Annotated in this window: 105 protein-coding genes, 3 tRNA genes, 1 other RNA gene and 1 pseudogene (1 of these 110 cut by a window edge); 41 read left to right on the top strand and 69 right to left on the bottom strand. The window is 69.8% G+C overall.

Annotated features, from left to right (window positions below; genetic code table 11):
- Window positions 1-104, bottom strand: the beginning of a protein-coding gene (locus IE195_RS04020) for a hypothetical protein (protein ID WP_225942592.1). It extends 196 nt beyond the left edge of the window; the window shows 104 of its 300 coding nt (coding positions 1-104); the start codon lies at window positions 102-104; its stop codon lies beyond the left edge, outside the window.
- Window positions 105-111: 7 nt separating this feature from the next.
- Window positions 112-378 carry an AbrB/MazE/SpoVT family DNA-binding domain-containing protein gene (locus tag IE195_RS04015; protein WP_191268082.1) on the bottom strand — a complete coding sequence of 89 codons (267 nt, stop codon included), beginning with the start codon at window positions 376-378 and terminating at the stop codon, window positions 112-114.
- Window positions 379-657: 279 nt separating this feature from the next.
- On the opposite strand from IE195_RS04015, the pseudogene IE195_RS04010 reads away from it, so the two are divergent.
- Window positions 658-1059: pseudogene (locus tag IE195_RS04010) on the top strand (response regulator); the annotation flags it as partial.
- A gap of 90 nt (window positions 1060-1149) precedes the next feature.
- On the opposite strand, the gene IE195_RS04005 reads toward IE195_RS04010, so the two are convergent.
- The 6 genes from IE195_RS04005 to IE195_RS03980 form a co-directional block, all read right to left on the bottom strand.
- On the bottom strand, window positions 1150-2016 hold the full coding sequence (locus tag IE195_RS04005; RefSeq protein ID WP_191267968.1) for an anti-sigma factor family protein: 867 nt from the start codon (window positions 2014-2016) through the stop codon (window positions 1150-1152).
- The gene (gene sigM, locus IE195_RS04000) at window positions 2013-2639 is read right to left on the bottom strand and encodes an RNA polymerase sigma factor SigM (RefSeq protein WP_191267967.1); all 627 of its coding nucleotides are present in this window, start codon (window positions 2637-2639) and stop codon (window positions 2013-2015) included. The genes IE195_RS04005 and sigM overlap by 4 nt, the downstream gene beginning before the upstream one ends.
- A 31-nt stretch (window positions 2640-2670) precedes the next feature.
- Window positions 2671-4245 (bottom strand): protein kinase family protein, encoded by a 1575-nt coding sequence (locus IE195_RS03995; RefSeq protein WP_191267965.1) that lies wholly within the window; start codon window positions 4243-4245, stop codon window positions 2671-2673.
- A 246-nt stretch (window positions 4246-4491) separates the two neighbouring features.
- A complete protein-coding gene (gene murJ, locus IE195_RS03990; RefSeq protein WP_191268081.1) occupies window positions 4492-6288 on the bottom strand; it encodes a murein biosynthesis integral membrane protein MurJ in 1797 nt (598 codons plus the stop codon).
- A gap of 155 nt (window positions 6289-6443) precedes the next feature.
- Window positions 6444-8249: a murein biosynthesis integral membrane protein MurJ gene (murJ, locus tag IE195_RS03985; RefSeq protein WP_191267964.1), complete on the bottom strand. Its 1806-nt coding sequence runs from the start codon at window positions 8247-8249 to the stop codon at window positions 6444-6446.
- An 82-nt stretch (window positions 8250-8331) separates the two neighbouring features.
- On the bottom strand, window positions 8332-10893 hold the full coding sequence (locus IE195_RS03980) for a DUF6049 family protein (protein ID WP_191268080.1): 2562 nt from the start codon (window positions 10891-10893) through the stop codon (window positions 8332-8334).
- Between the two features lie 344 nt (window positions 10894-11237).
- Between IE195_RS03980 and IE195_RS03975 the strand changes: the two genes are divergently transcribed.
- Complete coding sequence (locus tag IE195_RS03975; protein ID WP_191267963.1) at window positions 11238-12761, top strand: CCA tRNA nucleotidyltransferase; 1524 nt, start codon at window positions 11238-11240, stop codon at window positions 12759-12761.
- 22 nt (window positions 12762-12783) lie between these two features.
- On the opposite strand, the gene IE195_RS03970 is transcribed toward IE195_RS03975, so the two are convergent.
- Window positions 12784-13509 (bottom strand): class I SAM-dependent methyltransferase, encoded by a 726-nt coding sequence (locus IE195_RS03970; RefSeq protein ID WP_191267962.1) that lies wholly within the window; start codon window positions 13507-13509, stop codon window positions 12784-12786.
- 162 nt (window positions 13510-13671) lie between these two features.
- Between IE195_RS03970 and IE195_RS03965 the strand changes: the two genes are divergently transcribed.
- On the top strand, window positions 13672-14223 hold the full coding sequence (locus IE195_RS03965) for a GNAT family N-acetyltransferase (protein ID WP_191267961.1): 552 nt from the start codon (window positions 13672-13674) through the stop codon (window positions 14221-14223).
- A gap of 82 nt (window positions 14224-14305) precedes the next feature.
- On the opposite strand, the gene IE195_RS03960 is transcribed toward IE195_RS03965, so the two are convergent.
- Together IE195_RS03960 and IE195_RS03955 are read right to left on the bottom strand one after the other, a co-directional pair.
- A complete protein-coding gene (locus IE195_RS03960; protein ID WP_229826066.1) occupies window positions 14306-15664 on the bottom strand; it encodes an MFS transporter in 1359 nt (452 codons plus the stop codon).
- Between the two features lie 67 nt (window positions 15665-15731).
- Window positions 15732-16817, bottom strand: a complete 1086-nt coding sequence (locus tag IE195_RS03955; RefSeq protein WP_191267960.1) for an inositol-3-phosphate synthase — start codon at window positions 16815-16817, stop codon at window positions 15732-15734.
- An 862-nt stretch (window positions 16818-17679) separates the two neighbouring features.
- Between IE195_RS03955 and IE195_RS03950 the strand changes: the two genes are divergently transcribed.
- The 6 genes from IE195_RS03950 (at window position 17680) to IE195_RS03925 (ending at window position 23602) form a co-directional block, all read left to right on the top strand.
- On the top strand, window positions 17680-20523 hold the full coding sequence (locus IE195_RS03950) for a transglycosylase domain-containing protein (RefSeq protein ID WP_191267958.1): 2844 nt from the start codon (window positions 17680-17682) through the stop codon (window positions 20521-20523).
- 249 nt (window positions 20524-20772) lie between these two features.
- Window positions 20773-21063 carry a 30S ribosomal protein S6 gene (gene rpsF, locus IE195_RS03945; protein ID WP_191267956.1) on the top strand — a complete coding sequence of 97 codons (291 nt, stop codon included), beginning with the start codon at window positions 20773-20775 and terminating at the stop codon, window positions 21061-21063.
- Window positions 21064-21181: 118 nt separating this feature from the next.
- Window positions 21182-21766 carry a single-stranded DNA-binding protein gene (locus IE195_RS03940; protein WP_191267955.1) on the top strand — a complete coding sequence of 195 codons (585 nt, stop codon included), beginning with the start codon at window positions 21182-21184 and terminating at the stop codon, window positions 21764-21766.
- A gap of 113 nt (window positions 21767-21879) precedes the next feature.
- A complete protein-coding gene (gene rpsR / locus IE195_RS03935; RefSeq protein ID WP_013155832.1) occupies window positions 21880-22116 on the top strand; it encodes a 30S ribosomal protein S18 in 237 nt (78 codons plus the stop codon).
- Between the two features lie 27 nt (window positions 22117-22143).
- The gene (rplI, locus tag IE195_RS03930) at window positions 22144-22590 is read left to right on the top strand and encodes a 50S ribosomal protein L9 (RefSeq protein WP_191267954.1); all 447 of its coding nucleotides are present in this window, start codon (window positions 22144-22146) and stop codon (window positions 22588-22590) included.
- Window positions 22591-22768: 178 nt separating this feature from the next.
- Window positions 22769-23602 carry a peptidoglycan recognition protein family protein gene (locus IE195_RS03925; protein ID WP_191267953.1) on the top strand — a complete coding sequence of 278 codons (834 nt, stop codon included), beginning with the start codon at window positions 22769-22771 and terminating at the stop codon, window positions 23600-23602.
- Window positions 23603-23709: 107 nt separating this feature from the next.
- Here the strand turns inward: IE195_RS03925 and IE195_RS03920 are convergent, their stop codons facing one another.
- The gene (locus IE195_RS03920) at window positions 23710-25059 is read right to left on the bottom strand and encodes an MATE family efflux transporter (protein WP_191267952.1); all 1350 of its coding nucleotides are present in this window, start codon (window positions 25057-25059) and stop codon (window positions 23710-23712) included.
- Between the two features lie 347 nt (window positions 25060-25406).
- Between IE195_RS03920 and dnaB the strand changes: the two genes are divergently transcribed.
- Complete coding sequence (dnaB, locus tag IE195_RS03915; protein WP_191267951.1) at window positions 25407-28004, top strand: replicative DNA helicase; 2598 nt, start codon at window positions 25407-25409, stop codon at window positions 28002-28004.
- Here dnaB and IE195_RS03910 read toward each other — a convergent pair.
- On the bottom strand, window positions 27971-28456 hold the full coding sequence (locus IE195_RS03910) for a MarR family winged helix-turn-helix transcriptional regulator (protein ID WP_191267950.1): 486 nt from the start codon (window positions 28454-28456) through the stop codon (window positions 27971-27973). The two genes, dnaB and IE195_RS03910, sit on opposite strands and share 34 nt — an antisense overlap.
- A 113-nt stretch (window positions 28457-28569) precedes the next feature.
- On the opposite strand from IE195_RS03910, the gene IE195_RS03905 reads away from it, so the two are divergent.
- Entirely contained in the window at window positions 28570-30039 is a 1470-nt protein-coding gene (locus IE195_RS03905; protein WP_191267949.1) for an MFS transporter, read from the top strand.
- A 127-nt stretch (window positions 30040-30166) separates the two neighbouring features.
- On the opposite strand, the gene abc-f is transcribed toward IE195_RS03905, so the two are convergent.
- The 6 genes from abc-f to upp form a co-directional block, all read right to left on the bottom strand.
- Window positions 30167-31849: a ribosomal protection-like ABC-F family protein gene (gene abc-f / locus IE195_RS03900; protein ID WP_191267948.1), complete on the bottom strand. Its 1683-nt coding sequence runs from the start codon at window positions 31847-31849 to the stop codon at window positions 30167-30169.
- Window positions 31850-32336: 487 nt separating this feature from the next.
- Complete coding sequence (locus tag IE195_RS03895; protein ID WP_191267947.1) at window positions 32337-32567, bottom strand: hypothetical protein; 231 nt, start codon at window positions 32565-32567, stop codon at window positions 32337-32339.
- Window positions 32568-32796: 229 nt separating this feature from the next.
- The gene (locus IE195_RS03890; protein WP_191267946.1) at window positions 32797-33306 is read right to left on the bottom strand and encodes a PH domain-containing protein; all 510 of its coding nucleotides are present in this window, start codon (window positions 33304-33306) and stop codon (window positions 32797-32799) included.
- 18 nt (window positions 33307-33324) lie between these two features.
- On the bottom strand, window positions 33325-33489 hold the full coding sequence (locus IE195_RS03885) for a hypothetical protein (protein WP_017545737.1): 165 nt from the start codon (window positions 33487-33489) through the stop codon (window positions 33325-33327).
- A gap of 383 nt (window positions 33490-33872) precedes the next feature.
- On the bottom strand, window positions 33873-34115 hold the full coding sequence (locus tag IE195_RS03880; protein WP_191267945.1) for a hypothetical protein: 243 nt from the start codon (window positions 34113-34115) through the stop codon (window positions 33873-33875).
- 415 nt (window positions 34116-34530) lie between these two features.
- On the bottom strand, window positions 34531-35184 hold the full coding sequence (gene upp / locus IE195_RS03875) for a uracil phosphoribosyltransferase (protein WP_191267944.1): 654 nt from the start codon (window positions 35182-35184) through the stop codon (window positions 34531-34533).
- A gap of 325 nt (window positions 35185-35509) precedes the next feature.
- On the opposite strand from upp, the gene IE195_RS03870 reads away from it, so the two are divergent.
- From IE195_RS03870 to IE195_RS03855, 4 genes are all read left to right on the top strand, one after another.
- Window positions 35510-36010, top strand: a complete 501-nt coding sequence (locus tag IE195_RS03870) for a tRNA adenosine deaminase-associated protein (RefSeq protein WP_191267943.1) — start codon at window positions 35510-35512, stop codon at window positions 36008-36010.
- Between the two features lie 42 nt (window positions 36011-36052).
- Window positions 36053-36541, top strand: a complete 489-nt coding sequence (locus tag IE195_RS03865) for a tRNA adenosine deaminase-associated protein (RefSeq protein WP_191267942.1) — start codon at window positions 36053-36055, stop codon at window positions 36539-36541.
- Window positions 36542-36590: 49 nt separating this feature from the next.
- Entirely contained in the window at window positions 36591-37043 is a 453-nt protein-coding gene (locus IE195_RS03860) for a nucleoside deaminase (RefSeq protein ID WP_191268079.1), read from the top strand.
- A 10-nt stretch (window positions 37044-37053) separates the two neighbouring features.
- Window positions 37054-37138: transfer RNA gene (locus IE195_RS03855), tRNA-Ser, on the top strand.
- 103 nt (window positions 37139-37241) lie between these two features.
- Here IE195_RS03855 and IE195_RS03850 read toward each other — a convergent pair.
- The 3 genes from IE195_RS03850 to IE195_RS03840 all read right to left on the bottom strand — a co-directional run bounded on the left by IE195_RS03850 (window position 37242) and on the right by IE195_RS03840 (window position 40803).
- A complete protein-coding gene (locus IE195_RS03850) occupies window positions 37242-37811 on the bottom strand; it encodes a PadR family transcriptional regulator (RefSeq protein WP_191267941.1) in 570 nt (189 codons plus the stop codon).
- A gap of 22 nt (window positions 37812-37833) precedes the next feature.
- Window positions 37834-39849 (bottom strand): NADPH-dependent 2,4-dienoyl-CoA reductase, encoded by a 2016-nt coding sequence (locus IE195_RS03845; protein WP_191267940.1) that lies wholly within the window; start codon window positions 39847-39849, stop codon window positions 37834-37836.
- A gap of 162 nt (window positions 39850-40011) precedes the next feature.
- Complete coding sequence (locus IE195_RS03840) at window positions 40012-40803, bottom strand: SGNH/GDSL hydrolase family protein (protein WP_191267939.1); 792 nt, start codon at window positions 40801-40803, stop codon at window positions 40012-40014.
- A 204-nt stretch (window positions 40804-41007) separates the two neighbouring features.
- Here IE195_RS03840 and IE195_RS03835 point away from each other — a divergent pair, with 204 nt between their 5' ends.
- Both IE195_RS03835 and IE195_RS03830 read left to right on the top strand, forming a co-directional pair.
- Window positions 41008-42747 carry a pyruvate dehydrogenase gene (locus IE195_RS03835; protein WP_191267938.1) on the top strand — a complete coding sequence of 580 codons (1740 nt, stop codon included), beginning with the start codon at window positions 41008-41010 and terminating at the stop codon, window positions 42745-42747.
- A 514-nt stretch (window positions 42748-43261) separates the two neighbouring features.
- Window positions 43262-44050 carry a S1 family peptidase gene (locus IE195_RS03830; protein ID WP_229826065.1) on the top strand — a complete coding sequence of 263 codons (789 nt, stop codon included), beginning with the start codon at window positions 43262-43264 and terminating at the stop codon, window positions 44048-44050.
- A 139-nt stretch (window positions 44051-44189) separates the two neighbouring features.
- On the opposite strand, the gene IE195_RS03825 is transcribed toward IE195_RS03830, so the two are convergent.
- Window positions 44190-44277, bottom strand: a tRNA-Ser gene (locus IE195_RS03825).
- A 107-nt stretch (window positions 44278-44384) separates the two neighbouring features.
- Here IE195_RS03825 and ffs point away from each other — a divergent pair.
- Both ffs and IE195_RS03815 read left to right on the top strand, forming a co-directional pair.
- An RNA gene (gene ffs, locus IE195_RS03820) (signal recognition particle sRNA small type) lies at window positions 44385-44480 on the top strand.
- Window positions 44481-44598: 118 nt separating this feature from the next.
- The gene (locus tag IE195_RS03815; protein ID WP_191267937.1) at window positions 44599-46809 is read left to right on the top strand and encodes a DNA polymerase III subunit gamma and tau; all 2211 of its coding nucleotides are present in this window, start codon (window positions 44599-44601) and stop codon (window positions 46807-46809) included.
- A gap of 16 nt (window positions 46810-46825) precedes the next feature.
- On the opposite strand, the gene IE195_RS03810 is transcribed toward IE195_RS03815, so the two are convergent.
- Window positions 46826-47437, bottom strand: a complete 612-nt coding sequence (locus IE195_RS03810) for a TetR/AcrR family transcriptional regulator (protein ID WP_191267936.1) — start codon at window positions 47435-47437, stop codon at window positions 46826-46828.
- 123 nt (window positions 47438-47560) lie between these two features.
- On the opposite strand from IE195_RS03810, the gene IE195_RS03805 reads away from it, so the two are divergent.
- Window positions 47561-47758, top strand: coding sequence for a DUF6243 family protein (locus tag IE195_RS03805; protein WP_191267935.1), 198 nt, complete (start codon window positions 47561-47563; stop codon window positions 47756-47758).
- 114 nt (window positions 47759-47872) lie between these two features.
- Here IE195_RS03805 and IE195_RS03800 read toward each other — a convergent pair whose 3' ends face one another.
- Together IE195_RS03800 and IE195_RS03795 are read right to left on the bottom strand one after the other, a co-directional pair.
- Window positions 47873-49021: a methyltransferase domain-containing protein gene (locus IE195_RS03800; RefSeq protein ID WP_191268077.1), complete on the bottom strand. Its 1149-nt coding sequence runs from the start codon at window positions 49019-49021 to the stop codon at window positions 47873-47875.
- Window positions 49022-49157: 136 nt separating this feature from the next.
- The gene (locus IE195_RS03795; protein ID WP_191267934.1) at window positions 49158-50279 is read right to left on the bottom strand and encodes an alkene reductase; all 1122 of its coding nucleotides are present in this window, start codon (window positions 50277-50279) and stop codon (window positions 49158-49160) included.
- Between the two features lie 69 nt (window positions 50280-50348).
- On the opposite strand from IE195_RS03795, the gene IE195_RS03790 reads away from it, so the two are divergent.
- The 5 genes from IE195_RS03790 to IE195_RS03770 all read left to right on the top strand — a co-directional run bounded on the left by IE195_RS03790 (window position 50349) and on the right by IE195_RS03770 (window position 54481).
- Window positions 50349-50693: a MerR family transcriptional regulator gene (locus IE195_RS03790; RefSeq protein WP_191267933.1), complete on the top strand. Its 345-nt coding sequence runs from the start codon at window positions 50349-50351 to the stop codon at window positions 50691-50693.
- 130 nt (window positions 50694-50823) lie between these two features.
- Window positions 50824-51171, top strand: a complete 348-nt coding sequence (locus IE195_RS03785; protein ID WP_191268076.1) for a YbaB/EbfC family nucleoid-associated protein — start codon at window positions 50824-50826, stop codon at window positions 51169-51171.
- A 200-nt stretch (window positions 51172-51371) separates the two neighbouring features.
- Window positions 51372-51971 carry a recombination mediator RecR gene (gene recR / locus IE195_RS03780; protein WP_191267932.1) on the top strand — a complete coding sequence of 200 codons (600 nt, stop codon included), beginning with the start codon at window positions 51372-51374 and terminating at the stop codon, window positions 51969-51971.
- Window positions 51972-52151: 180 nt separating this feature from the next.
- Window positions 52152-53423, top strand: coding sequence for an aspartate kinase (locus IE195_RS03775; protein ID WP_191267931.1), 1272 nt, complete (start codon window positions 52152-52154; stop codon window positions 53421-53423).
- Window positions 53420-54481: an aspartate-semialdehyde dehydrogenase gene (locus IE195_RS03770; protein WP_191267930.1), complete on the top strand. Its 1062-nt coding sequence runs from the start codon at window positions 53420-53422 to the stop codon at window positions 54479-54481. The genes IE195_RS03775 and IE195_RS03770 overlap by 4 nt, the downstream gene beginning before the upstream one ends.
- 228 nt (window positions 54482-54709) lie before the next feature.
- Here IE195_RS03770 and IE195_RS03765 read toward each other — a convergent pair whose 3' ends face one another.
- Window positions 54710-55435: a GntR family transcriptional regulator gene (locus tag IE195_RS03765; protein ID WP_191267929.1), complete on the bottom strand. Its 726-nt coding sequence runs from the start codon at window positions 55433-55435 to the stop codon at window positions 54710-54712.
- Between the two features lie 355 nt (window positions 55436-55790).
- Between IE195_RS03765 and IE195_RS03760 the strand changes: the two genes are divergently transcribed.
- On the top strand, window positions 55791-56174 hold the full coding sequence (locus IE195_RS03760) for a PLD nuclease N-terminal domain-containing protein (RefSeq protein WP_191267928.1): 384 nt from the start codon (window positions 55791-55793) through the stop codon (window positions 56172-56174).
- 245 nt (window positions 56175-56419) lie between these two features.
- Window positions 56420-57067 (top strand): endonuclease, encoded by a 648-nt coding sequence (locus IE195_RS03755; RefSeq protein WP_191267927.1) that lies wholly within the window; start codon window positions 56420-56422, stop codon window positions 57065-57067.
- Window positions 57068-57086: 19 nt separating this feature from the next.
- Here IE195_RS03755 and IE195_RS03750 read toward each other — a convergent pair whose 3' ends face one another.
- The 8 genes from IE195_RS03750 to IE195_RS03715 all read right to left on the bottom strand — a co-directional run bounded on the left by IE195_RS03750 (window position 57087) and on the right by IE195_RS03715 (window position 61635).
- Window positions 57087-57866, bottom strand: coding sequence for a cupin domain-containing protein (locus tag IE195_RS03750; RefSeq protein WP_191267926.1), 780 nt, complete (start codon window positions 57864-57866; stop codon window positions 57087-57089).
- A gap of 10 nt (window positions 57867-57876) precedes the next feature.
- The gene (locus IE195_RS03745; RefSeq protein ID WP_191267925.1) at window positions 57877-58425 is read right to left on the bottom strand and encodes a hypothetical protein; all 549 of its coding nucleotides are present in this window, start codon (window positions 58423-58425) and stop codon (window positions 57877-57879) included.
- A gap of 155 nt (window positions 58426-58580) precedes the next feature.
- A complete protein-coding gene (locus IE195_RS03740; RefSeq protein WP_191267924.1) occupies window positions 58581-59420 on the bottom strand; it encodes a helix-turn-helix domain-containing protein in 840 nt (279 codons plus the stop codon).
- The gene (locus IE195_RS03735) at window positions 59421-59975 is read right to left on the bottom strand and encodes a DUF6879 family protein (protein ID WP_191267923.1); all 555 of its coding nucleotides are present in this window, start codon (window positions 59973-59975) and stop codon (window positions 59421-59423) included.
- A gap of 3 nt (window positions 59976-59978) precedes the next feature.
- Window positions 59979-60179: a hypothetical protein gene (locus IE195_RS03730; RefSeq protein WP_191267922.1), complete on the bottom strand. Its 201-nt coding sequence runs from the start codon at window positions 60177-60179 to the stop codon at window positions 59979-59981.
- 187 nt (window positions 60180-60366) lie between these two features.
- On the bottom strand, window positions 60367-60546 hold the full coding sequence (locus IE195_RS03725; protein WP_191267921.1) for a DUF397 domain-containing protein: 180 nt from the start codon (window positions 60544-60546) through the stop codon (window positions 60367-60369).
- Window positions 60547-60584: 38 nt separating this feature from the next.
- Entirely contained in the window at window positions 60585-60767 is a 183-nt protein-coding gene (locus IE195_RS03720; RefSeq protein WP_191267920.1) for a DUF397 domain-containing protein, read from the bottom strand.
- Window positions 60745-61635, bottom strand: a complete 891-nt coding sequence (locus tag IE195_RS03715) for a helix-turn-helix domain-containing protein (protein WP_191267919.1) — start codon at window positions 61633-61635, stop codon at window positions 60745-60747. Before IE195_RS03715 ends, IE195_RS03720 begins: the two co-directional genes overlap by 23 nt.
- A gap of 375 nt (window positions 61636-62010) precedes the next feature.
- On the opposite strand from IE195_RS03715, the gene IE195_RS03710 reads away from it, so the two are divergent.
- The 3 genes from IE195_RS03710 (at window position 62011) to IE195_RS03700 (ending at window position 63721) form a co-directional block, all read left to right on the top strand.
- Complete coding sequence (locus IE195_RS03710) at window positions 62011-62577, top strand: ATP-binding protein (protein ID WP_229826064.1); 567 nt, start codon at window positions 62011-62013, stop codon at window positions 62575-62577.
- Between the two features lie 296 nt (window positions 62578-62873).
- Window positions 62874-63338: an ATP-binding protein gene (locus IE195_RS03705; protein WP_373295626.1), complete on the top strand. Its 465-nt coding sequence runs from the start codon at window positions 62874-62876 to the stop codon at window positions 63336-63338.
- Window positions 63335-63721, top strand: a complete 387-nt coding sequence (locus tag IE195_RS03700; RefSeq protein ID WP_191267917.1) for a hypothetical protein — start codon at window positions 63335-63337, stop codon at window positions 63719-63721. Before IE195_RS03705 ends, IE195_RS03700 begins: the two co-directional genes overlap by 4 nt.
- 102 nt (window positions 63722-63823) lie before the next feature.
- Here the strand turns inward: IE195_RS03700 and IE195_RS03695 are convergent, their stop codons facing one another.
- From IE195_RS03695 to IE195_RS03680, 4 genes are all read right to left on the bottom strand, one after another.
- Window positions 63824-65146 (bottom strand): dihydrolipoamide acetyltransferase family protein, encoded by a 1323-nt coding sequence (locus IE195_RS03695; protein ID WP_191267916.1) that lies wholly within the window; start codon window positions 65144-65146, stop codon window positions 63824-63826.
- Between the two features lie 12 nt (window positions 65147-65158).
- Window positions 65159-66172: an alpha-ketoacid dehydrogenase subunit beta gene (locus IE195_RS03690; RefSeq protein WP_191267915.1), complete on the bottom strand. Its 1014-nt coding sequence runs from the start codon at window positions 66170-66172 to the stop codon at window positions 65159-65161.
- Between the two features lie 16 nt (window positions 66173-66188).
- Window positions 66189-67289: a pyruvate dehydrogenase (acetyl-transferring) E1 component subunit alpha gene (pdhA, locus tag IE195_RS03685; RefSeq protein WP_191267914.1), complete on the bottom strand. Its 1101-nt coding sequence runs from the start codon at window positions 67287-67289 to the stop codon at window positions 66189-66191.
- Window positions 67290-67815: 526 nt separating this feature from the next.
- Window positions 67816-68493: a GntR family transcriptional regulator gene (locus tag IE195_RS03680; RefSeq protein WP_191267913.1), complete on the bottom strand. Its 678-nt coding sequence runs from the start codon at window positions 68491-68493 to the stop codon at window positions 67816-67818.
- Window positions 68494-69237: 744 nt separating this feature from the next.
- Here IE195_RS03680 and IE195_RS03675 point away from each other — a divergent pair.
- On the top strand, window positions 69238-69987 hold the full coding sequence (locus tag IE195_RS03675; RefSeq protein WP_191268074.1) for a phosphatase PAP2 family protein: 750 nt from the start codon (window positions 69238-69240) through the stop codon (window positions 69985-69987).
- 341 nt (window positions 69988-70328) lie between these two features.
- A complete protein-coding gene (locus IE195_RS03670; RefSeq protein WP_191268073.1) occupies window positions 70329-72278 on the top strand; it encodes a heavy metal translocating P-type ATPase in 1950 nt (649 codons plus the stop codon).
- A 323-nt stretch (window positions 72279-72601) separates the two neighbouring features.
- On the opposite strand, the gene IE195_RS03665 is transcribed toward IE195_RS03670, so the two are convergent.
- The 4 genes from IE195_RS03665 to IE195_RS03650 all read right to left on the bottom strand — a co-directional run bounded on the left by IE195_RS03665 (window position 72602) and on the right by IE195_RS03650 (window position 76695).
- Complete coding sequence (locus tag IE195_RS03665; protein ID WP_191267912.1) at window positions 72602-72988, bottom strand: DUF1304 domain-containing protein; 387 nt, start codon at window positions 72986-72988, stop codon at window positions 72602-72604.
- A 225-nt stretch (window positions 72989-73213) separates the two neighbouring features.
- Entirely contained in the window at window positions 73214-73885 is a 672-nt protein-coding gene (locus IE195_RS03660; protein WP_017579350.1) for a response regulator, read from the bottom strand.
- A gap of 222 nt (window positions 73886-74107) precedes the next feature.
- The gene (locus tag IE195_RS03655) at window positions 74108-75637 is read right to left on the bottom strand and encodes an amidase (RefSeq protein ID WP_191267911.1); all 1530 of its coding nucleotides are present in this window, start codon (window positions 75635-75637) and stop codon (window positions 74108-74110) included.
- Window positions 75638-75663: 26 nt separating this feature from the next.
- The gene (locus IE195_RS03650; protein WP_191267910.1) at window positions 75664-76695 is read right to left on the bottom strand and encodes a D-2-hydroxyacid dehydrogenase; all 1032 of its coding nucleotides are present in this window, start codon (window positions 76693-76695) and stop codon (window positions 75664-75666) included.
- A 300-nt stretch (window positions 76696-76995) separates the two neighbouring features.
- Between IE195_RS03650 and IE195_RS03645 the strand changes: the two genes are divergently transcribed.
- From IE195_RS03645 to IE195_RS03630, 4 genes are all read left to right on the top strand, one after another.
- Window positions 76996-77478 carry a DUF3830 family protein gene (locus IE195_RS03645; protein ID WP_191268072.1) on the top strand — a complete coding sequence of 161 codons (483 nt, stop codon included), beginning with the start codon at window positions 76996-76998 and terminating at the stop codon, window positions 77476-77478.
- A gap of 67 nt (window positions 77479-77545) precedes the next feature.
- Window positions 77546-78391, top strand: coding sequence for a maleate cis-trans isomerase family protein (locus IE195_RS03640; protein ID WP_191267909.1), 846 nt, complete (start codon window positions 77546-77548; stop codon window positions 78389-78391).
- A 38-nt stretch (window positions 78392-78429) separates the two neighbouring features.
- Window positions 78430-79179: a maleate cis-trans isomerase family protein gene (locus IE195_RS03635; RefSeq protein WP_191267908.1), complete on the top strand. Its 750-nt coding sequence runs from the start codon at window positions 78430-78432 to the stop codon at window positions 79177-79179.
- 78 nt (window positions 79180-79257) lie between these two features.
- Window positions 79258-79977 (top strand): GntR family transcriptional regulator, encoded by a 720-nt coding sequence (locus tag IE195_RS03630; protein ID WP_191267907.1) that lies wholly within the window; start codon window positions 79258-79260, stop codon window positions 79975-79977.
- 23 nt (window positions 79978-80000) lie between these two features.
- Here IE195_RS03630 and IE195_RS03625 read toward each other — a convergent pair whose 3' ends face one another.
- From IE195_RS03625 to IE195_RS03615, 3 genes are all read right to left on the bottom strand, one after another.
- Window positions 80001-80462: a Fic/DOC family protein gene (locus IE195_RS03625; RefSeq protein WP_225942587.1), complete on the bottom strand. Its 462-nt coding sequence runs from the start codon at window positions 80460-80462 to the stop codon at window positions 80001-80003.
- Window positions 80463-80473: 11 nt separating this feature from the next.
- Window positions 80474-80920 carry an antitoxin VbhA family protein gene (locus IE195_RS03620; protein WP_191267905.1) on the bottom strand — a complete coding sequence of 149 codons (447 nt, stop codon included), beginning with the start codon at window positions 80918-80920 and terminating at the stop codon, window positions 80474-80476.
- 72 nt (window positions 80921-80992) lie between these two features.
- Window positions 80993-82456, bottom strand: a complete 1464-nt coding sequence (locus IE195_RS03615) for an NAD-dependent succinate-semialdehyde dehydrogenase (RefSeq protein WP_191267904.1) — start codon at window positions 82454-82456, stop codon at window positions 80993-80995.
- Window positions 82457-82615: 159 nt separating this feature from the next.
- Between IE195_RS03615 and IE195_RS03610 the strand changes: the two genes are divergently transcribed.
- Both IE195_RS03610 and IE195_RS03605 read left to right on the top strand, forming a co-directional pair.
- Complete coding sequence (locus IE195_RS03610; protein WP_191267903.1) at window positions 82616-83866, top strand: aspartate aminotransferase family protein; 1251 nt, start codon at window positions 82616-82618, stop codon at window positions 83864-83866.
- 149 nt (window positions 83867-84015) lie between these two features.
- Window positions 84016-84091: transfer RNA gene (locus IE195_RS03605), tRNA-Arg, on the top strand.
- 211 nt (window positions 84092-84302) lie between these two features.
- Here the strand turns inward: IE195_RS03605 and IE195_RS26055 are convergent.
- The 15 genes from IE195_RS26055 to IE195_RS03530 all read right to left on the bottom strand — a co-directional run bounded on the left by IE195_RS26055 (window position 84303) and on the right by IE195_RS03530 (window position 98108).
- Window positions 84303-84713: a GNAT family N-acetyltransferase gene (locus tag IE195_RS26055; protein ID WP_225943714.1), complete on the bottom strand. Its 411-nt coding sequence runs from the start codon at window positions 84711-84713 to the stop codon at window positions 84303-84305.
- Between the two features lie 371 nt (window positions 84714-85084).
- Complete coding sequence (locus tag IE195_RS03595) at window positions 85085-86188, bottom strand: helix-turn-helix transcriptional regulator (RefSeq protein ID WP_191267901.1); 1104 nt, start codon at window positions 86186-86188, stop codon at window positions 85085-85087.
- A 198-nt stretch (window positions 86189-86386) separates the two neighbouring features.
- Window positions 86387-87715, bottom strand: a complete 1329-nt coding sequence (locus tag IE195_RS03590; RefSeq protein ID WP_191267900.1) for an MFS transporter — start codon at window positions 87713-87715, stop codon at window positions 86387-86389.
- A gap of 42 nt (window positions 87716-87757) precedes the next feature.
- On the bottom strand, window positions 87758-89065 hold the full coding sequence (locus IE195_RS03585) for an ATP-grasp domain-containing protein (RefSeq protein WP_191267899.1): 1308 nt from the start codon (window positions 89063-89065) through the stop codon (window positions 87758-87760).
- 59 nt (window positions 89066-89124) lie between these two features.
- Window positions 89125-90282 (bottom strand): ATP-grasp domain-containing protein, encoded by a 1158-nt coding sequence (locus tag IE195_RS03580; protein ID WP_191267898.1) that lies wholly within the window; start codon window positions 90280-90282, stop codon window positions 89125-89127.
- Window positions 90279-90926, bottom strand: coding sequence for a metallophosphoesterase family protein (locus IE195_RS03575; protein WP_191267897.1), 648 nt, complete (start codon window positions 90924-90926; stop codon window positions 90279-90281). The genes IE195_RS03580 and IE195_RS03575 overlap by 4 nt, the downstream gene beginning before the upstream one ends.
- Complete coding sequence (locus IE195_RS03570; RefSeq protein WP_191267896.1) at window positions 90908-92140, bottom strand: ATP-grasp domain-containing protein; 1233 nt, start codon at window positions 92138-92140, stop codon at window positions 90908-90910. Before IE195_RS03570 ends, IE195_RS03575 begins: the two co-directional genes overlap by 19 nt.
- Window positions 92137-92442 (bottom strand): glutaredoxin domain-containing protein, encoded by a 306-nt coding sequence (locus tag IE195_RS03565; RefSeq protein ID WP_191267895.1) that lies wholly within the window; start codon window positions 92440-92442, stop codon window positions 92137-92139. The genes IE195_RS03570 and IE195_RS03565 overlap by 4 nt, the downstream gene beginning before the upstream one ends.
- A complete protein-coding gene (locus IE195_RS03560; protein ID WP_191267894.1) occupies window positions 92442-93584 on the bottom strand; it encodes a pyridoxal-phosphate-dependent aminotransferase family protein in 1143 nt (380 codons plus the stop codon). Before IE195_RS03560 ends, IE195_RS03565 begins: the two co-directional genes overlap by 1 nt.
- On the bottom strand, window positions 93581-94009 hold the full coding sequence (locus IE195_RS03555; RefSeq protein WP_191267893.1) for a YjbQ family protein: 429 nt from the start codon (window positions 94007-94009) through the stop codon (window positions 93581-93583). Before IE195_RS03555 ends, IE195_RS03560 begins: the two co-directional genes overlap by 4 nt.
- Entirely contained in the window at window positions 94006-95121 is a 1116-nt protein-coding gene (locus IE195_RS03550) for a phosphoenolpyruvate carboxykinase (ATP) (protein WP_191267892.1), read from the bottom strand. The genes IE195_RS03555 and IE195_RS03550 overlap by 4 nt, the downstream gene beginning before the upstream one ends.
- Window positions 95118-96026, bottom strand: a complete 909-nt coding sequence (locus IE195_RS03545) for an isocitrate lyase/phosphoenolpyruvate mutase family protein (protein WP_191267891.1) — start codon at window positions 96024-96026, stop codon at window positions 95118-95120. Before IE195_RS03545 ends, IE195_RS03550 begins: the two co-directional genes overlap by 4 nt.
- Complete coding sequence (locus tag IE195_RS03540; RefSeq protein WP_191267890.1) at window positions 96023-97033, bottom strand: hydroxymethylglutaryl-CoA lyase-like TIM-barrel protein; 1011 nt, start codon at window positions 97031-97033, stop codon at window positions 96023-96025. The genes IE195_RS03545 and IE195_RS03540 overlap by 4 nt, the downstream gene beginning before the upstream one ends.
- Complete coding sequence (locus tag IE195_RS03535; RefSeq protein ID WP_191267889.1) at window positions 97027-97605, bottom strand: thiamine pyrophosphate-dependent enzyme; 579 nt, start codon at window positions 97603-97605, stop codon at window positions 97027-97029. Before IE195_RS03535 ends, IE195_RS03540 begins: the two co-directional genes overlap by 7 nt.
- A 2-nt stretch (window positions 97606-97607) precedes the next feature.
- Entirely contained in the window at window positions 97608-98108 is a 501-nt protein-coding gene (locus IE195_RS03530; RefSeq protein ID WP_225942586.1) for a thiamine pyrophosphate-binding protein, read from the bottom strand.
- A 1165-nt stretch (window positions 98109-99273) separates the two neighbouring features.
- Between IE195_RS03530 and IE195_RS03525 the strand changes: the two genes are divergently transcribed.
- A complete protein-coding gene (locus IE195_RS03525; protein ID WP_191267888.1) occupies window positions 99274-99987 on the top strand; it encodes an ABC transporter ATP-binding protein in 714 nt (237 codons plus the stop codon).
- A complete protein-coding gene (locus IE195_RS03520; protein ID WP_225942585.1) occupies window positions 99984-102164 on the top strand; it encodes a hypothetical protein in 2181 nt (726 codons plus the stop codon). The genes IE195_RS03525 and IE195_RS03520 overlap by 4 nt, the downstream gene beginning before the upstream one ends.
- A gap of 247 nt (window positions 102165-102411) precedes the next feature.
- Here the strand turns inward: IE195_RS03520 and galE are convergent, their stop codons facing one another.
- From galE to IE195_RS03480, 8 genes are all read right to left on the bottom strand, one after another.
- Entirely contained in the window at window positions 102412-103422 is a 1011-nt protein-coding gene (gene galE, locus IE195_RS03515) for a UDP-glucose 4-epimerase GalE (RefSeq protein WP_191267887.1), read from the bottom strand.
- Between the two features lie 78 nt (window positions 103423-103500).
- A complete protein-coding gene (locus IE195_RS03510; protein WP_191267886.1) occupies window positions 103501-106992 on the bottom strand; it encodes a bifunctional glycosyltransferase/CDP-glycerol:glycerophosphate glycerophosphotransferase in 3492 nt (1163 codons plus the stop codon).
- A 591-nt stretch (window positions 106993-107583) separates the two neighbouring features.
- On the bottom strand, window positions 107584-107865 hold the full coding sequence (locus tag IE195_RS03505; protein ID WP_191267885.1) for a hypothetical protein: 282 nt from the start codon (window positions 107863-107865) through the stop codon (window positions 107584-107586).
- 191 nt (window positions 107866-108056) lie between these two features.
- Window positions 108057-109124 (bottom strand): hypothetical protein, encoded by a 1068-nt coding sequence (locus tag IE195_RS03500; RefSeq protein WP_191267884.1) that lies wholly within the window; start codon window positions 109122-109124, stop codon window positions 108057-108059.
- Window positions 109121-109714, bottom strand: coding sequence for an ATP-binding cassette domain-containing protein (locus IE195_RS03495; RefSeq protein WP_191267883.1), 594 nt, complete (start codon window positions 109712-109714; stop codon window positions 109121-109123). Before IE195_RS03495 ends, IE195_RS03500 begins: the two co-directional genes overlap by 4 nt.
- Window positions 109715-109731: 17 nt before the next feature.
- A complete protein-coding gene (locus IE195_RS03490; protein WP_191267882.1) occupies window positions 109732-110781 on the bottom strand; it encodes a peptidoglycan-binding domain-containing protein in 1050 nt (349 codons plus the stop codon).
- A gap of 11 nt (window positions 110782-110792) precedes the next feature.
- Complete coding sequence (locus tag IE195_RS03485) at window positions 110793-111428, bottom strand: hypothetical protein (protein ID WP_191267881.1); 636 nt, start codon at window positions 111426-111428, stop codon at window positions 110793-110795.
- 62 nt (window positions 111429-111490) lie between these two features.
- On the bottom strand, window positions 111491-111820 hold the full coding sequence (locus IE195_RS03480; RefSeq protein ID WP_191267880.1) for a hypothetical protein: 330 nt from the start codon (window positions 111818-111820) through the stop codon (window positions 111491-111493).
- Between the two features lie 471 nt (window positions 111821-112291).
- Between IE195_RS03480 and IE195_RS03475 the strand changes: the two genes are divergently transcribed.
- A complete protein-coding gene (locus IE195_RS03475) occupies window positions 112292-114829 on the top strand; it encodes an MMPL family transporter (RefSeq protein WP_191267879.1) in 2538 nt (845 codons plus the stop codon).
- Window positions 114830-114835 lie beyond the last annotated feature (6 nt).

Raw genomic sequence — 114835 nt, 5'->3', positions numbered from 1 at the left:
GGCGCGAACTCGCCCGTGACCACGAGCCGAAAGCGTGCGGCCTGTTCCCTGGTCAGTTTCTTGAAGTCCGCCTTGAAGCGGGGGGTGGTAGCGAACGTGGCCAACTACTCTTCAGCGCTCCTGTTCAAGAGCGTCGAACATCGACTCCGCGTCCTCGAACTCCTCGGTGCGGCCGGCGGCGATCTGCTCGCTGGCCTCCCGCTCGCCCCGCTGCCACTGCCGATCCCAGAACCAGGCCTGATCGGCCGGGACCACGGTCATGCCGCGCAGCACGACCTGGCCGTCCTCGCCGATCTCGAACTCGACCTCGTCGCCTTCGCGGATGTGCAGCGCCTCGGTGACCTCCCGAGGCAGGGTGAGCTGGTTCTTGCGACGCATCACCGATCGTCGTCGACGCCTTCCTTCTGTCGTTGCCATGGTGGGGTACCTCCTTCGCTCTCAGCATGGACCTCGTCGACAGAAAGTTCAACTTTCCGACAGTATGACTTCGGGGGTGAACCGAGTAACCCCGAAGGGGCGGGGGCAACCGGTACGGTCCGACCACGCCTCAGCCGATGCCGGAGAGCATCCGTTGACCCTTCGGGCTTGTCTCGTCCGCCTTCCGGTCGACGGCGGCGGGTTCCGGGTGTGCGCGCGGATCCCGGTCGGGGATGGCGCGTGATCAGGGTCCTGCTCGTGGACGACCAGCCGCTCGTGCGTACGGGTGTGCGGTCGCTGTTGGAGAGGGACGGCGACATCGAGGCGGCGGCGGAGGCGACCGACGGTCGGCAGGCGCTGGTGGAGGTCGACCGCTTCCGTCCGGAGGTGGTCCTGCTGGACCCGCAGATGTCCGTGATGGACGGGCTCGGGGTACTGCGGGAACTGGAACGTCGACGTGTCGACACGTCGGGGCGCCGACATGTCGACACCCGGGTCGTGGTCCTCAGCACCTTCGGCGAGGACGCGAACGTGTTCTCCGCGCTGCGCCTGGGCGCGGCCGGGTTCCAGCTCAAGGACGCCGGTCCGCGTGAACCGCGGGCGGCGGTCCGGATGGTCGCGGAGGGGGACGGGTGGGCAAGTGGTGCGCCGTAGGCGACCGTTGAGGGTGGTGGAGGCCGGCCTACGAGAGCGGTCTGGTCCGGCCCGGAGGCGGCTGAGGCCCCCGGCCGGTCACAGGTCCGCTTCGGCGAGGACGCTGGTGTTGATGTCGCCGCCCTGCGCGCAGCGCGGGTCGAGCACGACCACGCCGTTGCCCCCGGTGTCCTGGGTGAAGAGGACCCATGCGCGCTCGGCGCCGTCACCGGAGTCGAAGAGGGCCTCGTCGACCAGGGTGCCCCGGACGCCGTTGGCTTCCTCGAACCGGTCGACGCACCCCTGCACGGGTGCGGTCACCGGCTTCTGCGCCTGGGCTCCCATGCCCTCCGCGGTATCCTCCGAGTCGGCCAGCACCTCGGCCGCCTGCGCGCCGAGCTGGTCCTCGGTGTAGACCGTGCCGCTCGCCGTGGACTCGGCGGAGTAGGACTGGGCGATGTCGGGGGCGGACTCCGGTTGGGAGTCCTCCTGGTACATGGGGGCCGCGGCGTCGTTCTCCGTTTCGCCGACCATCAGCCCGTTGACGATCGCGGTCCCGCCGCCGACCACGAAGACGGCCGCGGCGGCGGCCGCCATCAGCTTGGGCAGGCCGAAACCGCGGCGCCGGGAGGCGATGGGGACGACCGGTGCGGGCGCGTCCGGGACGGGCGGTGCCGGGTCTCCGGCCGACGGGACGCCGGGTTCGGGGGGCGCGGTGCCCGCCGCGGACGGGGAGCGTTCGCGGACGGCCTCGGCGATGCGGCTGTCGAGGAGGTCCGCGACGCCCTGCGGCAGCGCGGGTACCGGTGCCTCGCTGAGGACGCGGGTGACCCCCGAGAGCTCCTCCAGGGTGGCAGCGCACTCCGCGCAGGTATCGATGTGGGCGGCGACCGAGTTCTCCTCGTCGGGGTCGGTGAGACCCTCGGCGAAGAAGGCGAGCGCCTCCGTGTCTGGGTGGGACGTCACGATGGGTTGGCACCTCCTCTCCCAGATGTGACGTCTCGGGGAGGCTGAGGGTTCCTTAGATGGGCCAGGGAGGGAAGAAGTTTGGCGCGACCTCGCGCACACCGGCTCTTGACCGTGCCCGAGGCCACCTGGAGGATCTCGGCCGCCTCGTCCACCCGGTAACCGAGCATGTCCACCAGGGTCAGCGCCATGCGCTGGTCCAGCGGGAGGAGGTCCAGGGCCGCGTGCACGTCCAGGCGGGCCTCGGTCCGCGAGGCGTGGTCGGTGCCGCCGCCAGAACGGCTCAGGCGCTCGTTGGAGATGACGTCGAGGGTCTCGTCCTCGGTCGGGGTGGCCGGACGCACCTTGCGGCGTCTGAGGCGGTCGTGGCAGGCGTTCACCACGATGCGGTGCAGCCAGGTGCTGACCTGGGACTCGCCGCGGAAGCGCCCGGCGGCCCGGAACGCGGACAGGAAGGCGTCCTGGAGCGCGTCCGAGGCCTCCTCGGGGTCGCCGGTCATCCGGATGGCGACAGCCCAAAGGCGCTCACGGTGTCGGCGTACCAGTACCGCGAACGCCTGTTCGTCACCCTGAGCGTGCCTCGACAACAGCTCCTTGTCAGGAAGCTCCTGGGCCGCGTCCATCAGCGCTGATCACATACCCCACAACTAGAACCTAGGTCCCGCGTACCTCGACCTCGTTAATGGTCCCACGCCAGTCTCCGTCGACCTGCGGGAGCTCGGTGAACCAGACCAGGACGTACCGCCCGGTCGCACCCTCGTCGAGGGTGATGGTCTGTTCACCGTCGACACTGCCCGACCAGGCGATCGGGAGGCTTGCGTCCAGGCTTTCCTCGTCGCTGACCTCGTCGCTGTCCCCGACCCGGATCTCCACGCCGTGCGTCCCGCCGGAGAGCATCAGGTCCACCTCGTGGACCTCCTGGCCGGACTCCAGGTCCAGCAGCAGGCCCACCCCGGCCTTCTGGTCGCTCAGGGGGTCCCAGTATCCCTGGGTGCTCCAGCCGGTGTCGGGCTTCTGGTCGAAGGCGAGGGGCGCGTTCTGGGAGTGCTCGTCGCCATCGCCGTTGGGCATCGGGTCGAAGCCCCGGGCCGAGCCGATGGCGAGGGGTTCCGGTTCCACGCTGTCCGTGGCCTCCTCGGAGGCGCTGGCGCCCGGGTCGGGGGTCTCGTCCCCGCCACCGACCATCGTGCCCACGATCCACGCGCCGGTGACGACCGCGGCGAGCAGTACCACCGCCACCACGCCGACCAGCACCTTGCGAAGCGAACCGCCCTCCTGGCGGGCGGTGCGCTGCTCCGTGCGTGAGGCGGGGGCCGATCTGGCCGCGTTGCGTGCCGGGGCCGCGTCCTCCCGGGAGCCGCGCCGCTGGCCGTTGGTGGAGCCGAACTCACCGGTGCGCCGGGAGGTCCCCTGTTCGGGCTGCGGGACGGCCTCCGTCGGGGAGACCGGCAGCGGGATGAGTCGGGGCACCTCGGCCAGCGCCGCGCAGAACTCCGCGGGACTGGTGATGGGCGGGCCGGGCACCAGCTGCCCCACCAGCTGCGGCAGGGCCGCGCGGGTGGTGATGGCGGCCAGGGGCTCGCTCACGCCCTGACGGAGCTGTCCGGGCGGATAGGGGCCCATGGGGCCCTGCGGGGCGCCGGGCAGTCCGCTCTGCGGGCCGCCCGGCCAGTACCCGGTGATCGCCGCGTACAGCAGGCTGCCCAGCCCCTGGGCGTCGACCGCGCCGGGGTGGGGGACGTTGTTGCCGAGCAGCGCGGCGTCCACGCCGATACCGGTGACCTTGACCGCGCCGCCGCTGCTCCACATGAGCTTTCCGGGGGTCAGGCCCAGGTGGTGCAGGCCGCTGGCGTGCGCCGCGGCGATGGCCTCGGCGGCCTCGGCGACCAGGCCGGCGGCGCGCTCGGGCTCCATCGGCCCCTGCGCCAGGAGTTCGGAGAGGGAGGAACCGATCACCCATTCCTCGACGACGTAGGGGACGGCCGAGGTGTCGTCGGCGTCGAAGACCTGGGTGACGCGGGCGTCCGGGATGCGGCTCGTGGCACGGGCCGCGTGCACGACCTCTGACGTGCGCGGGAATCCGTCCGCGAAGGTCCATACCGCGACCGGACGCGCGAGCGTCTCGTCGGTGGCCTTCCACCGGGTCGCACCACCGGTCTCGCTCACCACGTGGTCGAGTCGGTAGCGGTTGGCCAGCTTCGCCCCGGGTTCGATCAGGAAGGTGCTCATGATGGGAGTGACGGGCGCCAGTGCCGCTGGATCGCGTGGTGCCGTTGCGGGCGCACGCGAGGGGGTCGGCTCTGTCTGCTGTCCCCAGCCTCCCTTCGGGCAGCTCGGATCATCGATGCTCTGGCGGTAAAGCGGTGTCTGTCCATGCTAGGACGCGTGAACAGCCTCTTTGGAGGACACCGGGTGCTCGTTCACCTTCTGGGAAGTACCAGGACGTGACTACCCAACGTCATCCATTCCAGGTGATCAGCGGCGTCGCAGCCGGGTTCTGACCAAATCGAGGAATGATGTGACTTCTGTCACCTTTAGGAACTTGGCGGCAACCACGAACAGTACGGCACCGACCAGCCCTCCGGCCACCATGGACGCGAGAGCGGGCCAGAGATCACCCGGCAGGCCCTGGAAGGCGTAGGTCATCAGCACACCGAACAGTGCGGCCGGGACCGTGGCCACGTGCAGCCTGAACAGGGTGGCGGCGGTCCTGCGCCCGTCCAGGCCGTTCAGCCTGCGGTTCAACAGGAACCACATGATGGCCGAACCCACGATGTAGTAGAGCCCGTAGGGGACCGGCAGCCACACCACGATGTGCTGCGGGCTCTCCGCCATGAAGTACAGCAGGCTGAGCGCGGTGACCGCGTGGGCGATCTCGGAGGGGATCGACACCAGTGCCGGGGTGCGGGTGTCGCCCAGCGCGTAGAACACGCGCATCTGGAGCTGGAACAGCGTGAACGGGATCAACATCACGCAGAAGGCCATCAGGATCCGGCCGATCGCGGCCGCGTCCTCCGTGCTGGTGCTGCCCTGCGCGTAGATCATCACACAGAAGGGGACGGCGAAGACGATCATCGCCACCGAGATGGGGACGATCAGCACGGAGGAGAGCCGAAAACCCCGGGAGAAGTCGCTCCGGACCTGGTCCCTGCGCCCGGCCGCGACGTGTTCGCTCATCCGGGGGAGCAGGGCGGTGATCACCGAGACCGCGATGACCGCGTACGGCAGCTGGAACAGCATCGAGGCGAACTTGTACGCCGCGATGCCCGAACCCGTCTCGTGGCCGAGCTCGGCGGCCATCGCGCCGGCCCGCGTGGCGACGTTGGTGGACACGAGCGCCCCCACCTGGGCGACCACGATGTAGAGCATCATCCACGAGGCGGCGCCGGCGGCCTCCCCCAGACCGGACCCGCGCAGGTCCAGCCGGGGGCGCCAGCGGAAACCCGCGGCGGCGAGGGCCCAGACCAGCACGGCGGCCTGGACCACCTGGCCGAGCGCGGTGCCCAGGCCGAGCAGCGCGATCTCCCCCTGGGTCACGGTGTCCGGGGTACGCCCCGGACCGGCGACGGACAGGAACCACAGGCAGACGCCGATGATGACGAGGTTGTTCAGCACCGGGGCCCACATGGGGGCGCCGAACCTGTTGCGCGCGTTCAGCATGGCGCTGGACAGGCCGCTCGCGCCGATGAAGAAGATCTGCAGCACCAGGTAGCGGGCCAGGACCACCGAGACCTCGTACTGCGCCCCGCTGAACCCGCCGGCGTAGATCCGGATGAACCACTCCGCGATCAGCACGGACACCAGGGTGAGCGCGAACAGCGCCAGCAGCATCAGGGTGACCAGGCGCTGCTCGGTCCCGTTCCCGCCGTCGGAGTCCAGCTTGCGCCGCTTGACCAGGAACGGCACGAACACACTGGCCAACAACCCGCCGATGAGCAGGTCGTAGATCATGTACGGCACCATGCCGGCGGTCTGGTAGGCGTCCCCCAGCAGCTGGGTACCGATCGCCGCGGCCAGCACGATGGTGCGGACGAAGCCCGTCACCCGGGAGGCGATCGTGCCGACCGCCATGATCGCGGTCGACCTCGCGAGGTTGCCCGGCGCCGTGTGCGCCGTACCGCCGATCTCGTCGCCGTCCTCCAGGCCGGCGCGGTCCGCGGTGCCCACGTCACCGATCTCGCTGGGGTCGCGGGCCGCCTTCAGCCCGGTCTCGGGCTCGGTGTCGGGCTCGGAGCGCTCGTAGGCGTCGAGCACGTCACCCGGCATCACCATGTGGTGGCGGGACGCGGGGTCCCGGTGCTCCTCCGGTCCTCGTTCCGGTTCCTCGGAGTGCTGGCGGAGTTGGTCGCTGGACACCGTCGGGCGGTCCTTTTCTGGCGGGGGCGGCTACGGGGTTCCGGCGGGTCCGGGCCGAGGGGGTACGGCGTCTAACGGCCCAGGCGGGTGCGGATCAGCTGCACGGCGGCGCTCAGCTCGGGCACGCGCAGAACACGGGCGGACACCAGGAAGAGCAGCGCGCCGACGGCGCATCCGACCACCGGGGCACCCACGTAGGTGGCCAGACCGGGACCGACCCGGGTTTCGAAGAACCAGAGCACACCGAAGCCGGCCGCGACACTGGGCACGACGGCCAGGTGCAGCCGCAACAATGTGCCAAGGATGTGCCTTCCGTCAAGACCCCCGACACGTCGGCTGAGGACCTGTCCGGCGATGGTCAGACCCGACAGGAACGACACCATGAAGCCCGCGGCGACGCCGACGACGACCAGGTTCGGCGGCAGGAGCAGGTAGGCGACCAGGGCCAGGGCGCTGTGGACGGCGAGGTTGGCCCCTCCGATCAGGGCGGGGGTCCTGGTGTCGCCCATCGCGAAGAACACGCGCAGCATCAGCTGGAACACGGTGAACGGCAGCAGCCCGAGCGACATCACCGCGAGGATCTGCCCGATGGCGGTCGCGTCGGCGACGGAGACCGAACCGCGGGCGAACGCCAGCACCGACAGCGGCTCGGCGAACATCGCGACCGCGAAGGCGGTCGGGACCAGCACGAAGGCGGAGATCCGCAGGGTGCGGGAGAAGTCCGAGCGGACCGCGTCCCAGTCGCGGTCGTCGGCGTGCGCGCTCATCCGGGGGAGCAGCACGGTGATCAGGGAGACCGCGATGATCGCGTAGGGGAGCTGGAAGAGCTGGTACGCCAGGTTGTAGGCGCTGATACCGGCACCGACGTCCAGGCCCTGTTCGATGCTGGCCACGTTCGCCGCGTTGGCGATGTTGGTGGTGATCCACAGGCCCGCCTGGGTCAGCAGGGTGTAGAGCATCATCCACCCGGCGGTGCGCAGGGCCTCACCGAGGCCGGAGCCGCGCAGGTCCAGGCGGGGGCGCCACCGGTAGCCGGTCCGGGTCAGCGCGACGAACAGCACGAGCGCCTGGAGTGCCATGCCCGCGGCCGTGCCCGCGCCCAGCAGGGTGAGTTCGGTGGTGGAGACCGTCTCCGGGGTGCGGCCCGGGCCCGCCACCACCAGGAACATCCCGGCCACACCCATGATGACGAAGTTGTTGAGCACCGGGGCCCAGACCGCCGCGCCGAACTTGCCCCGGGTGTTGAGCATCGCGCTCAGCAGGCCGCTCAGCCCCACGAAGAAGATCTGCGAGAGCAGGAAGCGCGCCAGGTAGACCGAGGTGTCGAACTGCACCGGGGTGAACCGGGAACCGTACAGCCAGATGAGGGCCTCAGCCGCGGCGATGGCGGTCACCGTCACGAGCAGCAGCGCCAGCACCATCGAGGTGAACAGCCGGTCCTCGGTGGCCTTGCCGCCGTCCGCGTCGCGCTTGCGCCGCTTGACGAGGAAGGGGATGACCACGGAGGCCATCAGGCCGCCGATGAGCAGGTCGTTCAGGATGAAGGGGATCGTGTGCGCCGTGTGGTACGCGTCACCGAGCAGGTGGGTGCCGATGGCGGCGGCCAGCACGATGGTGCGGGCGAAGCCGGACAGGCGGGAGGCCATGGTGCCGACGGCCATGATCATGCTGGACCGCATCATGCCGCCGGAACCCGAGTCCTGCTTCGGGGCGGGGGTCTCGGTTTCGGGGATCTCACCCTCCTCGAACGACGGGGTCGGTCCGCCTGCGGGGCGGACCGTGCTCTCTCCGGGCATGGGGCCCTCCGCGGGCAGTTTTCGGTGTTTGGGTGTGTGACGAGAGTCCTGCTCGTCGCCGTGCGGGGAGTCGGTGACCACCGTGGATCAGGGTTCCTTTCGTCCGACTGGGAGGTTCGTGCCGCGGCACCGTGGCACGGTGCCGCGGATCAAGCGGTGGCGGTCACTTCTCGGGGCCGCCGTCCGACCGGCCCTCGGGTTCCGTCTCCGCGCCGGCGGGGGTGTCCGGTCCGGCAGACGACTCCTCGGCCGCGGTGGGGGTCTCCTCCGGCGCGGAGGCGGCGCCGTCCGAGCCGCCACCGGCGTTCTCGGCGCCCTCAGCCGCTGTGCTTCCGGTCGCGGCAACGCCGGCGCCCCCGGCCGAGGCGCCCCCGGTGCCGGGCGTCGCGTCCGCTCCGTCGGGGGCCGCGGCCGCGTTGGCCCTGGCCGACTGCTTGCGTGCCCACTTGCGCACGGCCCGGGGTGCCAGCGCCGCGATGAGGATCAGCAGGCCGATCCCGCTGATCATCAGGGCCTGGGTGCCCAGGCCCGTGGCGTTCACCTGGATCAGGGTGTCCTGGGAGCTGATCGGCTCACCGTCGGCGTTCTGGAGGCTGACGTGCACGGTGGTGGTGCCGTTGATCCGGGCGGACAGCGGGACGTAGACCGTGGTCTTGGCGCCGGGGGCGATCTCGAAGTGGGTCGTGTACTCGCCGACGCTCAGGCGTTCGGAGTTCTCCGAGTAGATGGACAGGTGGACGTAGACCGCCTCGTCCTCCAGGTCGTTGGCAACGAGCACCCCCGTGGTACCGGTGCTGCTGGCCAGGGTGACCGGTTCGCCGGGGATCACCCGCACGTCCTCCATGCGGTTCTGCACGGCCTGCTCCACCACGGAGCGGGTGGCACCGGCCAGGGCCTCGCGGTCCCGCCAGTACACCGATTCCAGGCGAACCAGGGAGGGGCGGAAGGGGTCGTTGTCGCCGACCAGGATGCTGTTGAACAGGCGGACGTCCCGGCGGACGTCGTTGACCTGGCCGAGGTAGGTGGAACTGAGCTCCTCCCCGTAGGCCCGCTCCGGGTAGGTCAGCCCCTGCCGGGTGTCCTCCCGCTCCTCGGGGGCGGGGAGCTCCACCTCGTCCAGACGCCGGGGCGAGAGCCAGGGGAGGCTGTCGGTGGCCTCCAGCACCCCGTCGGCGAACTCGGGGCCGGGGTCCCAGCCGGCCTCGGGCGCGGCGATGACCACCCGGTCCTCGCCGGCGTTCTCACCGGCGATCATCGCGGTCTCCGCGGCGAAGCGCTGGAGGGCCAGGGCGGATTCGCCGGGTTCCGAGGAGGGCATCGACAGCACGTCGGTCAGCCCGGAGTCGGCGACCAGCGCGTAGGGCTCCTCGTCCCCCTCCGCGCCGCTGGCGGGCAGCGGAGCCTGGGCCGTGGGTGTGGTGGAGATCCGCGGGGCGGGCGGGACCGCCTCTTCGTCCAGCAGGAAGCGGTGCGCGCCGTTCTCGGCGAACAGCTCCTGGACGTTCTCCTCCATCAGGCCCCCGGCCGGGACCGCGAAGCTGTCGTCGGCCTCCAGGCCGAGTGAGCGCGACATCGCCTCCTGGGCGAGCCACAGCGAGGCTTCGGCTTCGGCGTCCATGTCGTTGCGGAGCAGCGCGGCCAGGTCGGCGTTGGCGTAGGGGGAGGAGACGACGGTGTCGGCGGCCAGGGCCCTGCGGGCCTCGCGCAGCCACACCTGGGCCGCCTCGTTCGCGGCCTGGTCGTGTCGGGCCGGTTCGGCCTCGGCCGGGACCGCGAGGAGGTCCTCCAGGACCTCGTGCTCGTCCCTCGCCATCCGGAGGATGTCGTCGAGCGTGCCGGGATCGACGGCCCAGGTCACCGGGACACCCTCGGTCCGCTCCGGGGAGTCCTCACCTTCCTCCCCCTCCTCTTCGTCCTCCTCGCCGTTCCCGGAGTCCTCGTCCTCGTCCGAGCCCTCCTCGGACGGTTCGGGGGTGAGGGAGTCGGCGTCCTCCTCCGCGGTGGCCTCCTCTCCGGCGGTGGGGGGACCCCCGGTCGGTTCCTCCTCCTCGCCCAGGCCCAGCTCCTCGACGAGGTCCCCGTCACCCGCCTCGAAGGAGAGGGGGACCTGCGCCCCGGACTGCAGGAGACGCCCCAGACGCCCCTCCGCGCCGACGGAGCCGTGGAGTTCCTCGCTGAGGAAGGTGTCGTCGTCGGCGCGCTGCGGGTCCTCCATCAGCGGCCACACCCAGGCCAGGTTCAGGGAGGGGACGTCGTCGCCGTCGGCGGTGTAGGGGAGGAAGGAGTACTGCGCTCCGATGGCTTCGCCGTCACCGTCGAGTGCCTCGACGATCAGGGGGTAGACGCCGTAGGAGCTCAGTCCGAGGTCCTCGACCGGGGTGCTCAGCGAGTACTCCAGGGTGTCCTCGGGCGCCAGTTCGCCCTCGAACTCCTCCTCCGGACCGGAGGCGTTGGGCTGCCAGCCCTCACCGGAGGCGAACTCGTCGAGCTCGTCCCGTGAGGTGAAGGGGTGCCTTGAGTACCGGATGCGGACGGTGACGTCCTCGACGGAGTCCTCGGTGGTGTTGGTCACCTCGCCCGCCACCCGCAGGGTGCTGTCCTCGTCGACGGCGTCCGGTGTGATCCGGTCCACGACGACCGGCGCCGCGGAGCCCTCGTCATCGGGCTCCGCCGACGCGGAGGAAAGGGTGGCCGGTATCGGAAGCAGAGCGGCGGCCATGGCCATGACCGCGGCTGCGGAAGCAGTTCGACGCAACGCTTGGTTTCCTGATTCGGGTCCGGGTGTCCGTCCCGCCAGGGATACGGAAGGTGGGGCGGGACCGGTCGGGCGCCCGCGCGGCGCGCTCAGCGGAAGCGGGGCTGGTGGCCTCGGACTGGCCGTGACATGCCACCACTGCACCCGAAGATACCGCGTTCCCCGAACCCCGGTTCTGGTGCGGACCGTTGTTCGGGTGTGTGGTCGGCCCAGCCTTTCATCCGCCGGGGGTCACGCGCCAGATCCCGTGTCGGCCCGCCGCGTCGGCGGCGGCGATTCGCGGTTACCCCGTGCGGCCGCCTAACCTGCCTGGTGTGCCGAACACAGAGTTTCCGAGTGAGAACGACGCCGTCCAGAACCGGTCCGCCGAGGTGAACCCGCGCGCGGGCACCCTGACCGGTGAGCAGCGCGCGGCGATCACCGAGTTGGTCGACTCGATCGAACCGGTCTCCGAGGAGCTCGGCGACCTCTTCTCCTCGCACGGCCAGCAGCTCGCCGTCGTGGGCGGTCCGGTCCGCGACGCGCTCCTGGGGCGCGCCTCCAACGACGTGGACCTCACCACCGACGCGGTGCCCCAGCGCATCCTCGAACTGGTCGACGGCTGGGCGGACGCGGTGTGGACCGTCGGGATCGAGTTCGGCACCGTGGGCCTGCGCAAGCGCGGACTCCAGCTGGAGATCACCACCTACCGCAGCGAGGCCTACTCGCCCGAGTCCCGCAAGCCCGAGGTGTCCTACGGCACCGACATCCACGACGACCTGCTGCGCCGCGACTTCACCGTCAACGCCATGGCGGTGCACCTGCCCGGGCACGAGTTCGTGGACCCCTTCGGCGGACTCGCCGACCTCAGGGACAAGGTGCTGCGGACCCCGGGGCGCCCGGAGGACTCCTTCAGCGACGACCCGCTGCGGATCATGCGCGCCGTCCGTTTCGCCGCACAGCTCGGCTTCACCCTGGCTCCCGAGGTGGCCGAGGCCGCGCGGGACATGGCGGACCGGCTCACCATCGTCTCGGCCGAGCGCGTGCGCGACGAGCTGACCAAGCTCATGCTCAGCCCGGACCCGCGCAGGGGCGTCGAGCTGATGGTGGAGCTGGGGATCGCCGAGCACGTGCTGCCCGAGATCCCCAAGATGCAGCTGGAGATCGACGAGCACCACCGGCACAAGGACGTCTACGAGCACTCGCTCACCGTGCTGGACCAGGCCATGGACCTGGAGCGCGAGCGCGGCCACGGGCCCGACCTGGTGTTGCGCCTGGCCGCGCTGCTGCACGACATCGGCAAGCCCAAGACCCGCGCCTTCGAGGGCGGCAACCGGGTGACCTTCCACCACCACGAGGTCGTGGGCGCCTCCATGAGCCGTAAGCGGCTGACCGCGCTGCGCTTCTCCAAGGACGTGGTCGGTCAGGTCAGCACCCTGGTCGCGCTGCACCTGCGTTTCCACGGTTACGGCAAGGGAGAGTGGACGGACTCGGCGGTGCGCAGGTACGCCCGTGACGCCGGGGACCAGTTGGAGCGGCTGCACATCCTCACCCGGGCCGACTGCACCACCCGCAACCGGCGCAAGGCCGCGGCGCTCTCCCGCTCCTACGACGACATCGAGCGCCGTATCGCCAAGCTCGCCGAGCAGGAGGAGCTGGACCGGATCCGTCCGGACCTGGACGGCAACGAGATCCAGGAGATCCTGGGCGTCAGGCCCGGTCCGCTGGTCGGCAAGGCCTACCGGTTCCTGTTGGAGCTGCGCCTGGAGAACGGGCCGATGGACAAGGACGCGGTCGCCGCGGAGCTGCGCTCCTGGGCGGCCGAGCACCTGGAGCAGGAAGGCCGTCGGGCGCAGTAGGGGCCGCGGGACCGGAGCCGGTTCACCGGACCGGCTTGACCGCGGTGACGGCCATCGTCGTCCCGAACACGCGCAGCGGTGTGCGCTCCAGCGCCTCCGGTACGCCCCGCGGAGCCCGGGGGCGGTCTCCGAGGGGCGGCATGAGGTAGTCGATCGCGCGCACCCGCAGCCCGCGGCCGCGCAGCAGGCGCCCCAACTCCTGGCTGGTGAAGGAGCGTGCGTTCGCCATCCGCTCGTGCAGCGGGCGCACCCAGGGCAGGAACGGGGCGGTCAGCGCGGAGCGGTCCCGGCGGCCCCACCGCACCCCGTGTCTGTCGAGCGGGGACCACCGGTTGGACGTGGTCAGGGAGAGGGCCCCGCCGGGTTTGAGCACCCGGTGGGCCTCGGTGAGGGCGCCTTCGAGGTCGTCGAGGTGTTCGGCCAGGTCGAAGGCGGTGACCCGGTCGAAGGTGTTGGAGTCGAAGGCCAGCGCCTCCGCGGACATCTTGTGCACGCCGACACGGTCCTCCAGGCCGGTGCCGGCGACGCGCTCGGTGAGCGCGTCGAGCCGCTCGGGTTCGACGTCGACGGCGTCCACCCGTACGTACCCCGTGGCGAGTGCCACGGTGTGCGCGCCGTCGCCGCACCCCAGGTCGAGCAGGCGGTCGCCGCGGGCGGGCAGCTGTCGGCGCACCGCCTCGACCCGCCTGGCGACACCCTGGGCCCCGGAGGAGCCCGAGGGGCCGCCGAGTCCGTAACCGAAGCCCATGGCCACCATCCCCTGCCGTGACGAATCCCTGCGGGGGGAGACTACAGCAAGTGACTCTTTGATTACTTGTTGATGTGGCAACATGTCGACCCGTCGACTGCCGGGGCGCCGGGCAGCGCCCCTGGGCGGTGGCCGCCGGGCGGACGGTGCGAGGATGACGCGATGAGCGAAACCACCTGGTACCTGGAGACGACCGACCCCGCCGAACTGAGGCCCGGGCGTGAACCGGAGGGCCCGGTGCGGTTCACCCGCGCGCAGGTGCCCAGTCCCGAACTCTCCCGGTTCCTCTACGAGACGGTCGGCCGCGACTACCGGTGGTTCGACCGGAGCCCCTGGACCGACCAGGAGTGGCGCGACCGGGTGGAGCGCCCCGGGGTCGAGACCTGGGTGCTGTACGACCGGGGCACGCCAGCCGGCTACGCGGAGTTGGAGGCCCAGGACGGGGGCGCGGTCGAGATCGTCTACTTCGGTCTCATGCCCGGCTTCCTCGGCCGGGGCCTGGGCGGCCACATGCTCACCGAGACCGTCCGCCGGGCCTGGGACCTCGCCGGACGCTGGCCGGGGCGGGAGGCCACCCGGAGGGTGTGGCTGCACACCTGTTCCCTGGACGGGGAGCACGCCCTCGCCAACTACGAGGCGCGCGGACTTCGCCTCTACCGCGAGACGGTCGCGGACCAGGCGACTGGTGGACAGGTCGACATGTCGCCGAAGTGACAGGCGGACATGTAGACCCGGACGGAGGGCCCGCGGCGCGGCGTGCACGGGGGAGTCCGTACGCACCAACGCGCGCCGCGGACTAGACCGTCTCGGGCTTCGGTGCCCCGGAACCGGGTGCCCCGGGTCCCGGAGCCCCGGCCTCCGGCGTTCCGGGAATCGGAACCCCCCGGCTGCCCGGGCGCCGGGCGCGCACCGTCCAGGCCGCGCCCATCAGGAGATAGGAGAGGACCATCGCGCCGACCACCGGGACACTCACCCCGGACTGCGGGACCAGCCCGGCGGTCAGTGCGGCACCCAGTACGAACGTGGCGTTGAAGAGCACGTCGTAGACGGAGAACACGCGGCCGCGGTAGGCGTCGTCGACATGTCGCTGAACCAACGTGTCGACGGTGACCTTCACCGCCTGGGACACGAACCCCAGGACGAAGGCGGCGACCGGGAACAGGGCCGCGGAGAAGGGCAGACCGAACAGCAGCAGGGCGACGGCCGCCCCGGCCAGCAGCGCCGCGATCCAGGCGCTCTCGCCGATCCGCGCGGTCGCCCACGGCGTGGCCACCGCACCCAGGAAGAACCCGAGGGCGAGCAGTCCGGCCGCCACCGAGAACCCGGCGATGCCGGCGACGCCGCCGCCGGTGAACGTGTTGTTGTACAGCAGCATGGTGAGGAGCGTGGAGATGCCGAAGAGCACGCGGTGGCCGCCGATGGTCAGCAGTCCGTCGCGGGCGGGCACCCGCTCCCAGATGTGCCGGACACCGCTGGCCATGCCCCGGACGGCGTTGTGCAGCGCGGCCCGGACCTCCTCGGGCTCCTCCTCCAGGTGCGGGCCCAGCTCCCGGTACCGCAGGGTGAGCGAGACCAGGGCGGCTCCCGCGAACCCCAGCGCGGCCGCGAACAGGACCATCCCGGTGCCCAGGGCCTGCGCACCGCCGAGCATGCCGATCGCCAGGCCCGCTCCGGTGCCCAGGGAGCTCGCGACGGTTCCGCAGGTCGGTGTGACCGCGTTGGCCATCATCAGCTTGTCCCGGGGCACCACGTAGGGCAGGCCCGCGGACAGTCCGGACAGGAAGAAGCGGTTGACGCTCAGGACGAGGAGGGCGGCGACGAAGAACGCGGGTCCCTCCCCGTTGGCGACGAGGAGCGCCGTCACCGTCGCCAGGACGGCCTTGGCCAGTGAGGACAGCAGGAGGACCTGACGGCGGGGCCAGCGGTCGATGAGCACGCCCGCGAACGGGGCGACCGCGGAGAAGGGCAGGAGCAGCACGGCGAAGGCCGCGGCCACCTCTCCCGCCCCCGTGTGCTGCTCGGGGTTGAAGAAGACGAAGCCGGCCAGCCCGGCCTGGTAGACCCCGTCGGAGAACTGCGAGACCAACCGGGTACCGAACAGCCGACGGAACCGGGACCCCTGGAGGACCGTGCGCAGATCGCCGAAGAAGGACACGTTTTCAGGGTAGGGCGTGCCCGGGGCCGAGGCGGCCCCGGGCGGTCGGCCGGTGTTCCGGTGGGGGTCAGCCCTGGGCGTCGTGCTCGGGCGAGATGAACTGCTCGACCTTCTCGTGCGCCTCGGCGTCGCTGTACTGCACGGGCGGCGACTTCATGAAGTAGGAGGAGGGCTCCAGGATCGGACCGCCGATCCCGCGGTCCTTGGCGATCTTCGCGGCGCGGACCGCGTCGATGATGATGCCCGCGGAGTTCGGGGAGTCCCAGACCTCCAGTTTGTACTCCAGGTTCAGCGGGACGTCACCGAAGGCGCGGCCCTCCAGGCGGATGTACGCCCACTTGCGGTCGTCGAGCCACGGCACGTGGTCCGACGGGCCGATGTGCACCGCGCCGGCGTTGAGCTCGTGCGGGATCTGGGAGGTGACCGACTGGGTCTTGGAGACCTTCTTGGACTCCAGGCGCTCGCGCTCCAACATGTTCTTGAAGTCCATGTTGCCGCCGAAGTTCAGCTGGTAGGTGCGGTCCACGACCACGCCCCGGTCCTCGAACAGCTTGGACAGCACCCGGTGGGTGATGGTGGCGCCGATCTGGGACTTGATGTCGTCGCCGATGATCGGCACGCCCGCCCTGGTGAACTTCTCGGCCCACTCGGGGTCGGAGGCGATGAACACCGGGAGCGCGTTGACGAAGGCCACCCCGGCGTCGATGGCGCACTGCGCGTAGAACTTGTCCGCCTCCTCGGAACCCACCGGGAGGTAGGAGACGAGCACGTCGGCCTCGCTGGCCTTCAGCGCCGCGACCACGTCCACGGCGTCCTCGGGGGACTCCTGGATCGTCTCGCGGTAGTACTTGCCCAGACCGTCGTAGGTCGGGCCGCGCATGACGGTCACGCCGGTCGGCGGGACGTCACAGATCTTGATGGTGTTGTTCTCGCTCGCGACGATGGCGTCGGCCAGGTCGTGCCCGACCTTCTTGTCGTCCACGTCGAAGGCGGCGACGAACTCGACGTCGCTCACGTGGTACGGGCCGAACTGGACATGCATCAGGCCGGGCACCCGGGACTCCGGGTTGGCGTCCTTGTAGTAGTGCACACCCTGGACGAGCGACGCCGCACAGTTGCCGACGCCCACGACGGCTACACGTACCGAACCCATTGGTCCTTGCTCCTTCTTCTTCGCGAACATGGATGCCACAGCGCACGGCGACGGGCCCGCGCCGACGGCGGTCCGGGGCTCGTCATCCTGCGTTCGTATTCCGTATGTGGTCAGCAGCGCGCACCGTGGTTCTGTTCCCCCTCAAGGCCGTCGACTACGGGGGAGAACTATGCATGTCTGGCTGGTTTGTTCTGCTATGACTCTATCTTCGCTTCATGGTGAGCACGTATGCGGTCAGTACCACCGAAGGGCATGTGACCGGGAGTGACGGCGGTGGGCGAGGGGCGGGTGACACCTGCGCGCTCAATGTCACACACACGTCACCGAACAGGGAGAACGCGGCGCTTCGACTTCCCGGTGATCGCGCTCACATGATTGGCCCCGCCGGCCACCGCGGAGCTGAACTGCGAGGACGGGCGTTTCCCGGCAGAGGGTGACCAGATCTTCCAAAGTGCGCGATACCCTCGCGCGTGGGTTGTGCTATACGGTTCGATCGCTCTAACGTGACCCTTGATTTGCGTGCGCAGCCGGTAGAGACCCCCGGACGAAGCCACCGCCGCGGCGGCGTCCACGTCGGCTCAGAGCACCGACGGGCCAGGGGTAGCGCTCCCGCAGGCCAACGATCAGGAGGAAGTAGCGGCCAACGTCTTCGCGGCCTGTTGAAAACCTTCGCCCGCAACTGGGCGTCTCTTTATCAAGCCTTGAACGACAGGCAACAGAGGTGGGAACAGGTCCACCGGCCCATGAGCCGTGCTGGTACACCACCACAGGTCGCGAATCACCGATCCCCCAGGGGGACCGTCCCCCGTTTCCGCCAAGGAATCGTCAGGCCGACCGGCCGTGAGAGGCAATCGAGGACCACGTGAGTACCGAACGACGACGTAGTGCCGACGGCGGCCGTCGCCGGGCCGAGGGCCCAGACGACGGCCCGCGCGGCAACGGCGGAAGGCGCAGGGCCGAGGGCCCTCCTCGGGAAGAGCGTGCGGGCGGCCGGCGCCGACCTGGTTCCGAGGAAGGTCTCCGGGGAGGCGACCAGCCCGCCCCGCGTTCCCGCAGGACCCGCCCCCCCGGCGCCGAGGCCCGTTCCGAGGGACGGCCGCGCCCGGAGGGCGGCCGGCGCCGCGCCGAGGGTGAGCGCCCGCGCCGCCCGGACGGCCAGCGCCCCCGGCGCCCCGAGGACGGGGAACGGCCGCGCCGCCGCCCGGACGGCCAGCGGCCTCGGCGGCCCGAGGACGGCGACCGACCCCGGCGTCGCCCCGACGACCCGCGTGCGGGCGGCCGCCGTCGTGCGGCCGGTCCCCGCGACCCCCGCGACCGTGAACACGGATCCCGGTCCGAGGGGCGCCGCGCCGGCGGCCGGGGCTCCCGTGCCGCCGCGGGCGCCGGAGGCCGTGGCGGCGGTGGCGGCGGTCGTCGGCGCCCCCGCCAGGACGAGCCGGACGACCGCCCCTGGTTCAAGCGCTTCCTGTCCAAGGCGTGGAAACCCGCACTGGCCTTCTGCGGCCTGATGATCATCGGCGGCGTGGCCGCCTTCGCGGTCCTCTATGCCATGGCCCCGGACGAGAAGGACCTGAAGGAGGACGCGGAGAAGACCGTCTCCGCCACCCAGATCTACTGGGCGGGGGAGGAGGGCGAGGAGGAGATCGCCCTCACCACCGGCGAGGTCAAGCGGGTGGCGGTCACCCGCGACGAGATCCCGGAGGAGGTCGTCAACGGTGTGCTCGCCGCCGAGCAGCGCACCTTCTACGAGGACCCGGGCATCAACATCATGGGTATCGGCCGCGCGGTGCTCTCCGGCGGTGACGCCGGCGGCGGTTCGACCATCACCCAGCAGATGGCCCGCAACTACTACAGCGACCTCCAGGGCGAGGAGCCGCTGACCCGCAAGATCCGCGAGATCTTCATCGCGATCAAGCTGAACCAGCAGGTCTCCCACGACGAGATCCTCACCACCTACCTCAACTCGATCTACTTCGGCCGCGGCGCCTCCGGTATCGAGATGGCCGCCCAGGAGTACTTCGGCAAGAGCGTGGGCGAGCTCGACGAGGCCGAGGGCGCCTTCCTGGGCATCATCATCCAGATGCCCAGCAACTTCGAGAACCCCGAGGAGGGCTCCTGGACGGAGACCTACCTCAACGAGGAGCGCTGGCCCTACGTCCAGGACCAGCTCGCCCTGATGTACGAGGAGACCGACGGCGAGCGCGGCCTGCCCCGGGACAAGGCCGAGAAGCTGGAGATCCCCGAACTCATCGACTACAACCCCGAGGCGGCGGCCGACGACCCCAAACTGGGGTACGTCCGCCAGGCCGTGATCAACGAGGTCGAGCGCCGTTACGAGGGGTCGAGCATCGACGGCGCCGACATCGCCACCGAGGGCCTGACGATCAAGACCTCGCTGGACCCGGCGCTGATGACCGCGGCCGAGGATGCCTTCGACGTCCTGCCCGACACCGCGGCCGAGGACACCATGCACGGCCTGACCGCGGTGGAACCGGACACGGGCCGGATCGTCGCCTTCAACGGGGGCCCCGACGTCTCCACGGTGATCAACAACTCCCTGGTCCACCAGGCCCAGGCGGGTTCGTCCTACAAGCCCTACGTGCTGGCCCGCGCGCTGATGGACGACATCGGCCTGCGCACCCAGCTCGACGGCGACACCGGACGGGAGTTCCCCGGCCTGGCCAGCCCGGTCAACAACTCCGGCCACGTCGACTACGGCGAGGTCGACCTGATCGACTCCACCCGGGACTCGGTGAACACCAGTTTCGTGGACCTGGCGATCCGGGTCGGTGAAGCCAGGGTCGACGAACTCGCGGTCCAGATGGGGGTGGACCCCGATCGCCAGACGACCTCCACCGTCGGTCCGCTCATCGCCCTGGGCACACACCAGGTGAACGCGCTCGACATGGCCAGCGGCTACGCGACCTTCGCCGCCGAGGGGCGCCACTTCCCGGCCCACATGGTCACCGAGGTCAGGACGGCCGACGGCACGGTGATCGACCCGGACGACAAGGACGAGCTGGAGAAGGGTGCCGAGGTCCTCACCCAGGCCGTCGCGGCCGACGCCACCCACGCCATGCAGGAAGTGGTCCGCAACGGCGGCGGCAACAGGGCGGCCCTGAGTGACGGGCGCCCGGTGGCGGGCAAGACCGGTACCTCCACCGACGCGGTCTCGGCCTGGTTCGTGGGCTACACGCCGCAGCTCTCCACCGCGGTGGGGCTGAGCCGCTTCGGGGGCGATCCGTTGGACTTCGGCCCCGAGGTCGGTGACGTCTACGGCGGTACCACCTCCGCGAAGGTCTGGAAGGCCTTCATGGAGGTCGCCATGGAGGGCAAGGAACAGCAGCAGTTCCCGGCGGCCCAGTGGGTGGGCGAGGACCAGCGCTTCCTGCCGACCCCCACCCCGAGCGAGTCGCCCGAGGCGGAGGAGTCGGAGGAGCCGGTCGAGGAGGAGAGCGAGGAGCCCACCGAACCGGAGTGCGATCCCATGCAGCAGGAGTGCGACCAGGAGTCGCCGCCGGAGGAGTGCCCCATCTTCGATCCGAACTGCGATAACGAGGAGAGCCCCGAGCCGCCGGACGAGTGCGACGGTTGGGACCGACCCGACCACTGCGACGAGGAGGAGCCCGAGGTTCCCGGCCAGCCCGGGGGCGAGCAGCAGGGCGGTGACAACGGAAACAACAGCCTGATCAGGCCGAGGGACTGATCGGGCGCGGTTCCTCCGGGGGCCGGCGTGCGGAGGGGTCTCCCTCCGCTCGCCGGCCCCCGGCTCTGTGCTCGGCCGCATCCACAGCCCAGCACCGGTGGTGCGCCGCTGCTGGTAGCCTTGGCTCCCGTATGGCTCAGAGCCCGAGTGGCACGCCCCGGCCCGACCGGGGCGGCGTAGTCCCGGGCTCCTGCCCTCCTGCCATGGAGATTCCATGGCCGCAACAGTCCAGAGGAGGAACGTACGCCTATGCGTCGTTACGAAATCATGGTCATCCTCGACCCGAACCTCGACGAGCGCACCGTCGCTCCGTCGCTGGAGAACTTCCTGGGCGTCGTCCGCAACGACGGCGGTTCGGTCGAGAAGACGGAGATCTGGGGCAAGCGTCGTCTCGCCTACGACATCAACAAGAACTCCGAGGGCATCTACGCGGTCATCGACCTGACCGCCAAGCCCGAGACGGTCAAGGAGCTCGACCGCCAGTTCGGCATCGCCGAGGCCGTGCTCCGCACCAAGGTTCTGCGTCCCGAGGTTCACTAGGCAGCCCGCTGCCCCGACCCCCTGACCCCGCGCATCCGATTCTGTCCCCAGGGACGTGGATGATACGGGGCACAGGCGAAACCGCCTGATCCGAACTATCTCGAACCGGAGCCGATCCATGGCAGGCGAAACCCAGATCACGCTCGTCGGCAACCTCGTCGACGACCCTGAACTGCGCTTCACGCCCAGTGGAGCCGCGGTCGCCAACTTCCGTGTGGCCTCGACGCCCCGTACCTTCGACAAGCAGGCAGGGGAGTGGAAGGACGGCGAGTCCATGTTCCTCACCTGCACCGTTTGGCGGCAGTACGCGGAGAACGTGGCCGAGAGCCTTCAGCGCGGCATGCGCGTCATCGTGCAGGGCCGTCTGAAGCAGCGGTCCTTCGAGACCCGCGAGGGTGAGAAGCGGACCGTCTTCGAGATCGACGTCGACGAGGTCGGCCCGGCTCTGCGCAGCGCCACCGCCAAGGTGACGAAGACGCAGCGCCAGGGCGGCGGGTTCGGCGGTCAGCAGGGCGGTTTCGGTGGCGGCCAGCCCCAGGGCGGACAGCCCCAGGGCGGCGGCTACGGGAACCAGGGCGGCGGCTTCGGCGGCCCGCAGGGCGGCCGCGGCGGTGCCCCGGCCGACGACCCGTGGGCGACCAACGGCGGTGGCGGCGGCTTCGGTGGCGGCGGCGGAGGTTTCTCCGACGAGCCCCCGTTCTAGACGGCGCCCACCCCGCGTAACACCCGGCCCGGCCCCTCGGGGCCGAGCCACCTTATCCCTTGTCCCAGCCCATCCCCGGGAGGACCCCGGGGCTCTTGCGAAGGAGCACCACGATGGCTAAGCCGGCAGCGCGCAAGCCCAAGAAGAAGGTTTGCCTCTTCTGCCAGGAGAAGCAGTCCTACATCGACTACAAGGACACCACGCTTCTCCGTAAGTTCATCTCCGAGCGCGGCAAGATCCGTGCCCGTCGGGTGACCGGCAACTGCACCCAGCACCAGCGCGACGTCGCGACCGCGATCAAGAACGCGCGCGAGGTGGCCCTGCTGCCCTACACCAGCACCGCTCGCTAGCGGCGATATCCGAGGGAGGTTTTTGTCGTGAAGCTGATTTTGACCCACGAGGTCAACGGTCTCGGAGCCCCCGGCGATGTCGTCGAGGTGAAGAACGGTTACGGTCGCAACTACCTGCTGCCCCGCGGGTTCGCCATTCGGTGGACCCGTGGCGGTCAGAAGCAGATCGACCTGATCCAGCGTGCCCGCAAGGCGCGTGACATCCGCACCCTGGACGAGGCCCAGCAGGTCGCCGGCCGGGTCGGTGCCCTGAACGTGCGCCTCAAGCAGCGCGCGGGCCAGGGTGGTCGTCTGTTCGGTTCGGTCACGCCCGCGGACGTCGTCGAGGCCGTCAAGGCCGTCGGCGGTCCCGAGCTGGACAAGCGCCGGATCGAGATCAAGAACCCGATCAAGTCCGTCGGCGACTACAAGGTCCAGGTCCGCCTGCACCCCGAGGTCTCCGCGACGATCAAGCTGGAGATCGTCGGCGCCTAGCAGGCGTTGACCGTCCCGGTTCCAGGCCCCGTCCCTCCTCTGGAGGGGCGGGGCCTGCTGCGTCGGCGGAACACGCCCGGGCTGCGAAAACAACCCTTTGATTACTCTTTGTAACTTAACGTGTTCTCTGTGTCGCGTCGCGTCCCGCGGCGCTCCGCACGGAGAGGACAGCATACCGATGGCCGTTGAGAGACGACCCGAGACCGACCGCCCCGGGGCGGTCGACCGCAGGACGATGCTGCGAGGAACCGCTCTGGCCGCCGGAGGAGTGCTCCTCGGCGGCGCACTGGGGGTGTCAGCGGCAGCACCGGCCGCCGCCGCCGCGATACCCAAGGTCTACACCCGGTCGGACTGGGGGGCGCGTGCGCCCAAGAGGGCGGTTCAGGTACTGGGTCAGGGGCCGACCCACATCGTCGTCCACCACACCGCGACCGGGAACGCGTCGGACACCTCCACCAGCCACGCCGCCGCGCTGTCCCGGTCCATCCAGCGCTACCACATGGACCACAACGGGTGGAACGACACCGGGCAGCAACTGACGATCAGCCGCGGCGGCCACATCATGGAGGGGCGGGACAGGACGCTCCAGGCGATCCGGGACGGCGGCCACGTCCTGGGGGCGCACACCGCGAACCACAACTCGCACACGGTCGGGATCGAGAACGAGGGCACCTACACCTCGGTGAGCCCGCCCGGCGCACTCATGTCCTCCCTGGTCGACACCTGCGCGTGGTTGTGCCTCGTGTACCGGCTCGACCCGCAGGAGGCGATCGTGGGACACCGCGACTACAACGCCACCAACTGCCCGGGTGACAAGCTCTACTCGATGCTGCCCGAGCTGCGCGACGACGTGGGGACCAGGCTGCGCGAACAGCTCCGGCACCTCAGCAGGCACGTCGGGCAGGAACTGACCCTGGAAGAGCTGCCGACCTACCCGGCCGCCCCGCGGTCCGAACGTGTGGCGACCTTCTACCACGGTCCCGCCATCGGGGAACTCGACACGACCACCTGACCGAAGACCCCCCCGGAACCGTCCCTGCTCCCCGCCGCAGGGGCGGTTTCGTGTTTGCTGTGTTTGCCCTGGGCCTCCGCTGGCGCTTCGGTCCGTGTTCGGGCGCCTCAGGGCCTGGTCGCTCCGGTGACCAGCCAGGCCTCGCCCCTGGCGCGCAGGCCGAGGGTGACGGCGCGGGCGAGGATCCACACGGAGAACGCGGTCCACAGCCCCACCAGCCCCCACACGTCGGAGACGGCGAGCCGTGGGAGGACCAGGGCGAACGGCAGGAAGGCGAGCATCGTCCACAGGGAGGCCCAGGCCAGGTACCGCTGGTCGCCGGCGCCCATGAGGACGCCGTCCAGCACCATGGTCACCCCGCTGAGCGGCTGCATCAGCGCCACCACCACGAGGGAGACCGTGATCAGCGCGGCCACCTGCGGGTCCGAGGTGAAGGGAACATGGGCCCAGGGCAGCACCAGGAACACCAGGACGGTGAAGACCAGGCCCGACATCACGCCCCACTCGACCATGCGCCGGGTGGAGTCCCTGGTGCCCCGGACGTCTCCGGCGCCGAGGTAGCGCCCCACGATCGACTGCCCGGCGATGGCGATGGCGTCCATCGCGAAAACCAGCAGGGCCCAGATGTTGTAACTGACCTGGTGCGCGGCGATCGACTCGTCGCCGAGCCGGGCGGCGACGGCGGTCGTCACCAGTGCCACCACACGCATGGACACACTGCGCAGGAACAGCGCGAAACCCGCCGACGCGGAGGTGCGCAGGCCCGACGCGGTCGGCAGGAGGGAGACCCCCCTGCTCCGTGCCGACCGGGCGATGGCGGCCGTGTACCAGAACGCGCCGGCCCCCTGCGCGATCACCGTCGACCACGCCGAACCGGCGATTCCCCAGTCGAACGCGAACACGAGGACCGCGCACAGCGCGGCGTTCCCGGCGTAGGAGGCGACCGCGACCACCAGCGGGGTCCGTGCGTCCTGGAGGCCGCGCAGCACCCCGGTCCCGGCCATCACGACCAGGAGGAAGGGGGTGCTCAGCAGGCTGATCCGGAGGTAGGTGAGGGCGTACGGCGCGACCTCGGGGGAGGCGCCCAGGAGGTCGACCATCCACGGGCCCAGCGGCCAGCCGATCCCGATCGCGGCGATTCCCAGCAGGAGGGCGAGCCAGAGGCCGTGCACCCCGTCCCGGATGCCGCCGGGGATGTCGCCCGCACCGAACTTGCGGGCCACCGCTGCGGTGGTCCCGTAGGCGAGGAAGATGCACACCGCGGCCAGGGTCAGCAGGACCTGGCCGGCGACCCCGAGCCCGCCCAGCGCCTGGGTGCCCAGGCTGCCGACGATCGCGGCGTCGGTGAGCAGGAAGAGCGGTTCGGCGATGAGCGCGAAGAACGTGGGGACGGCGAGGGCGAAGATCTCGCGGTCGTGGCGGTGCCGGAAGGGGGCAGCCGAGAGGAGTGTGGCCATGACGGAGCCACATTACCGGACAGGCGTTCGACCCTCCCTGTGGGTTTTTCCACAGGGCCGCCGAAGCCTGTGGATAACCTGTGGAAAGCCACCCTGTGAGACATCTTGCACGTCCCGCCCATGGTCCATGTTTTCGCAGTTCAGGTGGGCTGCTGATGGTTCGCGGCAAAGTTATCCACAGGTGATGTGCATAACCTGTGCGCGCAATGCCGCACATGGCTCCGGATGTGGTGGTAGAGGACTGTCTACAGGCGTGCCGGGCGGCGTCCCCGGCGTCCGGGATGGGGCATCCTGGAAGGGTCGGTCCGACCCGGGCCGACGCACGCGGCCGGTGTGGGGAGAAGTTCGTGAGCGTCGCTGGGCAACCACCTGAAGAAGGCGGATACGAGCGCACCCCACCCCATGACATCCAGGCCGAGCAGAGCGTCCTCGGCGGCATGCTGCTGTCCAAGGACGCCATCACCCAGGTCGTCGAGATCATCCGCTCAGCGGACTTCTACCGGCCCGCGCACCAGATCATCTACGACAGCGTGGTCGACCTCTTCTCCCGGGGCGAACCCGTCGACGCCATCTCCGTCAACGCGGAGCTGACCAAGCGCGGCGAGGCCACCCGGGTCGGCGGGGCGCCGTACCTGCACACCCTCACCGAGGCGATCCCCACCGCGGCCAACGCGGGCTACTACGCCAAGATCGTCTCGGACCGCGCCGTCCTGCGCCGCCTGGTCGAGGTCGGCACGCGGATCGCGCAGATCGGCTACGCGGGGGACGGAGAGGTCGACGACCTCGTCGACCACGCCCAGGCCGAGATCTACCGGGTCGCGGAGAAGCGCACGGGCGAGGACTACGTGGTCCTCGGCGACATCATGCCGGGCGCCCTGGACGAGATCGAGGCCATCGGCGCCAACGACGGCAGCATGACCGGTGTCCCCACCGGCTTCGCCGACTTCGACGCCCTCACCAACGGCCTGCACCCCGGGCAGATGGTCATCATCGCCGCCAGGCCGGCCGTGGGAAAGGCCTTGGCCCTGGACACGCCTCTGCCGACCCCGGGTGGGTGGACCACGATGGGTGAGGTCCGGGTCGGCGACGAGCTCATCGCAGCCGACGGCAGTCCCACCCGTGTTGTCGCTGCGACGGACGTGATGCGGGACCGGCCCTGCTACGAGGTCACGTTCGACGACGGCACCGTGGTGGTCGCGGACGCCCAACACCAGTGGCTGACCGACACGCGGGCCACACGTCGAGCGGCGCAGGAGGCACGGGCCGGGGGAACCGCCCCCAAGGTTCTGCCAGGTGTCCGAACCACGGCGGAGATCGCTCGCACAGTGCGCCTGAAGACCGCTGACCGTAGGCTGAACCACTCGGTGAACAACACCGGACCTCTGGATCTGCCTGAACGGGAACTGCTTCTGCCGCCCTATTTCCTGGGTATGTGGCTGGGCGATGGTGCCTCTCAAGCAGCACGGATCACCACCAACGACCTGGAGGTCCTCGGGAACATCGAGGCAGAAGGGCTGGTGACCAAACCGGTCGGCCGGACGAAGGGGGCCTACGGCGTCTTCCTCCCGACCGAGGAGACCGAGACCGCAGAGAAGACCTGCGTCGTCTGCGGGGCCGGTTTCACTCCGAAACTGCCGCATGTACGTACTTGCGGGCAGTCCTGCGGAAGCAAGGCCCGTTTCATGTCCGAGCCGGTTCCGCACACCAGTTGCCCCGACTGCGGTCGACCCCGTTTCTCCAGATCCCGGTGTCGTCAGTGCACCGATGATCATGGGAGCGTCCAGGCGCTGCTGCGGACCCTGGGTGTCCTGGGAAACAAACACATCCCCACCGACTATCTGCGATCCTCGGTCGCTCAGCGGCGAGCACTTCTCGCCGGTCTTCTGGACAGCGACGGAACCGTCAACACGAGCGGGTCCGTGCAGTTCGCCGTCACCAACAAGCGCCTGGCGATGGATTTCCGGGAGCTCGCGCACAGCCTGGGGTACCGCACCGGTCTGTCGACCAAGAGGGTCGAGGGGCGGACCGAGGAGAGCTCCACCTGTTACACGATGACCTTCGGATCCGAGCGGGAGGTCTTCGGGATCGAACGCAAGAAGGCTGCGCACCGTGAACGATCCGAGGGGCGTTCCCACGCGCGAACCGGGTCGAGGTTCATCACCGACGTGCGCCTGGTCGACAGTGTTCCTGTGCGGTGTGTCCAGGTCGATCACCCGGATCACCTCTTCCTCGCCACGCGGTCGATGGTGCCCACCCACAACTCCACGTTGGCCCTGGACTTCGCGCGTGCCGCGTCCATCAAGAACGAGATGACGTCCGTTTTCTTCAGCCTGGAGATGGGGCGCAACGAGATCGTCATGCGCCTGCTCTCGGCGGAGGCGCGGGTGCCGCTGCACACCATGCGTTCGGGCCTGATGACCGACGAGGACTGGGCGCGGCTGGCCAGACGGATGGGTGAGGTGGCCAGTGCGCCCCTGTTCATCGACGACTCCCCGAACATGTCGATGATGGAGATCCGGGCCAAGTGCCGCCGCCTCAAGCAGCAGCACGACCTCAAGCTGGTGATCGTCGACTACCTCCAGCTGATGAGCTCGCCCGGCCGGGTGGAGAGCCGTCAGCAGGAGGTCTCGGAGATGTCGCGTTCGCTGAAGCTGTTGGCCAAGGAGTTGGAGGTGCCCGTGGTGGCGCTGTCCCAGCTCAACCGTGGCCCGGAACAGCGCACTGACAAACGCCCACAGGTGTCGGATCTTCGCGAGTCGGGCAGTATCGAGCAGGACGCGGACATGGTCATCCTGCTCTACCGCGAGGACGTGCACGACAAGGAGTCCCCGCGCGCGGGCGAGGCCGACATCATCGTGGCCAAGCACCGTAACGGCCCGACCGCCGACGTGACCGTCGCCTTCCAGGGCCACTACAGCCGATTCGTCGACATGGCGCCAGGTTGATTCGTCGACACGGCGTCGGGCCCGGTCGCGGGACGGGGGAGGAGCTCTGCGAGCGGTGGGTGTTCGCGGGTCGCCTCCTCCAGGGTCCGGGCGAGGGTGGTCGAGGCCCGGGAGTGGACGCGGTGTCCCTCGTCGGTGAGCCTGAGCTGGAAGGCGCGGCCGTCACCGGCCACGCGTTCGCGGTCGACCAGTCCCTGGTCCTGCATCTGGGTGACCAGGCGGGAGATGCGGGGCTGTGAGCGGCCGACCGCCCGGCACACCTCTGACAGGGGTGTCCAGCCGGGGTGCCCGATCAGGTGGGCCATGATCTCGTAGGCGCTCAGGCAGAGGGAGTGCTGTTCGCCGAGTTTGGCCTCGACGCGGGCGCTGACCGCCTCGACGGGGCGGGCGATGCCGAGCCAGGCTTCGAGGGCGCGGTGGGCCGCCGCCTCGGTTGCGCGGGGTGCAGTCACTGGTTCTCCTCTCTCCCGCCCCTATTGTATGCCCGGGCATGTACTCTGTCGGTCGAAACAATATGCGCGAGCATATAAATCACGCTTCGCCCCCGTCGGGAAAGGTCCGCACGATGACCGACAGAACCCCTTCGCAAGCCGCACCGCTCCCGCCCGACCCGGTGACGGCCAGAGCCTCCTGGTCAGCCCTGGCGATCGTCGGCATCGCGCAGATGCTCGTCATGCTCGACTCGACGATCGTCAACGTCGCGCTCCCGTCGATCGGCCGCGACCTCCGGGCCGGGACCACCGCCCTGCAGTGGACGATCAGCGGTTACCTCCTCACCTACGGCGCGCTGCTGTTGTTCGGCGGTCGTCTGGCCGACGCCCTCGGGCGGCGCAGGGCACTGCTCCTCGGACTCGTCCTGTTCGGTGCGGCCTCGCTGGTCTGTGGAGTCGCCGCCACGGAAGCCGTTCTCGTCGCGGCCCGCCTCTGCCAGGGGGCCGGGGCCGCGGTGCTCTCGGCCTCGGCGCTCTCCGTCATCGTCTCCGTCTACGGCCGTGTGCCGGCCCAGCTCAACACGGCCCTGGCGGTGTGGAGCGGTCTGGGCGTCATCGGCGCGGTGCTCGGTGTGGTCCTGGGCGGGGTCGTCGTCGAGTACCTGTCCTGGCGGTGGGCGTTCCTGGTGAACATCCCCGTGGTCGTCGCGGTGGTCGCCGCCTCGTTCACCTGGCTCGCTCCGATGCCCGGGGCGGCGGGGACCAGGCTGCGCCTGCCCGCGGCGGCCGCCGCCACGCTCGGGACCGGGATGCTGTGCTTCGGGCTCATCGAACTCCAGGAGGGCCTGAGCCGACCGTGGCCGTGGGCCGCGCTCGCCTCCTCCGCCGTGCTCCTCACCCTGCTGCTCCGACACCAGGACCGCAGTGCGGACCCGCTGCTGCCGGTGTTCCTCCTGCGCACCCCGGCCTACGCCTGGGCCGGGCTCGGTCTGCTGCTGGCCGCGACGCTCATGCTGGGAGCGCTGTACCTGTCCAGCAACCACCTCCAGGCGGTCCACCGGATGTCCCCGCTGGAGACCGGGTTCGCGCTGTTGCCGCTCTGTCTGGGGTCTCTCGTCTCGGCGTTCGCGGTCCCCGGCCTCGCGGCTCGGATCGGGATGACCCGGGTCCACCTGGCCGGGGTCCTCGTTCAGGCGGCCTCGATCGCGGTGATCCTCGCCGGGACCGCTTCGGGAACCGGTGGGGCCGCCGTGGTGATCGCCGCGCTGGCGGTGTTCGGGCTGGGTCTGCCGACGATGTTCGTGCCGCTGTACACCTTCGGTTCGGCCCCGATCCCGGTCACGCACGCCGGGGTCGGTTCGGGGCTGCTCAACACCTTCAACGAGTCCGGAGCCGGGGTCGGGCTGGCGGTCGTCGCCCCGGTCTCGGCCGCCGCAGCGGCGGTCGGCCTGGATAACGGTGATTCCGCGCCGACGGCCGCGGCGGCCGGCACCCATGCCGGATTCTGGGTTCTGGCCGCGGTCTCGCTGCTGGCCGGGGTCGTTGCGCTCGCCCTGGGGCGCACCGCCGCGGGCCCGGGCCGGTCCAGCGGGGCGCCCCGGTGAACGGGGTCCGGTGAACCGCGGCCCATGAGTACGGGGCGTGACCAGCATGGTCACGCCCCGTTGTATCGGTCAATCCATAAGTCGACTTATGTGCGAACCAAAATGTCGACAAAGCGATACGTCGACTTCACGCGCGGCCGGAGTCGCCGATCAGGGCTCCGTCGTGCAGTTCGAGGCGGCGGCCGCGGAAGCGCTCGCGCATCAGCCGGTCGTGCGTCACCAGGACCAGGGCGCCCGTGTACCCGGCCAGCGCCTCCTCCAGTTCCTCCACAAGCCCGGGGGAGAGGTGGTTGGTCGGTTCGTCCAACAGCAGCAGGTCGTGTGCGCCCGAGGTCAGCCGGGCCACCTCGATCCGGCGGCGCTGGCCCACGGACAGCGAGCCCACCTCCTGGTCGAGTTCTCCGGGCCGGAACAGGCCGAGCGAGGCCAGTTCCTCCCGGTACTCCTCCGGGTCCCCCGGCCTTCCGGCCGCGTAGGCCCGGAGTACGGTCCGCCCCGGGGCGATCCGGGCGTCCTCCTGGCGCAGCAGGCCGATCCGGTCCGGTAGGGCGACCCGGCCGGTGTCCGGGGCCAGCTCCCCGGACAGGACCCGGACCAGGGTGGTCTTCCCGGCTCCGTTCGGTCCGGTGATCAGCACCTGTTCACCGGGCGCCAGGGACAGGGCACCGATGTCCAGCCTGTGGTCGACGCGGACCCGCTCCAGTTCGGCGATCGGGGCGGACGCCTCCGGGGACTCCTCCTCAGTGCGGGGACCGGTGAACTCGCCGGCCATCCGGAGCGGTACCGGCGGCGGCGCCACCGGGTTCTCGGTGAGTCGTTCCACCCTCTCCTTGGCGTTGCGGATCCGGCCCATGGCACCGTGGGCGGCACCGCGCATCCGGAACGCGCCGTGCCCGAAGGCGGCCTTCTCCATCTTGCGCGGAATCGCCCGCAGCGCGGCGATGTGGTTGTCGGCCAGCCTCCGCTGTCTGGCCAGTTCCTGTTTCCACTCCTCGTACTCACGAACCCAGCGGGCTCGGGCCGCGGCCCTGGCGGCGAGGAAGCCGTCGTACCCGTTGCCGTGGCGCGTGATCCGGTGCGTGTCCGCGTCCACCTCCAGCACCGTGTCGGTCACCCCGGCCAGGAGGGCCCGGTCGTGGGTGACGGCGACGACGGTGCCCCGGTGCCGCCGGAGCCGGTCCTCCAACCAGGCGACCGCCCGGTCGTCCAGGTCGTTGGTGGGCTCGTCCAGCAGCAGGAGTTCGGGTGACGCGGCCAGCATCGCGGCCAGCGCCAGCCTCGAACGCTCCCCGCCGGACAGGGTGCGCAGCGGCCGGCCCCGGTCCAGGCCCGGCAGGCCCAGGCCGTACAGTCCGGCGTCGACGCGCGCGTCGACGCCGTAGCCGCCGTGCGCCTCGAACTCGGCGAGGAGGTCGCCGTAGGAGTCCAGTTCCTCCGGCGGGGCGGAGCCGAGGCGGGCCTCGGCCGAGTGGATCCGGGACTCCAGCTCGCGCAGGTCCCGGAGCGCGGCGTCGATCGCGTCGCCGACGGTTCCGTCCGGCACCCCGCCGGACACCCCCTCCAGGGTCTGGGGCAGATAGCCGACACCGTCGGCGGTCCGAACGGTGAGCTCTCCGTTGTCGGCTTCCTCCTCGCCCGCGAGCAGGCGCAGGAGGGTGCTCTTGCCGGACCCGTTGTCCCCGATCACGCCGACGCGTTCGCCCGGGCTGACGGTGAGGCTGACACGGTCGAGGACCGTGTGGTCCCCGTACCTTTTGCTGATCTCGCTGAGGGCGAGTTGGGATCGGTGTCGGAGTCGTGTACCGAGCATGGGGTTCTCCTGGTCCGTGTGGTACCGGTTCTTTTCGGTGCCGCGGATCGACCGGGAGAGCCCTGGGGTTTCGGATGTGCGAACACAGCTATGACAAGGACCGAAACAGGGGGGTACGAGGCTGTCCGTACACGACCGCGGTGTGCTGACGCCGACGGAGCCGCCCGGAACCGCGGTCGCGGTGGGGCTGCTCGGAACGCGGGCGTCCGGCGCGGGGTTACAGGAAGAAGTAGAGCCTCATGAATGAGACGATACGTCTCGTTTTATTGGGCGTCAACAGTGCCGGAGTGAGACGGGTGTCACTCGGAGTTCCCGCTGTCTGGCCCTTATGCGGACATCCGAAACAGCATTTATTGCCTTGCCGATTTGTCGACATAGCGATGAAGCAGCTTCGGAAAGTGACAGGGAGAGCCCTTCGCCGGGCATGGCGAAGGGCCGCCCGCGTGTTGCGGGCGGCCCTTCGTGTCGCGTCCGGTGGGGGCTGGGGCTAGAGCCAGCGCGCCTCGGGTCGGGTGCGTCCGTTGTCGTCGGTGACCAGGACCCAGTGCATGATCGGGTGCTCCGAAGTGGTCGTGTCGGCGTCCTCGCGCGGCTTCGGGACCAGCGCGGGTTCCGGGGCCAGGCCGGCCAGTCGGCGGCTCGTGGCGGCGGACCGGGTGCGCCGAGGGGTGGTCACGGAGCGAGTGAGGTGCGGCCCGGGTTCGGTGCTGCGTGCCATGAAGCCCTCCTCGTTTCCTCATCAGATGAGCTAAGTTAACCCTATGTTCACCTTCGAGTCAATCCGGTGCTGTTTGCCGACGTGGCTGGGCTGGGACTCGCGGGCCCTCCGGCCTCAAAAGTGAACGGAAGGTGAACGGGTCGGGAACCACTGCTGCCCCGAACGCGAAGAAGCACCCGCCACCTGGGCGGGTGCTCCCTGAGTGCTCGGGGCCGACGGTCCGGCCCGGCTACTCCTTGAAGATCAGTCCCACGACCTCGAGATAGAGCTGCTCGGGGTAGGGGATGAAGGCGATCCGGCTGAGGGCCTGGTCCTGACCGGCGGACTCCATCACGAAGGTTCCGTAGCCCAGGAAACGGCCGACCAGGGTTCGTTCGAACCGCATGTCGGTGACCTTGCCCAGCGGCATCATGTTCACCTGCCGGGTGATCAGTCCCGTGGTGAGCAGCAGTCGTGCCGACGTGATGACGAAGTAGTCGACCGACCACTCGGCGACCCGCCACACGAACCACACCAGCACGAGCAGCCAGAGCCACCAGATGACGGCCAGGGTCGCGGTGCTGTCGGCGCCCATGGTCCTGCTCAGGATCGCCGCGAACACCAGGGCCGCCAGGACCGCGCCCACCGGGCCGATCAGGACCGCTGGGTGCCGACGGATGGTCACGACGTCCTGCTCATGGGGCAGGAGATAGCGGTTGACTGACGCTGGAGCCGCATTGCTCGAGGCGACGAGCTTCATGACATCCGATCCATCCGGCTACGACAGCAGCGTGTTGACGAACCGGGACATCGACTCAGCGCCGCCCACCAGGAGATCCAGTCCGCTCTGGATCACGCCGGCCGCGCTTTCTGGTTGCGTGAGCAGATAAAAAGCCACGAAACCTATGAGCGCGTAACCGCCCCATTTCTTCAACTTCGCCACGACTGACTCCCCTTGGAATCCACCTGACCCACCAACCCAGCAGTGATTGTTCCATCGACCATCATGCCCGTAAAGCCTGGGGCGCACCCTCGGCGTGGCGGTATGTCGGACGTTCGGCTCTTGCGGGCTGTGTCCGGTTCCGGTGGTGTTGGTGACCCCGTGAATGGTGGTCCGGAAAAGGGGTGCCTTTCAGGTGCAGGTCAGAGGGGTGGAAGGGAGAAGGGGGAGCGCTCTGGTCCGGTGCGGCCGGGCTGGAGGCGGCTGCCGGGTTCCGACGGGAGGAGCGTCGATTCGGGACGGGAGACAGTGGGCAAGCCAGTTCTTTGCGTTCCGAAGCGGGAGGAAATGCAGGCCCGAAACCCGCCCGGAGCGAGTGCGGGCCCTCAGTGCTGTTCGGCGAAGGCCAGGGCCAGGACCTGGAGGTGCTGGCGGGCGATCCGCTCCACGAGGTCGGGGGTGGCCCGACCGGTCACGTCCTGGGCGCCGTGTCTGGCCGCGTCCACGCAGCGGGAGACGGTGGCGGAGTGGTGCACGCCGGAGAACTCCGAGGACAGGCGACTGATGACTGGACTGAAGTGGGGGTCGCGGTTGGCCTGGGTTGTCGAGGGGGAGGGGTTCTCGGGCATCTCACTCCTTAGGGCTGCGAGGGCGGAACAGCACGGCGCGTGTGCACTCGGGGTCTTTATGTAGCCACTGGAGGGTTGCCGGAGCGCCGCGCCGGAAACGGGCGGCGACGTTCGGGTATCAGTGGGCTGAGCCCCTTGTGGGGTGGTTTCGGTCTAGCGGGTGCACCCGGTTACGGGTGGTCAGGAACCATGATCACTCTAATCTGTTACGTTCCAATCTCGAAATGAATTCGGCTAATGCAATAACGTGTCGCCCGAAGCCGGGCGAGCGGGCTCGACCTGGGGGTACACCCGGGCACGCTGGGACCAGTGCCCGATTTTCGGGCGTTCATTCATCCCAAGCCGAAAAGAGCCGAAAAAGCGCCCAACCGGTGATCTGGTTGGGCGCGGACGCTCGCTGTCGCGGGGATCGGGGTCAGGCGCAGCCGTACAGCCGGTCGCCCGCGTCGCCCAGGCCCGGGAGGATGAAGCCGTTCTCGTTCAGGCGCTCGTCCACCGCGGCGGTCACGACGCGCAGCGTGGCCCCGTGGTTCTCGGGCAGGTTCTCGGTCAGCTTCTGCTCCACGGCGACCAGGCCCTCGGGCGCCACCAGCAGGCAGATCGCGGTGATGTGGTCGGCGCCGCGCTCGACGAGGAGCTTCAGCGCCGCGGCCAGGGTGCCGCCGGTGGCCAGCATCGGGTCCAGCACGTAGCACTGGCGGCCGGACAGGTCCTGCGGGAGGCGGTCGGCGTAGGTGGCGGGCTGGAGCGTCTCCTCGTCGCGCGCCATGCCGAGGAAGCCGACCTCCGCGGTGGGCAGCAGGCGGGTCATGCCGTCGAGCATGCCCAGGCCGGCGCGCAGGATCGGGACGACGAGCGGGGTGGGGCGCCTCAGCTGGGTGCCGGTGGTCTCCACGAGCGGGGTCTTGATGGTGACCTCTGTCACGCGGACGTCCCGCGTCGCCTCGTAGGCGAGCAGGGTGACCAGCTCGTCGGTCAACCGCCGGAAGGTGGGTGAGTCGGTCCGCACGTCGCGCAGGGTGGTCAGTTTGTGCGCGACCAAGGGGTGGTCGACGACCAGGGTTTCCAAAACGTTCTCCGGGTGAACTGGGGCAACATGGCGGTTGAGGGGGCGAGGGGCCAGCCCGAGTCTAACCGCGCGTATCACCCGGACCAGGGCGCCGAGGCGCCTCGCCGCCTCCGCCCGTACCGCTTCGGGCGCCCCTGACCGGGGGCCGCCGGGAACGGGATCGGCCACGGGGGCGCGGGAGAGGCGCCTGTCGTGAGAACGTTGGGTCCGTTCCACGGTGGACGAGGGGCTACGGCGAGGTGGGAGTGATCGTTACCATGACACTCGCACGGACGAGCCGGGCTCCTCTCGTCCGCACCGAAACACCGTCCGGGTTGGGGTGACGATGACAGTGCTCGATCATGGTGACGACGACTCGGGTGACTTCGCGGCCGTCGCGTACAGGGAAGAGGAGTACTGGGATGTCGATCTCCTCCCCGTCGCGCTGACGCACGACCTCAAAGGGCTCATCCACGCCCTGCGCCAACAGCCGAGCATCAGCGGTTCCCTCGGCCTGGTGTCGGTCGGCGACGACTTCTTCATCATCGTCCGGGTGTACGGCGGCGAGGTCTCCCTCTTCCTGTCCGACGTGACCGCGTCGGTCGACTGGCAGGTCGCCAGGGACGTCCTGGACTACCTGGACATCGACCTTCCCGACGATGACGACCTCGACCAGGTCCTGCCCGCGGGGGACCTGTCCGTGGTCGCGGACCTGGGTCTGGACGAGATGGAGCTGGGCGCCCTCGCCGGCGACCTGGACCTGTACCCGGACGAGGTGCTGGCCAGCGTGGCGGAGCGGTTGGGATTCGCCCAGTCCTTCCAGCGTGTCCTGGACGTGATGGGGTAGGGATCGCCTGGAAAACGACCTGGAGAGACAGGAGGGCACGCGGTGTCGACGTTCGCAGCCGTCTTCGCTCCGAACGGGAAGACCTGGCGGGGAAGTGAGGTCGATCTCGGTGACGTGGACGCCATCGACGACGTCACCGATCTCATGCTGGACTTCGCCACGGAATGGGCCACCGATCTGACCCTTCTGCTCGTCGAGGCGGACGACGAGTGGTTCGCCGTCGTCCGGGTGGACGAGTCGGGCACCGACCCGAAGGTCTACCTCTCCGACGGCCGGGTCGTGCACGACCACCCGTTGGCCGAGGTGCTCTCCGAGGCCGGGGGGCTGGGCGCCCCGCAGCCCGCCGAGAGCGCGGGCGCCCGGCCCGACCCCAGGCCGGACGGGGACGGTGACCTGCTCACCGACCTCGGAGTGACCGAGGATGAGCTCGCCTCACTGTCCGTGGGCGGCGGTGTGCTGCCCAGCGACGTCCTCGCGGTGGTCGCCGAACGCTCGGGATTCGCCGACCTCCTCGACTCGATGAGGCTGTGAACGGGTGGGGGGCCTGCCCGAACTCGACCGGGACGCGCTCGACGACGCGATGCTCGCCGCCCTGGCCGAAGCCGAGCTCGCCCCCGAGACCGGTGACGTGCCGGTCGGTGCCGTGGTGCTGGGCCCGGACGGGACGCTCCTGGGCCGTGGCCGCAATGAACGCGAGGCGACCGGGGACCCGACCGGACACGCCGAGGTGCTGGCGCTGCGCGCGGCCGCGGGAACGCACGGACAGTGGCGCCTGTCCGGTTGCACCCTGGTGGTCACTCTGGAGCCCTGTGTGATGTGTGCGGGGGCCGTGGTGCTCTCCCGGGTCGACCGCCTGGTGTACGGGGCGCGCGACGCCAAGGCCGGAGCGGTGGGTTCGATGTGGGACCTGGTCCGCGACCCCCGGCAGAACCACCGTCCCGAAGTCGTTCCACCGGATCTGATCAGCGAGGACGTCGCCGCGAGGTGCTCGGATCTGCTGGTTCGGTTTTTCGCACGGCGCCGTATCCGGTAGAGTTTCTCTCGGTGGATTCGCCTAGTGGCCGATGGCGCCCGCCTCGAAAGCGGGTAAGGGGCAACCCTTCGAGGGTTCAAATCCCTCATCCACCGCATCAGCCGCCCCCGGCAGTCGCCGGGGGCGGCTTTTTCGTGCGCCGGGACCCTGCCGCGGGCGGCGCGCCGGGCCCCGGAAGGCGGTACGCCGGGCCGGACCTCAGGTGGTGGGTCCGCAGGCCTGCTCGGCCGGTTCGGGGCGGTCGAGGCCGTCGATGGCCTTGTCGAGCCAGTTCACCCAGAAGAGTTCGAGGTCGATGCCGCCCTGGAGCACCAGGCCGTGGACGCGGTCCCGTTCCGTCCCGTGCCCGCGGGCCGCGTCGCGCTGCTGGAACTCCCGGTACTCCGCCAGGCGGGCGGCGTGCAGTTCACGGTGGCGGCGCAGTTCGGAGATCAGGCCGTCACCGACCCCCACGACCCCGGTCGCGCGCAGGCGCAGCAACAGGGGGTCGCGGGGGTCGCGGGGCTCGTCCCGTCCCTCGACCCAGCGCTCCAGCTCCGCCCGCCCCGAGGGCAGCACCTCGTACTCCTTGCGCTGGCCCCGGGTGGGCGAGTCGGCGGGCAGGGCCCGGATGAGCCCGGCCTTCTCCAACTTGCCCAGCTCGCGATAGATCTGCTGGTGGGTGGCGGACCAGAAGTAACCGATGGAGCGGTCGAACCGCCTGGTCAGTTCCAGTCCGGAGGAGGGCTTCTCCAGCAGGGCGGTCAGGATCGCGTGGGGCAGGGACATGAGCGCATTCTAGGCGGGGTGGTCACAGGGCGGCGGCGAGTTCGGTGCCCTGCTTGATGGCGCGCTTGGCGTCCAGTTCCGCAGCCACGTCGGCGCCGCCGATCAGGTGGACGGTGCGTCCGGCGGCGGTGAGCTCGTCGGCCAGTTCGCGGCGCGGGTCCTGGCCGGCGCAGACCACCACGGTGTCGACGTCGAGCAGGCGCTCCTCGCCGTCCACGGTCAGGTGCAGGCCCTCGTCGTCGATCCGGCGGTAGTCGGCGCCAGCGACCATCTCCACGCCGCGGTGGCGCAGCTCCAGCCGGTGGATCCACCCGGTGGTCTTGCCCAGCCCCTTGCCGACCTTGCTGGTCTTGCGCTGGAGCAGGTGGACCGAGCGGGGCGGTGCGGTGCGCTCGGGGGCGCCGAGGCCGCCGCGCTCCCTGTAGTCGGTGTCCACGCCCCACTGCCGGAAGAACTCTTCGGGGTCCTGGCTGGCGCCCTCGCCGCCGTCGGTGAGGAACTCGGCCACGTCGAAGCCGATGCCGCCCGCACCGATGACCGCGACCTTCTCGCCGACCGCGGCGCCGCCGCGCAGCACGTCCACGTAGCTGACCACGCTGGGGTGGTCGACGCCCGGGATGTCGGGGGTGCGCGGGGTGACCCCGGTGGCGATGACGACCTCGTCGTAGCCGTCGAGGTCGGCCGCGGAGACCGTGGTGTTCAGGCGGACGTCGACACCGTGCTTGGCGAGCTGGACCCGGTAGTAGCGGAGGGTCTCGTTGAACTCCTCCTTGCCGGGCACCCGGCGGGCCATGTTGAGCTGGCCGCCGACCGCGTCGGCGGAGTCGAAGAGGGTGACGCTGTGGCCGACCTGGGCCGCCGAGACGGAGAAGGCGAGCCCGGCGGGGCCGGCGCCGACCACGGCCACGTTCCGGCGGGTCCGGGTGGGGGACAGGACCAGTTCGGTCTCGTGGCAGGCGCGCGGGTTGACCAGGCAGGAGGTGATCTTGAGGCTGAACGTGTGGTCCAGGCAGGCCTGGTTGCAGCCGATGCAGGTGTTGATCTCCTCCGACCGCCCCTGCGCGGCCTTGGCGACGAACTCGGCGTCGGCGAGCATCGGGCGGGCGAGGGAGACCATGTCGGCCCTGCCCTCGGCGATGATCTGTTCGGCGATCTCGGGGGTGTTGATGCGGTTGACCGCGACCAGGGGGACCGTCAGCTCCTTCTTGAGGCGCTGGGTGATCCAGGTGTAGGCGCCGCGCGGCACGGAGGTGGCGATGGTGGGGACGCGGGCCTCGTGCCAGCCGATACCGGTGTTGATGATGTCGGCTCCGGCCGTCTCGACCCGCTTGCCGAGTTCGACGACCTCGTCGTAGGTGGAGCCGTCGGGCACCAGGTCGAGCATGGAGAGCCGGTAGATGAGGATGAAGTCCTCGCCGACGCGCTCGCGGACGCGGCGGATGATCTCCAGGGGGAGGCGGACGCGGTTGTCGAAGGAACCGCCCCAGCGGTCCTCGCGCCGGTTGGTGGCGGGCGCGATGAACTGGTTGATGAGGTAGCCCTCGGAGCCCATGATCTCGACGCCGTCGTACCCGGCGCTGCGGGCGAGTTCGGCGCAGCGGGCGAAGTCCTCGATGGTGCGCTCGATCTCCTCCTCGGTGAGCGCGTGCGGCACGAAGGGGCTGATCGGCGCCTGGAGGGCGCTGGCGGAGACGGACTCCTCGCTGAAGGCGTAGCGGCCGGTGTGCAGGATCTGCATGGCGATCCTGCCGCCCTCGCGGTGCACGGCCCCGGTGACGACCCGGTGCTCGGCGGCCTCCTCCTCGCTGGTGAGCTTGGCGCTGCCGCCGTGGGTGGCGCCCTCGGGGTTGGGGGCGATGCCGCCGGTGACGATGAGGCCGACGCCGCCGCGGGCGCGCTCGGCGTAGAAGGCGGCCATCCTCTCGAACCCGTTGGGCGCCTCTTCGAGGCCGACGTGCATGGAGCCCATGATCACGCGGTTGCTGAGGGTGGTGAAGCCCAGGTCCAGGGGTTCCAGAAGGTGGGGGTACTCGCTCATGACGTCTCCTCGCGGGGTGCCTCGCGGCCGGTGTCCTGCCGGCCGCCTTCATTATGCAACAAGTTGCACAATGAAGCGCACGGGGGTTCCGGTAAACCCCGCGCGGGCGGGCCCCGGGGCCTCACTGAGCCCCGGAGGGGGCAGTGATCGGCCGGGAACGGTTCAGGACCCTTCGCCGCAGAGGACCACCGGAAGGGGCGCGGGGCGCTTGGCGGTCCGGCCGTCACCGGAGGACCGGCCCCGGACCCGGCGCACCACCCAGGGGCCGAGGAACGAACCCAGCCATCGGACCTCAGCCGCGACGGTCCGCAGGACCCCGGGCGCGGGCAGCGGCGGCAGCGGGTCCGCCCAGGAGTCGTCGCTGCCGGGGATGCCGAGCGCGTGCGCCACCGCCCCGGCGATCCGTTCGTGGCCCTCGGGGGAGCAGTGCAGCCGGTCGCCCCGCCAGAGGCGACGGTCCGTGGCGACCTCGTGCAGGGCGGTGTCGGCCACCGCCACCCCGTGCCGCTCCGCCGCCTCGCGCACACGTGCGTTGAAGTCCAGTACGCGCGGAACCAGGGGCCTGGCCAGCGGGGCGATCCTCGCGATGTCGGGGAAGGTCAGCGTGGCCACCCGCGCGCCGACCCCGGTGAGTTCGGCGAACATCGTCTCCAGGTGGCCGACGACCGCGCCGGCGTCGTACCCGGGGCGGATGAGGTCGTTGACCCCGGCGAAGACCGTCGCCACGTCCGGGCGCAGCTCCAGGGCGTCCTCGAGCTGCTCCGTACGGACCTGCTCGGCCAGGCGGCCGCGCACCGCGAGGTTGGCGTAGTCGACCCGTGCCCCGGTGGCGGCCAGCCGTTCCGCCAACCGGTCCGCCCACCCCCGGTAGCCGGACTCCTCGTCGCCGTCCCCGAGCCCCTCGGTCTGGCTGTCCCCGAGCGCGACGTAGCGCAGGTCCCCGTCCAACCTCATGTCCCGCCCCTTTCCTGGTTACCACCGAACAATAATCAAAAAGACGACTATGAACCCTGTGCGCCACCCGGGTTCGGACGACCCCCGTCCCGGCGCCGGAAGACCGGAGCGTGGCGGTCCGGCACATCCGCTCGGGACGCTCCTAGCGTTGTCCGGGGGCGGGAACCCGGCCCCCGGCCGCGCCGCGCCCCGGGAGGGTCCGTCTTGACCAGGAACACCGTCGCCGAACAACTCGTACGAACACTGCTCGCCGCGGGTGTCACCCGTGTCTACGGGGTCGTGGGGGACAGCCTCAACCCGGTGGTGGACGCCGTCCGCTCCACCGACGGCATCGAGTGGGTCCACGTCCGCAACGAGGAGGCCGCCGCCTTCGCCGCCTCCGCACAGGCCCAGGTCGACGGGGGGCTCGCCGTCTGCGCCGGGTCCTGCGGCCCCGGCAACACCCACCTCGTCCAGGGGCTCTACGACGCCCAGCGCAGCGGCGCCCCGGTGCTCGCGCTGGCCTCGCACATCCCCTCGCACCAGATCGGGACCGGTTTCTTCCAGGAGACCCACCCCGAACGGCTCTTCGGTGACGTCACCGAGTTCCGCGAACTGGTCTCCCACCCCGACCAGATGCCCCGGCTGGCCCGGATCGCCGTCCAGCACGCCCTCGGCACCCCCGGCGTGGCCGTACTCGTCCTGCCCGGGGACGTCGCCGGGCGCGCGGCCAGCGGCCCCGCCGACACCACACCCGTGACGGCGGGCCGGGCCACCGCCTGGCCGAGCGAGGACGACGTCCGCGAGCTCGCGCGCCGGATCAACGAGGCCGACACGGTCTCCCTGTTCTGCGGTGCCGGGGTCCGCGGCGCGCACGAGGAGGTCGTCACCCTCGCGGACCAGGTCAAAGCACCGGTCGGGCACACCCTGCGCGGCAAGGAGTGGATCCAGTACGACAACCCCCACGACGTCGGCATGATCGGGCTGCTCGGTTACGGCGCCTGCTACGAGGCGCTCCAGGACGCCGACCTCACGGTCCTGCTCGGCTGCGACTTCCCCTACGACGACTTCCTGCCGAGAAGGAACGTCGTCCAGGTGGACCGCGACCCGCGCCGCCTCGGCCGCCGCGTCCCGCTCCGGCTCGGCGTCCAGGGGGACGTCGCCGCGACCCTGCGCGCCCTGCGGCCGCTGGTGCGCAGGAAGACCGACGACTCCTTCCTCCGTGACATGCTCCGCCGCCACGAACGCGCCCTGACCCGGGTCGTCGACGCCTACACGAAGAACATCCAGCACCACGCCCCGATCCACCCCGAGTACGTGGCGAGCGTCCTCGACTCCCTGGCCCCGGACGACACGGTGTTCACCGTCGACACCGGGATGAACAACGTGTGGGCCGCCCGCTACCTCACCCCGAACGGCCGCCGCCGCGTGATCGGCTCCTTCACCCACGGCAGCATGGCCAACGCCCTGCCGCACGCGATCGGGGCCGCCTACGCCGCGCCGGACCGCAAGATCGTTTCCATGTCCGGTGACGGCGGCCTGAGCATGCTCCTCGGCGAGCTCATCACCGTCCGGCAGCACGACCTGCCCATCACCACGGTGGTCTTCAACAACTCCTCGCTCGGCATGGTCCGGCTGGAGATGATGGTGGACGGCATGCCCGCCTTCGAGACCGACCACGCCCCGGTGGACTACGCGGCGGTCGCGGAGGCCATGGGGATGCGGGCGATCCGGGTGGAGGAGCCGCAGGACGTGCGGGAGGCCCTGCACCAGGCGCTGCACGCGGACGCGCCCGTGCTGGTGGACGTGGTCACCGACCCCAACGCGCTGTCGATGCCCTCCCGGATCACCGCGGACCAGGTCACCGGGTTCGCCCTGTCGGCCGGGCGCACCGTGCTCCGGGGCGGTGTGGGGTCGATGATCGACCTCGCCCGATCCAACCTGCGCAACATCCCCCGGCCGTAGATCGGCCTGACCCGTCCACAGGTCGCCAGGCCGGTCAATCCCCGTGTCGCCTATCCGGAATCGGCTGCCCCACTTCCCCGGAAGGCCTTGCGGCGGGTCTGCGGTCTGGTGCCCACCACCGTGCGGAGGCGTTCGCGGAAGGCGGTGGGGGGAGCCGGAACCCGTCTGCGCGGCGACGTCGGTCGAGTACCCGTAGGTACCTGTGACGGGCCATCCTCCAAGGCGCCGAGAAGCCTTCACCGCCCGTTTCAGGGGGTTTGCCGGCGGCCGGAGCCGAGATGACGCGAAAGGCCTGAGAGGCGCGCCCGCAGGCCGACCTTCGTAAGCCGAAAGGCGTTGCGGGGCCGACTTTTGTAGGGGGGCGAGTTGGCTCTCGCGGACGATGTCCGGACAGGGCAGACTTCCTAGGGTTGTGCGTGACAGAAAGCAATGGCTTGGTCACTGGTGCAACCTGAGGGATGGGTCGGACATGGTCGGTATTCGCGGGAACGGGAACGGACGAAACCGGGGTCGCGTGGCGGCAGCCGCGGGGGCGACGGGACTGGCAACGCTGCTCGGTGCGGTGGTGCTGGCCGCCCCCGCCTCCGCTGTCCTCGGCGGGGTCGACGCCACCGAGGAGTATCCGTTCGTGACCGCCCTGTTCGACGACCAGGGCCTGCACTACTGCGGGGGGGCGCTGATCGATGAGCAGTGGGTGCTCACCGCCGCCCACTGCTCCGACTCCGACCTGCTGGTGACGGAGGGTATCTCCGTGCGGGTGGGCAGCAACGACATCGGCGAGGGCGGCAGCGAACGCGAGGTGACCAAGGTGGTCCAGCACCCGGACTACGAGGCGCAGGACGTCAGCGACGACCCCGACTACCCCCACTCGTTTCTCCTCGTAAGCAAGGACCTCTCACTGCTGAAGCTGGACTCCCCGGTCGATCAGGCGCCCGTTCGCGTCGCCGGGGACCGGCCGGAGCCGGGTGCGGCGGTGCGCGCCCTCGGCTGGGGTGTGGTCGATGAGCTCGGCTGGGAGCCCAAACCGGAGATCCTGCAGCAGCTCGACACCGAGATCGTGCCCGACGACCGGTGCGCGGAGCTCGACGGCGACCTGTGCTCCGAACACCCCACCGATGAGGCGCAGGTCTGCTCGACCGACTCCGGCAGCCCTGTGATCCGCGGCAGTAGGGGGGACTGGGAGCTGGTCGGTTTGGTCAGCCGTGACGGCGACTACGACGAGAACGTGGCCTGCGTGGGCCCGTGGGTCTTCACCGAAGCGGCCAAGCACGGCGACTGGGTCGCCAGCACGGTCGGGAAGTAGCCCGCCTTCCGGTCCCGGCAGTGCCGCGGCGCGGAGCCACCGGGAGGGCTTCGGCGACCTGACCCCGAGGCGGAGACCACCAACGACGAAGGCCCCGACCGCTGTGCGATCGGGGCCTTCCGTCTGCCCTGGTGGGCTGTGGCGGAGGATAGGGGATTCGAACCCCTGAGGCGTTGCCACCAACACGCTTTCCAAGCGTGCGCCCTAGGCCACTAGGCGAATCCTCCGTGGACAACTCTACAGGCTTTCCGGGGGTGCTCGGAACGTGTCCCGACGGCGGCCGGACGGCGGCCCGTCCCGGGTTGCGGGGGTGCCCGGTTCGGATACACTCGGGGCAGACCCCTCGTGCGGCGTCACCCTACGAACCTCCCCAGGGCCGGAAGGCAGCAAGGATAAGTGGGCTCTGGCGGGTGCGCGGGGGGTCCTTTCTTGTTTCTGGGGGACCTCGCCCCGGAGCCGCCCCCTCCCGGTTTCCCGAACCCGGCGCGAGTTGTCACCGCCAACGGGTTGAATGGGACCGTGGCAGGGACCAGGGGAGTGATCACACCGTGAGCATCGCGCTGTACCGCAAGTACCGTCCCGCGACGTTCGGTGAGGTGCGCGGTCAGGAACACGTGACCGACCCGCTGCGCCAGGCGCTGCGCAGCGGACGTATCAACCACGCCTACCTCTTCAGCGGGCCGCGCGGCTGCGGAAAGACGACCAGCGCGCGCATCCTCGCGCGCTCCCTGAACTGTGTGGAGGGCCCCACCCCGGACCCGTGCGGGACCTGTGACTCCTGTGTGTCGCTCGCCCCCGACGGCGGCGGCAGCATCGACGTGATCGAGATCGACGCCGCCTCCCACGGCGGTGTCGACGATGCCCGCGACCTGCGGGAGCGCGCGTTCTTCTCGCCGGTCAACTCGCGCTACAAGATCTACATCATCGATGAGGCGCACATGGTGACCCGCGAGGGTTTCAATGCGCTCCTCAAGCTGGTGGAGGAACCCCCGCCGCACCTGAAGTTCGTGTTCGCCACCACCGAGCCCGAGAAGGTCATCGGCACGATCCGTTCGCGGACCCACCACTACCCCTTCCGGCTCATCCCGCCGAGCACCCTCAAGGAGCTCATGGAGGACCTCCTCAAGGAGGAGGGCCTGTCCTACGACCCCGCCGCGCTGCCCCTGGTGGTGCGGGCCGGGGCCGGTTCGGCCCGGGACACCCTCTCCGTCCTGGACCAGCTCATCGCCGGTTCGGACGAGGGCGGTATCACCCGTGAGGGCGCCGTCTCCCTGCTCGGCTACACCGACTCCAGCCTGCTCGGCGAGATGGTCGACGCCCTGGGCGCACGCGACGGTGCCGCAGCGTTCGGCCTGGTCGACCGGATCGTCGAGGGAGGGCACGACCCGCGCCGTTTCACCACGGATCTGCTGGAGCGCTTCCGGGACCTCGTGGTGCTCGCCGCCGTCCCGGACGCCCTGGACAAGGGGCTGGTGAACGTCTCCCCGGAGTCCGTGGAGCAGATGAAGGACCAGGCCGCCCGGATGGGTCCGGCCGAACTGTCCCGCGCCGCGGACATCCTCAACCAGGGGCTGACCGAGATGCGCGGGGCGACCGCGCCCCGCCTGCTCCTGGAACTCGTGTGCTCGCGGATCCTGCTGCCCGCCACCGACGGCGCCCAGGGCACCGCTCTGCTGGCCCGCCTGGAGCAGTTGGAGCGCCAGCTGGCCTCCGGCGCCGTCGCTCCTGCCGCACAGGCTCCCGCGACCCCCGCCCCCGCTCCACCGGCACCTCCGACGCCTGCCGCCGCCCCGGCCGCTCCCGCCAGCGGGCCCGCGGCGCCCGCGACCCCTGCTCCGCAGCCCGCGGCTCCGGCCCGCCCCAGCGCCCCCGAACCCGCGCCGAGCCAGCCCCGGCAGGCGCCCGCCGGTGAACCCGGCGGCTGGGACGCCCCGCAGCGGAACCGGTCCGAACCGGCCCAGGGTGCGACCGCGCCCGCGGCCGGCGGAACACTCGACCTGGGCCGTATCCAGGGGGCCTGGTCCCAGATCCTGGAGGCGGTCAAGGGACGCCGCCGGTTCACCTGGATGGTGCTGTCCGGCAGCGACGTCCAGCCGGTCGGTGTCGAGGGCAACAGCGTGCTGCTCCGCTTCAACAAGCCCAACGAGGCCAAGGGGTTCACCAACAGCGGCAGTGACCAGGTCGTCGCCGGGGCGATCCAGCAGGTTCTCGGTGTCGAGGTCCGCGTCGCCCCCGCCGGAGGCAACACGCCCGCACCTCCGCGTCGCGCGGAACCCGCTCCGCGCCCCGCCGCCCCGCCCACGGCCGAGCCCGCGGGCTGGGACGCGCCCGCCCCGGCCCCGGAGGCGGGACCCGCTGCCCCCGGCCCCGGCCCAGCCCAGGCGTCCGCTCAGCCCGCCGGGCCGCCGCCGGACCGCATCGTGACCGGCCTCCAGGAACCGCCTCCCGACCCGTACGAGGACGGCGCCTCGGCCCCGCCGCCGGACGAGGGCGGTTTCGGCCGCCCCGACCAGCGCGGGCAGTCCGGTGCTCCGGTGTCCGGGTCTCCGGCGCGCAACGCCCCGGAACGGCAGGCACAGGCCCCGAAGGCGCCCACGACGGGCGACCGGGGCGGCGCTCCCGCGTCCAACGGTCCGGCCTCCGGCGCCTCGAAGGGCGGTTCCGGCGGGGGCTCCGGCGGCGGCGCGTCACTCATCGAGACGGAGCTCGGCGGGAAGCTGCTGGAGGAGATCGAGCACGGCGCCGCACCCGGGGCCTAGCTCGGGGGCAGGCTGCTCAGGGGCGCAGGCCGCGCAGCACCGTGTCCACCAGCCGGTCCACGTACTCGTGGGTCAGCGGTCCGGTGCGCAGCAGCCACCGGTGGTTGATCGGACCGCTGAGCATCTCCGCGGCGAGTTCGAGATCGGCCTCCGGAGCGATCTGACCGGCCGCCCGGCCGGAGCTCAGCCGGTCCCGGACCGCCCGGTTGTTGGGTTCGACGAGCCGCTCGGTGACGGCCCTGGCGAGCTCCTCGTCGTGCTGGATCTCCGCGGTGAAGGCCCGGGTGGTCCGGTCCGTCTCCGGGTCGGTGAACTCGTCGGCGGTGGCGCGGAAAACGGTCTTGAGGTCGGCGGCCAGGTCCCCGGTGTCGGGCAGGGGAGCCCCGGCGGTGGCGCCGGTCAGCCGGGTGAACACGTCGAAGACCACGGCGGCCTTGGAGGGCCACCAGCGGTAGATGGTCTGTTTTCCGACCCTGGCCCGGGCGGCGATGGCCTCCATGGTCAACTTGGAGTACCCGACCTCACCCAGCAGCTCGGCGGCGGCGTCGAGGATGGCGTTGCGCGCGCGTTGGCTGCGACGTCGGGGGTCCGGGGACCGTCGCGTCTGTTCAGCGGTGTTGTCGGCCATGGCCCCACGGTATCCGTATCCGACGAAAAAGACGAGACGTATCGTCTTGCATCCGGTAGGATCAGGGACACGAGACGGAACGGGGATCCCCGTCCCGTCGATCTCTGACAGGAGGCCAAACACATGGCCAAGAACAGCGACAACCTTCTCGGGATGGGTGGCCAGCGCGCCACCGTCTCCCGCTCCGCGCTGCGCGGCGGCAAGGGCGGGGCCGGGGGCGGCCCCAGCGAAGAGGCCCGTGAGCGCAGGCAGGAACTCCTGAGCAAGCTCCGGGAGAGGCAGTCCGCACAGGTGGCCGAGGGGGCCGAAGCCCAGTCGTGAACGCCCGGCGGCCCCCGTCGGCAGGTCGGATCCGAGGGGCCGCCGCGTCCTCGCGGACGAAAGCTCCCGCAACCGCCCCCGGAACCCTCGGAGAGGGCTCCGGGGGCGGCCGGTTCAGTCCGGCGGGCCGACCGGCCACGAGTGCCCGTCCGGTGAGTCCAGCCACACCCGCTGCCCCCCGTCGGTCTCCACCGCCAGGCCGAACCGGTCCGGCCCCGGCTCCCCCAGACGGGACCATCCGGCCAGGGCCTCCTCGACCTCGTCCCAGATGCTTCTGGGCCCGCCCTGCTCGATCATCCACGAGGTCCCGTAGGGATAGATCCGCACCCACGAGCTCCCGCCCCGGTCGCACAGCCACATCCCCGAACCCGTGCCGATCCACCGTCGCCGCATCCGCCAGTTCGGGACCATCACCGACACCGCGAAGGCCGAGGCGAAGGCCAGCATCGGAGCGACGGGATCGGTCTGGGTGAGCCGGTACTCGTCCGGCTGCTGCCCGGAGTCCCGGACGGGCGGCGGGACCGGGCCGGGCGTACGCAACGGGACGAACCCCACACCGCCGTGGAACGTCCCCAGGGCCGCGCCCCCAGCCTGCCGTTCGAGCCGCATGAGTACCCCCGCGTTCTCCAGCAGCCCCCACGGGCACACCACGAGTCCGCCCTCGGCGAGCTGGTCGAGCCAGGCCCCGGGCACCCTGCCCACCCCGCACGCACTGATGATCCGGTCGAAGGGCCCCGCCTCCTCGAACCCCTCGTGCCCGTCGGCCAGATGGGTCCCGGGGGACAGGCCCGCCTCGCGCAGCGCCCGCCGGGCCGCGCCCAGCAGCCTCTCGTCGATCTCCACGGAGGTGACGCCCGCGTCGCCGAGGCGGTGGGCGAGCAGCGCGGTGTTCCACCCCGTCCCGGTGCCGACCTCCAGCACCCGCTGCCCGTTCGCGAGGTCGGCCAGTTCCAGCATCCGGGCGAGCACGGTCGGCGCGGAACTGTACGAGGTGGCGGCGGTCCGGTCGGCTCCGCGCTGCCGCGGCACCTCCGTCTCCTCCACCCGGGTGACGATCGCGTTGTCCGTGTAGACGGCGGTCAGCCAGCGGTCGGGGTTGCCCGTGGCGCTCAGGGAACCGCCGTTCGCGGTCAGGGCGCCGGACTCCGGGATGAACAGATGGCGGGGCACGGACCGGAAGGCGTCGACGAGTGCCGCGTCGCTCAGCAGGCCGTCCGCGATTATCGCCTCGATCAGAGCCGAGTTGCGCTCTCTGGCGGTCAACACGTCCTCAGTCCCCTGTTGCTCTCGCTGTTCAAGGACGGTGCCCGAGGACACCTCAGGGGCCAACGGGCCCACGGGGCATTCTTTCAACCGAACGTGACATTCGCGCTACCCCTCGCTCTTTTCGCTGGTGAAATCAGGTCAACGGTGCAACAAAGTTCCCTTTGGTGCCGTTGTGGCCCGGATAGTCCACGTAGCCGCGCGGCCCGGTCGTGTAGTGGAAGTCCTTCTCCCGGATCGTCGCCCAGGGCACCCGGGCCGCCAGCCGTCCGACCACGTCGGGGTTGGCGATGTAGGGCCGTCCCACGGACACCAGGTCGGCCCGGCCCTCGGCGACGAGCGCGGTCGCGCTCTCGGCGGTGGTCTCCTCGTGCTCACCGGTGTTGCCCACCAGCGCGCCCTCCCAGAGGCGGCGGGCCCGGGCCAGCACCGTGCGGGCGGGGTCCTCGGTGACGTGCAGGTAGGCGAGTCCCAGCGGGGAGACCAGGCGCAGCAGCTCCCGGTAGACCGGGTCGGGGTCGCGTTCCACCATCTCGAACTGGCTGTTGCCGGGGGAGATCCGGAGCCCCACCCGGTCGGCCCCCACGGCGTCCGCGACCGCCTCGGTGACCTCCACGGGGAACCGGACCCGCCCGGAGGTCCCGCCCCCGTAGGCGTCCGTGCGCAGATTGGTGTTGTCGGCCAGGAACTGGTGCGGCAGGTAGCCGTTGGCCCCGTGGATCTCGACCCCGTCGAACCCCGCGCGCAGTGCCGCGCGGGCGGCGCCCGCGTACGCGGCCACGGTTTCGGAGATCTCCCGGACGGACATGGCGCGGGGCGCGACCGGAGCGACCTTGCCGTCCAGGGTGTGCACCGGGTCGGTCCGGGGCACGGCCGAGGGCCCCACGGGGGTCCCGCCGTCGGGGCGGTTGGCCGGGTGTCCGCTTCGGCCGGCGTGCATGAGCTGGGCGAAGATCCGGCCGCCCGCGGCGTGTACGGCGTCGGTCACCCGGCGCCACCCCCTGACCTGCGCGTCCGTGTACAGGCCCGGTTCGGTCAGGTACTGCTGCCCCGGTACGTCGGGCGCGATCCCCTCGGAGACGATCAGGCCCGCTTCGGCGCGCTGGGCGTAGTAGGTGGCCATCAGGTCGCCGGGTACCCCGCTCCGGTCTGCGCGCAGCCTGGTCATCGGGGCCATCACCACCCGGTTGGGCAGGCGGAGGGAGCCGAGTCCGTAGGTGTCGAGCAACGGGTTCGGGTACTGGTTCGGTGTGTTCATGAGGTGAGCGTAGAATCTGACATCCATGTGAGGTTCAAGTGTTCGTGACCAGGCTCACCGGAGGTGGCCGTGCGTATCGGTGAACTGTCCGCGCGGAGCGGGGCGAGCCCCCGTTCGCTGCGTTACTACGAGGAGCGGGGGCTCCTCACCTCCGAACGCACCGCCGGGGGGCACCGCGAGTACGGAGAGGACGCGGTGGAGCGGGTCGACCGCGTCCAGTGCCTCCTCGGAGCCGGACTCAACACCGAGACCATCCGCGAACTGCTGCCCTGCGTGTACGCCCAGGAGCGCGGGGACCCCGCGCCGGACCTGCTCGACTGGCTGTGCGCCGAACGCGTCCGGGTGAGCGAGGCGATCCGCGGTCTGGAGCACACCAGGCAGGCCCTCGACCAGGTCATCGCGAACGCCCGGTGAACGCCTCCGCGGCGGGTTGTGCGCGCGGCCGAGCCCGCCCGGCCGGACCGGTTACCCTCACAGACAAGTGACAGGCAGCGATGAACAGCACCACGTGTGCGGCGAGGAGACGGCCGTGAACCCTGGCGGAATGGACATGCAGGCCCTGCTCCAGCAGGCCCAGCAGATGCAGCAGCAGTTGGCCGACGCCCAGCAGGCCCTGGAGGAGGCCGAGGTCGAGGGCAGCTCCGGCGGCGGCCTGGTCAAGGTCAAGCTGAGCGGGCGCGGCCAGGTCGAGGACATCACCGTCGACCCCAAGGCCGTCGACCCCGCCGACGCGGGGGAGACCGCCCAGACCGTCGCCGACCTGGTCCTGGCGGCCATCCGCGACGCCGAGGCCCAGGTCGAGCGCCTGCAGCAGGAGAAGATGGGCCCGCTGGCCGAGGGGCTCGGCGGTGGGATGCCCGGCGGAGGCATCCCCGGCCTCCCCGGCTTCTAGGATTCTCCGGGCCCGTCTTCGGCCCCGGATTTCCCGCCCTGCCCGGCCCCTGCGGCCGCTCCGCCGCCCCCGTGGCACCGGGGCGGCGCCGGGGGCCGGCCGGGCGCGGTCCCAAGAGGTCGCCGCCCCCCGATACGGTGGGGTTCGGGGCAGGAGTGGCCCCGCCGGGTCCAGGCCCGGTTCCGACCGAGTGGGTAGGCATGTACGAAGGCGCGGTACAGAATCTGATCGACGAGCTCGGGCGGCTGCCCGGCGTCGGTCCGAAAAGCGCGCAACGCATCGCCTTCCACCTGCTGTCCGCGGAACACGCGGATGTCAAACGCCTGGTCAACGCACTCGTCGAGGTCAAGGAGCGGGTTCGCTTCTGTTCGATCTGCGGCAACGTCGCCGAAGAGACCGAGTGCCGTATCTGCCGTGACGCCCGCCGCGACCTCGCAGTCATCTGCGTCGTCGAGGAGTCCAAGGACGTCGTCGCCATCGAGCGCACCCGCGAGTTCCGGGGGCGCTACCACGTGCTCGGGGGCGCCATCAGCCCCATCGAGGGTGTGGGCCCCGACGACCTGCGGGTCAAGGAGCTCATGACCCGCCTGGCCGACGGCCAGGTGAGCGAGCTGATCCTGGCGACCGACCCGAACCTGGAAGGGGAGGCCACCGCGACCTATCTGGCGCGGCTGGTCAAACCCATGGGCCTGAAAGTCACCCGTCTGGCCAGCGGACTGCCCGTCGGCGGCGACCTGGAGTACGCCGACGAGGTCACCCTCGGGCGCGCCTTCGAGGGCCGCCGAAGCCTGGAGTTCTAGCTCACACTTGGCCGTAATCTGGTCGAAACATGAGTAACCTCCGTTCGAACGGGTAGGCCCGAGCGCTGGTGTGTCAAGACGCCACGCCCTCCCTCCGCAGGTCGGAAGGGGTGTGGTGGGCGTCGCTGGCTACACTCCATAGGTAATTGTCTTGATCCCAACTCCTCAGGAGCATCGATCGTGGCCCTAATCGTGCAGAAGTACGGTGGGTCTTCCGTGGCTGACGCGGAAGCCATCAAGCGAGTAGCCCAAAGGATCGTGGCTCAGAAAAAGGCGGGACATGACGTCGTGGTCGTGGTCTCGGCCATGGGCGACACGACCGACGAACTGCTGGACCTGGCCGAACAGGTCTCTCCGATGCCGCCGGCGCGCGAGCTCGACATGCTCGTCACCGCTGGTGAGCGCATGTCGATGGCCCTCGTGGCGATGGCCATCGAGAACCTCGGTTACGAGGCCCGCTCCTTCACCGGTTCCCAGGCCGGCGTCATCACCACGTCGTTGCACGGCAACGCCAAGATCATCGACGTGACGCCCGGACGTATCCAGGAGGCCGTGGGCGAGGGCGCGATCTGTATCGTCGCCGGGTTCCAGGGCGTCTCCCAGGACACGAAGGACATCACGTCCCTGGGTCGTGGCGGTTCCGACACCACCGCCGTCGCTCTCGCCGGCGCGCTCAGCGCGGACGCCTGCGAGATCTACAGCGATGTCGACGGCGTGTTCACCGCCGACCCGCGCGTCGTGCCCACCGCTCAGCGGATTCCCCAGATCTCCTACGAGGAGATGCTGGAGATGGCCGCCAGCGGCACGAAGATCCTGCACCTGCGCTGCGTCGAGTACGCGCGCCAGTACAACATCCCCTTGCACGTCCGCTCGTCGTTCAGCCAGAAGCCCGGAACGTGGATCGTTTCGGAAGTCGAGGAAAGCGAAGGCATGGAACAGCCGATCATCTCCGGGGTATCCCACGACCGGAGCGAAGCCAAGATCACCGTCGTCGGCGTCCCTGACAAGGTCGGTGAGGCCGCGACGATCTTCAAGGCGCTCGCGGACGCCGAGATCAACATCGACATGATCGTGCAGAACGTGTCGGCGGTCTCCACCTCCCGCACGGACATCTCGTTCACCGTCCCCAAGGACTTCGGCAAGGAGGCGGTCGCCGCCCTGAAGAAGGTCCAGGAGAAGGTCGGCTACGACTCCCTCCGCTACGACGACAAGATCGGCAAGGTCTCGCTGATCGGGGCGGGCATGCGCTCGTACCCGGGCGTCACCGCGCGTTTCTTCGACTCGATCGCCTCCTCCGGCACCAACGTCGAGATGATCTCCACCTCGGAGATCCGCATCTCGGTCATCGTCGAGGAGGACCAGGTCGACGCGGCCGTGCAGGCCGCGCACAGGGAGTTCCAGCTCGACGCCGACCAGGTCGAGGCTGTCGTCTACGGAGGTACCGGCCGATGAGCAACCGTCTTCCCACCCTGGCCATCGTCGGCGCGACCGGCGCCGTCGGTACCGTCATGCTCGACATCCTCACCCAGCGTGAGAACGTGTGGGGCGAGATCCGTCTGGTCGCCTCCCCGCGCAGCGCGGGCAAGGTCCTGAGCGTGCGCGGCGAGGACGTCGTCGTGCAGGCGCTGGCGCCCGAGGTCTTCGACGGCGTCGACGTCGCCATGTTCGACGTACCGGACGAGGTGTCCAAGGAGTGGGCGCCGATCGCCGCCGCCCGCGGCGCGGTCGCCGTCGACAACTCCGGCGCGTTCCGCCTGGACCCCGACGTCCCGCTGGTGGTCCCCGAGGTCAACGCGGACCAGGTGCGCAACCGTCCGCGCGGCATCATCTCGAACCCCAACTGCACGACCCTGTCGATGATCGTGGCCGTCGGTGCCCTGCACCGGGCCTACGGCGTCAGGGAGCTCGTGGTCTCCTCCTACCAGGCGGCCTCCGGTGCCGGCCAGGAGGGCATCGACGTCCTGCGCGACCAGATGGCCAAGGCGGGCGGTGACCGCACCCTCGGTGACCAGCAGGGCGACATGCGCTCGGCCGTCGACGAGCTCGGCCCGTTCCCGGCGCCGCTGGCCTACAACGTCGTGCCGTGGGCGGGTTCGCTCAAGGACGACGGCTGGTCCTCGGAGGAGCTGAAGGTCCGCAACGAGTCCCGCAAGATCCTGGGCCTGTCGGACCTGCGCGTCTCCGCGACGTGTGTGCGCGTCCCGGTCATCACCACGCACTCGCTGGTCGTGCACGCGACCTTCGACAGCGAGGTCGCCGCCGACGACGCCCGCAAGCTGCTCGGTGCCGCCGAGGGCGTCCAGGTCCTGGACGACCCCGCCAAGGGCGAGTTCCCGACCCCGAACGACGTCGTGGGCACCGACCCGACCTGGGTCGGCCGTATCCGCCAGTCCATCGACGACCCGAAGTCGCTCGACCTCTTCCTGTGCGGGGACAACCTGCGCAAGGGCGCCGCGCTGAACACCGCGCAGATCGCCGAGGTCGTCGCCGGGGAGTTCACCCAGGGCTAGGTTGTGTTTGCCTTGGGCCTCCGCTGCGCTTCGGCCCGTGTTCGGGCGCCAATGAGGGCAGGAACTTTCGGCACCTACGGTGTGATGGCTCGTTCCTCGCAATCCCACCTCCGGCACCTCCAAAACCCTGCCGGCGCCCGAACGCAAGCGCCCCCTGTCTAGGGCGGTGACTGAGGGCGGTGGTTCGTCCCCTCCACGGAGGGGGTGGGCCACCGCCCTTCGCTGTGCCTACCCGTGGCTGCGGGGCCGGGCGAGGCTCAGTTTGTAGAGGAGCCGGCACTGTTCGGCCGATCCGATGAGGTCGGAGGTCTCGACGGGCCGGTCGCCGCAGTAGTGGGTGCGTTCGACGACGAGCACGGGCATCCCGGGGGCGGATCCCAGCAGCGCCGCCTCGGAGTCGCGCAGGGCGCGGACCCCGACCTCCTCCACGACCCGGTCCACGGGGAACCCGGCGGCGCCGAGGCGTTCCAGGGGGCCGGTGCCGGCGGCGTCGAAGGGGGTGCGCAGGGTTCCGGCGGTGAGGACCGCGGGTTCCCAGGACCGGTGCAGGGTGACCGGTCGGTCGCAGGCCAGCCCCCGCGAGGTGGTGCGGTACACGGGCTCGCCGTCGCGGAGCCGGAGCCTGGAGCTCAGCGGCGCCGTGCAGCGTTCCTGTTCGGTGCTGACCCGTTCACGGCTGAGCCGTCCCAGCCCGGAGCCGGAGGTGGCGTCGGTCCGGGAAAGCCGGAAGACCTCGGGGACGGGCCGGACGAAGTACCCGGAGCCGGGACGTGCCTCGACGAGCCCTTCGGTGACCAGGAGCCGTAGCGCGGTGCGGGATATCTGTTCGCTGACCCGGTGGGTGCGCGCCAGGCTGGTGCGGGAGGGCAGCCGGGTGCCGGGGGGCATCTCGCCGTTGAGGATCGGTTCGCGTAGTTGTTCGGCCAGCCAGAGGTAGCGGGGTTTCCGGGGCACCGCTCACCCGGCCTCTGCGGTGGCGCCCCCGGTCGGCGGGAGCGTTCTGGCCGGGTGCGCGGGTCGGTGGTCACGGGTGCCCGCGCCGTCACCGTTTCCGGTGCTGATCCCGGGCCGGAGGGTGGGGGTGGACCTGCCAGATCGCCGAAGCTCGCCCATGGTTCCAGTAAAGCAGTGGAAAAGCCTGGTGGGGGGCTCTACCCGAAAGTAGTCGGCCCTGTCTGTGCGGGGTCGCGGAATCGGAATCGGGGAGGCTGATGCGAGGAATCGCCCGAAAGCGTCGGAATGTGTGTGCCTGAACATCCTGGATTATTACCCTGTGTATTGAGGCAACCACGTTTTGCTTGGGGGAGACATGATCACCAACCTGTCGGAGCTGGCGGACCGGACGAGGCTGTCGGAGTTGGCGGACAACACCAGCCCCGCCGTCGCCTGGATGGGCGGAATCACCGGCGTTCTGCTCCTGATCGTGCTCCTCGCCGTGCTGGTCCTGGTGATCGCGGCGCTGATCTCCACGCTGGCCGACGGCGACACCACGGGGGGCGGCAAACTCCTGTGGGTGCTGTTCATCCTCTGGTTCCCGGTGTTCGGGGCGGTGGCCTGGTTCGTGGTCGGCAAGAAGGGCCACCTCAACCGGTTCCTCGGGATCGACAAGGGTCGCGCCCGCCACGCGGTCCCGAGCAGTGTCGGGCAGCACAGCGACGTCGCGCCCGACCAGACCGGCCTCGGCCACGCCTGAGGCGGCCGTACCCGAGCGGGACCGCCGGGGCCCCGGGGTGCGGAGGTGTTCCTTCGCGGCCCGGGGCTCCCGCGTGTCCGGGTGTGACCGGGGTGCGTTCTCCGGTCGGGGCCCGGGGGGTGGGGAATGTTGTCCACAGGCTGTGGACAAGTCTTGGCAATTCGACCCGACATCGTGCCGCCCCTGGTCAGGCCGGGTAGTAGCCCCCACCGGAGTCCTCTCACCGTGGTGGAAGGAGAAGCGGAATGGCGAAGCAGACGGAGATCGCCCGCGCCGTCGTCGACGAGGCGGGGAGGACCCTCGCCTCCGAGGCCGGGATCCGGATGGCGGACCAACCGGCCCCGTTGTGGCAGTTGCTGGTGCTGGTGAACCTGCTGTCCACCCGGATCTCGGCGCGGATCGCGGTCGCGGCCGCGCGCGAGCTCAACAGGGCGGGCGCCACGACCCCGGACGGAACGGCCTCGCTGGGCTGGCAGGGCCGCGTCGACGCGCTGGGGCGCGGACACTACGTCCGCTATGACGAGAGCACCGCCACCCGGCTGGGTGAGTGCGCCGACCTGGTGCGCGACGAGTACCGGGGTGACCTGCGCCGACTCGCTGAGAGCGCGGAGCGGGACCGGAGCCGCCTGGAGTCCGGGCTGCGCGCCTTTCCGGGTATCGGCCCCACGGGTGCCGCGATGTTCTGCCGCGAGGCCCAGGCGGTGTGGCCCTGGCTCCGCCCCTACACCGACAAGCTCGCCCGTAGCGGGGCCGAGCAGGTGGGGCTGCCCGCGGACGAGGAGAAGCTCGGCAGGCTCGTGGACGGCGAGGACATGGCCGCACTCGCTGCGGGCCTGACCCGGGTCGCCCGCGACGGCGACCTCGCTGACCGGATCGGGGCGAGGGCGGGCTGAGGGCCTGCGCCGGTGGCCGTTAGTCCGGGGCGGTCTCGAAGTCGGCGAAGTCGAACCCGGGTGAGACGAAGCAGCTGACCAGGGACTCCCCGTCCAGCGGGCGGGCGCTCTGCCAGGTGCCGGCCGGGACCAGGACCTGGAGGTGTTCGCCCTCCCCGGTTCCCGGCCCCAGAACGAAGCCGTCGGCGGGTTCGGGGGCCCCGCCCGTGCCGCCGAACTCCAGCCGCAGCGGTCGGCCCCGGTTGAAGACCCACATCTCGTCCGAGCGCAACCGGTGCCAGCGCGACACCTCGCCGGGCCCGAGCAGGAACTGGATGCCGGTGGCGGTGGGTCGGGGTCCCGGATAGCCCGCAGCATGGACCTCCGTTCCGGGGCGCCAGGTCCGCCGGTACCAGCCGCCCTCGGGGTGGGGCAGCAGATCCAGCTCCTCCGCGGTCCCGGGCCGCTCCTCGAAGGCGGTGTACCGGCCCCCGGGGTCCTGGCGCGGGTGGCGTACTCCCACCACCGCGCGGCGCGGGACCGGCCCGTAGACATGGGGGAAGAGCACCCCTTCGGGCGCCCCGGGCGGGGGAGCGGGGTCGGCGGCCTCCCACCTGACCTCGGCGTCGACCAGGTCGGTGTCCACGACCAGGACCACCAGGGGCTCGGCGGGTTCGGGGTAGAAGGCGTTCGCCACCGCGAGCAGGGTGGCGTCGTCGGGTGAGGCGTGCAGGAAACCCTGGGTGCGGAGGGATTCGGCTTCGACGTCCCCGCCGGACCGCCAGCGGGAGAGTTCGGTCAGGTGCAGGATGTGGGCCATGGGCTGGACGTTATCGTCTCGCCTCGCCGAGAGATCGACTCAGGGGTTCCCGGCCAAGCCGAGTCGGTGCACCTGGGATTGGCGCCCGGGATCCAGAGAGGTGACGGACCGAGCGAGCGCGCAGACGTTCGCTCGCGCATGAGGTGCACCGTGTGGCACCGAGACCGACCGTGTGACCGCAGCCCGCGCACTCCTGGACGGTCGCCGCGCCGATGCGTAGTACCCCGTTGACCAGCTGCTCGTTGACGATGGTCAACGCCAGCGCCGCCACGCTGGGGTCGGCATCGGTGACGAGCGATGAGGGCCGGGGCATGCCGGGGCCGTACTTGTTCTTCAGGCGTTCGTGCTCGAACGCGGCTCGCGGCGGAGCCTGAGAAGGATCCTGGGCGCGGTAGCGGATGTCGCCGGAGAGCGTGGCGGTGTTCCACAGATGTGGAGCCTCGCCATGGCCAAGGATGTTGTTCATGGCTGAGGCGAGCCGGACCCCCACAGCTTTGCCCGGGGTATCGCGGAACGTGAAGTCGTCGTTCTGGACCGGGCCGTTGAGGAAAAGGACCATTCCCATCCTTCCCGTTGAACCTGTGAACAAGCTACGGAAGGTAGTTCTGGTCACGTGCGAAAATTCTCAGATATTCGAGCGAAGGTCTTGTGGTTGAGGGCGTGCCGCATAAATTGGCATGTTCCCGGACGTCTTCATCCGAGGCCCTCAGGATGTCAACTACTAGACTGCTTCGCAGCCCTTCCCAGCAGGGCTCTTGCCCTGTCGTTGAAGCAGGCCCCTGAGGAAGCCATCTGGAAGACATGGAGGTACTGCTCGACCTCGACGTCATGGGTGAGGGTCAGCTCGGCGGAAATGGTTTCTATAACAACGGATGTTTCGTCCTGAATCCAGAACCCATGGTTGGGCAGGTAGGGGGGAGAGGAATCAAAGGGGATGATTCCGAAGGAGACGTTGGAAAGTCTGCTCAAAGTGATCAGCCGGTCCATCTGGGCCGCCATGGTGTCTCGATCGCCGCGTCTGTGATGTAGGGCGGCCTCGGAGACGATGTAGCGGAAGCTTTTGTCGCGGCGGTAGAGCACGTCCTGGCGTTGAACCCGTCGTTGGACGGCGTCCTCGATATCGTAGGTTGACCGGTTCTTGCGGCTCGCTGATTCCAGTACCGAGCGTGCGTAGTCCGGAGTCTGGAACAGGCCGGGAATGAGCATTGGCTCGTAGCCGCGGAAGACTCGGACGTGTTTTTCCTGGCTGGCGATCCGAGCCTGAATGCCGCTGTGGCCGTGGTGCAGCTGGTCCTTCCATGCGACCCACATCGATTCCAGCTCGCTCAAGCGGTTGGCGAGGTCGGCCGATGCGTCCTCCCTGCCACAGGCCCGGGTCCAATCCGCGATCTCAGCCGCCTCTGGGGCCTGGCGGCCGGTCTCGATCTTGGAGATTTTCGACTGGCTCCATGCCAACAGCTCCGCGAGCTGTACGCCGGTCAGTCCCGCTGACCGGCGTATCTCGCGTAGCCGCCTGCCCAGTTCCTGCCGGGCGCGTTCGATGCTGTAGGTCACCTAGGTATTGAACCGCTTACTGCTCTGGGGGTCGTACTCGCTGTGCGGGATCGCGTGCTGCCAGGCGATGTCTCGCCACTGACGGTAGAGGGCGATGGTGGCCGGGTCGTCGATGTGCTCGGACTTGCCTGGGGAGTCGTCGTCATCGAAGTGCAGCAGGCACCCCCAGGAGTCGTCGAACAGCCAGAAGTCGAAGTCCGGCAGTTCCTGGACCGCTGGGTGGTGTCGGGGGAGCCAGCGGATGTCTTCGCCCGCTTCGATGTTGAACCGGGTGACGGCGCGTTCCCAGCGGATGTAGTCGCTCAGGGGTTCGGAGACTACGCGGACGCGTTGCCAGACCTTGCCCTCCGCGGTGCCGCTGGTGACGTTCCGGTGCCACTTGGAGGTCTGGGCGAAGTTCTCCTTACGGCCCAGGTCGCCTGTCCGGAGGAAGTGTTGGATGTCCGAGGCTTCCTTGCTGACGTTGTAGCGGTCGCGGACCTCCAGCTTCCAGGCCGTGTGCTTGAAGTCCTTGAACTGCTGGGTGAACTCGTCGCTGGTGATGGTCCTGGTCATAAGTCACTCGCCCTCGTTGGCGAACCGCAGGAGTTCGCGGGGGATCTCGACCAGGGTTTCGTTCTCTGCCAGGTCGCGGACGTCGCCCATCGCTTCGGGGTCGTTGATCTTGTAGCCCTGGACCACGATGGTGCCGCGGTCGGTCTTGTAGAGGGTGGGGCAGTGGCCGTCCTCGCTGTCAGTGCCCAGGAACGTCAGCCGCATCAGCGCCTGCTCTCATAGTCGAGAATATTCTTCAACTATCGTGACATGACTCTGGGGAGCGGGACAGTCGTTCAGCGTGACCGGATGCGGCCAAGAAGCCTGGCAGGGGTTGTACGTCTGGAGTGGTGAATACACGGCGACGCCCCCGGCCAGCCGGATGGCCAGGGGCGGAGTTGGTGGGGGTGGCTCAGACCTGGTCGGTGCGGATGGCGCCGAGGGCGGCGGTCCACTCCGGTCCGGTGAAGCCGAGGTGTCCGGCGTCCCTGTTCTGGGTGTCCCGGACCAGGTGCTCACCGGGCAGGTCAGCGACCTCCACGCAGTTCTGCGCCTGGTTGCTGTAGCTGCTTTTACGGAACTCAGGTGTCACGGGGGCTCCGTTCCTGATGCGAGCGGTTCTGGGAGGGGTCAGACCTGGTCTGTGCGGGCGGTGCTGAGCAGAGCGGCCCACTCCGCACCCGGGAAGAGCAGGTGCCCGGCTTGCCGGTTCTGGGTGTCGCGTACAGCGGAGGCGCCGGGGATGTCAGCGACCTCGACGCAGTTGTTCCCGGTGCCGCTGTAGCTGCTCTTACGGAATTCGAGTTCGGGCATCAGAATCACTTTCTAGGGCTTCCAGGAGGGCACGGAGAAACTCGGCAGACTCGGCGCCTGGGAGGGCCGACGCTGACACGTGTGCGAAGACCGCGTTCACGTGTGAGATCTCGTCCGCCTCCTCCATCATCAGGCTAGCGGCGTAGGACTCCACGTAGACAATCGAAGGGTCCAGAACTTCCGCGTAGTCCATGATGACGATGGATCCCGTACTCGCTGCATGCGCTCCGGCCGAGTAAGGCAGTACCTGGATGGTCACGCCCGCACGAGTGGCCATCCGCAGCAGGTGCCGAATCTGGTCGGCCATCACGCCTGGGAAACCCTCGATGCCGCGCCGGAGCGCGGCTTCATCGATGATCGCCCAGTAGTCCGGCGGGTAATGGCGGTGCAGGATGTCCTGTCGTTGAATCCGGGCGTCGACCCGTGCGCTGATCTCTGCGTCGTCCTGGGCCTGCCCGCCCCGAAGGATCTGCTCCGCGTACTCCGGTGTCTGCAACAGGCCGGGGATCACCTGGGGCTCGTAGGTTCGGATCGAGGACGCCTCAGCCTCGAAGTCCGGCAGGTCGTCGGTGAACACGCCTGACTTCTTGTACTTCGCCCACCATCCACGCTCCTTCGCCTGAGTAGCCAAGGAGTGCCATTCAGCGAGCATGTCCTCTTCGACCTCGTACAGCTCAGCGAGCCTGTCGAGGTCGGCGGATTTGATGCGCCGGGTCTCGGCACTCTCCAAACGGCCGAGTTTGGCCCCTGACCAGCCCGCCAGTTTCGCGGCCTCGGTGAGAGACCGGTTGGTCTCCTCACGGGCACGACGCAGGTGGCGGGCGAGTCGGCGGAGTCTCACGGTCGGGGAGTGCGTTCGACGATCCATGCTGTGAGTGTAGCCCTCACTCTTTGACTCTGATCATGCAAATTTCGAGTTTTCACTTGAGTAAGTGCGATACCCATGCTTCTATGTCCTTGTCTGGAACTCGCTGTGAGGAGTCCTTCACGTGAAGTATTTCGATGTGGGTCAAAGTAGCTTGACCTTCGCACTGGCCTTCGGTGCTTTGAGCAATCTGCCCTGGAAGCGTCGGGCTTCCCGTGTGCGCCGGTTCGTCATCCAGAGTCGGTTCGGAGCACCTGGCCCCTCTGGCCTGGAGGTTTCACGGGATCAAGGGGAGTCCTCACCGCATCCGACCCCCCGGCCTCGGCCTGGTGGGCCCGGTGCTCCGGTGCCATGGCGACTCGTCCCGGGGGTGGTCGCGTGAACGCGCGGACGCTGGAACTCCCGGAGGTGACGCTGCCGCTGCTCGCGACCGTCCAGTCCAAACACCGGCACTACTTCGACCCGGACTCCGGCCGGGCCCCCTTCCGCCACCGCCGCTACGAGTTCGGGGCCGGACCCCTCCAGATGCCGCTGGTCCGTGCCTTCCTGCACACCTGTGCCGAGCGCCAGAGCCCCGACTACCAGTACCTCTTCACCCTGCTGGGCAGCGAACTCGCGAGTAACGCGATCCGGCACACGCGCTCGGGGGAGCGGTTCGGCCACTACTCCCTGACCTGTGAACGCCTGCGGCACGGGCTCCGGCTGACCTGCCAGGACCAGGGCACCCAGCCTGTCGGGTCCTTCGACGCCGACCACCCCCGGCACCTGAGCGCCGACCCGCGCGGGCTGGACCCCGACGCCGAGGCCGGTCGCGGTCTGGCCATGATCGACGCCCTGGCCTCCGAGTGGGGCGACAACGGCGTCCCCATCACCCGCAAGGTCTGGTTCACCCTGGCCTACGACCTCACCGACAACCCCTGGAACCACCTGGAAGAACAGAGGTGAGCCCGCGGGGCCCGCTCCGCCCGCAGGCCCCGTGAGGCGGCGTGGACAACCAGACCACGTGCCCCGGCACCGCAGGGCACGACTACGTCCCGGACCAACCACCGGTCAGACACGGCAACACGGCCACCGCCACCTGCCGCCACTGCGGGCACACCATCACGGCCACGCGCTGACCCCCGCACCCGGAACCACCGTCGCCCCGTAGCCGGGGCAACCAAGAGAAAAGCTCTGGCGGGTGCACCCACACCCCCAGAGCAGGCCGACAAGACCATCCATCAAGAAAGCGAGTTGTCGACATGACCATTGTGCCCCACGTGAGCCCTGCCCGCTGGCAGGCGCGGATCTATCCCGGAAACCTCGCCCAGATGAGCACCGTCCGCGCGGACCTGCGCGCCGACCTGGCCGGGTTCGGGGAGGACCTGGCGGAGGCCGCCGTCCTGTGCGGGAGCGAGATCGTGGCCAACGCGATCGAGCACAGCCGGTCGGGAGCCCCGGACGGCCGGGTGCTGCGGGCGCTCTTCGCCCCGCAGCCGGGCGTACTGCGCCTTGTGGTCGTTGACGACGGAACCCGCGAGTCCTCGCCGGAGATCCCGGATCGCTCGGCAGGGGACTGGCTGAGCGCCGAACGCGGCCGGGGCCTGTTGCTGGTGGACGTGCTCGCCGCCAGGTGGGGCACCTACCCGGTCGTGCCCTTCCCGTTCTGCTCGGACCTGGGCACGGCCGTCTGGGCCGAGTTCGCGCTGGGCGGTGGTGACCGGTGACCACGGTCGAGACGAGGGTGCGGTCGGTCCTGGACGCCCCCCGGGGCCACCGGTTCTCCCGGACCCCCGCACCGGTGCGGGAGAACCGGCAGGTCCGCGAACAGCACCTCCTGCGGCAGATGGCGGGCAACCCGAAGGTCGCCCACCGGTTGGAGCACGGCGTCCTACCCGGGTGGATGCGCGTGGCGAAGGAACACGGGGGATCGGAGGAACGGGAGGCCGGGCGAGCGGGTGTGATCGAACCCGAGCCCGAACCCACTCCGCTCCCGCGCGGTCGTCATCGCCGCACCCCGCGCCGCTGGCACGGCTGGGCCGTTCCGAGCTACGGGGCGGTGCTGGTCGCGGGGATGATGATCGGCCAGCTCGCCAGGCTGGTCCTTTAGCCGAACCTCTGTCCACAGGCTGTGGACAACCTGTGGCGGTCCGCGCCGACGCAGGACGCCCCGGCCGGAAGGGACCCGGCCGGGGCGTCGCGTACGGAGTCGCTACAGGATGATCCGCATGGGCTCTTCCAGGATCTCCGCGAGTTCCTTCAGGAAGGCGGCGCCCACGGCACCGTCGACCGCGCGGTGGTCCACCGAGAGCTCCAGCGCGATGCGGTTGCGCACCTGCACCTCGCCGTCCACCACCACCGGCTCCTGGCGCATGGCGCCCACGGCCAGGATGGCGGCCTCCGGCGGGTTGATCACCGCCGAGAAGCTGTCCACGCCGAACATGCCCAGGTTGGACACGCTGAACGTGCCACCGCTCATCTCCTGCGGCTTGAGCTTGTTGTCCCGGGCCTTGCCCGCCAGCTCACGCGTGTTCGTGGAGATCTCCGACAGGGTCGCCTTGTCGGTGTCGTGCAGCACCGGCACGACCAGACCGGCGTCCACGGCGACCGCCACACCGACGTTGATCCGGTTGTGCTGGACCAGGTTGTCGTCCACCCAGGAGGTGTTGACCGCGGGGTGCAGCTTGAGCGCGGTGGCGCAGGCCTTCACGATCAGGTCGTTGAAGCTGACCTTCACACCCGTGCTGGAGAGCTGCTCGTTGATCTGGCCGCGGAAGGCCTTGAGCGGCTCGGCGTCGATCGCCCGGCGCAGGTAGAAGTGCGGGACCGTCTGCTTGCTCTCGGTCAGACGGCGCGCGATCACCTTGCGCACGTTGCTGGTCTTGACCTGCTCCGAGTCGCGCCCGTCGTCGAAGGACGGAGCCGTCTGCGCCTTGGCGGCGGCGGGCTTGTCCTGCTTCTCCTCGGCGGCCGGAGCCGACTCGGTGGCCGGACCCTCCTTGGCGGCGGCCTCGATGTCGGCGCGCACGATCCGGCCCTTGGGCCCGGACCCCTTGATCTTCGTGATGTCCAGGCCGTACTCCTTGGCCAGCCGACGGGCCAGCGGGGAGGTACGGGGGCGGTCCGCGGGGGCGTCACCGCCGCCGGCGGGGGCCGACGGAGCGGCGGACCCGGACTCGGCGGGCTTCTCCTCGCCCTCGGGAGCCTCCTCCGCGCTCTCCTTCTCCTCGTCGGCCTCGTCCTCCTTCTTCTCCGAAGCCGGAGCGGAGGGCGTGCCGGAGTCCTCGGGCACCGCGTCCGGGGAGTCGGCGATGAAGCCGATGACCTCGCCGATCGGGACGGTGTCGCCCTCGGAGGCGTTCTGCTTGACGAGGTAGCCGTCCTCGTAGGCCTCGTACTCCATGACGGCCTTGTCGGTCTCGATCTCGACCAGCACGTCACCGGAGGCGACCTTGTCCCCCACCTTCTTGACCCAGGTGGAGATGACGCCTTCCTCCATGGTGTCGGAGAGGCGCGGCATGTGGATCTCGCTCATTGACTACTCCCTCTACCCGACCCGTTTGCCGACGGCGCTCAGGGTCTCCTTGATCACGGTGCTGATCGACTCGACCGACGGCAGAGCGGCGGTCTCCAACGGCTTGGCGTAGGGCATGGGCACCTCGGCCATGGCCACCCGGCGTACCGGGGCGTCCAGGTAGTCGAAGGCCCCTTCCTGGATCGATGCGGCGATCTCCGCGCCGATCCCGTAGGTGAGCCAGTCGTCCTCGCAGATCACCGCGGCACCGGTCTTCTTGACCGAGTCCACGAAGGTCTGCCGGTCGAGGGGGCGCAGGCTGCGCAGGTCCACGACCTCGACGCTGATGTCCTCCTCGGCCAGCTTCTCGGCGACCTGGTTCGCGACCGTGGCCATCCGGGAGTAGCCGATCAGGGTGATGTCGCTGCCCTCGCGGGACACGCCGGCGCGACCGATGGTCGCGACCTCGTCGCAGGAGGCCTCGGCGTAGTCCTCGGGGACCTCGCCCTTGGAGTTGTACAGGCCCAGGTTCTCCAGGAACAGGACCGGGTCGTCGTCGCGGATGGCCGCCCGCAGCATCGAGGAGGCCTCGGCCGGGGTGCTGGGAGCCATCACCTTGAGGCCGGGGATGAAGGAGTAGAACAGCTCGATGTTCTGCGAGTGCGTCGCGCCGAGCTGTTGGCCGCCGCCTCCGGGGGTGCGGATGACCATGGGGACGCTGGTCTGGCCCCCGAACATCCCGTAGATCTTGGCGGCGTGGTTGATGATCTGGTCGATGGCGATCAGGGAGAAGTTGATCGTCATCAGTTCCACGACCGGGCGCAGGCCCAGCATGGCGGCGCCGACGGCGGCACCGACGAAGCCCTCCTCGGCGATCGGGGTGTCCTTGACCCGCCGGGGGCCGAACTCCTTGAGGAGCCCCTCGGTGATCTTGTAGGAGCCCTCGAAGACGCCGATCTCCTCGCCGATCACGAGGACGTTCTCGTCGCGCACCATCTCGGCCCGCAGGGTGTCCCGCAGGGCCTGGCGGTAGGTGATCACGGACATGTGAGTGGTTCCTTCCCTATTCCGCGAACACCGGGTCGGCGGGCATGCGCCGCGACTCGTTCGGCACCGGAGTGGCGTAGGTGTAGTCGAAGAGCGTGGACACGTCCGGCTTCGGGCTGTTCTCCGCGAAGTCGGCGGCCTCGGTGACCTCGGCCTTGACCGAGGCGGCGATCTCCTCGCGCAGGTCGTCGGTGAGGATCCCGGCCTTGGTCAGCCGCTCGTCGAAGATCGCGACCGGGTCGTTCTCCTCGGAACGGGCCTCGTCGCGCTGCTCGTCGGTGCGGTACTTGGCCGGGTCCACCACGGAGTGGCCCTTCTGCCGGTAGCTCCACGCCTCCAGCAGGAAGGGCGTCTGCTCCTCGCGTGCGCGCTCGACCAGCCGGGTCGCGGTGTCGCGGACGGCCAGGACGTCACGGCCGTCGACGCGCTCGCCCTCGATGCGGAAGGCGGATCCGCGCTTGTGCAGCTCGGGCTCGGCGGAGGACATGTCCACGGTGGTGCCCATGCCGGTGAAGTTGTTGATCACCACGAAGACGATCGGCAGGTTCCACAGCTTGGCGATGTTGAGGGACTCGTGCCAGGCGCCGATGTTGGTGGTGCCGTCGCCCATCTGGCACATGACGACCTCGTCGCCGCCGCGGTAGGTGACGGCGAGCGCCGCACCGGTGGCCAGGGGGAGCTGGCCGCCGACGATGCCGTAGCCGCCGAGCATGCGGGTCTCGGTGTCGTACATGTGCATGGAGCCGCCCCAGCCCTTGGAGACGCCGTCGGCGCGTCCGTAGAGCTCGGCCATGACCCGCTTGGGGTCCATGCCCTTGCCGATCGCGTACCCGTGGTCACGGTAGTTCGTGAACAGGTAGTCGCGCTCCTGGAGTGCGGTCATCAGGCCGACGACGGTGGCTTCCTCGCCGAGGTTGAGGTGACAGTAACCGCCGATGCGGGCCTGGGTGTAGGCCTGCCCGGTGCGCTCCTCGAAGCGTCGGACGAAGAGCATCTGGCGGTAGTAGTCGAGGAGGGTCTCCGGTTTCTCGTTGCCGAGGCCGGTGTCCTTGCGGCCCCGGCGCCGGGACGCGGAGCCCCGGGCGGTGCCGCCCTTCGGCTTGGCCGTGTCAGCCATGGTGTGCCTTTCTACGTGCGCGTGAGGCCTCGCCGCCCCGGCCTGTGGGCCGGGTGGTGTGACCCGCCAGGGACCCGCTGTCGGGCGTGGTCCTGGCGTGTGCCGCCGCCGGGCTCATCGGCGGCGGCACTGTGGCTGTTGCGGGGCGCGTCCGGGGCCGGGCCGTGGCTGGGCCCGGTTTCGGACGCGAAGCGATGCGGGTCGCGTGTGCAGTTGTCGCGCAGGTAACCCTTGACGGCATTGCTTCCCGGTCTGGAGTGCCGTAAGCATTCGCCGGGAGGCCGTCCGAGTTCGTTCACCGGCCGGATGAACGACCCCGTACCACCAGGGATACGCGCGTGCGGAGCTGTGACGTGCGTCGCGCACACTCTACGGTCTGATCGATGATCGATCAATACAACATTACGGCAGATACCCGAAGTTTGGTGCAAAGCACCAGGTGATGGCGGAATGCCAGCGTGCGGGGCGTAGGAGGGGCCCGGCCAGCGGTCGGCCGGGCCGACGGGCCAGGGTGGCCGGGCGGGCGTCAGTGACTGCCCTCGTGGGTCTTGAGCGCCGCCTCGACGTAGTTCAGGACGTGGTCGCTGAGCATCTGGCCCACGGCCGGATCCCCCTCCCGGAAAGCCTGCGTGATCTGCGCGTGGTCGGCCGCCTTGGCGTGCAGTTCCATGTTGAGCCAGCGCACCGACAGGGCCGTCCACACCTCCACGCCCAGGGACTCCCAGGTGTGCAGGAGCACGCTGTTGTCGGCGGCCCGCACGACCTCGCGGTGGAACTCCACGCTGTGCCGGATCTGTTCGGTGACGTCCCCCCGGGCGGTGGCCCGCTGCAGTGCCTCCACCTCGCGTTCGAGGGAGGAGGGGTCCCCGGCCAGACGCGGGGCGGCCAACTGTGCCGCCACCAGCTCTAGACCGGCGCGGACCGGGTAGATCTCTGCCATGTCCTGGACACCGAAGGCCCTGACCCTGGCCCCCTTGTTCGGCACGGTTTCGATGAGCCGCAGAGTCTCCAGCTCGCGGAGGGCCTCACGAACCGGTGCCTGGCTGACCCTGAGCTCCGTCGCGACCCTGCGTTCCACGATGCGTTCGCCGGGCTGCCACCGTCCGGACAGCAGACCCTCGACCAGTACCTGCCGGATCTGCTCCCGCAACGGCTCACGAGCCAGTTTCGAGGGGTCGTCCGGCAACTGTGGGAGGTCGACCATCCAGGGCCCTTCCGTTTTCCGGCCCGCGTACGACCAGTACACGGGCCCGCACACTCCAGCGTCTGACAGGCTCCTTGAAGAGTGCCACACCTGCGCGGGTCGACCGGACGGTCGGCCTCGAACAGCTAACGGAAGCCTCACGAACCGGTCGCTCCCGAGTGAAGTGCGGCGGTACCGGGGGTGGTCTCAGGGCAAAGTCCGAGGTGGAAGGGTCACACTTGGCCCGCGGAACCACCAATGAGGGGAAGTGTCCGGGTAGGCTCGCATGTTGGCAACATCCACCCCGAAGCCGTGCGGGACGTCACCCGCGTCACGGCGACGGGCTCACGAGAGCGCACTGACCCGCGCTGACCGACCGAACCGAAGCGGTGACGGGCGCCAACGAGGGCGCCACTGTCGACCAGTTCCGTTCCCTGGAAGTCGAGCCTGCGCAGGGCCGGTCACGAACGCCGTGAACCAGTCCGAAGGTTCGACCGTCGAACGAGGGTGTAGGGGGCAAGCCCCCCGGTACGTTACCAACACCCCGTGTCGGCCCCGGGAACGTCAGGACCAGTCCCAACAACCTCGGCTAGCCCGTCCCCCACGCCTCAGCAGTGCCACAGGCAAGCCCACAACATGTGAGACAGCACTGAGCACATGACGCAACCTTCGCGGACCCGGCACGCGCGGTCCAGACAGTCGAAAACGCCGCACGAGCCGGAGCAGCGCAAGCCCGAGCCCGGCCCCTACAGCGGTCCCATTCCCGTGGTGCGAGCCAAGGAGTACGCGCCGGGGCCACCCGTCGTGCGCGCCGTCAAGTGGCCGAGTGTGAGCGAGATCGCGTGGGGGCTCGCCTCGGACCGGATCGCGATCATGCTCTTCGTCGCGCTGATCGTCATGACGATGCTGGCCGCGGGTCCGCTCCATCCGGTGGACAACTTTCTGAACGAGTTCCACCGGCCCTACTGGGACGCCCTGCGCGAGCCGCTGATCTTCTGGCCCGACAACGTCGCCTCCCGTTACGTCGCCCTGCCGGTCCTGGGCGTGACCACGCTCCAGCTGGCCTACTGGCACCGGAGTTGGCGACCGATCATCCTGGGGGCGGGCGGCGTCTTCGGCATGATGTCGATGGTCTCCGTGATGAAGCTGCTGTTCAGCCGGGGCCATGCCAAGAACTACGACCCCGACTTCTTCGCCGGGGCGGGCAACGTCGCCTTCCCCTCCGGGCACGGGGCCAACGCGATCCTCATCTACGGGCTGGTGCTGTTCCTCATCATCAGGTTCGGCGCGGCCCGGCCGCACATCATCAAGCGGTTGGCCTACTGCATCGTGGGCATCGCGATCCTCCAGTCGACCGTCTCGATCTACCTGCACTTCCACTGGTTCACGGACCTGGTGGCCGGGATGATCGCGGGCGGGTTCGCGCTGAGGCTCACGATCCGCCTGGACCGGATGATCCCGCACGGGCACACCGTCCAGTGGTGGCCCTGGTACGGCAGGGGGGCCGGGGTCTAGCTCCCGGCCGGGAACACGCACAGGAACGCCCGTCGTCGTCCGGCGGGCGTTCCCGTGTGTCCGGGCCCTTCCGTGTCCGGGACCGTGGGCTCGCGGGCCTTGCCTGAAATACCCATAGGGGGTATGTCTGTCACAAGGGCGCGCGGACCGGGCGGGCGTCCCCGGCTCAGATACCCCTCAGAGGTATTTTCGGACAGGGAGGGAATCAGATGAGTACAGGACGGCGCGGCTCCGAACACACCGAACACCGGGAGGACCACGGAAGCCGGCAGGACCACGGGGACCCCGGGACCCGCGGTGAACACGGCGGAGGCCACGGCGGGCACGGCGACCACGCGGCGATGTTCCGCACCAGGTTCTGGTGGAGCCTGCTCCTGAGCGTCCCCGTGGTGTTCACCAGCCACATGATCTCCGGATGGCTCGGCTACCACGTCCCCGACGCCCTCACCTGGGTGCCTCCCCTCCTGGGCACGGTCGTCTACCTCTACGGCGGATGGCCCTTCCTCGCCGGGGTCCCGGGGGAGCTGCGCGAACGCAGCCCCGGGATGATGACCCTGGTCGCGATGGCGATCACCGTGGCCTTCGGTTCGAGCATGCTCGCCACCCTCGGCGTGGTGGGATCGGGGCTCGACTTCTGGTGGGAGCTCGTCCTGCTGGTCGTGGTGATGCTCCTCGGGCACTGGCTGGAGATGCGCGCCCTCGGCCAGGCCTCCGGGGCGCTGGAGGCCCTCGCCGCACTCCTGCCCGACCAGGCGGAACGGGTCGGCTCGGACGGGGAGGTCGAGGAGGTCGCCATCGCGGACCTGCGCGCCGAGGACACCGTCCTGGTCCGCTCCGGCGGCCGGGTCCCCGCCGACGGCACCGTCGTCCGGGGCCGCGCCGCCGTGGACGAGTCGATGATCACCGGGGAGTCCCGCACCGTCACCCGCTCCGAGGGCGACCGCGTGGTCGCCGGAACCGTAGCCACCGACTCCTCCGTCCGGGTCAGGGTGGACGCGGTAGGCGAGGACACCGCGCTCGCCGGGATCCAACGCCTGGTCACCGAGGCCCAGGAGTCGAAGTCGCGCTCACAGGCCCTGGCGGACCGGGCCGCCGCCCTGCTGTTCTGGTTCGCCCTCACCGCCGCGGTCATCACCGCCGTGGTCTGGGGCCTGCTGCTCGGCGACGGCGGCCAGGCGGTCGAACGGACCGTCACCGTTCTGGTCATCGCCTGCCCGCACGCCCTGGGGCTGGCCATCCCGCTGGTCATCGCGATCTCCACGGCCCTGTCCGCCCGCAACGGCATCCTGGTCAAGGACCGGTTGGCGCTGGAGCGCACCCGCCTGGTGGACACGGTGCTCTTCGACAAGACCGGCACCCTGACCAAGGGCGCGCCCGCGGTCAGCGACACCGCGGCCACCGGGGAGGAGTCCGCCGAGCGCGTGCTGGCCCTGGCCGGGGCGGTGGAGGCCGACTCCGAGCACCCGCTCGCCAGGGCCGTCGTCCGCGCCGCAGGGGAGGCCGGGCCGGTGCCCGAGGCCTCGGACTTCCGCTCCCTCACCGGACGGGGCGTCCAGGCCGCCGTCGAGGGGACCGAGGTGTACGTCGGCGGCCCCGCGCTCCTGGAGCACCTGGACCTCGCCGAGCCCGACACCCTCGCCGAACGCACCCGCCCCTGGCGGGAACAGGGTTCGACCGTCCTGCACGTCGTCGTGGACGGGGCCGTGGCCGGTGCCCTGGCCCTGGCCGACGAGGTCCGACCCGAATCGGCCGCCGCCGTCCTGCGCCTCCAGGAACAGGGGGTGCGTGTGGCCATGGTGACCGGTGACGCCCGCAACGTCGCCGACGCCGTCGCCGCGAAACTGGGGCTGGACGAGGTGTTCGCCCAGGTCCTCCCGGACCAGAAGGACGCCGTCGTCCGCGACCTCCAGGAGCGCGGGCGCCGGGTCGCCATGGTCGGTGACGGGGTCAACGACGCCCCGGCGCTGGCCCGCGCCGACGTGGGCATCGCGATCGGGGCCGGGACCGACGTCGCCATCGAGTCCGCCGGGGTGGTGCTGGCCTCGGACGACCCGCGCGGGGTGGTGTCGGTGCGCCGGCTGTCCCGGGCGGGCTACCGGAAGATGATCCAGAACCTCGTGTGGGCGGCGGGCTACAACATCGTGGCCGTACCGCTGGCCGCCGGTGTCCTGGCGCCCGTCGGGTTCGTGCTCGCCCCCGCCGTGGGTGCGGTGCTGATGAGCCTGTCGACCATCATCGTCGCGCTCAACGCCCAGCTCCTCCGCGGGCTGGACCTGCGCCCCGGAGACTGACCGGGCTCTGGTGCCGGTGTCCCGCTTCCCCGTCTGCCGGGCGGGGCCAGAACAACGGCGTGACTTCCGGCACCGCGCCTGGCAGCATCTGAGGAGCCGTGGCCCCACTCTTGTAGCGGGAGAGGGCTCACGGCTCAGGCCGCCGCCTCGACCGGTTACGAGGCGGCGGCCGCCCGTCCTCCGGCGCCCGTGCGGGCGGGGCCGGATGTTTCACGTGAAACGTTCACCGCTCTCACCTGCGTGTTCGTGAACCCCTCCCGGGGGAGGGGCCGCGGGCAGTGAGCGCCGGGCCCGGGACCGCCCCGCTCACGCCTCGGCGGCCCCTACCCCAGGAGCCCGAGGGTCAGCAGGACCACGCCCGCCAGGGGCGGGACGAGCTGGATCAGCGCGGGACGGAGCTTGTCCGGCGAGGAGACGGCGAGCACCGTTCCGGCCAGCACCATCGAACCCGCGCCGGCGTACACCAGGGCGGCCCCGGCGCCCGTGGCCCCCGCGCCCGTGAGCACGGTGCCCACGACCACGGCCACCGCCAGGAAGAGGTTGTAGAACCCCTGGTTGAACGCGAGTTCCCGGGTCGCCCGGGCACCCTCCTCCGTCGTGCCGAACACCGCCCGACCGCGCGGGGACGTCCACAGGAGCGACTCCAGGACGAAGATGTACACGTGGACGAGCGCGCCCACGAGCGCGAACGCCAAACCGATGATGACCATGACCGGAGCTTAGGGCAGCGGCCCCTCCTCCGGGCGGACCCCGGAGCGCCGGTGTCGGTACGCGCGCGGCCCGGGCGGCCACGGGTCGGCGGGAGGGATCCGTCGACCGTTCAGCCGTCGAGCCGGTACCCCGTGCCCCGTACCGTCACGATGCGCTCCGAACCCGCCTTGCGGGCCCAGCGCGGCGCGGAGGCCCGGGAAGGGGCGCCCTGGTAGGGGGCCGCCCTAGTAGCGGCGGCCGCGGAGTTCGGCGACCAGGACCGCGGCCTGGGTGCGGCGCTTCAGGTCCAGCTTGGCCAGCAGCGCGGACACGTAGTTCTTGACGGTCTTCTCGGCCAGGTACAGCCGCTCGCCGATCTGCCGGTTGGTCATGCCCTCGCCGATCAGGTCGAGGATCTGCCGCTCCTGCGGGGTCAGCTCCGCCAGCGGGTCCGGTTCGGCCTGGGCGCCGCGCAGCCGCTCCAGCATCGCCCCGGTGCTGCCCGAGTCCAGCAGGGAGCCGCCCGCGGCGACCGTGCGCACCGCGCCGACCAGGTCGGCGCCGTGGATCTGCTTGAGCACGTAGCCGGCGGCACCGGCCATGACGGCGTCGTAGAGGGCGTCCTCGTCGGCGAAGGACGTGAGCATCAGACAGGCGATCTCGGGGTGGTCGGAGCGGATCTCCCGGCACACCTGGACGCCGGAGCCCCCGGGCAGCCGCACGTCGAGCACGGCGACGTCGGGCAGGACGACGGGGATCCGTGCCAGCGCCTGCTCGGCGGTCCCGGCCTCACCCACCACGGTCATGTCGTCCTCGGTCTCCAGCAGCGCGGCCACACCGCGCCGGACGACCTCGTGGTCGTCGACGAGGAAGACCCTGATCTGCTTCCGAGCACCCTCGGCCCCACCGCCAGTCATCTCTCTCCCTCATCCCGCGTTCGCGCGCACGTGACACCCCTTCGAGGAAGACGTTAACGCCTGCGGGGGGTCCAGCGGGGGCCTTAGGGCACCGAACTCCCCGGGCAAAGGTCCTGGAATCGGACAAAAATCCTGCCCGGGGAGTAACGTGCCTGATCACGGCCGGTGCGTGTGTGACTACCGTCGCCCTATCGTCACCATCTCGTCACCGTCCACCGCGGGTCACGGCCGCCGCGCGGCCCAGGGGCGGGCGAGTTCGTAGGCGCGGCAGGCCCGCAGCACGCGTGCGTCGGAGTGGCGGGGGCCCACCACCTGGAGGCCGATGGGCAGCCCCGAACCGCTGAACCCGCAGGGCACGCTCGCGGCGGGCTGCTGGGTCATGTTGAACGGGTAGCTGAACCCGGCCCAGGACGTCCACCGCCGCCCGGAGAGCTCCGGCGGCGACTCCAGCCCGGCCTCGAAGGCCACGATCGGCATGGTCGGCGTCAGCAGCAGGTCGTAGGTCTCGTGGAATCGGCCCATCCGGGCGCCCATGGCCATGCGCATCGCCATCGCGGTCAGGTAGTCCTGCGCCGAGTAGGTGAGGCCCTCCTCGATGATCTCCCGCAGACCGGGGTCCTGGAGTTCGCGCTCCCGCTCGGTGAGCTTCTCCGTGGCCTTGGCCGCACCCGAGTACCAGAGCACGTGGAACTGGTCCACGGACTCCGGCAGGCCCGGGTCCGCCTCCTCCACGTCGGCGCCCAGCGACTCGAACACCCGTACCGCCTCGGCGACCGCACGGGCCACCTCCGGGTCCACGTCCAGGCCGCCAAGGGTGGGGCTGTAGGCGATACGCAGCCCCCGGACCAGCTCCTCGGGGTCGTTACCGCGTCCGGCCTCGGCCAGACCGGGCCCCGGTGTCGGCATCGCCATCCAGTCCCGGGAGTCGAAGCCCGAGATCACGTCCAGCATCAGCGCCATGTCGCCCACGGTCCGCGTGATCGGCCCGGTGTGCGCCAGCGACCCGAACGGGCTCGCCGGGTAGTGCGGGACCAGGCCCCAGGTGGGTTTGATCCCGCAGACCCCGCTGAAGCTGGCCGGTATCCGGATGGAACCGCCCCCGTCGGTCCCGGTGGCCAGCGGGCCCATCCCGGCCGCCACCGCGGCCGTCGCGCCCCCGCTGGAGCCGCCGGGGGTGGTGGACAGGTCCCACGGGTTGCGGGTGATCCCGGTGAGCGGGTTGTCGGTGACGCCCTTCCAGGCGAGCTCCGGGGTGGTGGTCTTGCCGACGAAGACCGCCCCCTGCTCGCGCATCCGGGCGACCACCGGCGAGTCCTCCTGCCAGGGGCCCTCCTGCGAGGAGGTCACCGAGCCCTTGAGGGTGGGCCAGCCCTTCGTCAGGTGGATGTCCTTGACGGAGGCGGGCACCCCGTCGAGCCTCCCGGAGGGCTCGCCGCGCCGCCACCGCTCGGCGGAGGCGCGGGCCGCCTCCCGGGCCTCCTCCGGGCGCACCAGGCAGAAGGCGTTCAAAGCGGGGTTGTCCTGCTCGATGCGTTCGAGCACCGCCTCCACCGCCTCCACCGGGGAGAGCTCCCCGGTGGAGTAGGCGTGCAGGAGTTGTTCGGCGGACAGGTCGGCCGGTGTCACAGGATCTCCGGAGCGCGCCGACGGGACGCCGCGTGCGGCCCCCGCCTCGGCCCCGGCGAATCCTTCGGCCGCACCGACGGCCGCACCAGCGTTGTCGGTCTCGGCCCGGTCGGAACGGATCGTCACTTCAGCCTCCCAAGTCACGCGAGGGGTCAGCCGGGTACGTAGCCCCGGCTCTTGTCCACGACGTTGCACAGTTCCCGCCCGTCCAGGTAGCGGGCGAGGTTGTCCAGGAACAGCTCCACCAGGTCGTCGCGCCAACCGACCACGTCACCGGACATGTGCGGCGAGACGACGGATCCGGGCAGGCCCCACAGCGGGCTGATGGCCTTGAGCGGTTCCCGTTCGAAGACGTCCAGTGCCGCTCCGGCGATCGAGCCCCGGTCCAGGGCGTTGACCAGGTCGGACTGGACGACGATGGGGCCGCGGGCCACGTTGACCAGCCGCGCGGTCGGCTTCATCAGGTCGAGGAAGCTCTGGTCGACCAGGCCCTGGGTGGCCTGGGTCAGCGGAGCGGCGATCACCACGTAGTCGGCCTCGGGGAGCTCGCCGCGCAGGGTGCGCCCGCCGTTGTCGGCCCGCTCGGCCAGGCTGGACTCGGCGACGTGGCCGAAGTCGGGGTCGCCGTCCCGGGCGTGGCTGCCCGAGCCGCGGACGTCCATGCCGACGGCACGGAGTTTGCGGGCGATGGCGCGGCCGATGGGCCCGGTGCCGACCACCAGGGCGCGGGCGCCCGCCACCCGCTCGGTCTCACGGTGCTTCCACTGGCGTTCCCGCTGGTAGTCCCAGCTGCGGTGGAAGTCCTTGGCGAAGGAGACGACCTGCCCGAGGACGTACTCGGCGATGTGCTCGTCGAACACCCCGCGCGAGTTGGTGACGACGACGCCGCTCTCCACCAGACCGGGGAACATCAGGTTGTCCACGCCGGTGGTGGCGGCGTGCACCCACCCCAGGGAGTCGGCCTTGGGCCAGGCGGAGGACAGCGCCTCGGTGAACAGGTCCCACACGAGCAGGGCGTCGGCGCCGGGGAGCCTGGCGGACAGTTCGTCCGCGGTGGTGTAGACGACCTCGCCGAGGCCGGGGTGGTCGTCGATGCGTTCGTGCCCCGGCGGAAGGTCGTCCCCCCGGAGGACGAGGAGGCGCGGGCGTTCGGGGGCGGAAGGGGTGGTGCTGGAACTGTTCACGGGCGCGCGCTTTCCGGTTGCGACGGTTGACTGCCTTGCCGTCGGGAGGTGAGGGTCCGCCCTGCACGGGAAACGCTAGGGAGCCGTCATAGGATTGTCAACAATCCACAAAAGGGCTGTTTCCGCATCAAAGGGCGCGACATGCCCGCCCGACGCCGGAGGGATACCCGTGCACCCGGGGGTCTATTGCCGCCTTCGGCATGTTGATCATAAGATTGTCGACAATCAACGCTCTCGTGACCCAGTCGGCCGACCAGGATCCCCGCCCACCCGTCGAAGGGACTCCACGTGCCCAGGTACATGACCGTCACACTCGCCGAACGCGGGGTCTCCTGCGTGGCCGAGCTGCTCGACAAGGACGCGCCCCGCACCTGCGACGCGGTGTGGAACGCCCTCCCGCAGGGCGGCGCCGTCCAGCACGCCAAGTACGCGCGCAACGAGGTCTACACGATGGTGCCGAGGTTCGCCGACCCCGAACCGGGCCAGGAGAACCCCACCGTCACCCCGATCCCCGGCGACCTCGTCTACTTCTCCTTCGACGGAGGCATGCTCGACCGCAGCTTCAAGGAGGACAAGGGCATCGACCACCTGCCCGGGGTCATCGACCTCGCCCTCTTCTACGGCCGCAACAACCTCCTGCTCAACGGGGACGTGGGCTGGGTGCCCGGCAACGTGTTCGGCACCGTCGTCGAGAACCTCCCCGCCATGGCCGAGGCGTGCAACGACGTCTGGCGCTCCGGCAGCGTCGGCGAACGGCTCCTGTACGAACGGCTCGACCGCTGACCGGCCCCACCGGACGACAGCCCCACCCGACACCCCGAGAGAGCACCCCCTGGGAGGTGAGTGACCGATGCGGACCGAGGGAAACCGACCGGAGCACGGCGCCGAACACGCGCCCCTGCAGGCGACCGCACCCGTACCCGAGCAGACCGTCCCGCGCGGGGCCGTCGAACTGTCCGGGGCGATGCTGACCCCGTGGCAGGCGGGGATCGGCGTGATCGCGCCCTACGACTTCGCGCTCGACCGCGAACTGTGGCGGTGGGCACCCGACGACGTCTCGCTGCACCTCACCCGCCTGCCGTACGTGCACGTCCCGGTGACGGTCGACCAGGCCGCCGCCCTCAGCAGGGGCAAGGGCGTGACCAGGGCGGTCAGGGCGCTCCTGGCCCCCGAACCCCTGGCCGTCGGCTACGCCTGCGCCTCGGGCAGCTTCGTGCACGGCGCGGCGGGCGAACGGGAACTCCACCGGACCATGCTGGCCGCGGGCGCCCCGGCCGCGGTCACCACCTCGGGGGCGCTCATCCGGGCCCTGAGAACCCTGGAGGCGGACCGGATCGCCGTGGTCACCCCCTACGTGGACAGCGTGACCGAACGACTCCTCGGCTACCTCGCCGAACACGGCGTGGGCGTCACCTCCAGCGTCGGACTCGGCCTGCTCAGCCACATCTGGCGGGTCACCTACGCCGAGGTCGCCCGGGCGGTGCACGAGGTGGACCGCCCGGACGCGCAGGCCGTGTACATCAGCTGCACCAACGTCCTCACCTACGACATCATCGCGCCCCTGGAACGGGAACTGGGTAAACCGGTGATAGCGGCCAACCAGGTCACCATGTGGGACCTGCTGCGGGCCGCCGACCGTCGGGCCGTGGCCCACGGACAGCGACTGCTCGACGTGGCGGCGCCCAGCGCCGCCTGACCGCCGCCAGGGAGGGCGCCCGCGCCCGGAGGAGAACCATGACCCGTGTCGGAATCCTGTACCCAGGCCACAGTGCCGAAGACGACTACAAGACCTTCGCGTCGGTACTCGGCGGGGACGTCGAACTCCCCGTGGTGCACACGCTGATGCGCGAGGACGCCCACCGGGTGGACGCCCTGCTGGACGTCGGCAGCGAGGGCGTGCTCGCCGAGGGCGCCCGGGAGCTCGCCGCGCTGGAGGTCGACTCCGCGGTCTGGGCCTGCACGAGCGGAAGCTTCGTGTACGGCTGGGAGGGCGCCCGGGAGCAGGTCCGGGGGGTGCGCGAGGCCGCGGGCGTCGCGGCCTCCAGCACGTCCTTCGCCTTCGTGCACGCGCTGCGACAACTGCGCCTGTCCCGGGTCGCGGTCGCCGCCACCTACCCGGACGACGTCGCCCGGCACTTCGCGGAGTTCCTCGCCGCGGCGGGCGTCACCGTGCTGTCCACGGCCAGCCACGGCATCGCCACCGCCGCCGAGGTGGGCCGCCTCGACCCCGACGACGCGCTCGACTTCGCCATCTCCAACGACCACCCCCGGGCCGAGGCCGTCCTCGTCCCGGACACCGCCCTGCACAGTGCCGACCTGATCGAACCGATGGAGGCCCTCCTGGGCAAGACCGTCCTCACCGCCAACCAGGTGAGCGTCTGGGAGGGCCTCCGGCTCGCGGGCCGGGGCGCGGCCAGACCCGGCCCCGGCACCCTGTTCCGCTCCGGCGCCTCCGTGGTCAGGAGCGCCTTCGACGGGGGGTAGAGCGTGTACCCGCCGTGCATGCCCTAACCTCGGGGCCTGCCGATCCGTCCGTGTACGTCCCCATCCGAAGGGAACCCCATGTCAGCCCCAGGCCAGCTCAGACCCGTCCCCAGACGGTCCACCGCCGAGCTGATCGCCGACCAGCTGAGATCCGCGATCATGTACGGCTCCCTCGCGCCCGGGGACCAGCTCGGCGAGGCCGAACTGGCGGGTCGGCTGGGTGTCAGCCGGGGGCCGCTCCGCGAGGCCATGCAGCGCCTGGTCCAGGAGGGGCTGCTCCGCAGCGAACGGCACCGGGGCCTGTTCGTCCGCGAGCTCACCCCCGACGACGTCCGGGACGTCTACGTGGCCCGCCTCGCGGTGGAACGGACCGCCTGCGAGCTGATCATGCGGGGCAACCGGGGCGAGGCCCTGGCCCGCCTCACCCCCGCGGTGGACCGGCTGGCCGAGGCCGCGGCCAGCGGGGACCGGACCGCGATGAGCGACGCCGACCAGGAGTTCCACCAGACCCTGGTCAGCTGCGCGGGCAACTCGCGACTGGAGCGGATGGCGCAGACACTGCTGGTGGAGACCCGCATGTGCCTGACGGTGATGCAGGACGTCTACCCCGAACCCGAGGAGCTGCTGGAGGAGCACCGCCGCATCCTGGACGCGATCGTCGACGGGGCCGAGGGCCGCCTCCTGACGCTGATCGAGTCGCACATGTTCGACACCGTCGCCCGCATCAACGCCGATGCCCCGGCCGAGGCCGAGCTTCCGGCCGACGACGGGGCCCCGGCTCCGGAGACCGAAGTCTGACAGCGGAGGGCTCTGCCGTCGGATCAGGCAGGCCCTTCGACGAGTTCGTCCAACAGGGCGAGGAGAGGGCCGTGCTCCCCTCGGCTCAGACTCACCGCGGACGCCTGGTCGTTACGCTCACTGTCCAGGCGTTCCCAGGCGGTTCTGTAACCAGCCTCCCGCGCGAGCTGACCAACGAATGCCCGCTGTGCGCGCCCGTTTCCCTCACGGAACAGGTGCAGTGCGTTCAGGTCACCGTAGAACTCAGTGAGGGCGGGTACGAATTTCTCACGTCCGAGTCCGCGGAGATGGTCCTGTCCGGCCAGCCGCTCAAAGATGTCGGTCGCATAGCGCTGGATGTTCTGGACAGGGCAGAACCAGGTCCCCTTGGCGATGTTCACGGTTCTGATCTGTCCTGCCCACGGGTACAGATCCGTGAAGATCTCCTTATGGAAGCGGCACAGGTGCGCGAGGTCGTAGCCGCCGGGCACGGGGTGGTCGGCCAACCTACGCAGGTTCAGTAGTGAGAGGTCGTCCTCGTATCGTCCGAGGAGGTCTGGATCGAGGATATGGAAGCGGTTCCTGAGGACGCCTGTCCCTGGATAGCAGTAGGGGTCGTTGTCCATTGATGAGCGCGTTCCAGTATCCGGTCTCGTGCCTCGTCATAGGTGATCTCGCCCGCAGCGGCACGCTCCACGTCGTTGACGGCCCCGGGGGAGGGGGCGCCGCCCTCGGCGCGGACGGACATGAGGGCGGCTTCCGTCTCCCTGCGCTGAATGTGCTCCTCGTAGACCCGGAGCAGGGTTTCGTACTCCTGGACCGAGATGAGCACCCCCTGGGGTTTGCGGTAGGCGCCCACCGCCACAGGGGCGCTCTCCGGTTCGGAGGACAACCTGGTGAGGAGCTCGGAGAGTCTGGTGCGGGCCTCGTCCACTCCGATGGTGCTGAGAATTCTCGCGCTCATCCCCCCATTGTACGTGTGGAGCGCCCGATGTCGGGTCATATCTCGTACGAGATATGACCCGACATAAGGGATTCAGAGCCCGCCGATACCCACGTACTTGGTGTCCAGGAACTCGTCGATGCCCACGCGGCCGCCCTCGCGGCCCAGCCCGGAGTGCTTGACCCCGCCGAACGGGGCCGCCGGGTTGGACACCACCCCCTGGTTCAGGCCGACCATGCCGGTCTCCAGGGCCTCGCTGACCCGCATCGCCCGGTTCAGGTCCTGGGTGTACAGGTAGCTGACCAGGCCGAACTCGGTGTCGTTGGCGGCCCGGACCGCCTCCTCCTCGGTGTCGAAGGAGAGCACCGGCGCCACCGGGCCGAAGATCTCGGTGGTGGACAGCTCCGCGGCGAACGGCACGTCGGCCAGCACCGTCGGCTGGTAGAAGTGCCCCGGGCCCTCGCCGGGGCCGCCGCCGACGAGCACGCGCGCGCCCCGCTCGACGGCGTCGTCCACCAGACCCTGGACCTTGTCCCTGGCCTTCTCGTCGATGAGCGGGCCCACGTCCGTGCCGTCCTCCAGGCCCCGGCCCAGGCGCAGCGCGCCCATGCGTTCGCTGAGCCGGCGGGAGAACTCCTCGGCGATCCCGGACTGCGCGTAGATCCGGTTGGCCGCCGTGCAGGCCTCACCGATGTTGCGCATCTTGGCGAGCATCGCCCCGTCCACCGCGGCGTCCAGGTCGGCGTCGTCGAACACCAGGAACGGCGCGTTCCCGCCCAGTTCCATGGAGGTGCGCAGGACCTGGCCCGCGCTCTGCTCCAGCAGCTTCCTGCCCACGGCGGTGGACCCGGTGAAGGAGACCTTGCGGATCCGGCCGTCGGTGAGGAGGGGCTCGGTGATCCCGCCGGGGTCGGTGGTGGGCAGGACGCTCAGCACGCCCTCGGGGAGGCCTGCCTCACCGAGGATGCCGGCCAGGGCCAGCGCGGACAGGGGGGTCTGCTGGGCGGGCTTGAGGATCATCGTGCACCCGGCGGCGATGGCGGGGCCGATCTTGCGGGTGCCCATCGCCATGGGGAAGTTCCAGGGGGTGATCAGCATGCAGGGGCCGACCGGCTGGCGCATGACGAGGAAGCGCGACTTGCCGTCCGGTGAGGTGGCGAACCCGCCCTCGATCCGCACGGCCTCCTCGGCGAACCAGCGGAAGAACTCGGCGGCGTAGGCGATCTCGCCGCGCGCCTCGGCGAGCGGCTTGCCCATCTCCAGGGTCATGAGGACCGCCAGGTCCTCCTGGCGCTCCATGAGCAGCTGGTAGCTCCTGTACAGGATCTCGCTACGCTCGCGGGGCGCGGTCCCGGCCCACTCCGGCTGGGCCCGCGCGGCCGCGTCCAGGGCGTGCAGGCCGTCCTCCTTGCCCGCGTCCGCGATCTCGCACAGCACCTTCCGGTTCGAGGGGTCCTCGACCCCGAAGGTGGCGCCGGAGGAGGAGTCCTGCCACTTCCCTGCCAGGAAGAGCCTCTTCTCCACCTGCTCGACGACCCGTGCTTCGCGATCCGACATGTTGTCTCCTCCGTCGACGGGCCGCCCCGGTATGGGCGGCCTGTGGTCAGAACTGCCCGACGTGCGCCCGCTGGACACCGCCACGCCCCGGATGTTTCCATAGCAGCGTCGATTGTCAACAATCCTACGGAACCTGATACACGGAATTGAGGCCATCGCATGGCGGAGCTCTCCCCGGCCCTCAAGCAGGCGACCCCGGTCGTCGCAGCACGAGGCGAGGGTGTCCACATCTACGACGAGGACGGCCGTCGCTTCCTGGACTTCACCGCAGGGATCGGCGTCACCAGTACCGGACACTGCCACCCGAAGGTGGTCGCCGCCGCCCAGGAACAGGTCGCGACGCTCATCCACGGCCAGTACACCACCGTGATGCACCGCCCCCTGCTCCGACTCACCGAGCGGCTCGGCGAGGTCCTGCCCGAGGGGCTCGACCGGCTGTTCTACGTGAACTCCGGCAGTGAGGCCGTGGAGGCCGCGCTCCGCCTGGCCCGCCAGGCCACCGGCCGCCAGAACGCCGTGGTCTTCCAGGGCTCCTTCCACGGGCGCACCATGGGCGCCGCCTCGCTGACCACCTCCGGGGTCAAGATCCGCGCCGGGATCGGCCCGCTCGTCCCCGGGGTCGTGGTCTCGCCCTTCCCGTACGCCTACCGGCTCGGCATGACCGAGGAAGAGGCCGTCGACTACGCGCTGCGCGAGCTCGACTACCAGTTCGCCACGGTGACCTCCCCCAAGGACACCGCCGCCGTGTTCATCGAGCCCGTCCTCGGCGAGGGCGGCTACGTGCCCGTCCCCGACGCCTTCCTCCAGGGTCTGCGCGAGCGGGCCGACCAGCACGGGTTCCTGCTGGTCATGGACGAGGTGCAGACCGGCTTCGGCCGCACCGGCACCTTCTGGGGGCACGAGCCCTCGGGTGTGCGCCCCGACATCGTCATCACTGCCAAGGGTCTGGCCAGCGGTTTCCCGCTCTCCGCCATCGCCGCGCCCGCTTCAGTGATGGAGAAGGCATGGCCGGGCTCCCAGGGCGGCACCTACGGCGGCAACGCCGTCTCCTGCGCCGCGGCCCTGGCCACCCTGGACGTGATCCAGGAGGAGGGCCTGGTGGAGAACGCCGCCCGCCAGGGCGAACGCCTCCAGCAGGGCCTGGCCAAGATCGCCGAGGCCCACCCCGCCATCGGTGACGTCCGGGGCCGCGGACTGATGCGGGCCAACGAGTTCGTGACACCCGACGGCAGCCCCGACGGCGCCGCCGCCGCGCGCGCCCAGCAGGCCGCCGCCCAGAACGGGCTCCTGCTCCTGACCTGCGGCCCCGCCGGAAACGTCGTGCGGTTCATCCCGGCGCTCGTCGTCAACGCCGACCAGGTCGACACCGCCCTCGAACTGTGGGCGGCTTCGGTCGAAGAAGCCACCTGACCAGCCCGGACGCCGCCGGGGACCCGGCGGCGTCCGCATGGCCCGCGTCACACCGGAATATGGCGCGAAGGCACTCCCACACCGTGATAGAGTCGGAGACGTCGCAAGGGAGAGCACAGCTCAACCGGGCGACACACAACTGAAGACCTGCACTCGTAGCTCAATGGATAGAGCATCTGACTACGGATCAGAAGGTTGGGGGTTCGAGTCCTCCCGAGTGCACCACCTTGAGACAGTGGAGCGACCGCCGGGCATGTGAAAACAGCCCGGCGGTCGCTTTTGTGCTGGTCCGAACCCCGCGCCCGAACTGTGAAGACAGCTCGGGCGGCTTCTTCTGTAGCAGGGGTCGAAAAGCCCTCTTCCGGGTCGCGTTGCACATTCATTGCACATGGGTTCTCAGGCCGTGAACACCCGCGTCCGAGCGGCATCCACGGCTTCAGCGACCTAGTCCAGACGGTCCGGGAACAGATGCCCGTGGCGGTCCGGGGCCATGGTCGCGATCGTCTGAAAGCCCGGCGTTCTTCCTCGTGTAGAGACTTCCTCGCCCCACTTCAACGAAACCAAGCGAGTCATAGAGGGGACGTCCCTCATCGGTCGAGACAAGGACGACGTCGTCCCCCTGGCACCAGCGCAGAATCACCGACAACACCGCTCGCGCGATTCCGCGCGAGCGGTGACTCGGTGCGGTGACCAACCAGTAGAGAGCAACCACGCCGCCATGGGCGAAGGTCAGGCAGGCCGAGGCAGGGAAGCCCTGGTCCCGGGCGAGCCACACTCGCCATCCCTCCGTGTCCAGCAGACCGACAGGAAGAACGCATTGAGGTGTGTGGGGTTGACGGGACCGCATGGGGAAGCCGTCCACGATAAGTCGCTCCACCATGACCAGGGTCTTCTCGTCACCCACAGCCACAACGTCAACGCCCGAACGGGATTGTGGCGCAGGTCCTCGACGCACCATGACGGGCCAGCGAACCCGTTTGAATCCTTCTGGGGGCAGAAGCGTCCCGAAGGGATCCTCCAAGTAGACGCGCCCCGGGGCTGATAGAGACGCCGACACGCGGTCCGGGATTTCAGCCGAAGCACATGTGAGGTTGACCCTTGTCTCCAGGGGGTCCTTCGTTCGTAGAACGTCGAACCCGCGATGAGTACTGGCCTCCTCGATCTGGTCCGGCAGGAGGTGTCTCCATGCCTGGGCGTTGTTCCTCGCGTACGCTTCCACTACGTCCATATGCCTCTTTCGCTGCCGTCCGCACCAGTGAAGGGCCAGGTCGTGTTCCTACCATCCGGAGCTTGCACCTCGGTCCGCTCCGAACGCTCGTTGATGACACCCTGACGCACGGCCTCCGCCCCTGCTTGGAACCTGCTGGAGCTACCGAGGGTGGAAACGATTTCCGCGACATAGCGACGAACGGTGCGGACGGACATGCCGAGTTTCTTGCCCACCACCTCGTCGGTATGGCCTTGGTCCAGGAGCAAACAGACGGTTCGATGAATCTCAGTCAATCCATCGGAGGTCTCCCTTGAGGACGAGGGGAGGAAGGACTCTGCCCCTTCCCACACATATTCATAGACGGATCTGAGGAAATCCACCAGCCTTGATTCGGTCAGCACCATTGCACCGGGCGGACAGTCATCGCGACGGGGGTGCGCAACAACGGCGAGTTCAGAGTCGAATATGAACATCCTCCCGAAAAGCTGGGGGGACGTGCGGACCTGTCCACCGACTTCGGTCAGACTTCGAACGTAGGCCTGGGTCGCCAAGTGAGAGGTGGCGGAGTGCTGGTACAGGACCCGGACTCGCACCCCCCGCCTGGCAAGGGAGATATCGTCCTCACGAACCTCGGCGATGGTGGCGGGCGGCCGCCCGCCACCGGGCTGCATGGTGAGGACTTCCTTGCGGCAGGAGCGGGAGGCAGAGCGGACGATGGTCTTCACCTCCTCGGGATCCTCCACGTTCAAAACCCCGTTGGATATGGCCCGATGGGCCTCCAGAAAGTTTTGGTGAGTTGAGCGAAAAGCCCTGATCTGATCCCTCACCCTGACGAGGTCGTTGCGCCTGTCCGTCAGAATCTGCAGTCGGGTTTCGACGACGGACGCCTCTGCGGCTTCGGGACTGACAGGCAGCAGAGGGCTTTCGTCCGAGCCCGTACCCCGGAGAAGCCCGAGCCCGAGTAGCTCGTCACGGGCCCTTCGGAGCTCGCCCACACCTACTGGCAGCCGCTTGACCAGTAACTCCTCGTCATAGTGCCCGCACTCCAAGCACAGTTCATACACAGGAACGATAGGTGTATCCATTCCCACGTCATCGCGGTCGTCCAGCAAGATCAGGCACCTCCTCCCCCGGCGCTGGGATTCGAACCTGACGGAACCACGCCCGGAGTCGCGCTTCTCGCTTGAATCAAGGCAGCACTGACAGGCTCATCGACACTGAAGAACAAATACGTTCCAAAGCGCCCGCAGATAATAACAGCAGCATGGTTCTTTATCTAAGGAATGTTCACATAGTGGGATCGAACCGCTTTACCTGCGATCATCCACCTCTGCGCTCCGAAAACCATCCGCTTCCTCCTCGTGTTCCGTGTCATGTGCCGGGACCCCACGCATCGACCGCAGAGGGGACAGCAACAGCGGTAACCAGCAGAACGCGCACAGCCCGGCACCGACCCACAACGCGGCCCTGGCCCCTTGGAACTCCGCGAGGGTGCCTGCCCATGCGGCGCTGATCGCCAAGCTTCCGGTGAGCAGGAAGCGCATGGTCGCCGTCATCCTCCCCAGCAAATGGTCGGGCGTGATCTGCTGGCGCAGACTGATCTGAACGACGTTGTGCACTCCGATCCCGAACTGGCTCAGCGCCCACCCCGCGGACGCGACCCAGAAGAGAGGACCGGTGTCAAGGAGGGGAACGGCCAAGGTACCCGCACCCACACCGAGACCCACGATCCAAAGGCAGCGGCCGTGCCCGAGCCAACCAGCGATCATCTGTGCGCTCAGCGAACCCGCGAGGATTCCGACGCCTCCCACCATGAAGAACAGGCCGACCCTCCCTTCAGGCAGGCCCAGCTCCGTCACGACCATCACCGGCACCATGACGATGATGGCGTTCAAACCCAGGTTGGTGATGACCGACGACATCGCGATCGGCCGCAGAAGCCGATGTGTGACCACGTAACGGACCCCATGCCCGATATCCCTGAGTAGGCGTGCGTCCGGCCTTCGCTCCGGGCGCGGCTCTCGGTAACGGAGCATGAGGAGGGCCAACGCCGAGCTGACCAGGGCGAACGCGTTGCACAACACCACAAGCGTCGCGCCAAGGGCCTGAACGAGATACCCGCCCGCACCGCGCCCGGCGATGCCCGCTGTGGACGACGCGCTTGTCAGCGCCGCGTTGGCCCGGACCAGATCGCGCTGATCGATGAGCAACGGCAGGTAGCTCTGCTGGGCCACCCGCGTGAAGACCGTGGTCACTCCTCCCAGTAGTACGCAGGCGTACAACTGCCAGAGAGTGAGAACTCCGAAGAACCAAGCCATCGGAACCGAGAGGAGCACGAGTCCATGGCACAGGTTTCCCACGACCAGGATCGAGCGGCGCCGTGTCCTGTCTACCCAGATCCCGGCGGGCAGTCCGATGAGGAGAAAGGCGGCCGTTGACAGCACCCCGAGCACCCCGACCTGACCCGGAGAGGCCTGGAGGAGTGTGATGGCGAGCAGCGGCACAGCGATCGCACCCATCTCGGTGCTGGTGTCCGCAAGGGCGCGTGAGGTGAAGAACCACCGAAAGTCGCGGTTGTGAAAGGGCCCCGGGCGGAGTCGGGTGCGTGGGGAAGGGGAATCCGAGGTGGAGGCGGACACAGATGGTCTCCTGCCGTGGGTGTCTCAGCGCGGTCTGCCATGTCAGTACCGGGGCGCGGCCGACGCCACGGAAGGACGGGCGCGGATGGTGACGGAGTCGGCCGCGCGCTCGGCGTTGGCGCTGGCCTCGGCCGGGTCCCCGCCCGTGGCGATCACGTAGCCGACGCGGTCCCAGGAGCTCGTGGTGTCATGGACGGTGTCGCCCTCGGTGACGCTGACCCGGAAGTCATGTGTGCCCGGCATCGCCCCCAGGCCGTCGACGCCTTCGATCTCCTCAACCACTCCCGGGGAAGCCCTGAGAAAGCGGATGGCCGCCCCCGTGCAGGCTCGCCGGGGTCCGGACGCCGACCCGCCCTCCAGGAGCGCGACCAAGTCCCGCAGGAGGGACCCCCCGTAGGCGAGGTCGATGAGGGTGGTGATGCGGTCACCGGGTGGCCTACCCGCGCATTCGACCAGGTAGGGGCTGTCGCCTCCGGCAAGGATCCACTCGGCGTGCAGTACACCGGAACGGAACCCCGTCGCCGCGACGAGTTGTTCCATTCGCCGGGTCAAGGAGGCGATCACATGCCGAGGGACAAGAGCAGGAACCGTGTGCCCCAGTTCCACCGGGTACCGGAAGTCCTGTACGGCCTTGGCCGTCACGTTGGTGAACCCGACCGTGCCCTCGTCGACGAGTACCTCGACGCTGACCTCCGGTCCGTCGACTCGCTCCTCCACCATGAACCGCGGAATATTGGCGTAGTCCGCTCGCATCGAGGCCTCGTTGGCCGTCGTGGTGTGCTCCCACGCCTCCCGCGTGTCCTCTCCGACCTCGAGGAAGCGAACCCCCAGACTCGCCTGGCGGTTCGCCGGTTTGAGGACGCAGGGAACCCCCAGGGAGTCGGCGAAACCCCGTACCTCCTCCGGTCCGCACACCTCGGTCCACCTCGGCTGGGGGATACCGGCCCGGTCCGCCGCGGTGCGCAACGCGATCTTGTCCCGTAGGTTCCTGGCCGCTGAGAGCGAGGCACCGGGAAGCCGCCAGGCGTCGGCGAGCGCCGCGGTGGCCACGACCCCGTACTCCACGGAGGGGATGACGGCGCGTACGTTCCCGGGGCGGAGGACACTTTCCACGAACCGCTCAGGAAAGCTCTCGTCCTGGCAGGGAGCGGGCAGAAGCAGTGCGGCGCTGGGATGTCTGGATATCTTCGCCGACACCCTGCGGGCAGTGATGACCTCTGGTTCCTCAAGGACCAGCACGGATTCCTCGGGCAGAAAGGCGTCCAGGTCGTCGAGCACGTTCTTGCTGTAGCCGACGAGCACGTGGGTCACGGAATCGGGGCAGAGGTGGGGAGATGTCTTCAGGGACATGTCAACCTTCGGGAGAGCTGGCGGGAATACGGAGGAGGGGAACGAAAGGATCGCGACGCCTACGGCGCCTTCGCGTCGGCGAGGGAGTGGAGCGCGGTGTTGACCTCATCGGCGATACTCGCGTCCGATGCGGTGAAATGCACCTCAATGTTCGGAGACCCGTTCTCCGCGGGTGAGAGCACCTCGAACACGCCTGGCGTTTCCGTGACTTCTTCGGCCAGCCCGAACCGGTCGGGGAGGTGGGTCCAGGCGAGGAGCCGCCCCGGGTGGGGCCGATTGAAGATGCCCCCTCCCTCCCCGAGTACCGCCCCGAGGAAGCCCTCCCAAAGGTTGAGTCCGAAGGCGTGCTCCCACATGCGGGGGACTCCGAGACCCGCGGGTCGGGTGGTCACCTCACCGATCACGTGCCCGTCCGGCGTTGCGAACACCTCCAGATGGGTGATGCCGTCGCGTAGGCGCAGGGCACGTACCACCTTCCGGTGCAGCTCCAGGATGCGTTGGGAGGCAGTGCTCCCAGAAGCGACCAGGTGGCTTCCCTGCAGGTTTCCGGGCGCATCCAAGGGCGGGTCGAAGTACCGGGACACCGCGGCGGAGACGATCTCTCCCCCGTGGACGAGCCCATCGCAGTGGTACTCGTCAAGCACCCGGAGCTGTTCCTCGACCAGGACGGGCACGCCACGTGCGGCCAGATCGTCGAGAGCACCGGACCGCAGCTTCACGGCGAAGTTCCGAGAAGAGGACAACCGGTGGGTGGAACGCGAACCGGAGCCGAAGACGGGTTTGACCACCACGGGCCAACCGATGCGCTCGGCCGCGGACGGGATGTCCGCCACGGTTGCGACCTGGCTGAAGTCAGCTGTGGGTAGCCCGGCCGTTCGCAGCCGGTCCTTCATCGCCCGTTTGTGTGACGTCCACAGCGCCTGGTCGAACGACAGCCCGGGCACACCGAGCAGGGAGCGAATCAGGGAGGCCGCGACGATGCTCTTCTCCGTGGCAGCGACGACGTGGTCGACCGGACCGGAGGCCGCCAGCTCGTACGCGGCGGTCCCGACCTGGGTCAGATCCTCGAAGTTCTCGACGACGGCCGTTTCGAGCCCCTCGTGGAAGGAGACGTAACGTTCCCGGGTCAGGACCCGGACCCGCACGTCGGAGCGGCGCGTCAGGGCACGCAGGACCTCGGGTTTGTCGGAGTTGAGCAGGAGTACGTGGCGGGTCATGGGGTTCCTCCGACACGGTGGTGGGTGAGGGACAATGCCTCCTCGTCCATCACCGCCCAGGCGGGAGCGGGTCCGCGGACGGAACCGACGTTGACGATGTGCCGAACATCGGGAGATAGGTGCGTTTCCACCCCGAAACGGAAGGGGACGCGTTCGGAACGGACACCGTCGGGGTCGGCGTGCAAGCGGTGCACCACGCTTCGGTGGTGGTGCCCGTGGACGAGCAGCGTTCGCAGAGCGGACTCGGCCACCGGAGACCACAGGCCCGGCTCCGGTTGGTGCCAGGACAGCGTGTGGCCGTGGCAGAACGAGGCCGAGGAAGTACGGCGTTCGAGCGGTGCGTGTATGAGTGGCCGGGCCCAGTCCGGCAACGCGCCCCCGGGGATGAGCGAGGCGATCCGCTCCTCCTGGTTGCCTCGCACGTGGGCGGCTCCCTCCAGCAGGGCCGCCACCTCCGGGTCCGGGTCGAAGACCTCGGAGACACCGCCGAACACGTGGGACGTGACGTCCCGTTTGCTCACCAGGCACTCGAACACGTCACCCAGGCACAGGAGCCCGTCGACCCCCTGACGTTCGACCTGGTGGACCACGGCGCGCAGCGCCGTGACGTCACCGTGGATGTCGGTCACGATGGCATAGCGCACGGCTCGGCCTCCTCAGCCCTGTCCGGAACCGTCCCTATGCGAACCAGGGCCGCGGCCCGCTCGCAGACCCGGGCCGCCTCGGCCGCGTCGGCACCCTCCGCCAGCACGTACCCGGAACGGTCCTCTGAGCGGCGGACGGACTTCACACGGTCTCCGGGACCGACGTCCACGGACACGGTCGTCCGGCTGTCCTCGAACCGGGGCAGCTCGACCGAGCGCACCAGGCCCGGTGCCGGGGTGAGGAAGCGGACGGCCGCACCACCGTGTGCGGGGGGAGGCTCGGTGAGCGGGGGAAGAAGGCCGAGCGCGGCGCCCACGGTCAACCGGACGAGGTCCACGCCGTGGGCCCGGCGGACGAGCTCACGGATCTTGTCGCCGCCGATCCGGTTGTGGGACTCGATGATTCTGGGGCCGGCGACAGTGATACGGAGTTCGGTGTGGGAAGGCCCCTCACGCAGCCCGACCAGGTCCAGGAAATCCCGCACCAGGTTCACGGCACGGTCCACCTCCTCCGCCGCCAAGGAACTGGGAACCGTGTGCCCGGCCTCGACCAGGTTTCCCAGAAGGTGCTTGTCCGTGGTCGTCACGGCCACGTGCCGGCCCTCGTGGGAGAAGCACTCGACACTGATCTCGGGCCCGGCCAGGTACTCCTCGGCGACAGGGTCGCCACCGCCCTCGTCGGTGAACCGCCGCCAGGCGTCCTCGGCCTCCCCCGGCAGGTCCACACGAAGTACCGCGTGGCTTCCGGCACCGGTGGCCGGTTTGAGGACCACGGGTCCGTCGACCTCGCCGAGGAAGGCGGCCAGGTCGGCGGAGGAGGATACCGGTCGGGCACGAACCGGACTGAGCCCTCGAGCGTTGAGCAGGTCGCGCATTCTCCGTTTGTCCTTGAGCAGCCTCACCGCACGGCTCGGATTCCCGGGGACTCCGAGCCGGTCACCGACGACGGCCGCGGGAAGGAGGCCGTTCTCGGTCAGGGACAGCACACGTGCGAACCGCCTCACGCGGTGGAACGGCTCCAGGGCGGCGTGGAGCGCCTCGTGGTCACTGAGTTCGGCGACGGCCACGGCGCTCTCGACCCTCTCGAGGACCTGTGGTGCGGGCGCGGCCCCGGCGTGAACGAGAACGACGTCCACGCCGAGGTCGTGGGCCGCGCGGACAAGGGAAGCGGTCCCGCTGACCACCGCGACCACGGGGCGGTGACCGGGAGTCACTCCGTACCCTCCGAATGCTTCCCGGGCGCCATCGGGTCCTCGGGCGGGGGCCCGCCCGGCTCGGCGAACCGTTCCTGAAGGTAGGCGATGATCTCGGCGTTCTCCCTGAGTCTGCCGGGCAGTACCGTAGCCCCGTCGACCAGGGCGGGAATGTACTTGCTCTCGGTCACACGGATGAGCTCGTGCCGCTCATCGCGAGGCTTGGGCACGTTGACATTGACGTAGGAGACCTGGAGGCGGGTGAGCAGCTCCCGGACCGGTCGGCAGTCGGGGCAGGTCTCACGCTGGAACAGGACAAGCATCAGGCGTTCGCCTCCTGGTGGGTACGGATGACCTCGCCCACTCCGGAACCGGGAGAGAACCGGTGGCCGAGCTCGAGCAGGGACATCTCGACGGCGGCGATGATCGCGCACAGGTCCAACGGGTCGGTTGCCCCCACGTGGCCGACTCTGATGAGCTTGCCCTTCAGGTGGGCCTGGCCACCGGTCATGGTCACGCCGTGGCGGTTGGAGAGGGTCTTCAACAACCGGGAGGTGTCGATCCCCTCAGGAGCGAGGGCGGAGGTGACGACATTGCCGCGCCGGTGCGGCTCCCGCACGAAGGGCACGAACCCCAGCGCGGTCAGGGCGTGTTCGGTCGCCTGACCGAGCAGGGCGTGGCGCTCGCGGAAGGCGGGCATTCCCTCCTCCGTGAGGAGCCTCAAGGACTCGCTGAGGCCTTGGACGAGGGAGACCGCCGGGGACGACGACGACATCGGATAGAAGCGCCGGAGCCTCTGGAAGGACCAGTAATAGTGCGGCCCTGACGCGCGTTCCACCGCCGCCCAGGCGCGGTCCGACACCGAGACGAACGCCAGACCGGGGGGAAGCATGAAGCCCTTGTGCGAAGCCGCTAGCACGACGTCGAGTCCCCACGCGTCGGCCTCCATCGTGTGCACCAGCAACCCACTGATCGCGTCCACGACCACGACCACGTCCGTGTCACGGAACAGGCGCCCGATGGCCTCGACGTCGTTGAGCACTCCTGTGGAGGTCTCGCTGTGGACGACCAGGACACCCTTGACCTCGGGGTGTCGGGCGTAGGAGGCGGCGACCCGTTCCGGGTCCGCGCTCGTGCCCCACTCGCTTTCGACGACGTGCGGGACGAGGCCATAGGCAAGGGCGATGTCCCGGAACCGTTCACCGAAGTACCCGTTGGAGACCACCAGGACCTCGTCGCCGGGTGAGAAACAGTTAGCGACGGCCGCCTCCATGGCGCCGGTTCCGGATGAAGCAATGGTGTACACGGGACGGGTGGTACCGAACAGGGGAGGCAGTCCGCTATTGACCTCGTGGAGGAGTTCCTCCATCTGTGTCGAGCGATGATGGACGATCTCTCGCGCACCGGCCAGCAACAACCTCTGCGGGACTTCGGTGGGACCGGGGGTCGCCAGGCGTTGTCTCATCGGGATTCTCCCTTCCTCGCGTGAGGAGCGTCGATCAGCACCTTGCGGGGGGCCGCCTTGAGGTCGAAGTCGAAGAGCACCACGCGGTGTGAGGGTGACATGTCCAGCGCGTTCTCACGGAAGGGGACCAGTACGCTCGTTCCCAGGAGTGACGACTTCAGGTGGGAGAATCCGTTGGCGTCACCGGTGGTCAATTCGTGCAGGTAACGGACCTCGTCATGCGGGGCGAGGCGTTCGAGTGCGTGGAGCAGGTCCTGGGCGGTTCCGGGTTCGTAGCGCATGACGGTCAGGCCCACGGTGCTCCCGCGTGCGAACACGCCCACGAGCCCGTCTCCTGTTCCCCGCTCCCGTAGCCGCTCAGCGATCGTGTCGGTGAGATCGTAGTGTGAGTTCAGTCCCGTGCTGGGGACCTCCAGCTCGATCATCCGCCCGCTCCCCTCACGATCAGTGCGGGTGTCCCCTCGGGGGTGAGGTCCCCCGGACCCCGCAGGGTCCAGGCAGGGTGCCCCGCCAGCTCCCGCACGATTCGCTCGCGTGTTCGCGCGTGTGCGGCGCGTCCGTCGTCGATGAACCGGTGCCACCCCGAGTTGGCGCCGTCGAAGGCGGATTCGACGTTGTCCGCGAGTACGGCCGCGTGAGCGTCGTCGCCGTCCTGGTAGGGCTCCAACACAGTGGACCCGGCAGGGCCGATCGCGGGATGCACGACGGCGGCGATCGGGACTCGGAGGCCCCGAGGTGCGTTGGGGAAGCGCTCCCGGAAACGCCGGGGATCGACCGCGAACTTGCCGGTGGGAGAGAAGGCGTGATCAGCAGGAGGCGTGTAGTTATCGCCGATACCGGCGATCTCACGCAGCCCCGGGTACTTGGCGATGGTGCCGTAGCCCAGGTGCGGGTAGTCGGGCCAGCCCGCGGCCAGTACCGTCCCGTCCGCCTCGAGGCGCAGCACGGTCTTGTCCCCGCTCATCACCTGATGGCCGAACCGCTCCACCAGCTCCAGCAGGATCGTGCTCTTGCCCGCGCCCTTGGCCCCGGTGACGAGGACGGCGCCCCCGTCCCGATGGGCGCAGGTGGCGTGCAGTACGGCGGCGCCCCGGTTCTCCTGGTCCTTCAGGAACAGGTCACGAAGTAGTTCGATGAGGTCCAGCGCCCCTGAAGGACCCATTGCCACGTCGATCCTCCCGGCCTGGCGGTCGAAGGCGAAGAGGGTTCCGGTCCTGGTGCAGTGGACGTACTCCCGGCCTGCCTCGCTGGTCCGCCGGGCGGGGATGGTGAAGAAGTCGCTTGCGCTCTTGCGCACGTGGATCGGCTCCCACGCGGCCTCATCCGACGGCGAGTGCCGCGCGGATGGCTTGGCTGCCACGTACAGGGTGGCCAACGGAGGCGGGGCGTCGGTCTCCTCGGACAAGGGTTCCACCAGGAGGTGCGTCTCCAGGAAGCGCAGTGCCTCCTCCACATGAGCGCCTGGTTCGGAGCGTATGTCCAGCGCGGTGTCGAGAAACGAGAGGCGCAGCGTTCCGGCCAGTGTCGGTACCGTCACCGCTCCACCTCCGCGAGTTCACGGCCAGCGGCCTCGTAGTGGCTCTGCCTGTCCAGCATCTGGTGCACGCCCTGGAGGTCGAAGACTTCCTTGAGCGGAGCTATGTCGGGCTCCACGTGGAGGGTCGTCCCGTCCTGGAGGATACGACGCAGAGTCCCGCGCATCGCGTGGATGGAGCTGCGCAAGGAGTGGTTGGCGTAGATCGCCATGGCGAAGCCGCGCTGACGAAGTTCCGCCACCGTCACCCTGTGGTAGGTGGTCGGCACGACGACCACTGGCAGATCGCCGTCGTAGGCCTCCCGGAAGGCGAACACCTCGTCCGGCTCGGAGAGCTTGGAGTGGATCAGCAATGCGTCCGCGCCCGCCCTTTCATAGATCTCGGCACGCCTCAGTGCCTCGTCCATGCCTTGGCCGGAGATCAGGGCCTCCAGTCTGGCGATGACGACGAGTTCCTCACGGCATTCGGTGGCCGCGCGGATCTTTCCGGCGAAGTCGTCGATGGGCGCCAGTTCCTGATCGCCTTCGACGAAGCTGTTGAGTTTGGGGAACTGCTTGTCCTCGATGCAGACACCGGCGACGCCCCGGGCCTCGTACGAACGGATCATGTGCAGGACGTTGTTGACGTTGCCGAACCCCGAGTCACAGTCCGCGAGTACGGGAACCGACAGGGCCGCGGCCATGTCCGTGGCCGCCCGCAGGCAGTCCGGCATGCTGAGGATGTTGGCGTCGGGCAGGCCCGCGGCAGCGGAGATCTCCAGGCCGCTCGACCAGATCACGTCGAATCCGGCTTCCTCCGCCAAACGGGCGCTCAAAGGGTTGTGGGCGCCCATCGCCCGGGTCAGCTGGGGTCCCCGGAGCGCGTCGAGCAGACGCCGCGCGGGGGAGGCTGTGTTCTTCTGGCTCATGCGGGACTCTCTTCGCTCATGTTCTGGCACACGCGCTCCACAACCTCGTCCGTCACCTTGCGCGGCCGGATGGCTCCGAGGGCGCGGCCCACCCTCCACGGGTCCAGGCCATGGGCGGCGCTGATCCGATCGACGCGGTCCTGGTAGTAGAAGTGGTGATCGTTGAGACCGGCGGCGATCTCCACGCGACGGACGGCCATCGGCCTCGGCAGTACCCGCTCGGCCACGTATTCCGAGGCCTCGCACACCTGCTCCGGCAGGACGTCGGTCGCGTACCTGGGCCAGGAGGAGAGGATGGCGGCGGCCTGCTCCGTCGCGAGGTTGCCCGCACCCCGAGCCATGGCGCACAGTGAGGCGTCGAGCCAGGTGGCTCCTGTGTCGAGCGCCGCGAGCGCGTTGGCGGCCGCGAGGCCGAGGTTGTTGTGTGTGTGCACGCCGACCGGAATGTCGAGCTCGTGCAGCAGCACGTCCACCCGCTCCCGGAGGCTGTCGGGGTTCAGGGCGCCGAAGGAGTCCGCGACGTACATGACGTCGGGCGGCGTGGAGGCCAGTTCCCTGGCGATCTCACGTAGCCGCGGCACGTCGACGTAGCTGACCGCCATCAGATTCACGCTGACCCGCAGTCCCATGGAGCGTACGGCGTTCATGTAAGCGGGGATCTGACCCATGTTCCACGGGTAGGCGGCGAGGCGCACCATGCTGACGGGGCTGTCAGGCAGGTCCTCCATGGCCAGGACAGGGCACACGGACGGTACGACCATGACGGCCAGCTCCGCGTGCTTGGTGACCGGCAATGCCGCCAGGTACTCGGGGGAACAGTGCGCGGAGGCTCCCGCTGTGGGGCTGTGACGACTTCCCGAACCTCCCCGGTATCCGACCTCGATGACGTCGACTTCTGCGGAGTCGAGTGTGCTCACAATGGTCTGGACGTCAGCCGCGGTGAAGCGCCAGTCGTTCTGGTTGCCGCCATCGCGGAGTGTGCAGTCCAGCAGAGTGGGTTTCAGCATCGAACGGCTTCCTCTCCCTGGAGAGGGCGGGCGGCGAGGCCACGGCGGAACCGGGCCACGAGCTGCTGCGGCGTGAGTTCGACCCGTCGCCCGGGTCTCCTCGAGCGCGGCTCACAGCGCACGTGCAGAAGGGCGGGGGAACCGGTCAGGTCGATGCCGCGGAGTTCCTCCAGCGTCGAGACCGCGTGCGCGGCGGTGTAGCCGGAGGCGAGGGCGAGGGCGACGGGGTCACCGAGGGGTGAGGTGCGCTGGCCGCCGGTGCTCTCGTGCGCGGCGTTGTCGAGAACGACGTGTACGAGGTTTGGCCGCTGCCCCGCGATCATCGGTAGGCAGCCCGGGTTCATGGCGAAGGAGCCGTCCCCGTCGAGGACGATCACCTGACGCTCGGGTCGGGCCAGTGCGATACCCAGGCCCACCGGAGCGGCCATACCCATGGAGCCGACCAGGTAGAAGTTGCCGTCCCGGTCGGCAGCCCCATACGCATCACGGGTGATGAACCCGCACGTCGTCACGCAGACGGCGGATGGCGCGCCCGACAGGAGGACGTGGATGGCTTCGCGTATGTCGAGCACGCTCAGACCCCCTCACGGACGATGAGCACCGAGGTCCTGCGTCCATCGTCGTGGTCCTTCAGACACGCCTCGACCGATGCCCGGGGATTCTCCGGGTCGAGAACGGTCCAGGCCAGGCCGAAGACATCCAGGAGATTGGTCAGTTCTCGTCCGATCACATCGTGCTCGACGGCATCGTTCCCACCATGGCCCCGCCAGCTGACGATAAGCGGCATGTGAACGTCGTATATGAGGTTGAAGGAGGTGAGGACGTTGAGGGAGTAGCCGAGACCGGAGTTCTGCATCATGACGACCGGACGTTCCCCGGCCACGGCCAGCCCGGAAGCCACGCCGAGTGCGGAGTCCTCACGTGGTGCTGGGACATAGCGGGCGGGCGTTGACGCGTCCTCCAGGATTCGGAACAGGCCCTTGAGAAGCGAGCACGGAACCCCCGTAAAACTCCTGAATCCAGCCTCGAAGAACCCCTCGACAACCTCTTGCGCGACATTCTTAGAATCCAGCAACTGCCCCCCCGGTAAGTCCGCGGTTAAATTCATGACCATAATTCAGAATCACCAAACAAAGCACAGCTCCTAGTTCCATCCCGTGTCGTCGGGAAAGATGCTGATCTGCCTCGGAGTCTCCAGGGGGAAAGCGCCTTCGGCCTCGCCCCCGTGCGGGAGGTCCGAAGAATTGGAATCTACATGCTGACTGGATGCAAAAATCGCCAGAACAGCAGCAATAAGAAAAGTGTTCAGCCCACGCCTCAAGTCCAACCACCCATTTTTGTGAATATTTTCCAAGGGCACGGCACTGGGCCCATCCGGGATTGATGTTTTCACCAGGAGAGCGGAATGGGCAAGGCTCCCATAGTGTCCTGTTAATGCATGGCATGATGCGGACACCGCAGTCGCGACCGTGGAAGGGCGGGCTGACTCACGCCCGATCCGGCCCACCGAAAGGATCACGTGAGCTTATGGTCGCAACGGGACCCTGGCCACATGCAGGCCACGCCAGCACGGCGGCAGTGACATTTGAGGTGGGTGTTGCTGATGTGAGGACAGAAGCGTGCCATGGAATATGCACGTCCGACCGACTCAGAGCATCGTCCACGGCATGTAGGAGTGTCGGGCGCCCGCTGCCGCCCGACTCGAGGCCGCAAGGGAATCACAAAGTGTGATCGGGTGCATGCAAATTGCATTTATTCAGACTGGTCGGCGGTAGTGACAGGACGGGGACATGAACACGTACGCGGTCCGCACCCGAAAAGGGGGGCGAGGTCTCCAGTCATACGTAGGCGGACCCGGACCGGGCGGGGGTCGATCAAGTGCGACTCAGCACCGCGTTCTCTGGCGCCTTCCCCGAGGGCCATGTCCACCTGGGATGTTTCATCGAGGCGGAGGGCGATCCTGTCGAGGAAACGGATCAGCTGTGGTGGGGATGTGCGAGCGCCGTTTGCCCGCGTAGCGTTCGGCCCATTCCTGGACGGAGGCCACCGCGGGTCCTCCGGTGCCATCACCGGCTCGGTGGCCGGATCCAGCCCCACCCCCTCCAAGTGCGTCAACGAAGCTTCCGTGCGCCTGCCGGGGCGTACTCGTTTTGTTTCTCTCCGGTCCCTGTGCCAGGGTCCGTCGCAGCCTGATCAGATGCTTTGTTTCATGGCGAGAAGACCTGCCCGGAGAAGAACACATGCCGCACGGCACCGACGCACCGACCCCGCGCCGCACCTCTGCGGAGGAGGTACCGCTCCGACTCAGCGGAGTCAGCTACACGGTCGCAGGCCGCCTGCTGCTGGACGAGGCGGAACTGAGTGCCCGCCGCGGCACCTCGACCGTGGTCACCGGTTCCAGCGGCAGCGGCAAGAGCACCCTGCTGGCCTGCGTCATGGGCCTGGCGGCGCCCGACTCGGGCAGCATCCGCGTCGCCGGACGCGAGATCACCCGGATGCGCCGCAGGGAAATGGCCGCGGTGCGCAGCCGTGACATCGGCATGGTGTTCCAGGACGGTGAGCTGCTGCCCGAGCTCACCCCCGTGGACAACGTCGCCCTGGCCGGGCTGCTCGCCGGGCTCGGCGCCGAGGAGGCCGTGCAGCGGGCCCGCGCCCTGCTCGCCGACCTGGACGTCACCACCGCGGCCGAGTCCACCGGCGAACTCTCCGGTGGTGAGCACCAGCGCACCGCCGTGGCCCGGGCCCTGATCACCGAGCCCTCGCTGCTGTTGGCGGACGAGCCGACCGGTGCGCTGGACCCCGACAACCGCGACAAGGTCGCCGACCTGCTGTTCGCCCTGCCCGCCCAGCGCGGCTGCGCTCTGGTGGTGGTCACCCACGACCGGGACCTGTCCGAGCGCAGCGACCACCTGTTCCACCTGCGGGGAGGGCGCCTGAGCGAGGTGGGGCGATGAGCCGCGACAGCGCCCCGAGCCTGACCGGACAGCTGCTGAGACTGGGGCGGGCCCGCACCGGCGGGGTGTCCCAGCGCACCCGCCAGGCCGTGCTCGCCACCGCCACGGCCGCGCTCACGGCGGTGCTGCTGGGCCTGGCCGTGATCGCGGCGACCTTCGACGGACGCGACCTGCGCGACGCCATGCGCCAGCCCGTCCTCACCGCCTCGCCCGAGCAGGCCACGGCCTGGTGGGGTGAGAACTCCGACAGCGTCGGGCGGTGGCAGCACTCGGTGGTCTACCTCGACCCCGTCGATCCCGCCGCAGCCCCTCCGCCGGGTCTGGACTCCTGGCCCGGTCCGGGACAGGTCTACCTGTCTCCCGCGCTGGCGGACGCCGGCCCCGGTGTCCGGGACCGTTACGGGGAGCACGCCGGGACCATCGGTCCCCAGGGGCTGCTTTCCCCCACCGAGCGCCTGGCCTATGTGGGCCTGGCCGAGGACGCAGCGGTCCCCGACGGCTGGATGCATTCGATCACCGGGTTCGGCCCGCAGGGCTACTACCTCTTCGGTGAGAAGATGACGCTCACCCCCGCGGCCCAGGACCTCATGATCGGCGTCTACCTGGCGTTCGTGGTCCTGCCCGCGGCCGGGCTGTTCGTCGTGGCCGCGCGGTTCGCCGCGGCAGGCCGCGACCGCCGCGCCGCCCTGCTGACCGCGCTGGGCGCACGCACCCGCCACCAGTTCCTCGTCGGCCTCTCCTCCTGCCTGCCGGCGATCCTGACCGGAACCGCCCTCGGCACCCTGGCGGTCGTCCCCGTGCTGGCGGCCGACGTGACGGTGCCCGGCATCGACTACACCGTGCGCACCGCCGACGTCCGGCGGATGTGGTGGGTCCTGTCGGTCGCCGTGGCCGTCGCGGCTGCCTCGGCCGCGTTGGGCTACGCCGCCCTGCACGCCCGCCGGGCCCAACGCGGCACCACCCGGCCGCGCCCGGCCACCGACCGCATCGCGACCTGGAAGATCGCCCTGTTCGCCCTGTTCGCCACCGTTGCTTCGGCCTCCGCCCTCATCCCGGCGGGCAGCCCCTGGACGATACCCGTCTACGCCGTCGGGCTCATCGGGGCCCTGGCCTTCGCGCCCTCGGCGCTGGCGGCCCTGCTGGCCCGGGTCGGCGCCGCGGTGGCCCACCGGGGCCTGCGCACCGGCCGCCCCTCCTGGATCGTGGCCGGGCGCTGGTGCCAGCACCGCCCCGGGGTCCTGGCCCGCCTGGTCGCCCCGGTGGTCATCGGCGTGGTCACCCTGGTCAACATGCACTACTTCCTCGCCTCGGAGACCCTGACCTCGGTGCAGGCCCGTCAGGCCGACGAACGCCTCGCCGACAGCGCCCTGCGGGTATCGGCGCACGACCTGACCGCCCGGCGCGTCACCGAGGCGGCCCGGGCCCTGCCCGAGCGGGCACACCTCATGGCCGTCGACACCGCCGACGAGGGAGAAGGGCCCACCGTGCTGCGGGCCCCCTGCCCGACCCTGCGCTCCCTGCGGTTGGACTGCCCCGAACAGCCCGCCCCGGTGGAGTCGGGAACCGGCGACATCCGCTTCACCACACTCGTCAACTGGCAGATCAACAGCGACGTGCGGTTCCAGGCATCCCCGGCCCCGCCCGCCGAGGGAAGCGTGGAGCAACTGGCGGTGCTCTCCCCGATGGAGGACCCCCTCACCCTCGCCGAGGTCCGCGACACCCTCCAGCCCGTCCTGGGGCCCACCGCCCAGGTCGACCGGCTGGTCTCACCGGAGATGACCCCGGCCAACGCGCGCCTGTCCCAGTGGGGTGCGCTCCTGGGCGGTTACGGGCTGGCTCTGTTGGCCGTTGCCAGTCTGATCAGCGCGGGCGGTCACATCGCGGAGGCGGTGCGCTCCACGGCCCCGTTGAGCGTGCTCACCGGTCGGCGCCGCTGGCACCTCGGCATCGCCTTGGGATTCATCACCGCTCCCATGGCGCTCGCGGCGGTCCTGTCGGCGGCGCTGAGCCTGCCGCTGGGCACGGTCATCCAGCAGAACCGCCAGGTCCCGGTCGCCCCGCCCGACACCCTGGCCGCCATCACCCTGGGCGCGGTCGTCCTGGCGCTCGCCGCCGGACTGGTAGCGGGGACGGCCTCGGCCCGGGCGGCCGCGACATGGCGCCCCGGCAGGTACTGAGAGACCGGGCACGCAGGAGCGGACCGCGATCACCACACGGGTCTCCACGCCCGTGGAGGGCGGTGACCGGTGCGCGGAAACAGGCGGCCCCGTCGGCTTGCCGACAGGTCGACGGGCGCCCCGCGAGTCCCTCTGCGAGTACTCCTCCCGCACGCGTTCGCGCAGGCCAAGGGGGACAGGACGGCCGGCACCGCGTACGCGGAACCAGCCGTCGGCAACGTGCGCCCCTGAGCCGCGGAGGTCCGGGTCAGTCGTAACCGTCGGGGTTGCGCGACTGCCAGCGCCAGGCGTCCTCGCACGCCTGGGAGACGTCGCGCTCGGCACGCCAGCTCAGCTCGTGGTTGGCCCTGCTCGGGTCCGCGAAGCAGGTGGCGATGTCCCCGTCCCGGCGCGGACCCACCCGGAAGGGGACAGGGGTACCGCAGGCCCGCTCGAAAGCGCGGACCGCCTCCAGCACGGAGGTGCCCCTGCCGGTGCCCAGGTTGTAGACCCTCAGGCCCTCCCGGGCCCCCAGGTGGTCGAGCGCCGCCACGTGTCCCCGGGCGAGGTCCACCACGTGCAGGTAGTCCCGCACCCCTGTGCCGTCCGGGGTGTCGTAGTCGTCCCCGTGCACCGTGAGCTCGGCCAGCCGCCCCGCCGCGACCTTGGAGACGTAGGGGAACAGGTTGTTGGGGATGTCGTTGGGGTCCTCGCCGATCAGCCCGCTGGGATGGGCCCCGACCGGGTTGAAGTAGCGCAGCAGGGTGATCCGCCAGTCCGGGGAGGCGGCCGCCAGGTCCTCCAGGACGCGTTCACCGAAGAGCTTGGTCGCGCCGTAGGGGTTGGTCGCCCGCAGCGCGCCGGACTCGGTGATCGGCACGCTCTCCGGGTCGCCGTAGACGGTCGCCGAGGAGCTGAACACCAGGTCGCGGACCCCGGCCCCGTGCATCACCTCGGTGAGGGTGAGCAGCGCGTCCAGGTTGTTGCGGTAGTACCGCAGGGGCTGGGCCACCGACTCCCCGACGGCCTTGAGTCCAGCGAAGTGCACGACGGCGTCGATGGCGTACCCGCCGAAGACCTCCTCGACGACGCGGTGGTCCGTACAGTCCCCCACGACGAACGGGACCCGTCGGCCCGTGATCCTCCCGACCCGGCGGACGGCCTCCCCGCTGCTGTTGACGAGGTTGTCGAGCACGACCACCTCATGGCCCCGTCCCAACAGCTCGACCGCCGTGTGCGAACCGATGTACCCGGCCCCTCCGGTCAGTAGAATCCGCACGATCCCGGTCCTTCCCGCACCCGTGGGGCGGCACCGCCGTGGTGCCCGCCCCGTCGTTCCACTCTGCCTCCCCCACCCTCACAGGAGCGGGCCGAAGACCTGTTCCACGACCCGGGAGGCCGCCTTGCCGTCGTCCAGGGGGCAGAACTGGTCCACGAAGGCCCCGTACCGGTCCTCGTGCGCCTTCCGCACGCGGTCGACGTCCCGGACCGCGTCGATGACCTCGTCGGAGGTGCGCAGCAGCGGACCGGGGGCGGTCCGCTCGAAGTCGAAGTAGAACCCGCGCAGACTGTCCCGGTACTCCTCCAGGTCGTAGGTGAAGAAGAGCATGGGACGGCCGGTGTTGGCGAAGTCGAACATCAGCGACGAGTAGTCGGTGACGAGGACGTCCGTGACCAGGAACAGCTCCTGGATCTCGGGGTAGGCGGACACGTCGAAGACGAAGTCCGTGCCCGCGTTCGGCACCCGGTCGACGATGTTGGGATGCCTGCGGAACAGCAGTACGTGGTCGTCGCCCAGGGCGTCGTACAGCCGCTTGAGGTCCAGGTGCAGGTCCAGCTTGTACTTGCCGGCCGAGTAGAACTTGTCGTCCCGCCAGGTCGGCGCGTACAGGATGACCTTCTTACCCTCCGGCAGCCCCAGGCGCTCGCGGACCCTCTCCGCCAACGCCTCGCGCCCGGGACGGTGGAAGATGTCGTTGCGCGGGTAGCCGGTCTCCAGGATCTCGTTCTCGAACCCGAAGGCCCTGCGCAGGATCGGGGTTGCCCAGGGGCTCGGGGAGACGAGGTAGTCCCACTGGCCGGTCTCACGCCTGAGCCGGTCGTGGTAGTCGCGGCTGGCGAACCGGACGTGCTCGATGTCCAGGCCGATGCGTTTGAGCATCGATCCGTGCCAGGTCTGTACCACCTTCTGGCCCGGCTGCTTCTCGAACCACATGGGCAGGTGGGTGTTGGAGACGATGTACTCCGAGCGCGCCAGCGCCTCGAAGTACTCCCGGCTCGTGTGCCTGATCTCCGTCAGCCCCGGGGGCAGGGTCAGTTGGCGGTTGCGCGCCAGCCACGACATCGGCGCGTCCACGCCGCGGCGGCTGAGTTCCTCGTACATGTCCCGCGGGCTGTCGGAGAACTGTTTGCCGGTGTAACTGTCGAAGACGATGCCGGACCGCACCGGCTTCTCGCGCAGCCTCGGGTAGGTCTGCTCGCGCAGGATCTGCTGCGCGTAGGACCCCTGTTCCTCCGGGCGCAGCACCGAGCCGAACCGCAGGACCGGCCATGCCCTGCTGTCCGGTCTGACCTCCAGGTCGAAGCCGCCCTCCTGCGGAGCGGGGAACGCGGCCGTGCGCAGCTCCCGGGAGAAGCCGATCCTGCGGTCGTCCCACTCGTCGTCCCCGCGGTCGATCCGCAGCAGGAAGCGGTAGTCGCCGGGGCCGAGGGGGACACTCGTGCCGAAGTTGGGGACCGCGGTGGGCTGGACGGAGGCCGTGAACCGTTCACCGCTGGTCTCCAGCGGGAAGAGGTGCTCCTCCATCCGGCCGATGGCCTTGACCACCAGGGAGAGGCCGTTCGAGTGGGCCTCGGGGAAGTCGCCGCGGAGGTTGAGGGTGTAACCGTCCCAGGCGACGTCGGTGAGCAGGGGTTGGGGCCGCTCAACCCTGAGTCTGGTCCGTCCGGCGAAGTCCGGGACCACCCGCACGTTCAGGCCGGCGTGGGGGTGGCGGTCCTCGGGGCCGCCGTCGGCGAACGGAACCCATCCGGAACGCCCCGCGCCGTCCCTGACGTGGACCGACCACTCCTCGTGGGGGTCGCTTCCGGGGATCGCGGTCCTGTCCTGGTGCCCGTCCGTGAGGTCGGCGAGGTCTACGAGCAGGCGCGCGGTCGAGCCGTCCGTCTCCGTCCGCACCGGGACCTCGCTCCCGCCCGGGAGACGCCGGACGCAGGCGTCCAGGTCCTTCACCGGGGGCCCTGTCATCCGCCCGTCGAGGACCAGGGAGGCCCCCTCGGCCCGGGACCCGTCGAGGACGAGCACCGGACACTCGACGGTCAGGCGCAGTTCGTGGTCGTCCACCCAGTGCGGGCGCGCCCAGACCCCTGGCCGGACCTGCTCGGAGCCGACCATCCGCACCTCGGCCGCGGCCGGGTTCGTCAGCCGCTCCACCCGGCGGAAGCCCCGGTTGACCACGGACAGTTCCACGTGCCAGTCACCGTCGTCCACCAGTGCTGAGGGGTCGATGACGATCCGGTAGCCGCCCCAGTCCGTGCGGGACGTGGTCGTCTTCGGGGAGAGGCGGAACTCGTTGGCCTGGTGCGTGGTCGTGTTCAGACGCACCCTCCCGCCGGTTCCGGGGTTGACCGCCCAGGCCCTCACCTGCTGCTGGAGACGCTTGTTGGGGCGCAGGTACTTCAGGCAGATCCGCCCGCTGACGACCAGCTTGCCGTCGGCCCAGGCGAGCCCCTCCGTCTTCTGGCGGAGCCTGAGCTCGGACCGTACCCGGTAGACCGAGCGGGGGACGCCCTGCTTCGGGTCGTCCTTGAAGGGATAGTCCGCGTAGTAGCGGAGCCCGTGCCGAACGGCCTTGGCCTTCCTCCTCTCCGCGCTCTTGCTGAAGACGACGGCCTCCCGGAGCTGGTCGGTCCTCTCCTTCCGGATCAGGTACCACTTCAGCCGCTCGATGGCGGGAAGGTCGCGCAGTACCCTCTCGTCCACCGTGTCCAGGTAGGTGTTGCCGAGCCTGACGAGGCGCTCGGTGAACGCTTCGTCAGCGTGGTCCAGCACCTCCAGGAAGGTACGCAGGTCATTGCCGAGGGCGGCTCCGTCCCAGCGCCGTTTCTGCAGCGGGGGGAGGTTCTTCGTGATGAAGTCGCTGACCGCGGTGACAGCGGTGAAGCGGTCCTCCAGGGCTTGGGGGCGTAACCGGTCCTGGGTGATGGACCTGTCGTCGCTGGGGCGCTCGCGCCAGAGGTAGACGGGGTCCGAGAGCACGTCTACGGCCTCGGCGAGGAAGTGCAGGGGGATGACCACGGACTCGTCCTCGTACAGGACGCCCACGGGGAAGGTCAGGCCGTGCCTGTCCCAGAAGGAGCGCCGCCAGACCTTGTTGGTGGCCAGCCGGTCCACCAGGAGCGTGTCCTCGCGCGTGATGTGGGTGCGGGTCCTCGCGGTACGGAAGATCCTGCGGTGCATGGGCGACTGGCGCGTGCCCAGCTCGCTGAGGCGGTGCACGTTGCCCGACGAGAAGTCCGACCCGCTGCGCCTCAGGCTCTCCACGTGGTGGCCGAAGGCGTAGGGCGGGATCACGTCGTCACTGTCCACGAAGGTGATGAACTCGCCCCCGGCGTGTCGCAGGCCCGTGTTGCGGGCCGCGCCCAAACCGCCGTTCTCCTGTTGGACGAGTCTGAACCGGGGGTCCTCCTCGGCGTACCGGGCCGCGATCGACGTGCTCCCGTCCGGAGAGCCGTCGTCCACCATGACTACCTCCAGATCCTTCCAGGTCTGCACCCGGAGGGACCGCAGGCACTCGTCGAGGTACCTCTCGACGTTGTAGATCGGAACGATGGCGCTGAGCGCTACCACTGGTGACTCCAAATGCTCGGTGGAACGCACGCGTCCGGCACACGGTGGGACCACGGTGCGTGCTACTGCTCCCGAGGGAACGGGGGACGGACTGTCGGGGGTTCGGCATGCGTCTCGTCCACGGGTGACCGCTGAATCGGGGGGATAGGTATGGAAATATACGACAGAGATTAACCCATGATCCATGAGTCGTATATATCGCTATTGTCTGGTGGTGATATAGGGGAAGATCAAAAAGAAAAAGGACGCCTTATTCGATCGAAGGTTTACATGAAGAAAGCATGAATTCGCCTCCGAAGGCGCCGGATCATGCGGGGCGACAGCCTGAACCCGCGTCTGAGTAGCAGATCTGATGGCCCTCGACAAGGACGTGCAACCCGCTCGAAGACCCCTTGGCCACAATGGGACAGAATGGGCTGGGGTACATCTCATCCATGTGCTCTGCGCATGTCGGCTCTCCGCCTGTACTCATATCCCCATGCGCTGCCCGGTATTCAGGACTCGGGGTTTCGGCGAGGAGAAACCGACCTCGCTCCGTGAAGGCGCTCTTCCGTTGACGGTGTTTCCGGTGATGACGACGTCCATGACCGGTTACGGGAACCCGGCGGGGTCGCCCCAGCCGGACGGCCGGGCGTCGTCGTCCTCGGCGTCGGTGATCGCGGCGACCGCCACTCCGCCGGAGCACTCCGTGAAGCTGTCGGCGTGCACGGCCGACCGGTTCCAGACGTAGGCGTGCACCCCCTCACGGGTGCAGCCCTCGAAGCAGCAGTCCAGCACCTGCACCCCGCTCGGGCGCGTCCCCGGGTCGTGCCACACGTGTCCGGGGCGCCGCGAGCCCTGATCCGGAATCCATCCGTCGCCCAGGTACGCCACGGGGCGCGCACCGCAGGCCGCAGATCAGCGGCCATGTGTTCAGGGGAACGCGTTTTCGCATTTCACGGCCGTGCGTCCACGCAGCTTTGCGGGTCAGCGGTTTGCCCCCATGCCCGAAATCCGGCCCCGGAAGTCGCTGACACCGGTGGGACAGGTCGTCTCCCGGGCGGGGCCGCGTGGTCCGGCAGCGCTCACCGCTCCTTGAAGTACCGGAACAGGTGTCTCTCCCGGACACCCGCCAGAGCCAGGGCCGCACCGGCCAGGCACGCCGGTACCGCCGCCACGAGCCCGGGGCCGCTCACCGCGAGGACGGCGCCGGGTTCACCCGGGTTGCCCGCATGGGAGGCCAGGACGAGGGCGCATCCGGCCAGCACCAGCCCCGACGTCGACCACACCCCGGTTTCCAGGAGGGCCGTCACCAGCTGGGAGCGTCGGGACTGGCCCACGTGCAGGGCACTCGCGAACTCCAGCCGGCGCAGCCGGACCGAGACGAAGCCCAACAGCAGCCCGGCCAGGGCCGTGGCGGGCGGCACGAAGCGGGTGATGCGGTCGCTGAACTCGGCAGCGCCGTCGAAGGTCTCGCCGAGGCTCGCGTTGAGCTGACCGGTGGTGAGGGCCGTATCCGCGGGGGAGTCGGCCGCCACTGCGGAGAGCAGTAGCTCCTGCGTACTCTCCGAGGGCGGCCACACCCGGGCCCAGCACTCGTCGAAGGGGTCGGTGTCCGCTGAGGGGACCAGGGCCGCGTACCCGGGGCGCACGTCCCGGCCGTCATCGGGGTAGGGGAAGGTGCCCGCCACGGTGAGCGCCCCCTCCGCGGTGCCGAGGCTCTGGCCCGGCGTGGCCTCCAGCGTCCGCGCGGTCTCCTCGGAGAGCCACACGCCCTCCGCCGTCACCGTCTCCACTCCGAGGACGGCCGCGAGCCCCGGGGTCACCGTGTAGGCCGGGAGGGGGTTGTCGGGCATCGCGTCCAACCGGAGCGCCGCGCGTTCGCGCAACGCACCGGCGCCGCCCACCCCCGGCACACCGGAGAGCGCGTCGCAGGACGATCCGTTCACGCTTGACTCGGCACTGAGCACCCGCACGGACGCTCCGGAGGCCACGAACTCGGCGGCGCGCTGTTCCAGCGCGACGATGTTCCGGGCGTCCGCCACCGCCAGTGCCCCGCACACTACGGCGAGGCCCAGTCCGAACACCGCGGCCCGGCTTGTGCCGGTGGCGAGGTTGCGCCATGCCTCGGACAGGATCGCGGACGGTCTCACGCGTACTCTTCCAGGTCAACGATGCGGGTACAGGCTCTTCGGGTGCCCGGGTCGTGGGTGGCCACGACCACGATGGCGCCCTCCGCGGCCACTCGGCCGAGTGAGGCGTTGACGCTCCGGGCGGTTCGGAGGTCGAGTTGCGCGGTGGGCTCGTCGACCAGGAGCAGGTCCGGCGCCGAGCACAGTGCGCGGGCGAGCATCAGCCGCTGGGCCTCGCCGCCGGACAGTTCCCGGTAGGGGCGCGAGGCGAGTCCGCCCAGGTGGAAGTCGGCCATGGCGGCGAGTGCGCGCTCCTGCGCATCGCCGCGGGCGTGACCGCGGGCCAGCAGCGGCAGGGCGACGTGGTCCAGCGCGGTGCGTCCCGGAACGCCGTGGGGGTTCTGGAAGATCCAGCCCGTCCGCCGCACTCCCTCGGACCGCACGGTGCCCTCCACGGGCGGAGACCACCCGGCGAGGACGGACATCAGTGTGGACTTGCCGCATCCGGAGGGGCCGCACAGCCCGGTGACCTCTCCCGGCCGCAGGTCCAGGTCCAGGCCGGAGAAGAGCCAGGACGTCCCGGGGAACCGGTGACCGAGACCTGTGGCCATTACGCGGGCCCCGCCGGTCACGATTCCGTTCCCCGACAGGTCCGTGCCCCGGTCCCCCCGAGGTCCACGTGACCGGGCAGTGTCGCCGGGTCCCCGCCCCCGGCCGGGACGACCAGGGTCGAGCCGATGGTGGAGCCGACGATGTCGACCGCGTGGGTGCGTCCTTCGGATACCAGGCATCCGGTGCCGTCGCTGTTTCCGGCGAGCGCTCCGGGAGGGACCCTGAGAACCTCCACCGGTTCGGCGAGGGCGAGGCTGCCCATGACCAGGGTCTCGTCTCCCCCACGGGCAGCACGGGCCTCCGCGGTGTCGGACAGTTCCCGGAGGAAGTCCGGGTCGTCACCCCGCCCGTCGGCGTCGACCGGGCCGGTGACGCCGCCGACCGTCAGAACGCGTTCGCCGTCGACGCGCGTGGTGAACGGGGATTCGACGGTCACCCCCGCCAGGGCCCCGGGAACCGTCGCGAAGAGGGAGCCGGCGCCCACGGTACTGCCGAGCGGTGCGTGGCACTCTCCCACCACGGCCTCCGCAGCGGGTATCCACAGGGTGTCCGCCAACGACATCCGACCGTCCGGGCGGGACAGTCCGCCGTCCCGCTGGAAGGCGCGCACGGCGCTGGCGGTCCCCTCGCCGTAGGTGCCGTCCTCGGCCGTACCGTGGCCGAGCCGGTTGAGTTCGCCCTGCAGCGCGGTCACGTCCGGGCCGCGATCGCCCTGCGACAGGTCGCGGTGGAGGGGAGCGGATGTCGCCAGGGCCAGGACCGGTTCGCCGTCGATTTCGGCGGCAGCCTCACCGGACACCAGTGTCGCCCCGGTCGTGCACTCCGTGGCCGTCACCCGGCCCCCGCGGCCCACCTCCAGGTCGAGATCGGGGCCTGCCTCCAGGCCCACCTCCACACTGTGCTCGTCGGAGAAGCTCTCCACGGACGAGGGCGCGGAGTCCGCGGCCCCGCCGGAGGCCAGGTTGGCGGGTGGCTCCGCGGGGCGGAGCAGGAAGCCCGCTGTGCCTGCGGCCGCGACCAGTACCAGGGCCGTCAGCGGAGCGCCTCCGTTGGGGCGGAACCGCACTCTGCCCCTTCTCACGTCTGCGCGGAGATCGCGAAGCCGGAACTGTAGAAGCAGTCGTCCACGGCCTCGTCGGCCAGGTCGAAGGGGGCGCTTCGCATGCCGTCCTCCATGTCGCGGTCGAAGTCGGCCATGGAGTAGTCGGCCTCGATGTGCCCCTGTTCGTAGAGGCACTGGATGACCGCGGCCCTGGAGTCCGCCAGCATGTGCGGGTTGCCGATCTGTAGCGCGTACATCGACTCGATCCGCATGATGGTCCCGTCGGCGCATTCGGCGTTGGCGTCCATGGCCGTGGCCATGGAGTCCTCGCTGTCACCGCTCCCGGTCTCGACGAGTCGGTAGAGGCCGCTGGGCATCTTCCGGTACGTCTCCTGGAGGCCGGCGGCTTCGGCGCATTCCTGGTACCGGTTGAAGGCCTCCTCGTAGTCCTGTTGGGTCAGGCCGCCGTTCTCCACGGCGCGGTCGAGGGTTTCGCGTTCGAAGTCGGTGGTGGAACGTTCCTTCGCCGCCTCGAGGAGTTCGGTGAGGCTCTCGTCCATGGTCCCGGCCGCCTGCGCGGCCTCCGACATCCCCTCCGGCGACTCCTGCGCTCCGCAGCCGGCCAACACGAGAACCGTGAGGAGGGCGCTGGCTCCGGCTTTCCTGTGCAATGGGTTTCCTTCCGAAGGCCGCGACTGCCTGAGGCGGTTCCCCGGGCAGCCGCGACGGGGGGTCAGCGGAACGAGTAGTCCGCGAAGCGGGGGGTCGCTCCGCGGCTGCTGGCTGCGTAGGCGGTCGTGCTCACCTGATGCCAGCCGGTGGATTCGGAAGCGCTCCCATGGTAGGCCCAGGAACGCCCCTCCGCGGTGCAGCCGCTGGTGGATGTGCTGGCGCGCGCATAGGAGAGGGTGACGTCCCGGGTGCCGCGTACACACGCCTGCGCGGGGTCTGCCGCGGCCAGGTCCACGAGGCCGAGGGAGGCAGCCGCGGTCAGGGCGAAGAGCCCGGCCAGGACCGGCCGGCGTGTGCCTTTCCGTGCGGATGCTTCTTTCGGTCTGATCATCTTCATCGCTTTTCCGTGGGAGGGGAATTCTTCGGGGCCTTTTCTACAGAGGCGGCGAGAGCGGTTCAAGGGGAGTCGTCTGTTGGCGGCACCCAGGGTCAGTCAAGGGTTTCTCCTTCCGGATGCTTCGTCCTGGCGGCCGACGGGGACGTGCAGGTGCGGGCCTGTCGCAGCGCGGTCCCGGTTGAGCGGAGGACGACAGCCCCTTCACCCCGGGTGATTCCGTGTCCGCATCCGGCCAGGCCGGTCCGGGACGTCGCGAACGCCCGCCTCCCGGACACGCCGAGGAGTGAACGCACCCCGGTCCGGCACCGAAGATGACCCAGGGTGAGTGAGTGCACAACCGCACGCGAGGGTCCTCGCCGTGCGACGCGCGGACTCGTTGTGAGCCGTCAGAGGCGGAGGAACGCCCGGTAAGCGGGCTGCCCGGCCTGATGGCGCCGAATACCCGACGACTACAGAGATGAAACGATGGCAACGCTCCTGTACCGGCTGGGAAAGTTCACCTACCGACACCGGTGGTCGGTCATCATCGCGTGGATCGCCCTGGTGGCCGCGTTGGCCACGGCCGCCGCCGTGTTCCGTGTTCCGGTCAACGACTCCTTCTCGATCCCCGGGACCGAGTCCCAGGACACCGTGGACATGCTTCAGGAGCGGTTCCCCGAACGCAGCGGGGGCCGCGCCACCGTGGTCCTCGAAGCCCCGGAGGACGAGGACATCGCTTCCGGCGAGTACGAGGAGGCCGTCCGGGACACCGCCGACGAGGTCGGGGACATCGACGGCGTCGAGTCGGTCACCGACCCCTTCGAGCTGTACGAACAGGGCTACGACCAGGCCCTGAACAGTGACGAGGTGCGTTCCTCCATGGTGGAGGAGGGCATGGAACAGGCGCGTGCGGAGTACGACTCCGAGTTGGCCGATGCCGAGGAGGAGGCCGTCGAACAGGCGCGTTCGGCCGCGGAGGCACAGTTCCCCGAGGGCGCGCCGGGCCGTGAGCAGGCGTTGGAGCAGGCCGAGGAACAGGCACGCGAGCAGGTCCGCTCCCAGGCGCCCGGCTTCGACGAGGAGCAGGCCCGGTCCCAGGTCGAGCAGGAGGTCGACCGCCGTATCGAGGAGGACGACCTCCCCGAGGAGGCCACCGAGCGGATCGACGACGAACTGAGGGAACAGATCCCGCTCTTCTCCGACGACGGGACCACGGCACTACTCCAGGTGCAGTTCGTCGAACCCGACGGCAGTGTTCCCTCCCGGACCGTGGACGAACTGCTCGACAGCGGCGACGAGGCCGAGCGGGCCGGGCTGACCGTCGAGTTCAGCGGCCAGTCGATCACCGCCGCCCAGGTCGCCGGTATCCACGGCGGCGAGGGCGTGGGCCTGCTCGTCGCGCTGGGCGTTCTCATCCTGAACTTCGGAGCCGTCGTGGCGGCGGGGCTCCCGATCCTCATGGCCCTGACCGGCGCGGGCGCGGGCATGGCCCTGGTCTACGCACTCTCCCGGATCCTGGAGCTGACCAGTACCGCCCCCCTGCTGGCGCTGATGCTCGGGCTGGCCGTGGGCATCGACTACAGCCTCTTCGTGCTCGCCCGGCACCGCCAGCAGATCCTGGAGGGCATGGATCCGCAGGAGTCCACGGGCCGGGCCATCGGCACGGCCGGAAGTGCGGTCGTCTTCGCCGGTGTGACCGTGGTGATCGCCCTGCTGGGTCTGTCCGTCGTCCGGATCCCGTTCCTGACGGTCATGGGCGTCTCCGCCGCCGTCACCGTGAGCTTCTCGGTTCTGGTCGCAGTCACCCTGCTGCCCGCGGTTCTGGGCCTGCTCGGCGGGCGGGTGCGCGCGGGGCGGCTGCCCGGACTGGGCGCGCGTGCGGAGAGGGCCCTGACGGCCGAATCCACGCTCGGCTCCCGGTGGGCCCGTGCCGTGACCCGGCGCCCGATCCTGGCCGTGATCGCGGTTCTCGTCGTCCTCGGGGCGGCTCTGCTGCCGATCCAGAGCATGAGGCTGGGCCTGCCCACGGACGAGTCCAGTGCTCCCGACAGCACCCAGCACCGGGCCTACGACATCATCACCGAGGAGTTCGGCGAGGGTTTCAACGCTTCCCTGCTGGTGACGGTGGAGTCCGAGGACACCGGCGACGCCGAACGGGTCCGGGAAGAACTGGAGTCCTTCGACGCGGTCGAAAGCGTGCAGTCGCCGGTCCGCAACGACGACGGGGACACCGCGATGGTCGTGGCGGTACCGGAGGACGGACCCTCCTCGGTGCGGACCGAGGAACTGCTGCACGACATCCGTGACGCGCGCTCGGGTTGGGAGTCCGACACCGGAGCCACCATCTCCGTCACCGGCGCGACCGCGACCAGCATCGACACCTCCGAGCGGATCGCCGAGGCGATGCCGCTCTTCCTCGCGGTCGTGGTGGGTCTGGCCCTGGTGCTGCTGATGCTCGTCTTCCGTTCCATCCTGGTGCCGCTCAAGGCCGCACTGGGTTTCGTCCTGAGCATGGGTGCGGCGCTCGGCGCGACGGTCGCCGTGTTCCAGTGGGGTCACGGCAGCGCCCTGCTCGGGGTCACACCCACCGAGACACTGCTGTCGTTCCTGCCGATCGTGCTCATCGGAACCCTGTTCGGTCTGGCCATGGATTACGAGGTCTTCCTGGTCAGCCGGATGCGGGAGGACTTCATCCACGAGGGGGACGCCCGGCACGCCGTCGTGAGCGGTTTCCGTGCCAGCGCCCGGGTGGTGGTCTGCGCCGCCGTCATCATGTTCGCGGTGTTCGCGTCGTTCGTCTTCAGCGACAACACCACCATCCAGCCGGTCGCCTTCGCGTTGGCCGTCGGGGTCCTGGTGGACGCGTTCCTGGTCAGGATGACGCTCGTCCCGGCCGTGATGGCGCTCTTCGGCAAGGCGGCCTGGTGGCTTCCGCGATGGTTGGGCCGTGTTCTGCCGGACGTCGACATCGAGGGAGCGAACCTGCGGACCGAGTCCGACGGGGCCGGCCCCCAGCGGGGCTGAGCCCGC

Source organism: Nocardiopsis terrae, from assembly GCF_014651695.1.
Lineage (GTDB): Bacteria > Actinomycetota > Actinomycetes > Streptosporangiales > Streptosporangiaceae > Nocardiopsis > Nocardiopsis terrae.
The sequence above is the reverse complement of the archived record's forward strand: the minus strand, read 5'-3'. Positions and strand labels throughout refer to the sequence as shown.

Coding starts and splice junctions, on each gene's coding strand:
- IE195_RS04015 (WP_191268082.1), bottom strand. CDS start 378: ATGCGTCGCAAGAACCAGCTCACCCTGCCTCGGGAGGTCACCGAGGCG.
- sigM (WP_191267967.1), bottom strand. CDS start 2,639: ATGGACGCGGCCCAGGAGCTTCCTGACAAGGAGCTGTTGTCGAGGCAC.
- IE195_RS03995 (WP_191267965.1), bottom strand. CDS start 4,245: ATGAGCACCTTCCTGATCGAACCCGGGGCGAAGCTGGCCAACCGCTAC.
- murJ (WP_191268081.1), bottom strand. CDS start 6,288: ATGGTGATGCCGGGTGACGTGCTCGACGCCTACGAGCGCTCCGAGCCC.
- IE195_RS03980 (WP_191268080.1), bottom strand. CDS start 10,893: ATGGCCATGGCCGCCGCTCTGCTTCCGATACCGGCCACCCTTTCCTCC.
- IE195_RS03970 (WP_191267962.1), bottom strand. CDS start 13,509: ATGGGCTTCGGTTACGGACTCGGCGGCCCCTCGGGCTCCTCCGGGGCC.
- IE195_RS03965 (WP_191267961.1), top strand. CDS start 13,672: ATGAGCGAAACCACCTGGTACCTGGAGACGACCGACCCCGCCGAACTG.
- IE195_RS03955 (WP_191267960.1), bottom strand. CDS start 16,817: ATGGGTTCGGTACGTGTAGCCGTCGTGGGCGTCGGCAACTGTGCGGCG.
- rpsF (WP_191267956.1), top strand. CDS start 20,773: ATGCGTCGTTACGAAATCATGGTCATCCTCGACCCGAACCTCGACGAG.
- IE195_RS03940 (WP_191267955.1), top strand. CDS start 21,182: ATGGCAGGCGAAACCCAGATCACGCTCGTCGGCAACCTCGTCGACGAC.
- rpsR (WP_013155832.1), top strand. CDS start 21,880: ATGGCTAAGCCGGCAGCGCGCAAGCCCAAGAAGAAGGTTTGCCTCTTC.
- IE195_RS03925 (WP_191267953.1), top strand. CDS start 22,769: ATGGCCGTTGAGAGACGACCCGAGACCGACCGCCCCGGGGCGGTCGAC.
- IE195_RS03920 (WP_191267952.1), bottom strand. CDS start 25,059: ATGGCCACACTCCTCTCGGCTGCCCCCTTCCGGCACCGCCACGACCGC.
- IE195_RS03905 (WP_191267949.1), top strand. CDS start 28,570: ATGACCGACAGAACCCCTTCGCAAGCCGCACCGCTCCCGCCCGACCCG.
- abc-f (WP_191267948.1), bottom strand. CDS start 31,849: ATGCTCGGTACACGACTCCGACACCGATCCCAACTCGCCCTCAGCGAG.
- IE195_RS03895 (WP_191267947.1), bottom strand. CDS start 32,567: ATGGCACGCAGCACCGAACCCGGGCCGCACCTCACTCGCTCCGTGACC.
- IE195_RS03890 (WP_191267946.1), bottom strand. CDS start 33,306: ATGAAGCTCGTCGCCTCGAGCAATGCGGCTCCAGCGTCAGTCAACCGC.
- IE195_RS03880 (WP_191267945.1), bottom strand. CDS start 34,115: ATGCCCGAGAACCCCTCCCCCTCGACAACCCAGGCCAACCGCGACCCC.
- IE195_RS03870 (WP_191267943.1), top strand. CDS start 35,510: ATGACAGTGCTCGATCATGGTGACGACGACTCGGGTGACTTCGCGGCC.
- IE195_RS03860 (WP_191268079.1), top strand. CDS start 36,591: ATGCTCGCCGCCCTGGCCGAAGCCGAGCTCGCCCCCGAGACCGGTGAC.
- IE195_RS03850 (WP_191267941.1), bottom strand. CDS start 37,811: ATGTCCCTGCCCCACGCGATCCTGACCGCCCTGCTGGAGAAGCCCTCC.
- IE195_RS03845 (WP_191267940.1), bottom strand. CDS start 39,849: ATGAGCGAGTACCCCCACCTTCTGGAACCCCTGGACCTGGGCTTCACC.
- IE195_RS03840 (WP_191267939.1), bottom strand. CDS start 40,803: ATGAGGTTGGACGGGGACCTGCGCTACGTCGCGCTCGGGGACAGCCAG.
- IE195_RS03810 (WP_191267936.1), bottom strand. CDS start 47,437: ATGGCCGACAACACCGCTGAACAGACGCGACGGTCCCCGGACCCCCGA.
- IE195_RS03805 (WP_191267935.1), top strand. CDS start 47,561: ATGGCCAAGAACAGCGACAACCTTCTCGGGATGGGTGGCCAGCGCGCC.
- IE195_RS03795 (WP_191267934.1), bottom strand. CDS start 50,279: ATGAACACACCGAACCAGTACCCGAACCCGTTGCTCGACACCTACGGA.
- IE195_RS03785 (WP_191268076.1), top strand. CDS start 50,824: ATGGACATGCAGGCCCTGCTCCAGCAGGCCCAGCAGATGCAGCAGCAG.
- recR (WP_191267932.1), top strand. CDS start 51,372: ATGTACGAAGGCGCGGTACAGAATCTGATCGACGAGCTCGGGCGGCTG.
- IE195_RS03770 (WP_191267930.1), top strand. CDS start 53,420: ATGAGCAACCGTCTTCCCACCCTGGCCATCGTCGGCGCGACCGGCGCC.
- IE195_RS03760 (WP_191267928.1), top strand. CDS start 55,791: ATGATCACCAACCTGTCGGAGCTGGCGGACCGGACGAGGCTGTCGGAG.
- IE195_RS03755 (WP_191267927.1), top strand. CDS start 56,420: ATGGCGAAGCAGACGGAGATCGCCCGCGCCGTCGTCGACGAGGCGGGG.
- IE195_RS03750 (WP_191267926.1), bottom strand. CDS start 57,866: ATGGCCCACATCCTGCACCTGACCGAACTCTCCCGCTGGCGGTCCGGC.
- IE195_RS03745 (WP_191267925.1), bottom strand. CDS start 58,425: ATGGTCCTTTTCCTCAACGGCCCGGTCCAGAACGACGACTTCACGTTC.
- IE195_RS03735 (WP_191267923.1), bottom strand. CDS start 59,975: ATGACCAGGACCATCACCAGCGACGAGTTCACCCAGCAGTTCAAGGAC.
- IE195_RS03730 (WP_191267922.1), bottom strand. CDS start 60,179: ATGCGGCTGACGTTCCTGGGCACTGACAGCGAGGACGGCCACTGCCCC.
- IE195_RS03720 (WP_191267920.1), bottom strand. CDS start 60,767: ATGCCCGAACTCGAATTCCGTAAGAGCAGCTACAGCGGCACCGGGAAC.
- IE195_RS03715 (WP_191267919.1), bottom strand. CDS start 61,635: ATGGATCGTCGAACGCACTCCCCGACCGTGAGACTCCGCCGACTCGCC.
- IE195_RS03705 (WP_373295626.1), top strand. CDS start 62,874: ATGACCATTGTGCCCCACGTGAGCCCTGCCCGCTGGCAGGCGCGGATC.
- IE195_RS03695 (WP_191267916.1), bottom strand. CDS start 65,146: ATGAGCGAGATCCACATGCCGCGCCTCTCCGACACCATGGAGGAAGGC.
- IE195_RS03690 (WP_191267915.1), bottom strand. CDS start 66,172: ATGTCCGTGATCACCTACCGCCAGGCCCTGCGGGACACCCTGCGGGCC.
- pdhA (WP_191267914.1), bottom strand. CDS start 67,289: ATGGCTGACACGGCCAAGCCGAAGGGCGGCACCGCCCGGGGCTCCGCG.
- IE195_RS03680 (WP_191267913.1), bottom strand. CDS start 68,493: ATGGTCGACCTCCCACAGTTGCCGGACGACCCCTCGAAACTGGCTCGT.
- IE195_RS03670 (WP_191268073.1), top strand. CDS start 70,329: ATGTTCCGCACCAGGTTCTGGTGGAGCCTGCTCCTGAGCGTCCCCGTG.
- IE195_RS03665 (WP_191267912.1), bottom strand. CDS start 72,988: ATGGTCATCATCGGTTTGGCGTTCGCGCTCGTGGGCGCGCTCGTCCAC.
- IE195_RS03660 (WP_017579350.1), bottom strand. CDS start 73,885: ATGACTGGCGGTGGGGCCGAGGGTGCTCGGAAGCAGATCAGGGTCTTC.
- IE195_RS03645 (WP_191268072.1), top strand. CDS start 76,996: ATGACCGTCACACTCGCCGAACGCGGGGTCTCCTGCGTGGCCGAGCTG.
- IE195_RS03640 (WP_191267909.1), top strand. CDS start 77,546: ATGCGGACCGAGGGAAACCGACCGGAGCACGGCGCCGAACACGCGCCC.
- IE195_RS03635 (WP_191267908.1), top strand. CDS start 78,430: ATGACCCGTGTCGGAATCCTGTACCCAGGCCACAGTGCCGAAGACGAC.
- IE195_RS03630 (WP_191267907.1), top strand. CDS start 79,258: ATGTCAGCCCCAGGCCAGCTCAGACCCGTCCCCAGACGGTCCACCGCC.
- IE195_RS03620 (WP_191267905.1), bottom strand. CDS start 80,920: ATGAGCGCGAGAATTCTCAGCACCATCGGAGTGGACGAGGCCCGCACC.
- IE195_RS03615 (WP_191267904.1), bottom strand. CDS start 82,456: ATGTCGGATCGCGAAGCACGGGTCGTCGAGCAGGTGGAGAAGAGGCTC.
- IE195_RS03610 (WP_191267903.1), top strand. CDS start 82,616: ATGGCGGAGCTCTCCCCGGCCCTCAAGCAGGCGACCCCGGTCGTCGCA.
- IE195_RS26055 (WP_225943714.1), bottom strand. CDS start 84,713: ATGCGGTCCCGTCAACCCCACACACCTCAATGCGTTCTTCCTGTCGGT.
- IE195_RS03585 (WP_191267899.1), bottom strand. CDS start 89,065: ATGTCCCTGAAGACATCTCCCCACCTCTGCCCCGATTCCGTGACCCAC.
- IE195_RS03580 (WP_191267898.1), bottom strand. CDS start 90,282: ATGACCCGCCACGTACTCCTGCTCAACTCCGACAAACCCGAGGTCCTG.
- IE195_RS03565 (WP_191267895.1), bottom strand. CDS start 92,442: ATGCTTGTCCTGTTCCAGCGTGAGACCTGCCCCGACTGCCGACCGGTC.
- IE195_RS03560 (WP_191267894.1), bottom strand. CDS start 93,584: ATGAGACAACGCCTGGCGACCCCCGGTCCCACCGAAGTCCCGCAGAGG.
- IE195_RS03555 (WP_191267893.1), bottom strand. CDS start 94,009: ATGATCGAGCTGGAGGTCCCCAGCACGGGACTGAACTCACACTACGAT.
- IE195_RS03545 (WP_191267891.1), bottom strand. CDS start 96,026: ATGAGCCAGAAGAACACAGCCTCCCCCGCGCGGCGTCTGCTCGACGCG.
- IE195_RS03540 (WP_191267890.1), bottom strand. CDS start 97,033: ATGCTGAAACCCACTCTGCTGGACTGCACACTCCGCGATGGCGGCAAC.
- IE195_RS03525 (WP_191267888.1), top strand. CDS start 99,274: ATGCCGCACGGCACCGACGCACCGACCCCGCGCCGCACCTCTGCGGAG.
- IE195_RS03520 (WP_225942585.1), top strand. CDS start 99,984: ATGAGCCGCGACAGCGCCCCGAGCCTGACCGGACAGCTGCTGAGACTG.
- IE195_RS03495 (WP_191267883.1), bottom strand. CDS start 109,714: ATGGCCACAGGTCTCGGTCACCGGTTCCCCGGGACGTCCTGGCTCTTC.
- IE195_RS03480 (WP_191267880.1), bottom strand. CDS start 111,820: ATGATCAGACCGAAAGAAGCATCCGCACGGAAAGGCACACGCCGGCCG.
- IE195_RS03475 (WP_191267879.1), top strand. CDS start 112,292: ATGGCAACGCTCCTGTACCGGCTGGGAAAGTTCACCTACCGACACCGG.